This window comes from Chryseobacterium pennipullorum, from assembly GCF_003384725.1.
Taxonomy (GTDB): Bacteria; Bacteroidota; Bacteroidia; order Flavobacteriales; family Weeksellaceae; genus Chryseobacterium; species Chryseobacterium pennipullorum.
The window spans coordinates 1-115,343 of the sequence record NZ_QNVV01000014.1 but is presented as its reverse complement, the minus strand read 5'-3'; the positions used below and the strand labels follow the sequence as shown (position 1 = coordinate 115,343).

The 115,343-nt window shown below is 37.9% G+C and carries 106 protein-coding genes and 1 tRNA gene (1 of these 107 running past the window's edge); 66 read left to right on the top strand and 41 right to left on the bottom strand.

Annotation, left to right across the window (positions count from 1 at the left end):
- The 3 genes from DRF67_RS15250 to DRF67_RS15240 form a co-directional block, all read left to right on the top strand.
- Window positions 1-813, top strand: the 3' portion of a protein-coding gene (locus DRF67_RS15250; protein ID WP_115929156.1) for a hypothetical protein. It extends 201 nt beyond the left edge of the window; only the last 813 of its 1,014 coding nucleotides appear in the window; the start codon falls outside the window, past its left edge; it ends in the stop codon at window positions 811-813.
- A 176-nt stretch (window positions 814-989) separates the two neighbouring features.
- A complete protein-coding gene (locus DRF67_RS15245) occupies window positions 990-1,433 on the top strand; it encodes a hypothetical protein (protein ID WP_115929155.1) in 444 nt (147 codons plus the stop codon).
- A gap of 127 nt (window positions 1,434-1,560) precedes the next feature.
- Window positions 1,561-2,070 (top strand): ferritin, encoded by a 510-nt coding sequence (locus DRF67_RS15240; RefSeq protein ID WP_065401136.1) that lies wholly within the window; start codon window positions 1,561-1,563, stop codon window positions 2,068-2,070.
- Window positions 2,071-2,154: 84 nt separating this feature from the next.
- On the opposite strand, the gene DRF67_RS15235 is transcribed toward DRF67_RS15240, so the two are convergent.
- Window positions 2,155-5,295: a UvrD-helicase domain-containing protein gene (locus DRF67_RS15235; protein WP_115929154.1), complete on the bottom strand. Its 3,141-nt coding sequence runs from the start codon at window positions 5,293-5,295 to the stop codon at window positions 2,155-2,157.
- A 183-nt stretch (window positions 5,296-5,478) separates the two neighbouring features.
- Between DRF67_RS15235 and DRF67_RS15230 the strand changes: the two genes are divergently transcribed.
- The 3 genes from DRF67_RS15230 (at window position 5,479) to DRF67_RS15220 (ending at window position 7,852) form a co-directional block, all read left to right on the top strand.
- Window positions 5,479-6,225, top strand: a complete 747-nt coding sequence (locus DRF67_RS15230; RefSeq protein ID WP_115929153.1) for a hypothetical protein — start codon at window positions 5,479-5,481, stop codon at window positions 6,223-6,225.
- A gap of 5 nt (window positions 6,226-6,230) precedes the next feature.
- On the top strand, window positions 6,231-7,016 hold the full coding sequence (locus tag DRF67_RS15225; protein WP_228435820.1) for a carboxypeptidase-like regulatory domain-containing protein: 786 nt from the start codon (window positions 6,231-6,233) through the stop codon (window positions 7,014-7,016).
- A 101-nt stretch (window positions 7,017-7,117) separates the two neighbouring features.
- Complete coding sequence (locus DRF67_RS15220; protein WP_115929151.1) at window positions 7,118-7,852, top strand: SIMPL domain-containing protein; 735 nt, start codon at window positions 7,118-7,120, stop codon at window positions 7,850-7,852.
- Between the two features lie 62 nt (window positions 7,853-7,914).
- Here DRF67_RS15220 and DRF67_RS15215 read toward each other — a convergent pair whose 3' ends face one another.
- The 3 genes from DRF67_RS15215 to DRF67_RS15205 form a co-directional block, all read right to left on the bottom strand.
- The gene (locus tag DRF67_RS15215) at window positions 7,915-8,427 is read right to left on the bottom strand and encodes a GNAT family N-acetyltransferase (RefSeq protein WP_115929150.1); all 513 of its coding nucleotides are present in this window, start codon (window positions 8,425-8,427) and stop codon (window positions 7,915-7,917) included.
- Between the two features lie 3 nt (window positions 8,428-8,430).
- Window positions 8,431-8,652, bottom strand: a complete 222-nt coding sequence (locus DRF67_RS15210) for a PspC family transcriptional regulator (RefSeq protein ID WP_002981826.1) — start codon at window positions 8,650-8,652, stop codon at window positions 8,431-8,433.
- Window positions 8,653-8,745: 93 nt separating this feature from the next.
- Window positions 8,746-10,005: a DUF2851 family protein gene (locus DRF67_RS15205; RefSeq protein WP_115929149.1), complete on the bottom strand. Its 1,260-nt coding sequence runs from the start codon at window positions 10,003-10,005 to the stop codon at window positions 8,746-8,748.
- A 259-nt stretch (window positions 10,006-10,264) separates the two neighbouring features.
- Between DRF67_RS15205 and DRF67_RS15200 the strand changes: the two genes are divergently transcribed.
- Complete coding sequence (locus tag DRF67_RS15200) at window positions 10,265-10,945, top strand: hypothetical protein (protein WP_228435819.1); 681 nt, start codon at window positions 10,265-10,267, stop codon at window positions 10,943-10,945.
- A 58-nt stretch (window positions 10,946-11,003) separates the two neighbouring features.
- Here DRF67_RS15200 and bshA read toward each other — a convergent pair whose 3' ends face one another.
- Together bshA and DRF67_RS15190 are read right to left on the bottom strand one after the other, a co-directional pair.
- The gene (gene bshA, locus DRF67_RS15195) at window positions 11,004-12,152 is read right to left on the bottom strand and encodes an N-acetyl-alpha-D-glucosaminyl L-malate synthase BshA (protein ID WP_115929148.1); all 1,149 of its coding nucleotides are present in this window, start codon (window positions 12,150-12,152) and stop codon (window positions 11,004-11,006) included.
- Between the two features lie 25 nt (window positions 12,153-12,177).
- Window positions 12,178-13,881 (bottom strand): glycoside hydrolase family 3 protein, encoded by a 1,704-nt coding sequence (locus tag DRF67_RS15190; RefSeq protein ID WP_115929147.1) that lies wholly within the window; start codon window positions 13,879-13,881, stop codon window positions 12,178-12,180.
- A gap of 113 nt (window positions 13,882-13,994) precedes the next feature.
- Here DRF67_RS15190 and DRF67_RS15185 point away from each other — a divergent pair, with 113 nt between their 5' ends.
- On the top strand, window positions 13,995-14,537 hold the full coding sequence (locus tag DRF67_RS15185; RefSeq protein ID WP_115929146.1) for a hypothetical protein: 543 nt from the start codon (window positions 13,995-13,997) through the stop codon (window positions 14,535-14,537).
- 200 nt (window positions 14,538-14,737) lie between these two features.
- Here DRF67_RS15185 and ribA read toward each other — a convergent pair whose 3' ends face one another.
- The 8 genes from ribA to DRF67_RS15145 form a co-directional block, all read right to left on the bottom strand.
- A complete protein-coding gene (gene ribA, locus DRF67_RS15180; RefSeq protein ID WP_115929145.1) occupies window positions 14,738-15,334 on the bottom strand; it encodes a GTP cyclohydrolase II in 597 nt (198 codons plus the stop codon).
- Window positions 15,335-15,356: 22 nt separating this feature from the next.
- A complete protein-coding gene (locus tag DRF67_RS15175; protein ID WP_115929144.1) occupies window positions 15,357-15,815 on the bottom strand; it encodes a hypothetical protein in 459 nt (152 codons plus the stop codon).
- Window positions 15,812-16,426, bottom strand: coding sequence for a DUF4254 domain-containing protein (locus DRF67_RS15170; RefSeq protein ID WP_115929143.1), 615 nt, complete (start codon window positions 16,424-16,426; stop codon window positions 15,812-15,814). Before DRF67_RS15170 ends, DRF67_RS15175 begins: the two co-directional genes overlap by 4 nt.
- A gap of 18 nt (window positions 16,427-16,444) precedes the next feature.
- Window positions 16,445-16,660, bottom strand: coding sequence for a twin-arginine translocase TatA/TatE family subunit (locus DRF67_RS15165; protein WP_115929142.1), 216 nt, complete (start codon window positions 16,658-16,660; stop codon window positions 16,445-16,447).
- A 31-nt stretch (window positions 16,661-16,691) separates the two neighbouring features.
- On the bottom strand, window positions 16,692-18,254 hold the full coding sequence (locus DRF67_RS15160; RefSeq protein WP_115929141.1) for a peptidoglycan DD-metalloendopeptidase family protein: 1,563 nt from the start codon (window positions 18,252-18,254) through the stop codon (window positions 16,692-16,694).
- On the bottom strand, window positions 18,251-19,093 hold the full coding sequence (locus tag DRF67_RS15155) for a DUF4292 domain-containing protein (RefSeq protein WP_115929140.1): 843 nt from the start codon (window positions 19,091-19,093) through the stop codon (window positions 18,251-18,253). Before DRF67_RS15155 ends, DRF67_RS15160 begins: the two co-directional genes overlap by 4 nt.
- A 111-nt stretch (window positions 19,094-19,204) precedes the next feature.
- On the bottom strand, window positions 19,205-20,221 hold the full coding sequence (locus DRF67_RS15150) for a sugar phosphate nucleotidyltransferase (RefSeq protein WP_115929139.1): 1,017 nt from the start codon (window positions 20,219-20,221) through the stop codon (window positions 19,205-19,207).
- A 151-nt stretch (window positions 20,222-20,372) separates the two neighbouring features.
- Window positions 20,373-21,827: a lipopolysaccharide biosynthesis protein gene (locus DRF67_RS15145; protein WP_115929163.1), complete on the bottom strand. Its 1,455-nt coding sequence runs from the start codon at window positions 21,825-21,827 to the stop codon at window positions 20,373-20,375.
- A 199-nt stretch (window positions 21,828-22,026) separates the two neighbouring features.
- Between DRF67_RS15145 and DRF67_RS15140 the strand changes: the two genes are divergently transcribed.
- Entirely contained in the window at window positions 22,027-23,364 is a 1,338-nt protein-coding gene (locus tag DRF67_RS15140; RefSeq protein WP_115929138.1) for a dihydroorotase, read from the top strand.
- A 207-nt stretch (window positions 23,365-23,571) separates the two neighbouring features.
- Here DRF67_RS15140 and DRF67_RS15135 read toward each other — a convergent pair whose 3' ends face one another.
- Window positions 23,572-25,869 (bottom strand): GH92 family glycosyl hydrolase, encoded by a 2,298-nt coding sequence (locus DRF67_RS15135; RefSeq protein ID WP_115929137.1) that lies wholly within the window; start codon window positions 25,867-25,869, stop codon window positions 23,572-23,574.
- A 124-nt stretch (window positions 25,870-25,993) separates the two neighbouring features.
- Between DRF67_RS15135 and DRF67_RS15130 the strand changes: the two genes are divergently transcribed.
- From DRF67_RS15130 to DRF67_RS15120, 3 genes are all read left to right on the top strand, one after another.
- Complete coding sequence (locus DRF67_RS15130) at window positions 25,994-26,875, top strand: SDR family oxidoreductase (protein ID WP_115929136.1); 882 nt, start codon at window positions 25,994-25,996, stop codon at window positions 26,873-26,875.
- Window positions 26,876-26,963: 88 nt separating this feature from the next.
- The gene (locus DRF67_RS15125; RefSeq protein WP_115929135.1) at window positions 26,964-29,162 is read left to right on the top strand and encodes a M1 family metallopeptidase; all 2,199 of its coding nucleotides are present in this window, start codon (window positions 26,964-26,966) and stop codon (window positions 29,160-29,162) included.
- Between the two features lie 97 nt (window positions 29,163-29,259).
- The gene (locus DRF67_RS15120) at window positions 29,260-30,087 is read left to right on the top strand and encodes an endonuclease/exonuclease/phosphatase family protein (protein WP_165851809.1); all 828 of its coding nucleotides are present in this window, start codon (window positions 29,260-29,262) and stop codon (window positions 30,085-30,087) included.
- Window positions 30,088-30,091: 4 nt separating this feature from the next.
- Here DRF67_RS15120 and DRF67_RS15115 read toward each other — a convergent pair whose 3' ends face one another.
- Together DRF67_RS15115 and DRF67_RS15110 are read right to left on the bottom strand one after the other, a co-directional pair.
- The gene (locus DRF67_RS15115; RefSeq protein WP_115929134.1) at window positions 30,092-30,781 is read right to left on the bottom strand and encodes a response regulator transcription factor; all 690 of its coding nucleotides are present in this window, start codon (window positions 30,779-30,781) and stop codon (window positions 30,092-30,094) included.
- The gene (locus DRF67_RS15110; RefSeq protein WP_115929133.1) at window positions 30,771-32,093 is read right to left on the bottom strand and encodes a sensor histidine kinase; all 1,323 of its coding nucleotides are present in this window, start codon (window positions 32,091-32,093) and stop codon (window positions 30,771-30,773) included. Before DRF67_RS15110 ends, DRF67_RS15115 begins: the two co-directional genes overlap by 11 nt.
- A 226-nt stretch (window positions 32,094-32,319) precedes the next feature.
- Between DRF67_RS15110 and DRF67_RS15105 the strand changes: the two genes are divergently transcribed.
- Together DRF67_RS15105 and DRF67_RS15100 are read left to right on the top strand one after the other, a co-directional pair.
- A complete protein-coding gene (locus tag DRF67_RS15105) occupies window positions 32,320-34,689 on the top strand; it encodes an outer membrane beta-barrel family protein (protein ID WP_115929132.1) in 2,370 nt (789 codons plus the stop codon).
- A 106-nt stretch (window positions 34,690-34,795) separates the two neighbouring features.
- The gene (locus DRF67_RS15100) at window positions 34,796-36,661 is read left to right on the top strand and encodes a M1 family metallopeptidase (RefSeq protein ID WP_115929131.1); all 1,866 of its coding nucleotides are present in this window, start codon (window positions 34,796-34,798) and stop codon (window positions 36,659-36,661) included.
- Window positions 36,662-36,701: 40 nt separating this feature from the next.
- Here DRF67_RS15100 and DRF67_RS15095 read toward each other — a convergent pair whose 3' ends face one another.
- The 8 genes from DRF67_RS15095 to clpB form a co-directional block, all read right to left on the bottom strand.
- On the bottom strand, window positions 36,702-38,087 hold the full coding sequence (locus DRF67_RS15095; protein WP_115929130.1) for a phosphatase PAP2 family protein: 1,386 nt from the start codon (window positions 38,085-38,087) through the stop codon (window positions 36,702-36,704).
- Window positions 38,088-38,191: 104 nt separating this feature from the next.
- Window positions 38,192-39,190: a zinc metalloprotease gene (locus DRF67_RS15090; RefSeq protein ID WP_115929129.1), complete on the bottom strand. Its 999-nt coding sequence runs from the start codon at window positions 39,188-39,190 to the stop codon at window positions 38,192-38,194.
- Window positions 39,191-39,591: 401 nt separating this feature from the next.
- A complete protein-coding gene (locus DRF67_RS15085) occupies window positions 39,592-40,233 on the bottom strand; it encodes a response regulator transcription factor (RefSeq protein WP_115929128.1) in 642 nt (213 codons plus the stop codon).
- Window positions 40,230-40,886, bottom strand: coding sequence for a sensor histidine kinase (locus DRF67_RS15080; RefSeq protein WP_228435818.1), 657 nt, complete (start codon window positions 40,884-40,886; stop codon window positions 40,230-40,232). Before DRF67_RS15080 ends, DRF67_RS15085 begins: the two co-directional genes overlap by 4 nt.
- A gap of 107 nt (window positions 40,887-40,993) precedes the next feature.
- The gene (locus DRF67_RS15075; protein ID WP_115929126.1) at window positions 40,994-41,641 is read right to left on the bottom strand and encodes a hypothetical protein; all 648 of its coding nucleotides are present in this window, start codon (window positions 41,639-41,641) and stop codon (window positions 40,994-40,996) included.
- Window positions 41,642-41,667: 26 nt separating this feature from the next.
- Window positions 41,668-42,198, bottom strand: coding sequence for a hypothetical protein (locus DRF67_RS15070; RefSeq protein WP_115929125.1), 531 nt, complete (start codon window positions 42,196-42,198; stop codon window positions 41,668-41,670).
- Between the two features lie 196 nt (window positions 42,199-42,394).
- A complete protein-coding gene (locus DRF67_RS21590; RefSeq protein ID WP_165851808.1) occupies window positions 42,395-42,544 on the bottom strand; it encodes a hypothetical protein in 150 nt (49 codons plus the stop codon).
- A 316-nt stretch (window positions 42,545-42,860) separates the two neighbouring features.
- Window positions 42,861-45,455 carry an ATP-dependent chaperone ClpB gene (clpB, locus tag DRF67_RS15060; RefSeq protein WP_115929123.1) on the bottom strand — a complete coding sequence of 865 codons (2,595 nt, stop codon included), beginning with the start codon at window positions 45,453-45,455 and terminating at the stop codon, window positions 42,861-42,863.
- 357 nt (window positions 45,456-45,812) lie between these two features.
- Between clpB and DRF67_RS15055 the strand changes: the two genes are divergently transcribed.
- The 21 genes from DRF67_RS15055 to DRF67_RS14950 all read left to right on the top strand — a co-directional run bounded on the left by DRF67_RS15055 (window position 45,813) and on the right by DRF67_RS14950 (window position 66,609).
- Window positions 45,813-46,388 (top strand): TetR/AcrR family transcriptional regulator, encoded by a 576-nt coding sequence (locus tag DRF67_RS15055; protein WP_115929122.1) that lies wholly within the window; start codon window positions 45,813-45,815, stop codon window positions 46,386-46,388.
- A 311-nt stretch (window positions 46,389-46,699) separates the two neighbouring features.
- On the top strand, window positions 46,700-48,016 hold the full coding sequence (locus DRF67_RS15050) for a phenylacetate--CoA ligase family protein (protein WP_115929121.1): 1,317 nt from the start codon (window positions 46,700-46,702) through the stop codon (window positions 48,014-48,016).
- Entirely contained in the window at window positions 48,016-49,101 is a 1,086-nt protein-coding gene (locus DRF67_RS15045) for a 2Fe-2S iron-sulfur cluster-binding protein (protein WP_115929120.1), read from the top strand. The genes DRF67_RS15050 and DRF67_RS15045 overlap by 1 nt, the downstream gene beginning before the upstream one ends.
- A gap of 111 nt (window positions 49,102-49,212) precedes the next feature.
- A complete protein-coding gene (gene paaA / locus DRF67_RS15040; RefSeq protein WP_115929119.1) occupies window positions 49,213-50,151 on the top strand; it encodes a 1,2-phenylacetyl-CoA epoxidase subunit PaaA in 939 nt (312 codons plus the stop codon).
- Between the two features lie 123 nt (window positions 50,152-50,274).
- On the top strand, window positions 50,275-50,556 hold the full coding sequence (paaB, locus tag DRF67_RS15035; RefSeq protein WP_002981782.1) for a 1,2-phenylacetyl-CoA epoxidase subunit PaaB: 282 nt from the start codon (window positions 50,275-50,277) through the stop codon (window positions 50,554-50,556).
- A 98-nt stretch (window positions 50,557-50,654) separates the two neighbouring features.
- Window positions 50,655-51,404, top strand: coding sequence for a 1,2-phenylacetyl-CoA epoxidase subunit PaaC (paaC, locus tag DRF67_RS15030; protein WP_115929118.1), 750 nt, complete (start codon window positions 50,655-50,657; stop codon window positions 51,402-51,404).
- Window positions 51,405-51,657: 253 nt separating this feature from the next.
- Window positions 51,658-52,122 carry a 1,2-phenylacetyl-CoA epoxidase subunit PaaD gene (paaD, locus tag DRF67_RS15020; protein ID WP_089739640.1) on the top strand — a complete coding sequence of 155 codons (465 nt, stop codon included), beginning with the start codon at window positions 51,658-51,660 and terminating at the stop codon, window positions 52,120-52,122.
- Between the two features lie 134 nt (window positions 52,123-52,256).
- Window positions 52,257-53,057 (top strand): enoyl-CoA hydratase/isomerase family protein, encoded by an 801-nt coding sequence (locus tag DRF67_RS15015; protein WP_115929116.1) that lies wholly within the window; start codon window positions 52,257-52,259, stop codon window positions 53,055-53,057.
- A gap of 36 nt (window positions 53,058-53,093) precedes the next feature.
- A complete protein-coding gene (locus DRF67_RS15010) occupies window positions 53,094-53,447 on the top strand; it encodes a four helix bundle protein (RefSeq protein WP_115929115.1) in 354 nt (117 codons plus the stop codon).
- Between the two features lie 40 nt (window positions 53,448-53,487).
- Window positions 53,488-54,621, top strand: a complete 1,134-nt coding sequence (locus DRF67_RS15005; protein ID WP_115929114.1) for a 3-hydroxyacyl-CoA dehydrogenase NAD-binding domain-containing protein — start codon at window positions 53,488-53,490, stop codon at window positions 54,619-54,621.
- 89 nt (window positions 54,622-54,710) lie between these two features.
- Complete coding sequence (locus DRF67_RS15000; protein WP_115929113.1) at window positions 54,711-55,028, top strand: hypothetical protein; 318 nt, start codon at window positions 54,711-54,713, stop codon at window positions 55,026-55,028.
- Between the two features lie 2 nt (window positions 55,029-55,030).
- Complete coding sequence (locus tag DRF67_RS14995) at window positions 55,031-55,444, top strand: PaaI family thioesterase (protein WP_115929112.1); 414 nt, start codon at window positions 55,031-55,033, stop codon at window positions 55,442-55,444.
- Window positions 55,445-55,474: 30 nt separating this feature from the next.
- A complete protein-coding gene (locus DRF67_RS14990; RefSeq protein WP_115929111.1) occupies window positions 55,475-56,176 on the top strand; it encodes a DUF6624 domain-containing protein in 702 nt (233 codons plus the stop codon).
- A gap of 135 nt (window positions 56,177-56,311) precedes the next feature.
- Window positions 56,312-57,517 (top strand): 3-oxoadipyl-CoA thiolase, encoded by a 1,206-nt coding sequence (pcaF, locus tag DRF67_RS14985; RefSeq protein WP_115929110.1) that lies wholly within the window; start codon window positions 56,312-56,314, stop codon window positions 57,515-57,517.
- 97 nt (window positions 57,518-57,614) lie between these two features.
- Window positions 57,615-58,208, top strand: coding sequence for an acyltransferase (locus DRF67_RS14980; RefSeq protein ID WP_115929161.1), 594 nt, complete (start codon window positions 57,615-57,617; stop codon window positions 58,206-58,208).
- A gap of 72 nt (window positions 58,209-58,280) precedes the next feature.
- On the top strand, window positions 58,281-58,859 hold the full coding sequence (locus DRF67_RS14975; RefSeq protein ID WP_115929109.1) for a transposase: 579 nt from the start codon (window positions 58,281-58,283) through the stop codon (window positions 58,857-58,859).
- 37 nt (window positions 58,860-58,896) lie between these two features.
- The gene (locus DRF67_RS14970) at window positions 58,897-59,724 is read left to right on the top strand and encodes an alpha/beta hydrolase (protein ID WP_115929108.1); all 828 of its coding nucleotides are present in this window, start codon (window positions 58,897-58,899) and stop codon (window positions 59,722-59,724) included.
- A 105-nt stretch (window positions 59,725-59,829) separates the two neighbouring features.
- Window positions 59,830-62,325, top strand: a complete 2,496-nt coding sequence (gene paaZ, locus DRF67_RS14965; RefSeq protein WP_115929107.1) for a phenylacetic acid degradation bifunctional protein PaaZ — start codon at window positions 59,830-59,832, stop codon at window positions 62,323-62,325.
- Window positions 62,326-62,427: 102 nt separating this feature from the next.
- Window positions 62,428-63,054 (top strand): transposase, encoded by a 627-nt coding sequence (locus DRF67_RS14960; RefSeq protein WP_115929106.1) that lies wholly within the window; start codon window positions 62,428-62,430, stop codon window positions 63,052-63,054.
- Between the two features lie 122 nt (window positions 63,055-63,176).
- Window positions 63,177-63,872 carry an SMUG2 DNA glycosylase family protein gene (locus DRF67_RS14955; protein ID WP_115929105.1) on the top strand — a complete coding sequence of 232 codons (696 nt, stop codon included), beginning with the start codon at window positions 63,177-63,179 and terminating at the stop codon, window positions 63,870-63,872.
- Window positions 63,873-63,924: 52 nt separating this feature from the next.
- A complete protein-coding gene (locus DRF67_RS14950) occupies window positions 63,925-66,609 on the top strand; it encodes a DEAD/DEAH box helicase family protein (protein WP_115929104.1) in 2,685 nt (894 codons plus the stop codon).
- A gap of 88 nt (window positions 66,610-66,697) precedes the next feature.
- On the opposite strand, the gene DRF67_RS14945 is transcribed toward DRF67_RS14950, so the two are convergent.
- Window positions 66,698-67,519, bottom strand: coding sequence for a T9SS type A sorting domain-containing protein (locus DRF67_RS14945; RefSeq protein ID WP_115929103.1), 822 nt, complete (start codon window positions 67,517-67,519; stop codon window positions 66,698-66,700).
- A gap of 33 nt (window positions 67,520-67,552) precedes the next feature.
- Entirely contained in the window at window positions 67,553-68,104 is a 552-nt protein-coding gene (locus tag DRF67_RS14940; RefSeq protein ID WP_115929102.1) for a phage tail protein, read from the bottom strand.
- Window positions 68,105-68,353: 249 nt separating this feature from the next.
- Between DRF67_RS14940 and DRF67_RS14935 the strand changes: the two genes are divergently transcribed.
- A complete protein-coding gene (locus tag DRF67_RS14935) occupies window positions 68,354-69,118 on the top strand; it encodes an enoyl-CoA hydratase/isomerase family protein (RefSeq protein ID WP_115929101.1) in 765 nt (254 codons plus the stop codon).
- Window positions 69,119-69,183: 65 nt separating this feature from the next.
- Here DRF67_RS14935 and DRF67_RS14930 read toward each other — a convergent pair whose 3' ends face one another.
- Window positions 69,184-70,689 carry a T9SS type A sorting domain-containing protein gene (locus DRF67_RS14930; protein ID WP_115929100.1) on the bottom strand — a complete coding sequence of 502 codons (1,506 nt, stop codon included), beginning with the start codon at window positions 70,687-70,689 and terminating at the stop codon, window positions 69,184-69,186.
- Between the two features lie 179 nt (window positions 70,690-70,868).
- Between DRF67_RS14930 and DRF67_RS14925 the strand changes: the two genes are divergently transcribed.
- The 8 genes from DRF67_RS14925 (at window position 70,869) to DRF67_RS14890 (ending at window position 75,735) form a co-directional block, all read left to right on the top strand.
- On the top strand, window positions 70,869-71,486 hold the full coding sequence (locus DRF67_RS14925; RefSeq protein ID WP_115929099.1) for a hypothetical protein: 618 nt from the start codon (window positions 70,869-70,871) through the stop codon (window positions 71,484-71,486).
- A gap of 63 nt (window positions 71,487-71,549) precedes the next feature.
- Window positions 71,550-71,840 carry a winged helix-turn-helix domain-containing protein gene (locus tag DRF67_RS14920; RefSeq protein ID WP_115929098.1) on the top strand — a complete coding sequence of 97 codons (291 nt, stop codon included), beginning with the start codon at window positions 71,550-71,552 and terminating at the stop codon, window positions 71,838-71,840.
- Window positions 71,841-71,904: 64 nt separating this feature from the next.
- On the top strand, window positions 71,905-72,195 hold the full coding sequence (locus DRF67_RS14915) for a hypothetical protein (protein WP_115929160.1): 291 nt from the start codon (window positions 71,905-71,907) through the stop codon (window positions 72,193-72,195).
- Between the two features lie 53 nt (window positions 72,196-72,248).
- Window positions 72,249-72,734, top strand: a complete 486-nt coding sequence (locus DRF67_RS14910; RefSeq protein WP_115929097.1) for a Coq4 family protein — start codon at window positions 72,249-72,251, stop codon at window positions 72,732-72,734.
- 10 nt (window positions 72,735-72,744) lie between these two features.
- Window positions 72,745-73,038, top strand: a complete 294-nt coding sequence (locus DRF67_RS14905; RefSeq protein WP_165851807.1) for a hypothetical protein — start codon at window positions 72,745-72,747, stop codon at window positions 73,036-73,038.
- A gap of 37 nt (window positions 73,039-73,075) precedes the next feature.
- Entirely contained in the window at window positions 73,076-74,446 is a 1,371-nt protein-coding gene (locus DRF67_RS14900; RefSeq protein WP_115929095.1) for a DUF4153 domain-containing protein, read from the top strand.
- A 177-nt stretch (window positions 74,447-74,623) separates the two neighbouring features.
- Entirely contained in the window at window positions 74,624-75,163 is a 540-nt protein-coding gene (locus DRF67_RS14895) for a hypothetical protein (protein WP_115929094.1), read from the top strand.
- Between the two features lie 59 nt (window positions 75,164-75,222).
- On the top strand, window positions 75,223-75,735 hold the full coding sequence (locus DRF67_RS14890; protein WP_115929093.1) for a hypothetical protein: 513 nt from the start codon (window positions 75,223-75,225) through the stop codon (window positions 75,733-75,735).
- A gap of 62 nt (window positions 75,736-75,797) precedes the next feature.
- On the opposite strand, the gene DRF67_RS14885 is transcribed toward DRF67_RS14890, so the two are convergent.
- The 4 genes from DRF67_RS14885 to DRF67_RS14870 all read right to left on the bottom strand — a co-directional run bounded on the left by DRF67_RS14885 (window position 75,798) and on the right by DRF67_RS14870 (window position 79,225).
- Window positions 75,798-77,456 carry a S8/S53 family peptidase gene (locus DRF67_RS14885; RefSeq protein WP_115929092.1) on the bottom strand — a complete coding sequence of 553 codons (1,659 nt, stop codon included), beginning with the start codon at window positions 77,454-77,456 and terminating at the stop codon, window positions 75,798-75,800.
- Window positions 77,457-77,709: 253 nt separating this feature from the next.
- A complete protein-coding gene (locus DRF67_RS14880) occupies window positions 77,710-78,300 on the bottom strand; it encodes a hypothetical protein (protein ID WP_115929091.1) in 591 nt (196 codons plus the stop codon).
- A gap of 13 nt (window positions 78,301-78,313) precedes the next feature.
- Window positions 78,314-78,763: a D-aminoacyl-tRNA deacylase gene (gene dtd, locus DRF67_RS14875; RefSeq protein ID WP_115929090.1), complete on the bottom strand. Its 450-nt coding sequence runs from the start codon at window positions 78,761-78,763 to the stop codon at window positions 78,314-78,316.
- A 6-nt stretch (window positions 78,764-78,769) separates the two neighbouring features.
- Window positions 78,770-79,225, bottom strand: a complete 456-nt coding sequence (locus DRF67_RS14870; RefSeq protein ID WP_115929089.1) for a hypothetical protein — start codon at window positions 79,223-79,225, stop codon at window positions 78,770-78,772.
- 109 nt (window positions 79,226-79,334) lie between these two features.
- On the opposite strand from DRF67_RS14870, the gene greA reads away from it, so the two are divergent.
- The 7 genes from greA (at window position 79,335) to DRF67_RS14835 (ending at window position 85,266) form a co-directional block, all read left to right on the top strand.
- Complete coding sequence (gene greA, locus DRF67_RS14865) at window positions 79,335-79,805, top strand: transcription elongation factor GreA (RefSeq protein WP_115929088.1); 471 nt, start codon at window positions 79,335-79,337, stop codon at window positions 79,803-79,805.
- A gap of 50 nt (window positions 79,806-79,855) precedes the next feature.
- Window positions 79,856-80,245 carry an HIT family protein gene (locus DRF67_RS14860; protein WP_115929087.1) on the top strand — a complete coding sequence of 130 codons (390 nt, stop codon included), beginning with the start codon at window positions 79,856-79,858 and terminating at the stop codon, window positions 80,243-80,245.
- A gap of 73 nt (window positions 80,246-80,318) precedes the next feature.
- Window positions 80,319-81,506 (top strand): ATP-dependent Clp protease ATP-binding subunit ClpX, encoded by a 1,188-nt coding sequence (gene clpX, locus DRF67_RS14855; RefSeq protein ID WP_115929086.1) that lies wholly within the window; start codon window positions 80,319-80,321, stop codon window positions 81,504-81,506.
- A gap of 74 nt (window positions 81,507-81,580) precedes the next feature.
- A complete protein-coding gene (locus DRF67_RS14850) occupies window positions 81,581-83,563 on the top strand; it encodes a T9SS type A sorting domain-containing protein (RefSeq protein WP_123912760.1) in 1,983 nt (660 codons plus the stop codon).
- A gap of 6 nt (window positions 83,564-83,569) precedes the next feature.
- Window positions 83,570-83,794, top strand: a complete 225-nt coding sequence (locus tag DRF67_RS14845) for a signal peptidase (protein WP_115929084.1) — start codon at window positions 83,570-83,572, stop codon at window positions 83,792-83,794.
- 61 nt (window positions 83,795-83,855) lie between these two features.
- On the top strand, window positions 83,856-85,148 hold the full coding sequence (locus DRF67_RS14840; protein ID WP_115929083.1) for a TlpA family protein disulfide reductase: 1,293 nt from the start codon (window positions 83,856-83,858) through the stop codon (window positions 85,146-85,148).
- A 44-nt stretch (window positions 85,149-85,192) separates the two neighbouring features.
- Window positions 85,193-85,266: transfer RNA gene (locus DRF67_RS14835), tRNA-Met, on the top strand.
- 747 nt (window positions 85,267-86,013) lie between these two features.
- On the opposite strand, the gene DRF67_RS14830 is transcribed toward DRF67_RS14835, so the two are convergent.
- The 8 genes from DRF67_RS14830 to DRF67_RS14800 form a co-directional block, all read right to left on the bottom strand.
- Complete coding sequence (locus DRF67_RS14830; protein ID WP_115929082.1) at window positions 86,014-87,312, bottom strand: HlyD family secretion protein; 1,299 nt, start codon at window positions 87,310-87,312, stop codon at window positions 86,014-86,016.
- A 278-nt stretch (window positions 87,313-87,590) separates the two neighbouring features.
- Window positions 87,591-89,783, bottom strand: coding sequence for a peptidase domain-containing ABC transporter (locus DRF67_RS14825; RefSeq protein ID WP_115929081.1), 2,193 nt, complete (start codon window positions 89,781-89,783; stop codon window positions 87,591-87,593).
- A gap of 82 nt (window positions 89,784-89,865) precedes the next feature.
- Window positions 89,866-90,030 (bottom strand): bacteriocin-like protein, encoded by a 165-nt coding sequence (locus tag DRF67_RS21585; protein ID WP_165851806.1) that lies wholly within the window; start codon window positions 90,028-90,030, stop codon window positions 89,866-89,868.
- A 101-nt stretch (window positions 90,031-90,131) separates the two neighbouring features.
- A complete protein-coding gene (locus DRF67_RS14820; RefSeq protein ID WP_115929080.1) occupies window positions 90,132-91,643 on the bottom strand; it encodes a vitamin K epoxide reductase family protein in 1,512 nt (503 codons plus the stop codon).
- 749 nt (window positions 91,644-92,392) lie between these two features.
- The gene (locus DRF67_RS14815; protein WP_228435817.1) at window positions 92,393-93,385 is read right to left on the bottom strand and encodes a DUF3810 domain-containing protein; all 993 of its coding nucleotides are present in this window, start codon (window positions 93,383-93,385) and stop codon (window positions 92,393-92,395) included.
- Window positions 93,386-93,449: 64 nt separating this feature from the next.
- On the bottom strand, window positions 93,450-95,219 hold the full coding sequence (locus DRF67_RS14810; RefSeq protein ID WP_115929079.1) for an MFS transporter: 1,770 nt from the start codon (window positions 95,217-95,219) through the stop codon (window positions 93,450-93,452).
- A 40-nt stretch (window positions 95,220-95,259) separates the two neighbouring features.
- Window positions 95,260-95,988, bottom strand: coding sequence for a lysophospholipid acyltransferase family protein (locus DRF67_RS14805; RefSeq protein WP_115929078.1), 729 nt, complete (start codon window positions 95,986-95,988; stop codon window positions 95,260-95,262).
- Window positions 95,989-95,991: 3 nt separating this feature from the next.
- Window positions 95,992-96,450 carry a GtrA family protein gene (locus DRF67_RS14800; protein ID WP_115929077.1) on the bottom strand — a complete coding sequence of 153 codons (459 nt, stop codon included), beginning with the start codon at window positions 96,448-96,450 and terminating at the stop codon, window positions 95,992-95,994.
- A gap of 364 nt (window positions 96,451-96,814) precedes the next feature.
- Here DRF67_RS14800 and DRF67_RS14795 point away from each other — a divergent pair, with 364 nt between their 5' ends.
- The 3 genes from DRF67_RS14795 (at window position 96,815) to DRF67_RS14785 (ending at window position 100,316) form a co-directional block, all read left to right on the top strand.
- Complete coding sequence (locus DRF67_RS14795) at window positions 96,815-97,078, top strand: hypothetical protein (RefSeq protein WP_115929076.1); 264 nt, start codon at window positions 96,815-96,817, stop codon at window positions 97,076-97,078.
- 84 nt (window positions 97,079-97,162) lie between these two features.
- Window positions 97,163-98,014, top strand: coding sequence for a BadF/BadG/BcrA/BcrD ATPase family protein (locus tag DRF67_RS14790; protein WP_115929075.1), 852 nt, complete (start codon window positions 97,163-97,165; stop codon window positions 98,012-98,014).
- A gap of 16 nt (window positions 98,015-98,030) precedes the next feature.
- Window positions 98,031-100,316: an NADP-dependent malic enzyme gene (locus DRF67_RS14785; protein ID WP_115929074.1), complete on the top strand. Its 2,286-nt coding sequence runs from the start codon at window positions 98,031-98,033 to the stop codon at window positions 100,314-100,316.
- Window positions 100,317-100,376: 60 nt separating this feature from the next.
- Here DRF67_RS14785 and DRF67_RS14780 read toward each other — a convergent pair whose 3' ends face one another.
- The gene (locus DRF67_RS14780; protein ID WP_394337873.1) at window positions 100,377-100,676 is read right to left on the bottom strand and encodes a transcriptional regulator; all 300 of its coding nucleotides are present in this window, start codon (window positions 100,674-100,676) and stop codon (window positions 100,377-100,379) included.
- 209 nt (window positions 100,677-100,885) lie between these two features.
- On the opposite strand from DRF67_RS14780, the gene DRF67_RS14775 reads away from it, so the two are divergent.
- The 12 genes from DRF67_RS14775 (at window position 100,886) to DRF67_RS14720 (ending at window position 115,070) form a co-directional block, all read left to right on the top strand.
- Complete coding sequence (locus DRF67_RS14775; RefSeq protein WP_115929072.1) at window positions 100,886-101,074, top strand: hypothetical protein; 189 nt, start codon at window positions 100,886-100,888, stop codon at window positions 101,072-101,074.
- A gap of 76 nt (window positions 101,075-101,150) precedes the next feature.
- Entirely contained in the window at window positions 101,151-102,116 is a 966-nt protein-coding gene (gwsG, locus tag DRF67_RS14770) for a grasp-with-spasm system ATP-grasp peptide maturase (protein ID WP_115929071.1), read from the top strand.
- Window positions 102,113-102,313, top strand: coding sequence for a hypothetical protein (locus tag DRF67_RS14765; protein WP_115929070.1), 201 nt, complete (start codon window positions 102,113-102,115; stop codon window positions 102,311-102,313). The genes gwsG and DRF67_RS14765 overlap by 4 nt, the downstream gene beginning before the upstream one ends.
- On the top strand, window positions 102,288-103,286 hold the full coding sequence (locus DRF67_RS14760; protein ID WP_115929069.1) for a hypothetical protein: 999 nt from the start codon (window positions 102,288-102,290) through the stop codon (window positions 103,284-103,286). Before DRF67_RS14765 ends, DRF67_RS14760 begins: the two co-directional genes overlap by 26 nt.
- An 8-nt stretch (window positions 103,287-103,294) precedes the next feature.
- Complete coding sequence (locus DRF67_RS14755; protein ID WP_115929068.1) at window positions 103,295-103,894, top strand: hypothetical protein; 600 nt, start codon at window positions 103,295-103,297, stop codon at window positions 103,892-103,894.
- 16 nt (window positions 103,895-103,910) lie between these two features.
- Window positions 103,911-104,768: a vitamin K epoxide reductase family protein gene (locus tag DRF67_RS14750; protein WP_115929067.1), complete on the top strand. Its 858-nt coding sequence runs from the start codon at window positions 103,911-103,913 to the stop codon at window positions 104,766-104,768.
- Between the two features lie 88 nt (window positions 104,769-104,856).
- Window positions 104,857-105,432: a DsbA family protein gene (locus DRF67_RS14745; protein WP_123912759.1), complete on the top strand. Its 576-nt coding sequence runs from the start codon at window positions 104,857-104,859 to the stop codon at window positions 105,430-105,432.
- Between the two features lies 1 nt (window position 105,433).
- Window positions 105,434-106,237 (top strand): GLPGLI family protein, encoded by an 804-nt coding sequence (locus DRF67_RS14740; protein WP_123912758.1) that lies wholly within the window; start codon window positions 105,434-105,436, stop codon window positions 106,235-106,237.
- Between the two features lie 81 nt (window positions 106,238-106,318).
- A complete protein-coding gene (gene ruvA / locus DRF67_RS14735; RefSeq protein WP_115929064.1) occupies window positions 106,319-106,903 on the top strand; it encodes a Holliday junction branch migration protein RuvA in 585 nt (194 codons plus the stop codon).
- A 57-nt stretch (window positions 106,904-106,960) separates the two neighbouring features.
- Window positions 106,961-114,052: a T9SS outer membrane translocon Sov/SprA gene (gene sov, locus DRF67_RS14730; RefSeq protein ID WP_115929063.1), complete on the top strand. Its 7,092-nt coding sequence runs from the start codon at window positions 106,961-106,963 to the stop codon at window positions 114,050-114,052.
- A gap of 288 nt (window positions 114,053-114,340) precedes the next feature.
- Window positions 114,341-114,718, top strand: coding sequence for a glycine cleavage system protein GcvH (gene gcvH / locus DRF67_RS14725; RefSeq protein WP_115929062.1), 378 nt, complete (start codon window positions 114,341-114,343; stop codon window positions 114,716-114,718).
- A 55-nt stretch (window positions 114,719-114,773) separates the two neighbouring features.
- Window positions 114,774-115,070, top strand: coding sequence for a VanZ family protein (locus DRF67_RS14720; protein WP_394337872.1), 297 nt, complete (start codon window positions 114,774-114,776; stop codon window positions 115,068-115,070).
- The last annotated feature ends 273 nt before the right edge of the window (window positions 115,071-115,343 follow it).

Below are 115,343 nucleotides of genomic sequence, written 5' to 3'. Positions count from 1 at the left end.
AGCTATTACAATGACTATAGAAATAGTATTGTATCTATTGACTGGAATGGTTTTTTTGCACAAAACAGATTAAACCGCTGGCAGGTAGATCAGATTATGAGATTGAACAATCTGTATGCAGGTTTTTCAGCCTGGAATAATTTCTATCGCTACAATCCGGACCGATGGTATTATGACAGATTCTATGCTCTGGAAAGAATATTGGGACCAAGGGTGTTTGTTGTTTTTCAGAATAACTATTACAGAGGAGCTAGCCCTGTTGTGTATTTCCAGAATTACCGGAGAACACATTATGTTCCAAGATATAGGGTAATGCCAAGATACAGGAATATTAATATCAATATTTACAGAGTAGACCGGGCAAGATTCAGAAGAGCAGACAATCCTACTTTTAATATTATAAGAAGAGATAATGGATTCCGTGGTTCAGTGAGAGACGGTAACAATTCCGGAGGCTTCCGTGACAATACAGGCCGAAATGATAATTCTGGATTTAGAGGCGGTAATAATGGAGTAAGAAACAATACAGGAGGCTTTCGTGACAACTCTGATAATAACAGAGGAGGCTTTAGAAACAGTGGCGGATTTAGAGAAAACAATGAAGTGAGGAGAGAAAGACCTCAGCCAAAAGGAAACAGTGGTGGATTCAGGGGAAATAATGAAGGGAGAAGAGAAAATACTCCACCCAGAGAAAATAGTGGCGGATTCAGAGGAGACAGCAATGGCTTCCGTGAAAAATCCGAAAAAACGGCTCCAAGCCGGCAAAATCAAAACAATAGCGGCGGATTCAGAAGCAGCTTGGTAAAGAATTAATTTTCATATATTATATTTAAGTGGTGTGAAGGGCAGGTTTTTATAATCTGCTCTTTTTTTATTATTTATTAAAAATATTTTGTTAAAACTTTAACATTATTTATGAATATGTTAATTTAACTTGTGTTTTAATTAATTATCCAAAAGGTATATAACAATTAATTAAATTTAAAAACATGAAAAAATTAGTTTTAGCAATAGCATTTATCGGAATGGGAAGTTTCGCAATGGCTCAACAGACGACTCCACAGGACAAAGAAGCAAGAAGAGCGGAAATGCAGCAAAAAATGCAGCAGAGAGAGCAGGAACATTTAGCCAAGATGCAAAAGGACCTTAATCTGAACCCGTCCCAGATAGCCCAGATCAAAGCACTTCACGAAAAGAAAAAATCTGAGATGAAAGCTGAGTTTGCAAAAAATAAAGAAGCACACCAGGCAAAACTGGAAGATAGAAAGGCCAAAAGAGCTCAAATGGAAACTGATATGAAAAAGATCCTGACTCCTGAACAATATGATAAATGGCAGGCTGACAGGAAGGAAAAAATGGAAAAGAAACGCATGGCAATGAAAGATAGAAAAATGAAAAAGCCTATGAATACTGCCGCTCCGGAAGTAAAATAACAATTTGTAATTTTGATTTTTTAATGTGTAAAGGGTGGATTGATTTCCATCCTTTTTATATTAATTTTATGTAAAACTTTTGATTTCGGGCATTTATTCACTATTTTTGACTGTAAATTTAATACATATGGTTAGCGAAAAAATTGCAAAATTAATTAACGAACAAATTGCCCACGAACAATACGCCGCTCAATATTATCTTTCAATGTCTGCATGGTTTTCCGGAAAAGATCTTGATGGAATTGCCAATTACTTCAGAGTACAAAGCAAGGAAGAATTGATGCATGCTGATAAAATGTTTGATTATCTGAATGACGTAGGCGGGGAAATCATCATCGGAGAAATTGCAAAACCTCCACATGAGTTCGAGAACGCAACGGATATTTTTGAGAAAGCATTGGCACATGAGAAAATCGTAACTAAAAGTATTTTCAATATTGTGAAAAATGCGAATGAGGAAGGGGATTTTGCAACGACTTCTTTCCTGCAGTGGTTCATCAACGAACAGGTAGAAGAAGAAGCAAGCGCTTCTCAATATGTGACAAAAATCAAAATGGTGTGCGATAATCCATCTGCACTATATCTTTTTGACCAGGAATTGTCTCAAAGGGTATTTACTCCGGACGCAACTGCTTAGCATTGAAATTATTCAAATATAAACCCGTCATTCCATAGAATGACGGGTTTTGTTTTTTAGACAATATAGATAGCACCCCTGGAATTACAGATAGATAATTTGGGTTTTTAAGACCTTCCGCCCGAGGCTTTCCAGAATCCTTTTATATCCCTCTATCTGTTCTTCATCCTTACTTTTCTGCTCACCTGTTTTAAAATCAACAATAATATAGCCTGCTTCACTCTTTAAGATCCGGTCAGGTCTTGAAATGTGACTTTCTCCATTTTCAGAGATCATAATGTCTTTTTCATTGATCACTTCCCATTTTTCATCAAAGAACTCGGCATAGGTTCTAATGATTTCCTGTAATGTGATTTGAATCTCATCCTTTTCCTCCAGCGTGATCTGGCCTTCCATTGCATAACCTTCCAATACTTTGGCAATATCTTTTTCAGTATTGATCTTAGATAAAAGTTCATGAACAAAAAGCCCGATTCTCACTTTTTCGTTCCGTACCTGATAGTTTTTTGAAGGTGTTGCAATCTTTATGGAAGTATTTTTCTCATTCACATTCTTCAGATTCTGAATATTCTGGGTCTTAAAAGAAGAACTTTTTGTCTTCGAATATTTCTTCAGTGTCTCAGGGGACACTTTATAGAGATCAAACTCGTCGGCATTCTCAGAATTTTTCGTTTGAATAAATTCTAAAAGTTCAAGATTATTAGATGTTTTGTTCGCTTTCTGAAGATAAAAGAACAATTGTTCTACAGGTCTTGTCGTAGCCACATACTGCAGACACAGCCTGTCAATCTGGTTTTTATAAGAGTTTTTTTTGTTGAAGATCTGAATCTGTTCATCATAGACCTCGAGATTTTTGCTGAACTGATTGATGTTCACAGATTTGAGCACGTCACTCTCATTGGTTTCAAACCAGTTGGTAAATTCACTATCCCGGTTTTTATTGATCATTGGAATAAAAACAATAGGAAACTCCAGTCCTTTAGACTTATGGATGGTCATGATCTGGATGGCATCAATATTTTCTGAAGCCTGAATGGTATAAGAGGAGGCTTCTTCATCCCAATATTTCAAAAATTCTTTGGTGCTGGCACCGGCATTCTGGGTAAAGTTGAAAAGCATTTCAAGAAAGTTCAGTAAAAAATCTGTTTCCTTGTTTTCAACGGAAAATTCATTGATGTAATATTCGATAAAGTTATACAGATTAAACCTGGGGAAATTATCCTGCTTTAGCTGCAGTGAATATTTCTGCTGGATAAACTGAAGTATTTCTTCATGATTTTCAATATCCAGTATTTCTTTCATTTCCAAAGTGAAATCTGCCATATGAACTTTCCCAAGTGTATTCAGGTGATACATCATCATAATGAGGCAATGCTTGTTCTTAGGATTGATCTCCCAGCGTAAAAACTCAATAACAGCTTTGAGAGTGCTGGACAATTCAAGGGTAAGACCCTTATCGGAAATGGTTTTAATATTGGTTTCTTCACCACGGTACGTCACTTTCAGGTTTCCCAGTTTTTGAGAATAGCTGAAAATATCAAAATTTCCACGGCATAAGATCGTAATATCTGAAAAAGAGAATCCGTTATCCAGACACTCCTGAATATCTTTCCGCATCCTATCTGAAGTATCAGTATAGAAATCTTCATTAGTAAGATTTTCAATGAGGTTTACTTTAACACGACCCTCAAATTGTGATTTTGGACTTTGTTCAGCATCTGTTCCAAAGATATTCTTATGTTCTTCTTCAAGGTATTCGGAATGATAGCGGTACAACTCATTATTAAATTGTACAATATTGCGGGCACTTCTCCAGTTATCCTTCAAAACGAGCAGATCAGCCTCCTTGGGAGAAAATTCCTTTTTGTTGATGATATCCAGCATCAGTTTACTTTCTCCACCACGGAACCTGTATATACTTTGCTTAGGATCGCCTACAAGAGTAAATGATGTATACTCCGTTGAGACGCTGTGATCCCGCAGCGGAACAAAATTCTGCCACTGTAGCTCGGACGTATCCTGAAATTCATCAAAGAAATAGTGCTGAAACTGTGAGCCTACTTTTTCATAAATAAACGCAGAAGGCTCATCCTTTAGGTTTTCATTGATCAGAATATTAAACTTTGAAAGGAGGACCAGATCATTTTCTTCTTCAATCTTTCTAAGCTCGTCCTGGATATCTTTATTCACTTTTAGGGGCAGAAGAGCGGATAAAATCTTCTCCTTCTTCTGAGTCTCTATATACAAAAGGATAAGCCGCATTCTATTGTCAAGAAGCTGATCAAGAACTTCGAAGATTTCGGCCTCCTTATGTTTTGACTTTGAAGAAGCTCCTTTCCTGTAATTGTTGATGACAGATTCTTCCTGAGTGGTCGGAAAGGGGAAGCCCGTTCTTTTCTTCTGGTAAAAATCAATTACCTTCGTAAAGAATCCGCCGATCCCGTTTTTCCCCTGGGCAAAGTCCTCAATATCTATATTTCTGGATTTAAATAAATCGATAGACTGTGCCGCAAGCTCCGCAGATTGTTTTTTATTGAGAACAATCTCTTTCCGGAGTGTATTTTTTATATCATCATAATTTTTATCATCAAAGCTTTTATTGCTTTTCAGATGTTCGTAGTGGATATCCTTTACAAATTCTTTTGCCGAATCATAGAGGTTCTTATTGAGATTGATCCTCTCATTGTTTTCCAGACTGTAATCCACATAATCCATAAAAGAATTGGAAATTGTCTCATTCTCGCCAATCTGATCCAGCATTTTATCAACAGCCTCTATCAAGAAAGGTTCAGCTTCAATCTCAAGATTAAAATTTTTAGCCAGCCCCAATTCGTAAGAAAAACTTCTTACCAGTCTGGAATTGAAACGGTCAATCGTTCCGATATTAAGAGTAGAATAATTATGCAGGACATAGTCCAGCAGTTTTTTAGAACGGTGGTGAAGTTCGTCAATTGTAATTTTAAGACCTTGCTCTTCAAACGCCTTCTGTATATTTTTGAGGTCCGCATTCTCCGCAAAATTTGCGGCAGAGAAATCTCCCAGCCAGGACAGAATCCTTTCCTTCATCTCATTAGCCGCTTTATTGGTAAAAGTCAGTGCCAGGATATTCCTGATCGACTGCTGCTGATTAGGATAGCGGAGACAGATCATCAAAAGTCTCTGAACCAGGGCATAGGTTTTCCCGGATCCTGCAGAAGCATTGATGACTGTATAAGAATTTTGCATTGTGTAAAGGAGAATTGAGACTGCAAGTTAGGTAAAATTTCAAAGAAACTTTAACAATTCGGTCTGGCTATTTAACAGTTTCATAAGCAAAAACTAAAAAGAAATGCTAAAACGCGTTAACTGTGGTTAAACTTATGGTATACATTAAAAATAATTTTAGCTTTGCTGTATTAAAAATAGCCTGTGAAACTTAAACTATTCTTTCTTTTATCCCTCATTATCTGTATACATACCCATGCTCAAAGTTATATTTTTGGTACAATAACTGCTGAAGAAGGCCATGAAATTACTGACGTCAATGTCATCAATATCAGAACGGATGAAATGGTAGTTTCAAACAGTGATGGACATTTTATGATATCCGGACGGGTAGGGGATGAATTAAGATTTGTAAAAGCTGGTCATGAACGGCTGAACAAAAAAGTTTCTGAGATAGATATACAGTCTCCTATGGAGGTAAGCCTCGCGCGGATGACTATTCAAATTCCTGAAGTAGAAGTGAAACAGGGACTTACCGGCAACCTTAAAATAGATTCAAAGAGCTACAACAAACCTAAAAAAGTTGAAAAACTGATCGCCGATATCGACCGCTATTTAATAAAGAAAACAGATCCAAGGATATTGGCAGCAAAGCCGGGTGAGTTTGTACAGCCAAAGGGCGAGGGATTTGTTATCGGGAGCGTAAAAAATAAATGGGATGATATAGATCTGATGAACTACGTCAAAGCAAGTTTGGGAGAAAGTTATTTTACCGATCTTAAAATAGAAAAACCACAGATTGATCATTTTATCTTTTATGTTTTAGCGGGCGGCTTTGAGAGAAAAAAGATTCTTAAATACGGTTACTGCAGCGATGCTGATCTTTATAGGTTTCAACGGTTTGTACTGACGAGAATATCTTCTTACCGCGCTCCACAAACCCAAAGATAATCAACATGAATGATCTAAGGAAAATCACAGGTTTGATACTTCTTTGTATAACAGGCAGCTTGTTTTCCCAACAGACTGTGACTGGAAGAGTAACGGATGATAGTGGTGAAGAACTAGGTGGAGTTCTTATTATCAATATGTCTTCTGATAAAAAAGTATTTTCCAATTCACAGGGAGTGTTTTCTATTGATGCATTTTCCAATGACGAATTGAGATTTGTAAAGGAGGATTTTAAAAGGGCCTCCAGAAAAGTTCTTACAGACGGTATCAATTCTGAGCTGCGCATTACCCTCTTTCAGATTCCCAAAGATGTTGGTGAAGTAAAGATTGTCAAAAAACTTACGGGAGATCTGGAACAGGATTCCAGGATCGTGGCCAGGGTAGATAAAGGCGAACAGGTGAGGCAGGCTGTTGGTTTGCCACAACCCGTTGGTAAGATGAGAGAGAAACCGGCAGAGGTGAAAAGCGTACTTTTACCGATTCTTCTGGGAAATCTCAATGTTCAGGGCATGTATGATCTGATCAGTGGTAAAGCCAGAAAACAGAAAAGACAATACCGGTATGATGATCTTCAGGAGCATATTACCTGGGTAAGAAGCAGGATTCCGGATGACTATTTTATAAAAGCGGGAATTCCTGCAGACCGTATCGGAGAGTTTATAGAATTTTCCTTTTCTGCAAAACCTCAGGTGCGTACCTACGTCAGAGCCAGAAATTTATCCGGGGTCATGCTGAGAATGGAGGAAACAGTACCGCTCTTTATACAAAGACTGCGATTGAACCCGAAATAAGTTGTGGAGCTTAGCATGTACTACGTTCTGTTAAAATTTTCTTAAAATTGGAATAGAAATTGATGCGTTTGTTATTGAAATAAACCAAATTCACAAATTTTATGAATAAAAATAGTATTGCAGTTGCCATTGGTGCCTTAGGTTTTGTGATTGGCCTTGGGTTTTTAGGAAACGCGATTAAAAACAGGAATAAATCTGAAAATACCATTTCTGTAACAGGATTGGGAACAAAGCAGTTTACTTCAGATCTGATTACGTGGTCCGGAAGCTTTTCCAAAAATAACGCAGATCTGAAATCAGCCTATGATGAGCTTGCTCTGGACAGAAAAGTTATCAACGAGTATCTGCTCTCTAAGGGGATACAGCAGAAGGAAATTGTTTTTTCATCAGTGGATATTCAAAAGCAGTTCAGGAGTTATAACGATTCCAATGGAAACTACGTACAGGGTGAATTCTCCGGGTATAACCTGAGTCAAAAAGTATCTATAGAAAGTAAGGAAGTCGCCAAAATCGAAAACCTTTCCAGAAACATTACCGAAATAATCAACCGCGGAATAGAATTTACCTCTTCCTCTCCTGCTTACTTTTATACCAAACTGGCTACCGTAAAACAGGAAATGATCGCCGGTGCCACCAAAGATGCTAAGGAGCGTGCTGAAAAAATTGCAGAAAATTCCGGAAGCAGCCTTGGAAGCCTTAAGAAAGCGACCATGGGTGTTATCCAGATTACTGCACCCAATTCCAATGAAGATTACTCTTATGGAGGAACTTTTAATACTTCTTCCAAAGAAAAAGAAGCCAGTATTACTATAAAATTAGAGTATGAAGTGGATTAATCTGAAATCAGATCCATCTTTAACTAAAAAACAATGCCGGAGATTTTCCGGCATTTTATGGTTTAAGGGTATACTGTTGTACAAATTTCATGCTTAATCTCTTCTACATTTTCAGGCGAATAATTGGCCAGGAGCCACAAGTGAAGAGGCTGTTTTCCCTCACCATAACTTGGCTGTATGTGGGTGCGGTCAATTAAGCTAAAGCTGTTTCTCTGATAAAAAGAATAACGTCTTTTCGCATCTTCTCCCAGGTCTTCAGGTTCAATTTCAAGGATGACTTTCGGATAGGTAGCCAGCAAATGCCCAATGATATGTGACCCTAGTTTTTTACTTCTGAATGTTTCAAATACTTCAAAATGCTCTACAAAAACAAAAGAACTCAATTCCCATAAGATAAGATACCCAATGGTTTCTGAGTCGTGTACTGCAGACATTATCCGGACCTTCGGATTTGAAAATAAGTCTGTAAACTGTTCCTTATCGCGTTGCTCATCTACAGGAAATGTGCTGGTATATGAAGAGTAGATTTGTTCTACCCTGTGATCTTCTGACGAAGTGATCTGTAAAAATTCCATAATTTATAAGTCGAAAACGCTGGGTCTTCTGGTGATGAAAATATCTTTAATCCATAATGTAAATGCTAACCCCAAATAGATAAGAAAGAAAAATCCGGCTGTTGCAAAAGTAGAATAAATGAAGAAAACCCTCAATTTCGATACAGGAATTCCAAGTTTAGCCCCCATTCTTGTAAGGACACCAAACCACTCTCTTTCCATTTTATGACGGATATTACTCAGCATTTCAAGATTCTTTTAAAAGTTTAAATCTAATACTGCAAGGTAAGCAATTTTTTTGATAAAGCCTTTGCTGATAAGATCACAAACAGCAGGGTACTATTCCTTCAGAAGCTTAAAACCGATGCCGCAGGCGAGACAGTTTTTTGGCTCACAGGTATGGTTATAATGATAAATCAGACTCTGACTTTCCATAGCATTGATAACGGATAGTCCAAGCTTCTTCCAACTTTCGGTAATGGTATTTTTTTCAGCAGGCATATTTTTGTAGAATTCTATAATTTCATCGGCGGTTTCTTCGTGATGATACCGGTGATAGGCATATTTTAAAGGGAGAACCGTATTTAAGATAATAAGATTAATAAACTCTTTGCTTAAGGTTTTGGGCTGCATTTTTGAAATGGTCCCGAAATTAAAATGGAAATCCCAGTATCCGGAAGCTTTTACAGGCCTGAAGATATCATACAGCTCTTCAGAATTTTTTGCACCCATAATTTTAGAGAATAAATTCTGATGGATAAAATACAGATCAGCAAGCTGAGATAACCTTATAGTAGGGAAATTAGCAGGTCTGAGTCTTAAAAATTTAGGATGAAGACGCAGGGGATGAATGTCAAATTTTGCTGCTACAAATTCGAATTCTCTTTTCCATATTTCCATTTGTCCGTCGAGAGGATTCTCTAGCCAACCTGCGATTCCGAACAACAGGGCTTCCAGCTGTAAAGGGTTCAGACGGATTTTATTAATGATTGAATAATCAATGCTTTCAGCAATCTGCTTAAAAATAAGGGCATTGACTTTAAGCCCGAAAGAATACGCTAAACTCTGAAACAGAACCGCTTCAAAATTGTTCTTGCTTTGGAGGAGGCTGTGATCGAATTCCACAGACTTTTCCTCCAGTTTCTTCAGAATATTTCCCTCATGGAAGTTGATGGGAATTTTTTCTTTTGTAATCATATTTTCACAAGCAATAAACTGATCACCATTGATGAGTTTTTCATAGGTTCCAATAATATGCGCATCGATATGCTCCTTCAGCTCGAGAGTCGGGATATTCATTTTGGAAAATTCAGGGATTTCTGCATCCTGCTGATAAACCACATGAAGGATTATATTTCTGTAGTTGGGGTCTTGAGAGTGCTCATGGAAGATCCAGTCGGATGACCGCACATGCAGTTCTATATGCCCTGCCAAGATAATATTTTTGATTTTTATTTTAGCATCCAGAAAATCAGGTCCCGCATTCTTATTCCATTTACCGGAATGAATAATTTCAACAGGATTCCCTTCAAGATCCCTGAAGTCGAAATGTTTGAAAACCTTATAGTTCCAAAGGTATTGAAGTAGTTTTTCTGTCATAAGTGTTATCCTAAATATAAGGTAAATATCATACACCTGTTTGCCCCATCAGTAAATATTGACCAGGTATACTGCATATTAGTAAGGATATAGAAAAAAATGAACCCAAATAAAAACTGTACTTATTTTTATATATTTTTTCTTCATATTACTTAAAGATCATCATTACCTTTTTCAAGTAACAAATGACGATATTTATAGTGCCATGCTATTGATTATTGTATTATCTTTAATTGGTATGAATAATTTAAAATCACCTATGATGACTATAAAATTATCAATGGCCTTGTTGCTTACTGTGGCCTTTTCTCTGGGATCTAAAGCACAGAATGTGCCCTTAGGTCCTGATCAGACAGTACCTTATCAGGTAATCACGGAGAGTGCAAACTACAAAGGTAAGAAGGCTTTAGCGGTGCAGATTCCGGAATCACTCACCGTTATTAATGATAAAACGCTTGCTGTTGTAAAAAACATCAATTTTCATAATGGCATTATTGAGGCAACCATTTCGGGGCAGCCGCAGAAAACTGCGGGAGAAACGGCGCGGGGATTTGTGGGAATTGCTTTCAGGGTGGCGGATAATGACTCAAAAATGGAGGTGTTTTACCTGCGTCCTACCAACGGCAGAGCGGATGATCAGGTGCGCCGGAATCATTCTACACAATATATTTCTATACCGGGGTATCCGTGGGAAAAGCTACGGAAAGAAAATCCTGAAAAATATGAAGCGTATGCTGATATGGTACCAGCGGAATGGATCAGAGTGAAAATAGAAGTGAAAGACGATAAAGCAAAGCTGTATGTCAATGGTGCTTCACAGCCTACTTTAATTGTGAATGACCTGAAGCAGGGGAAAGATTTGCGGGGAAGCATAGGACTTTGGATCGGTCCCGGAACACTGGGGCATTTTACAGATCTTAAAATCACAAAATATGATTAAAAATAGAGGCTCAGATCAAAGAATCTGAGCCTCTATTTTTAGGGATGTCAATAGGGAACTATACCTTAGTGAGTTCCTTGTTGAAATTCTCTATCGTCGTTCTGTACATCTTTTCATAGATCGGAAGAATGTTCTGCAAATCGAATTTGATGGCTTGATCTTTTGCGTTTTGCTTCATCTGGGTTAATAGATCCTCATTGCTAAGCAATTTGATCGTATAGTTGCTCATAGCCTCCACGTTTCCGATCTCTGCCAGATATCCTGTTTCACCCTGGATGTTTACTTCAGGAATACCACCGGCATTCGAACTGATCACGGGTGTGTAGGCTGCCATAGCTTCCAAAGCTGCAAGACCAAAGCTTTCCTGTTCTGATGGAAGAAGGAAGACGTCGGATAGTTGCAGAATCTTATAAAGGTCATTAACCTTTCCTAAAAGTCTGATTTTAGAAATAAGATCCGGATTTTCTTCCAGGAACTGGTTCACTTTTTCCATGTCAGGGCCTTCCCCGATGATGATCAGTTTAGACTTTACCTTTTTCTCTACGTTTTTAAAGATCTGCAGAACTTCATCTACACGCTTTACAGGGCGGAGATTAGATACGTGAATCAGGATTTTCTCATCAGGATTGGCAAACTGTGTTCTCTGGCATTCAGAACAGTCATCAAATTCAGAATTGTCAATAAAATTGGTAATCACCTGAATTTCTTTTTTGATGTTAAAGAACTGAAGCGTATCCTTTTTCAGGCTTTCAGAAACTGAGGTGATAGCATCTGATTGGTTGATGGAAAACTCTACTGCATGTTTGTAACTGGGATGCTGCCCTACAAGGGTAATATCTGTTCCGTGAAGGGTAGTGACCAGCGGAATGTCATTATTATCCTCCTTAAGCATTTGCTTGGCCGTAAATGCGGCATAGGCATAAGGAATGGCATAATGGGCATGAAGCAGATCCAGTTTGTAAAGATTGACAACTCTGTAGATCATTGAACTTAACGCAATATCATAAGGCTGATACTGGAAGAGGGGATACGTCTGAACATTTACCCTATGAAAGAAAATATTAGGGTTGGTAATGTCTAGCCTTGCAGGGAGTGCCGAACTTATAAAATGGACTTCATATCCTTTGTTGGCAAGAGACATTCCTAATTCTGTCGCTACAATCCCGCTTCCGCCGTATGTCGGATAGCAAAGTATGCCTATTTTCATTAGATTATTGTTGTTTGATGTTGTATTATTTGTTATTCATAGCGGAAGAAGGCTCCAGATCTATACCCATTCCCGTTTTCAGCTGATCGTTAACCAGAACAGGAAGCCTTCCCCATATTTTTGTTTTTCCGTTTAAAGCATCCGCCGTCGCATTCATAGAGTCATCATTGTTTTCATAGGCAACAATAACTGTTGAAACTTTTGAGATATCAATATCTTTTAAAGCATAGGCACTCCCCAGTACAGTGAGAATGACATTTTGATTTTTTGTAAGATCTGCAAGAATTCTTTTTGATGCCGCTGATATTTTATAAGGTTTATACGCTGTGGAATTATCTTTGTGAAAGCCTGCAATCACTGTTGATCCCGCAGGAATGGTATTGATCTCGTTTGCTTTTTTGATAATGATGTTTGACCCTAAGCGGTTCGCAAAAGTTTGATAAGGACCTTCCTCTAAAGGAATATAATATACCTGTTTACCCGGCAGAGGAAGTAATTTTTTATCATCCTTTATTAAAGTCAGTGCATTGGCGTATAGATTCTGCACAAGGGTTTTATGAGAATCATTATTCAGATCAGCATTGATCTGATCAGGATTTTTGGGAGTATACTGAGTAAGTCCCAGGAAATATTTTGTCAGTAGAATCTTCTTTACGCTCTCTTCAACTCTGGATTGAGAAATTTCGCCTTTGTCTATAGACTTTTGAATCAGTTTTTTTCCTTCTGAAACGCCTTGTGAGAAAAGCATGATGTCATTTCCAGCCTTAAATGCTAACGCATCCAGCTCACCTGGTTTGTATTTATTGGCCACAGCACCCATATTTAAAGCATCGGTAATGATTAAGCCTTTGTACCCCAGCTTTTCCTTCAAGAGGCCAGTAATGATATTTTTAGATACAGAAGCAGGAATTCCTTTTCCCGATTCAAGGGTGGGTACGTACAGGTGGGCCACCATTACTCCGCCGATACCTTTATCCATTAAAGCTTTGAAAGGAGCCAGTTCCACTGTATTAAGTCTGTCTATATCATGAGAAACTACAGGAAGGTCAAGGTGAGAATCTGTGCTGGTATCACCGTGTCCCGGGAAATGTTTGATTGCTGCTAATATATTGTTGTCCTGAAGTCCGTTGGAATAGGATAATGCTGAATTAATAACGTTGCTTACCTCTGAGCCAAAACTTCTGTTCCCGATAATAGGGTTATTCGGATTGGTATTGACATCTACCACAGGAGCAAAATCCCAGTTAATTCCCATTCTGTGACAGTCTTCCGCTATTTTGGCAGACATTTGATAGATGAGATTTTTATCCTGGATCGCGCCAAGAGTCATTGCCCATGGAAATTTATGAGCCGTGGCAATTCTCTGGTACAAACCCCACTCAGCATCCATACCAATCATTAAAGGGACTTTCGATTTCTGCTGAAATTCATTAACGAGGTTAATTTCTCTTGCTGCGTCATCCTGCATTAAAATCAAACCCCCGATTTTATCATTGGTAACAATATTTCTTATCTGGCTGATATAGTCTTCTCCTTTGTTGGTGTACAGTGCTACGATGAACAGCTGGCCTAGCTTTTCGTCCTGAGAAAGGCTTTTGTATGTTTTGTCAACCCATTGCTGAGCCTTTTTAAGATCTTCTTCGGATGTGTTTTTTGGACGATACTGCGCATTGACTTTAGGACTTATCAATGCAACAATAAAGAGTGAAGTACATAATAATTTCTTCATGACTTTTTGAATAAGAACAAAAATACAATTAAAAAAATGAGGAAAACAAAGTTTTTGTAATTTTTGGTATATGATTTGAATACGCAATATAAATAATAACTAAACTTTATAAAATGAAAAAAATTCTTCCATTTATATTATTAGCTGGGGTTGGTTTTTTAACTTACAGTTGTAACGACGACGATCCAGTTATTGTACAGCAAAATGTAAACTTTCAAATGAAAGATATTACAGGAACTTTCACAGGAGCTAACAATGCAGATTTTACAATCTCACAGGGTCTGGGTTTGAAATCTACGGATGTACTTTTAGTTTATAGAAATCTTAACTCAAATGCAAGTGGATCTGCAATCTGGCAGCAAATACCAAAGACTTATTTCTTGTCCGATGGTAGAGAGTTAGATTATAACTTTATATTCAACACACAAAATGTTGATATTACGAGCAGAGCAAACTTCAATCAGAACACAATGACTCCTGCTGAAGCACAGATGTATTTGAATAATCAAACTTTCAGATTGGTTATTGTTCCGGCCAATACAACAGGTATGAGCAATAAGTCCGCAAAAGCTCCGGTTGATTACAGTGACTATAATGCTGTTGTGAGATATTATAATCTTGATGATTCTAATGTACCTTCAGTAAGAGTAAATTAAGAAATATCTTTTCAGTTTTTTATAATTAAAAAAAGCTCCGGGAGAAATTCCGGAGCTTTTGATATATTATTTCTTAATTGATTTCGGAATCAGGGATGTAACTTTGAAAGGAATTCAATAGTAATGGAAAAGGATATATAAAACTTAGCTACGATACTCACCACAAAAAAAGCTTCAGATGAATCTGAAGCTTTTATTATTTAATTATCATTGTCATCAAGGAGATGTCCAAAGAAATCTTTTTTTGTCTGTAGATAGCCCTTGCTTATTTCATTGGCAGGAATTTGCAGCGGTACCCTTGAATTGAGATGAACATTACTGTCAACCACATATTTTACCTTCTCGGGATTATTGGTTAAAAGATTAATATCTTTAACATCCAGCAGGTTCAGAATCTCAATGGCTACACCAAAGTTTCTGTCATCAGCAGGAAGACCCAGTTGAAGATTAGCCTGTACGGTATCTAATCCTTTTTCTTGTAGAGAATAAGCTTTTAGTTTATTGATAATACCGATATTCCTTCCTTCCTGCCGGAGGTAGATAATAATGCCTCCGTTTTCGTGGATATATTTCATAGCGGCATCCAACTGTTGGCCGCATTCACATTTTTTTGAATGGAAAACTTCTCCGGTGATACATTCGGAATGAAAACGCACGTTAACAGGTTTAGAGAAATCTGTATTTTCTGCGATGATGGCCATATGAGGCATCCAGTCGTTTTCATTTTCAGAGAAAGCGATCATTCGGAAAGTACCGTGTTCAGTAGGAACATTGGCTTCCGCCTGAATTTTAATCATTGATAGGATTCGATTAGTTTTTTTAACTTCCTGGTAAGGTGTCTTCAATAACAGAGATATTGGTTTTTAAACGAACCAGATATCGGTTGAGGACTTCGTTGTCATCTTTGTCAAGGTTCTGCCTTAGCTTTTGAATTTTTCTATAGGATTTTTCAAAGCTTTTAAGAGCTCTGCTTTTGCCATTGGAATTGCTGGCATCAATAGCATATAAATAATTCTGAAGACTGTATTTCAGACTGGTTACTTCATCATTTAATCCGTTGTTTTTAAACTTTGGAAATGTTGAGATAATATTTGAAATTTCAGAAGCATTTACATTTTCTTTAATATTGATGTTGAAATTCTTTTTTGATCCCCTGTCGGAATCAGAGCCTTTAGTATCACTATAAAAATTATTGGACAGCGGGGAAAGGTTAAGCTTCTCCGTTGCGCAGGAAGATGTTAATATGATTAGTACTCCAAAGAAAAATAGTCTTTTCATTTCTGTTGCCCTTTTTGATAAAGGATTGGGTTAAGACTTTCATCGTTATACATTTTCATTTGTTTGTATACTTTCATCTTAACATTACCGTTTTCAATATCAGTAAGCAACTGATCTATAGAAGTGGATAGGTCTTCCTTCTGAATAAGCAGTACGTCCAGTTTAGCCTGGCAGTTTCTTCTGTGCTCTTCAGAAGCGGATTCTCTATTGGCTTCTAACGACATATGATAAACCTTTAATGCAAGAATGGATAGTCTGTCTACTGCCCAAGCGGGAGTTTCGGTATTTATTTTTGCTTCAGGTTTAGGAGTTATATTTTCAAACTTATTAAGGAACCAGCCGTCAATATATTCTACCAGATCAGTTCTTTTCTGATTGGAGGCGTCTATTGTTCTCTTGAGTTGAAGAGCTTCAGCCGGATCAATATTTTCATCTCTAATTATATCTTCCAGATGCCATTGAACGGTATCAATCCAGTTCTTTGCATACAAAATCCGTTCCAAACTATCTTTTTCAAACGGGTTATCAATTAGAGTGTTAACGTCATCAGACACGTGATAGTCTTCAATAGATTGATTGAAGACTTTCCATGCAGTCTCGGTAAATTTCATTAATTCTAAGGAATTTAGTTACTGGGGAGAATTACTGTTGGTGTTGGTAGAAGACGATTTGTTTTCAGAACCTGGTTTATCTTCGTCTTTTACCGCATCTTTAAATTCTTTGATCCCTGAACCTACTCCTCTCATTAATTCCGGAATTTTCTTTCCTCCAAAAAGTAATACCAAAAGTATTGCTACGATCAGGATATGTTGCCAAGACAAGGCAAGTATTGTTAGTGTATTCATCTCTTAAAATTTTTACAAAGTTACACTTTTTTTAATATGAAATCCAACCTAATGGATCAACAGGTGTACTTCCGTTCCATACTTGGAAATCAAGGGTATAAGCGCCATCAAAATCCTGGGCTACTGTTCCTACCGGTGTTCCGGAAGAAACCTGCTGGCCCTTGGAAACACTTACATTTCCTAAGTTGGAATATATGGTAAAATAGCTGCCATGTTTGATGATCACTGTTTTTGTTCCGTCATTGTTAGCCAGTACTGATGATACTGATCCCGGGAAAACAGATTTTGCACGGGCTCCGGAAGGTACGGCGATTTTTATTCCGTTGTTTTCCTCAGTAATATTTTTGAAAACCGGGTGTGGCTGTCTTCCGAAACGGTGGGTGATACGGCCTGCTTTATCTAAAGGATAGCCAAGTCTTCCTCTGTTGTCTGCAAAACTATTTCCTGTGGCTGTAGAAACTCCATAGCTTGTCATGGCCTTGGACTCTGCAGCTTTTTTCTCTTCTTCTTTTCTTTTGTTAAGTGCTGCTTCTGCAGCTCTGGCGGCAGCTAGCTTATCCGCTGCTTCTCGCGCTTTTACGGCCGCTTCATCAGAGGCTTTTTTAGCCGCGACTTTTCTGGCTTCATCACGGGCATTAGATTCTGCTCTTGCTGCTTCTTCATTACGTTTTCTTTCTTCTTCAGCTCTTTTCGCTGCCAATTCAGCAGCTCTTTTGGCTTCAGCTTCGGCTAGTCTTCTTTCTCTTTCCAGAGCTTCAGCCCTTGCTTTGGCTTCAGCTTCAATTCTTGCTTTTTCCCTTTCAGCGGCAAGCTTAGCCAAACGGATCTTTTCTGCTTCCGCTTTTTTTCTTGCTTCCTCCTCTGCTTTGGCTATTCGGATTTCTTCAGCAATAATAGCTCTGATCTGTCCTTCTAAGGCCTTAGACTGGGTTTGCTTTTGCTTAAGTTCTGCAGTCAGTTTGGATTCATTCTTTTTAAATTCAGTGACCAGTTGCTCTTTCTGCGCTCTTTCAGCATTGATCGTCGCCAGGTCTTTCTGCTGATTGATCAATAGATTTTCTTTCTCCTTTACAGAGCTTTGTTTTTGTGCGATTGATTTTTTGATCTGATTCGCAGCATTGGAAATTTCAGCTGCTTTTTTATCCTGATAATCCGAATATTGCTTTAAATACTGAACACGTCGTATTGCCTCTCCCATATTTTTGGAAGATAGAATGAAGGTTACTTTATTCTGTACCCCTTTATTTTTATAGGCGTTCACCAAAACTTCAGCGTAGTTTTTCCTTAGAACAGCCAGTTCTTTATTCTGACGGTTGATCTCAAGCTGGCGCAGATAGATATCATCCTCAATAAATCTCTTTTCTTTCTGAGTATTATTGTAGACCTTTTCTCTTAAAACTAACTTTTGATTAACGCTGGTAAGATAGGCTATGGAAAGTTTAGATTCGCTCCGTGTTTTAGCTAAATCTGTATTTATTTGTGCAATTTGTTTTTTAAGGTCGGCATTCTGCTTCTGCAGCTGTTCTTTTTTCTGCTGTCCCTGGTGCAGTCCAAACATAAGAACACCTATTAAAAAGCTAAATTTTTTAATCATTTAATCTCAATTTTCTTATAACTGGATGGTACTGAATAAGCTGTTTCCATCCTCGAAAAGTCAAATTTCGTGTTTTCCAGTAAAATCTGACTAGATTTTGAGCCTTTTATAATTATTTTAACATTTTTTGGAAGCCGAATTCCATTGTATTCATTCCAGTCGCTGTAGGAAATTTCCAGCTCATCAGAAGAAAGGATATCTTTTAGATTAACGCTTAACAAATCATAGTTGGTGTCATACTGCAGAGCGATTTTGTATTCTCTGGTTTTTTCGTCAGTTTCAATTTTCTGATTGGCGTTGGAAACCATTTTATATCCCTGTGCATTTCTAGTCAAGGTGAACTGTGAATCAGTGATCTTTACAAAAGTTCTTCCCAAAAGAATTTTTTCCAGCGATTGATAATCGATAAAATTAACATTTAACAGATTATTCAGGTAGTCAAAGTCGGAATCAATGTAGGTTTTATTTATTTTGTCCTGTCCTTTTATTCCTTCCGGAGTAGCCATTCCTCTGGCCACATTCAACAATAATGCCCTGAGGTTCATCCACACTTTTTTATTGTTTTCGATGTAGATGGTGGCATCCAGAGTAGGAATGTAATTGCCTGTCTCCACCCGTACTTTACTTTCTATTTTAATTTGTTCAAATTTGGGAGGGATCAATGCATGTTCGTAGAAAGTGAGTTTGTCTCTCACCGGTTCATTTACATCTTTTGGATTTCTGTTATCTTCAGTAGTGATACTGTCCCGTGTGCTGCCATCGTTATTTTTAATGGTATTCCGGGTTTTACATGATGATAAAGCCAGAAGTAATACAAATAAGGGAATCCATTTTTTCATGTATTGATCTTTTCGATTAAAAAAATACCGTGCAATATTAACGCCAAACCACACAAAATGTTTTGTGTGGCTTGATGATATCTTGTTTAGACAGAATAATTTCTGCAGGGTTTATTTGGATAGAAAATCTAACACCGAGTAATCTCCAAGAGAAATTTCTCTGGCAACTCCAAAATATTGTGCTGAATTACCAATCATAGAGTTGGAAAGGTTTCCATGGTTGATTTTTGTGTTTTCCTGAATCAGAGAGTTCTCGATATTGGAATTCACGACTGTTGTATTATTTCCCAGAGAAACACCAGGTCCCACTTTAGAATTGGAGATTTTTACATTTTCACCAATAAAACATGGCTGAATAATCAATGAATTTTCAATCACCGCAGAGGCAGGATACTGTGCCATTTCCTCTTTTTCATAATCAAGTATTTTGCTGTTGGTTTCCACAGTAGCATTTTTGTTACCGCAATCCATCCAGTCATTTACTTTCCCTAAAGTGAATTTCGCTCCCTTTGCTCTGAGGTTTTCCAGTGCAGTGGTCAATTGATACTCACCCCCATTTTTAATGTCGTTGTCCATGATGTAGTTGATCTCATCCATCAGTTTTTCTGCACTGTTGAAATAATAGATACCAATGATGGCAAGATCTGAAACAAACGTCTGTGGTTTTTCTACAAAATCTGTGATGAAGCCGTAATTATCTAATTTTACGACCCCGAAAGCAGATGGATCTTCTACACTTTTCACCCAGATAACACCATCCGAGTTTTTGTCCAATTGGAAGTCTGCACGGAAAAGAGTATCTGCAAAAGCAATAACAACATCTCCCTGCATAGATTGTTCAGCACATTTGATGGCATGAGCAGTCCCAAGAGGATCATTCTGATAATAGATGCTTCCTTTTGCTCCCAATTTTTCAGCAATGTGAATAAGTGATTTTTCTATCTCAGGACCAAAATCTCCGATGATAAAAGCTACCTCTTCAATATTTTCTCCTGCAACTTTAGCAATATCTTCCACCAACCTCTGTACAATAGGTTTTCCTGCAATAGGAATAAGAGGTTTTGGAACGGTCAGTGTGTGTGGACGTAATCTGGAACCACGTCCAGCCATCGGAACAATTATTTTCATAAATGATATAAAGATGTTTTTGTTTAAATGTAATTTATTTGTTTGCTAAATATAATAATTAAAATCCCTTTCAGATACAATAATTATGATGTTTAGTGACTTAATTTGTAATTTTTAAAGCTTTATCATTATCAAAAAAGAGACCAAATGCCTATTGCTTTTTTATAATTCTTAATACTATTGCTTTTTCTTTAAAAGCTACGAGGCAAAGAAACAGGAATAGAAAGATATTTCCAACAAAATAGTTCGTTCTGAATTCATAAAACGAAACCAATGAACATCCGATAGTAAAGATCAGATACATTAAAATCTTTCCTGTATTATAATGAATAGGATATTGGCGCTGTCCCCAGATATAGGAAATAATCATCATTGACATGAATGTAATGAGCGCTGCCATGGCACTGGCCCAGTATCCATATTGGGGAATAAACAGAAAGTTGATAAGAATGGTAATGCATGCTCCCATGACCGAAATATACAGCCCAACCCTTGTCTGGTCCGATAATTTATACCAGATGGAAAGATTAAGGTATATTCCCAGAAATAATGCACCCAGCATCACAAAAGGAATGATCTCAATGCCTTCATAATAAAGAGGGTTGCTTAAATATTTTTCTGATATCCACTGCAGATTCACCATTAAAGCCATATAAATGATACAGCTGCAGATGACAAAAACGTCCATCAATACGGCATAGGTCTTATGGGAATCTTTATTTTTGAAACTTGAAAAGAAGTAGGGTTCAATACCCAGTTGGTAAGCCTGCCTGAACACGGTAATAAATGTTGCGATCTTATAAACGGCACCATACACCCCGATTTGGTGGCGGGCTTCCTCTTCAGGAAGTAAATATTTTAAGAACTGTCTGTCCAGGGTCTGATTGACAATACCGGCAAGCCCTGCAATCATTACCGGCCACGAATAGCTCATGATCCTTTTCCATAAACCAAAGTCAAACTTTGAAATACTGAAACTGAAAAATTCTTTTCCTACAATGAGAAGGGTAATAATGCTCTGTATAAGATTAGCGATAAAAACATAGCCCACTCCAAAGTCCGGGTTGTATTTGAGTCCCAATAAACCCTCCGGATGATTGGGCAGCCATCTTATAAAGAATATAACCAGTAAGAAATACACTACGGAACCGGCTACTTTAGAAAACATATATTTAAAGGCTTTGCCCTGAAGTCTCAATATCGCTGACGGGATTGTAGAAAAAGCATCCAGTGAAAGAATAAATAAAAAGATCACCAGGTAATTGACCTGATCTGGTGTTTCAAAGGCCTGGGCCAGCTGAAAACGGAACACATATCCTAAGATGAGGTAGATAAGTCCCATGCTGATAATACTCACCGAACACGTAGAAATTAAAGTCTTTTTATCAATATTCTCTTCCTGTGCAAACCGGAAGAAGGAAGTCTCCATACCGTGGGTAAGCAATACGGTAATAACTCCTGCAATGGAATACCAATCTACAAATGGAGATGAAGCCGAAGGTCCGAAAGCTTTGGTTACAATAGGAGCAATAATGAACGGGAAAATACGGACCAATACAGAACTCAGTCCATATACCGCTGTTTGCCCAAATAATTTCTTATACAATTCGAAAAATTTTATGCAAATGTAAATATTTAGAAATTGATTTTTAACAGGGATATTAAAATTCATCCATAAACCTTAATTTTGCTTTTTATAGAAGTCCGGCAACTGGAGTTTGAGATTGGTAAATGACTTTTTACCTATAATAGACTGCTCACGTTACTCTGACTGTACATCTCTAATATCTAATTCTAAGTTAAAAATGAAAACCCTTATCAAGAACGTAAAAATCGTCAACGAAGGAAAAGTCTTTGAAAGCGATATCTTAATAGAAAATGATTTAATTTCTAAAATTGCCACCGGTATTTCTGAAGAGGCAGATCAGATCATTGACGGCTCCGGGAAGTATCTTCTTCCGGGTGTTATAGACGATCAGGTACATTTCCGTGAGCCGGGTCTTACTCATAAAGGTGATATTGAAACTGAGTCAAGATCAGCTATCGCAGGTGGAATAACAAGTTTTATCGATCAGCCAAATACAGTTCCGAATGCTGTTACACAGGAATTGTTAGCAGATAAATATGAAATCGGAGCTCAGAAAGCCTACGCCAACTATGGTTTTATGATGGGTGGAACCAATGATAATCTTGAGGAGGTTTTAAAAACAAATCCAAGGAATGTACCGGGAATAAAATTGTTTCTAGGTTCGTCTACAGGAAACATGCTGGTAGATAATCCTGAAACGCTGGAAAATATTTTCAGCAATACCAAAATGCTGATTGCCGTTCACTGTGAGGATGAAGCTACCATCAGAGCGAATACCCAAAAGTATATGGATGAATATGGGGAAGATATTCCCGTAAAGTTTCATCACCTGATCAGAAGTGAGGAAGCCTGTTATACATCTTCATCGAAAGCGATTGAGCTTGCGCAGAAAACAGGAGCCAGACTTCATGTTTTCCATCTTTCCACAGCCAAGGAAACTTCACTTTTCCGAAACGATATTCCGTTACAAGATAAAAAAATAACAGCAGAAGTATGTGTTCACCATCTGACCTTTACCAATGAGGATTATGAAACAAAAGGAGGCTTGATCAAATGGAATCCGGCGGTAAAAACCCAGCAAGACAAAGATGGGCTGTGGGAAGCATTATTGGATGACAGAATTGATGTGATTGCTACAGATCACGCCCCGCACACTGCTGAAGAAAAACAGAATGTATATACAAAATGCCCTTCAGGGGCTCCTCTGGTTCAGCATTCGTTGGTAGTCATGCTGGAAAACTACAGAAACGGTAAAATTTCATTGGAGAAAATTGTTCAAAAGATGTGTCATAATCCGGCGATTCTATTCAGAGTGGAGAAAAGAGGATTTGTGAAAGAAGGCTATAAAGCCGATCTTGTTTTGGTGGACCTTAATGAAGACTGGACAGTATCCAAAGATAATTTACTGTACAAGTGTGGGTGGAGCCCGCTGGAAGGAATGAACTTCCATTCTAAAGTTACCCATACCTTTGTAAATGGTCATCTGGTATATGATAACGGAAAAATAGCAGAAGAGAAATTCGGGGAACGTTTGCTTTTTGAAGCAAGAGATTAATAGTATATAATCGAAGAATAGAGTCTCAGCTTAGTCTGAGATTGTCACGATAATTCAAAAGAGCGGGCTGTAGCCCGCTTTCTTATTTTTATCATGGATCATAGGCTTTGGCCGAAACTTATTCTAGCGCTCGCAGATCTGGGAGATTACGCAGATTTTTAAACCCAGTCATCTGCTCAATTCACAAAATCGGCGAGAATATATTCTTTACTTTTTCGCCTTATTTCCCATGTAAAATATCAGCTTCCCACCATTCATAATCTCAGAATGCTTCAGCGTAAAGTTTTTAATCTCTTTTCCATTCAAAAGAACCTTTTGAACATATACATTTTTCGGACTCTGATTGATTGCTTCAATTTCAAATGTTTTTCCGTTTTCGAGATTCAAAATGGCGTGGTCAATAGCTGGGCTTCCGATTGAATAATCTTCAGAACCTGGAGCTACAGGATAAAAACCTAACGAACTCAGAAGGTACCATGCACTCATCTGCCCCGCATCATCATTTCCTCCCAGTCCATCGGGAGTTGCTTTGTACTGCATTTCCAGGATACGGCGGATCTGTGCCTGTGTTTTCCAGGGTTGTCCGGCCCAGTTGTAAAGATAGGCCACGTGGTGCGCAGGCTCATTGCCATGAACATATCCACCAATGATTCCTTCCCGGGTAATATCTTCGGTATCTGCGAAAAACTCATCAGGAAGGTGCATGGTAAATAACTCGTCCAGTTTCGAGGCAAACTTTTTCTTACCACCCATCATTTTTATCAGTTCATCCGGGTTTTGTGGTACAAAGAAACTGTAGTTCCAGGAATTCCCTTCAATAAAACCCTGCCCATGTGTGCTCAGTACATCAAACTCTTTTTTAAAACTTCCGTCGGCTAAACGTGGACGCATAAATCCGATGGTCTTGTCAAAATTGTTTTTCCAGTTTTCAGAACGTTTAATAAACTGATTGTAGATTTCTGTTTCTCCAAGGTGTTTTGCCAACTGTGCAATCGCCCAGTCGTCGTACGCATACTCCAATGTATTGGACACTGAGGTCCCAATTCTTTCAGCAGCAATATAGCCTGAATCTATGTATTGCCCGATTCCTTCATAATTCTTTTTATTGGCAGTTTCTATGCAGGCCTTCAGGGCTTCTTTAGGGTCTCCTGTGTAATTTCCTTTGATAATGGCGTCTGCTACTACACTTACGCTGTGGTAGCCACTCATACACCAGTTATCATTGGCATAATGAGACCATACCGGCAGCATTTTCATAGAAAACTGATCATAATGAGCCATCATTGATTTTACCATATCATTGTTCCGTGCAGGCTGAATGATGTTGAAGAACGGATGGAGTGCCCTGTAGGTATCCCAGAGAGAAAAAGTAGTATAGTTGGTAAAACCTTCTGCTTTATGGACGTTCTGGTCCAGTCCTTTATACTCTCCGTTGACATCTGTGTATGTAGTGGGATTGATAAAGGTATGATACATGGCTGTATAAAAATTGGTCTTTTCGGTATCGGAACCTTTGATAACAATTTTGTTTAATTCTTTATTCCAGTTTTCCTGTGCCTTGCTTTTCACCTGGTCAAAAGAAAGATTTCCCGTCTCTTTTTCAAGATTTTCCAATGCATTGGCCTGGCTTACCGGGGAAATAGCGAGTCTGATTTCAATGGCCTCATTTTCTTGGGTATCAAAATCAAAATGCATTTTCAGATTTTTTCCTGCGATTTCAGGAAAGTTTTCGTTCTGATCAAACTTTCTCCAAAAGCCTTTGTAAACCTGGTTTTTATCATAATTTTTCTGTCCGTATGATCTAAAGGGTTTTGAAAATTTCATTGCAAAATAAACAGTTCTGGTTCTTGCCCAGCCATTGGTCTGCCGGTAACCGGTAACGGTATTTCCATTTTCGACACGAACGTAGGTCCATACGTTCTTTCCGTCATAGTTATAAATGCCGGCCATAAGATCCAGAATAATATGTGATTGATCAGACTTCGGGAAAGTATACCGGTGAACACCTACTCTTGTGGTAGCTGTTAATTCTGCCATAATCTGATGGTCATCCAGTTTTACTTTGTAATATCCGGCCTCTGCTTTTTCATTCTGGTGGGAAAAGCGGCTTCTGTAGCCATTTTCAGGATGGGATGCCGTTCCCGGGTTCATCTGAAGCTTTCCGACTGTAGGCATAATCAGAAAATCTCCCAGATCAGAATGTCCTGTTCCGCTGAAGTGTGTTGAACTGAAGCCGGTAATGCTTTTATCTTCGTAACGGTATCCTGCGCAGTATTTGTAGACCTCCCCATTGTACTTTCCATTCAGTTCATAGGAGATGGTGTCTGTTTCAGGGCTTAGCTGGATGGCTCCGAAGGGAACCGTTGCACCCGGATAGGTGTGCCCCATTTTTTCAGTTCCGATCAAAGGGTTCACATACTGGTATAGTTTTTCGAATTTCTGAGCATTAAAATGTACACTGCAGAACAGCAGCAACAGAACAACAGGAGTTCCCGGATTTTTCATAAAGCGTAAATTATCAAATGATAAAATTAGTTAAAAATCAACGAATATTATTTATGGCATTATTTATAAATTTAAATTAGGGGCAATCCGTTCAATATTTATTATTTTTAAGAAAAAATATTTTATGAGTCTATATACACAACCGATGCTGCGCGAAGGAGCACTAAAAGATAAAGTGGCCATTGTAACTGGTGGCGGAAGCGGCCTTGGAAAAGCCATGACAAAATACTTTCTCGAGTTGGGAGCCCGGGTAGTGATCACTTCCAGAAACCTGGAAAAACTGCAGGCTACAGCAAAGGAACTGGAGGAAGAAACCGGAGGTAAAGTTCTTTGTGTATCCTGTGATGTGAGAAACTGGGATGAGGTGGAAGCTATGAAGGAGGCGACTTTGAAAGAATTTGGTAAAATCGATATTCTCTTAAACAATGCAGCTGGAAATTTCATTTCTCCGACAGAAAAACTTACCCATTCTGCTTTTGATTCTATTTTGGATATTGTTTTGAAAGGAACCAAAAATTGCACGCTCTCGGTAGGTAAACATTGGATAGACTCTAAAACGCCGGGAACCGTTTTGAATATTGTAACCACCTATGCCTGGACAGGATCTGCTTTTGTAGTGCCATCTGCCTGTGCTAAGGCAGGTGTTTTGGCAATGACCCGCTCACTGGCAGTAGAATGGGCAAAGTATGGCATACGTTTCAACGCTATTGCGCCGGGGCCTTTCCCTACTAAAGGAGCGTGGGACAGGCTTCTTCCGGGAGATCTTCAGGAGAAATTTGATATGAAGAAAAAAGTTCCCTTGAGAAGAGTAGGTGAGCATCAGGAGCTGGCTAATCTTGCCGCATATTTGGTTTCCGACTATTCTGCCTATATGAATGGTGAAGTAGTAACCATTGATGGTGGAGAATGGCTTCAGGGTGCGGGAGAGTTTAATATGCTCGAGGCTATTCCCAAAGAAATGTGGGATGCTTTGGAGGCAATGATCAAGGCTAAAAAATCAAATTAATAAAAAAATATATATAAAATGTTCCCGGATTTGTAACAATTCCGGGTTTTTTTTTTACCTATACAGAACATAATAATAATTTTTTCTAATGAATTTTAAACTTCCAACCCTTGTTTCGGCGATGGCAGTCTTACTGTTTTCAGATCCTGTCTATGCCCAGGAAAGCCCGAAATATGATTATATCGAAGCGTTTAAACCGTTTTTCTATCCTCAGACGGGTACTGAAACCAGATCTGCAAGCGGGCAGCCGGGACACGCGTATTGGCAGAATTCTGCAGATTACCATTTGAAGGTCAGCCTGAATGAAACTAAGAAAGAAGTTACAGGTACGGCAGAGATTGTCTATACCAATAACAGCCCGGATAAAATGAATTTTCTCTGGCTGCAGCTTGACCAAAATTTATTCGCAAAAGAGTCCCGTGGGAACGCAGTAGTTCCTATTTCCGGAAGCAGAAATGGTGCACACGGGGAAGAACTTGAAGGCGGATACGCTATTAAATCGGTGAAGCTTGACGGTAGGGACGTACCATATACTATTACCGATACAAGAATGCAGATCGATCTTCCAAAGGAACTGAAGGCCAGAGGAGGCGTTGCTAAGATTACCATCGACTATTCTTTTGTTTCCCCGGAGTATGGCTCAGACAGAATGGGGGTGCAGGATACAAAGAATGGTAAAATTTTTACGATGGCACAATGGTATCCGAGAATGTGTGTATACGATGATGTGCTGGGATGGAACACCCTGCCTTATCTCGGAGCTTCGGAATTTTATCTGGAGTATGGAAATATAACTGCTGATATTACCGTACCGGCAAATCATTATGTGGTGGCCTCCGGAGAGCTCCTGAATGAGAAGGAGGTTTACAGTAAAGAAGAAATTAACCGATGGAATCAGGCAAGAAACAGTGATAAAACAGTAATGATCCGTTCCGAATCTGAAATAGGTACCCATAAAGCTTCCGGAACAAAAACATGGAAGTTTAAAATCACGCAGGCAAGAGACTTCGCATGGGCTTCATCAGCCGGATTTATTCTGGATGCTGCTAAAATCAACTTACCCAGCGGGAAAAAATCTCTTGCCGTTTCAGCGTACCCAGCCGAAAGCGCCGGGGAAAGTGCCTGGGGCAGATCTACAGAATATACCAAAGCTGCGATAGAACATTATTCAAAAAAATGGTATGAGTATACTTATCCTGTAGCAACCAATGTGGCAGGAAACGAGGGAGGAATGGAATATCCGGGAATTGTTTTTTGTCACATGACCTCTAAAGGAGAAGATCTGTGGGGAGTGACCGATCACGAATTCGGACACAATTGGTTTCCAATGATAGTAGGGTCTAATGAAAGACTGTTTGCATGGATGGATGAGGGGTTCAATACCTTTATCAACGGACTTTCAACAGAAGCTTTTAATAAAGGCGAATACTACAGAAAAGATAAAATGGCTGAGGTAGGAGGTTTTCTTATGGGAGATCAGCTGGAACCTGTAATGGTAGGTCCGGATAATATGAAAGAAAGAAATATCGGGGCTTTGGCATATTATAAACCTGGAGCAGGACTGTCTGTTTTAAGAGAATCGGTTCTGGGCCCTGAAAAATTCGATAAGGCATTCAGAACTTATATCGATCGCTGGGCATTTAAGCATCCTACTCCGTGGGACTTCTTCCATACCATGGAGAATGTTTCGGGTGAAGAACTGAACTGGTTTTGGAGAGGTTGGTTTTTCAATCGATGGAAAATAGATCAGGCGATTAAAAATGTACGGTACTTCAGTGGGGATTACAAACAAGGAGCACAGATTACGATCGAAAATATTGGCCAGATGCCAATGCCTACAATAGTCCAGATCAAATTTAAAGATGGTACTTCAAAAATGGTGAAAATACCGGTGGAAGTGTGGAAAAGGAATACAGAATGGACATTTAAAGTAAATTCTGATAAAGAAATTGATGAAGTAAAACTGGATCCTGAAGCGATGATTCCGGACAGTGATCTGAAAAACAACACCTGGAAAGCCTCGGAAGCAAAACCTGAAGATAAAATTAAAGCAAAGGATTTTGAAGGCACTTATGGAAGCAAAGAAATTAAATTAAAAATTACTTTTTCTGAAAAAAACGGACAGCTGTACGGAATGATTTTCGGACAGCCCGGGTTTCCACTCCAATACATTGGAGATCACAAATTTACCTATGAGCAGATGGATATGACCATTGTTTTCAGTAAAGACAAAAAGACGATGATACTTACTGAGGGGGGGCGTGATTTAAAATTCAGTAAAGAATAATCTTCAGAATAAAAATAATTTAACAATATTATGATATAGATAAGACTTTTCTGTGGTGGAGAAGTCTTATTTTTGTCTCTGATTGATAAAATAGATTATGAATTACAGATTTTCAATGGTATTCCTGATGCTTTTTGCTTGGGGATTTTCACAGGACCTTACCGTAATGAGTTTCAATATCAGGCTTAATGTTGATTCTGATAAAGAAAATGCCTGGCCTCAGAGGAAACAGGATGTTACCGATTTGCTCACCTATTATCATCCGGATTATTTCGGAGTACAGGAAGCTCTTCCGGAACAGATGAAAGATATCAAAAACGGATTGAAAGAGTATAATTATGTGGGAGTAGGAAGAGATGATGGTAAAGATAAAGGTGAATATTCGGCAATTTTTTATGATGTAAACAGGCTGGAAGTGATCAGGTCGGGGACATTCTGGCTATCCGAGACTCCTGAAAAGCCTTCTAAAGGCTGGGATGCTGCATTGAACAGGATCTGTACCTATGCTTTATTTAAAGATAAAAAAACGAAAAAAGAATTTATGGCTATGAATCTTCACTTCGATCATATAGGCAATGTAGCAAGAGTAAAATCATCTGAGCTGATTCTTAAAAAGATCAAAGAACTTAATCCCGGAAATCTGCCGGTAACATTGAGCGGCGATTTTAACCTGACAGACGATACAGAACCTGTTAAAATTCTTTCGCAGCATTTGAAAGATACTTTTTATCATTCCGGAACAAAACATTATGGTCCGATAGGAACCTTTACAGCCTTTAATGTCAATGAAGTCCCTAAAGAACGGATTGATTATATTTTCACCAAAGGCTTTAAGATAAATTCTCACAGGCATATCAACGACAGAAGAGAAAATCTGCTGTATCCATCAGACCACTTCCCGGTTTTGGTATCCCTTTCCTTGTAAACAATTAACTTCCCGGAAAATCAACTTCAAATCCAATTCCTCTAAGGGATTGGATTTTGATTTCAGGATCATGAGCGAAATACTTTCTGAGTCTGCTGATAAATACATCAAGGCTTCGTCCGGTAAAGTAATCGTTAGTCTCCCAGATGGTATTAAGGATGTCATCTCTTGTAATCATTGAATGATTGTGTTTCAGAAGATACAATAAAAGTTCCTGCTCCCGGACGGTCAGCCGAATATCTCCGTCAGGATGGGAGAGTAGAAGCTTTGTGGAGTCCAGCATGTATTGGCCGATGTTTGCGAGCGATTCCGGGGTATTGGGTGCTGTTCTTTTCAGGATATTTTTAATTCTTAAAACGAGCTCTTCAGGATCGCACGGTTTCGCAATATAATCATCAGCTCCTATTTTCAATCCGGTTACACGGTCTATCTTCTGATTCTTTGCTGTTAAAAAAAGCAGGGGGAAACTGTTGTTTTCTTTAATGATCATCCGGGCAAGAGAGAAGCCATCAATATTGGGCATCATCACATCCAGGATTCCCAGATCAAAAGGGAAATCAGAAGAAGAAATCATTGGCTCAATATCCTGAGGATTCTGATACCAGCTGACGTCAAAATTTTCAAGTTCCAGATATTGTTTCAGGATCATTCCGAAATCCGGATCGTCTTCTGCCAGAAGGATTTTAGTTTTCATAAGGAATTGATATTTTAAAAGTACTTCCCACACCTGGTTGGCTGGAAACCTCTATTTTACCGTGATAAGCTGTGATTATTTTTTTTACAAAATAGAGTCCCAGTCCCAGCCCTTTGCTGTTGTGAATATTATTGGCCTGTATTCGATAGAATTTTTCAAATATATTATTTAATTCTTTACCTTCCATGCCTTTACCATTGTCCGAAACTTCAATCTCCAGGTTTTGCAGAGAATGGCTTACTTTCGTACTAACAGCAGAAGCCCCATATTTGACACTGTTTTCACAAAGGTTTTTAATGACGGTCTCCATAAGGTTTCTATCGACAGGCAGTTTGCGGGCCAGGTGGCTTTCAAAGATAAAATCGACATCAGGGTAAGTCGCTGCCAGATCCTGGATGAAAAAATTCCAGTCGCGGGGTTCAATTTCAGTAGCCTCTTCCGGCAGTTCATCCTTGTGAAGCTGGGACATCAGGCTTTCAAGCCGTGAAATCTGTCTGTCAATAAGGGGAAGCGTTTCCGGATTCCAGTCTTTTTTTAAGGTTTTGGAAGCAATTTTTAATGTAGCAATAGGTGTTTTAAACTCATGTGAAATGTTATCCACAATACTGTGGAGAACTTCCACCTGTTTTTGCTGTCTGACCAGATTTTGAATGGTGAAAATATAGAGAAGAAGTACTCCGGAAAGCAGCGCAATACAACAAATAATCAACAAGGTAAGCTCTTTGAAAACAAGACTTTTGATATTTCTTACCTCGTAATCTGTCTGGCTTTTGATCAGAAAAGTATCCCGCCTTTCAACCTGTGCATTATTCGAATCATTTTTTTTGGTGGTGGACGTTTCCCAACTTCCGTTGCTTGCAATTTTTGGATTTTTAACCTTTTCTTTGGTTTCAAAAATAACGATCGGTTGATCAATGATCTTAGCACTGTCCGGAAGATGTATAATGGAGATATATTGAATTCGTGCCGATATTTTATAGCCGTCTTTATGGAGACGCATGGCGAGGTAACGGTTAAGTTTTGCCCTGGCGGCTTGTCTGTTGTTGATAAACTCATTCAAAAACTCTTTTCTGCCTATTTTCCTGTCATAGTACCGGATGATGATTTTCTGGAGAGAGTCATCCTTCGTTTCTTTCGTTTCATGAAGGTCTTCAAGATCATCGATGTAGCTGATAAGCCCGTCATTAACGGATCTGTAGATATCCCTTTCTTTTACCTGATAGGTTTTGTACATAAAATATACCTGAATTCCCAGCAGAAGCAGGAATAAAGCTGCAAAAACAGAAAGAAGGTATTTACTCTTGGTTATCATCAAATACAAAGATAAAAATTAAGTCATTCACCATCCTGCCCTATAGGGCTATTAACCTTTTGTTAACCTGTAGCTGTAAAGTTTGTATGGTAAGGATAAAACAGATCGGTAATAAAAACAGCATTAACTCATCATTAACCTAGTGTTAACCGAGTTTCTCCAGGCTAAAACAGAATTTTGTACGGTAAAAACAGGAGTATAATTTACTTTATAAATAATTCTGAACATGTATAAAATAATTCTTTTTCTATGCTTTCCACTATTGATGTTTGCGCAGAAACAAAAGATCGAAGGTATGGTTTTTAACACCGAAAATGAAAAACTCCCAGCGGCAAGTGTGGAACTTTTTGATTCCCGCGGCAACTTAGTTAAAATCATTAAAACAGACGATCATGGAGTTTTCACACTGGAAGGAATCACAGAGCAGGAGATCAAAATGGTGATCAGGAGTAAAGGGTATCTGATATATGAACAGAAACTGAATCTGGAAAAGCCGGGTTCTCTGAATATTGTTCTTAAAAAACAAACCCTGGAAATAGAGGAGGTAGTGATGACCCGGCGTAAGCCAGTGGTAAAAAGAAAGATTGACCGTCTGGAATTCAATGTGGAAAACAGCAATATCTCATCCCTCAATGCATGGGAAATTTTGAAAAATACGCCCAGTGTAACGGTAAACAATAATGTACTCAGCGTAAAGGGAAGCACTGGAATTCTGGTGACGATTAACGATAAAAAGACAATGCTGACGGGTGATGAACTTAGAAACCTTCTCGAAAATACACAAGGTGATGAGGTGAAATCAGTAGAAGTAATTACCAATCCGCCTGCCAAATATGAAGCTTCCGGAAGTGCAGTACTGAATATCGTCCTGAATAAAAATACCATTGAGGGGTACCGTGGCATTCTGTCATCCAAATATGTGCAGACACAGTATGCAAAAGGGGTCTTTGGGACCTCTCAGTATTACAAAAAAGATAAGCTGTCTCTTATGGCGGGTTACTATAAAGGGCTAGGGACCTACTACCGGGAAGGGACGGACCATGTCAATTATCAGGAAAGCGGAACCCGCTGGGTGAGCACAATGAACAGAAAAGATAAAAACATGAGCCAGAATACTTTGAATTTTAATGCAGAATATGCGTTGGACAGCCTGACTGGTATAAGTCTCAATTATTCGGGATTTTTTTCTCCGGAATCCTCCGGAACGTACAATGTACCGACTTTAATTTACAACACTCAAAATGTAGTAGAATCAAACTATACCACGATCAACGATCACCGCACCCGAACCATTAATAATTCTGTGAGCTTGCAGGTAGACAGGAAGCTGAATAAAAAGAGCAGCCTTTCATGGATCAGTTATTTCACTGGAAATAATGCAGATAAATATCAAAATGTGATCACCTATCTTAATTTTGCAGATCAACTTCCAAAGGAAGAAAATTTTCTGACTCAAAATAAAGCAGATGTCCAGTTATATTCCACTCAGGTTGATTATCAGTGGAAGAATGATAAACTGGAACTGGAATCCGGAGCTAAGTACAGCTTTGTAAAAACCAACAGCAGGCTCGATTTTTCTGATAACGAAAATGAAGAGCTGCAATACAGACCTGATAAAAGCAGTGTTTTTGACTATAAGGAACAAAATGCAGCCCTGTATTCTTCTTTGGCCTACAACATCGGGAAGTGGAATTTTAAGGCAGGGTTGCGCGCAGAAATGACCGACCTGGAAGGGATTGTCTCAGAACCTTATGACTATAATAAGAATAACTACTGGAGTTTCTTTCCAACTTTTTATGCACAGTATACCACAGAGAATAAACAGGAATTTGGGTTTTCCTATGGAAAGAGAATAAGCAGACCATCCTATGCCTGGCTGAATCCTGCAAAATCGTATTATAACCTCTTTTCGTATTACCAGGGAGATCCCAAATTAAAGGCAACCATCACTCATAATCTTAATCTTACCTACTCCTGGAAAGACTGGAATATGGATCTGTATTACCGGAAAGAGATGAATCCGTCTATGGAAATCTCATTTCAGGAACCCACTACCAATAGCCTTATTTATTACTTTACCAATATTGAAAAAGGAGAAGCTTTCGGACTCAGTATGTATAAAAATTTTCAGATTAAACCTTGGTGGAATGTTATTCTGTCAGAAAATATTGAACACAATGAAAATTATTTCAAAGGAATTGACGGACTGCTCTATAAAAATAAGGTATGGAACTGGGTTTCCAATATCTCCACAAGCATTACTCTTAATAAAAATGCAGATTGGAAAATGGAAATGGGACACCGATATTACTCACCGGGGATACAGGGGACTTTTAGAATTTCAGGCTCCTGGTCTGCCTACTTTGTGATGAATCGTAAATTCTTTTCCAAAAAACTCGAAGCAAGCCTTGTTGTAAATGATATCTTCCGGACAACAGGACAAAAGGTAAGCACAAAATACGCCAATCAGGATAATTACTTTCTCGATTACAACGATACACAGGGATTTACGCTTTCCCTGAAGTTTAATTTTGGAAATCAGGCGGTAAAGAATGCAAAAACCATTAAAAAGACCGAAGAAGAGAATAGACTGTAGAAATTTCAATAAAAAACCAATTACCATAATACATTATTATAGAAGAAATGATCGATCTGTGTTACATTTTCGCTATTTTTGATACTTATCGTTAAAAAAGATCATTATGAAGAAAATTTTTTCCGGAATGCTGGTGGTGATTTCTTTACTGCAGTTGTCTGCCCAGGAATTGTACATGCCTAGAAATATCAAAAAAGCCTATGAAAAAGGGACCCGTGATGTTTCAGGAGCTCCGGGTAAAAACTATTGGCAGAACAAGGGAGTTTACAATGTGCAAGTGAAAGTGGATGCCGTTACAAAGGTGGTTTCCGGAAAAGAGACGATTATGTACACCAACAGTAGCCCGGATCAACTCAATGAGCTGGCTATACGGTTTGTCAATAATCTTCACAAACCGCAATCGCCAAGATCCGGATCGGTTTCCAAAGATTTTCTATCTTCAGGCCTTAAGATCAAATCTTTCATTGTCAACGGTGAAAAGTATGAGGTCGACAGCGATGCCTGGGGTACGGTTGAAAAAGTAAAATTGAAATCCGCCCTCCCGTCAAAAGCCAAAGCTGAGGTTAAAATCGAGTGGGAGTATCCGCTTTCAGTACAGAGCGGGAGAGAAGGGCAGATCGATCCGGAAACATTTTATGTGGCGTACTCCTTCCCGAGAATTTCTGTGTATGATGATTATAATGGCTGGGATATGCTGCCGCATTCGGACAGGCAGGAGTTTTATAATGATTTCAACGACTACAGTTTTGCCATCACGGCACCTAAGAACTACGTTGTTTGGGCCACAGGTGATTTCCTGAATCCCGACGCTGTTCTTCAGCCGGAATATTTAAAGCGATATAAAGCTTCTCTGAAAAGTGATAAGCTGATGCATATTGCTACGGAAGAAGAAATGAAGGCCGGAAAGGTAACGCGCCAAAATAAGTGGAACGTATGGAAATTTAAAGCCAGCCATATTACAGATTTCTGTTTTGCATTGAGCAATCATTATGTATGGGATGCTGCCAGCGTACAGCTGAAAACCAAACGGGCCAGTGTACAAGCCGGATACAAGGCAGGAGCAAAAGATTTTGAGCATTATGTAGACTGGATGCGCTATAATATAGATTGGTTTTCTAAAAAATGGCCCGGTGTGGAATACCCTTATAATGTAATGACAGCAATCCAGGGCTATGCAGATATGGAATATCCAATGATGATTAATGATACCAGTATTCCTGATGACCTTAAGGATGCAAGGCTGACAGCAGATCATGAGATTGCCCATACCTATTTCCCTTTTTATATGGGGATCAATGAAACAAGATATGCTTTCATGGATGAAGGCTGGGCTACAACACTGGAATATCTTATCGGAATAGATGAAAACGGAGAAGAAGCCGCCAAGGAATTTTATAAAAATTTCCGTGTTAAAAGATGGATCAATGATCCTTCTGCAGAACAGGACCAGCCGGTGATTACGATGAGTACTCAGGTAAGTGGTGCAGGATATGGAAATAATTCCTATGTGAAATCATCCCTTTCCTATCTGGCCTTAAAAGATTATTTGGGAGATGAGGTGTTCAAAAAAGCCTTACATCATTATATGAATAATTGGAACGGTAAACATCCTGTCCCATGGGATTATTTCAATTCTATGAATACCGGTTCGGGAAAAAATCTAAATTGGTTTTTCTACAACTGGTTCTATACCAATAATTATATTGACTTAAAAGTAAGTGGAGCGTCACAGATGAATGATCTGCTTACCGTAAATGTTCTCAATGTTGGAGGATTTGCAATTCCGTTTGATGCTGTTCTGGCCTATGAGGATGGAACAACCGAAAGACTGCATTTTTCACCTTCAGTTTGGGAAAAGGATCAGAAAATGACCGATCTTGTCATCCCGATTAAGAAAAAAGTGAAATCTGTACAGCTGGACGGAGATCTCTTCATGGATTATACTCCGGAAGATAATACCAAAAACTTATAGAAAAGTGTAAGCCTTCAGATCATTCTGAAGGCTTTTTAATTTAAAAATAGGCGGTAAGTCTTAAACCCAATGTAAAATAATTGATTTTTTCCTTAGCAATAACGAAATTAAATTCATTATTCAGTTCCTCACTTTCTTCCAAAGCATCACTGAAGTAATAGCGGATCGAAGATTTTATTTCGTTATAATCAGCATAAAGGGTAATACCCAGCCCGGGATTGAATTTATAGGTCAGAGCGGTTCCTGTATTCCAACGGAAGGCCGGCTTTGGTTTGTAGTGAGCGATAGGAAGTTCATGGGTAGGTGTATCTATGCTGTTGCTCTTGATAAATACTTTACCTCCTGCTGTGGCAGAATATCCTGCAGTTGCTTTCACGGTAAGCTGCCACCTGTCTGAAAATTCATGGGAGAAATACGGTCCCGCACCTGCCCCAAGAAACCCCAAAGACTGTGTTACGATCTCGTAATCGCCAAATTCTTCATCATCTTCCAGAGAAGCCTTCAGAGGTTTGATGGGAAAGCTGCTGAAACTTATATCTCCACCAACTCCCCATTTTTTTGAAAAGAAATACGCACCTTCAAGACCTCCTTCAAATCCGACTTGTTTTTTGTCGTCCAGATCAGATTCTTTTAGGAAATTCGTTGTCCCGAGGGCAGTTCCCATTTTTAAAGCCAGGAAAGAGGGGTAGTCGTTCCCCTGCACTCTGGATAAAAGGCTCAGATTGTCACCTTTGTTTTTATAGATCTTATCGATAAAGAAATATCCTAATTCCGTAGAGATGATCCCGATTCCTGCTCCAGCCAGTACATCGGGAAGCCAATGCCTGTTGTTCAGATTACGTCCGAGACCCGTAAGAGCAGCTGTGCCATATCCGGCAATGCTGTATCCAGGGTTTACCATGCCGTACTCTTTATGTAGAAAGCTGGCATTGGTAAAAGCCATAGCAGTATGACCCGATGGGAATGAGTTGTTTTTAGAGCCATCCGGACGTTCTACTTTCGCCGTATATTTTATAGAATTCACCAAAATTCCCATGATTGCCAAGCTGGTAGCGTATGAAAGCGTAGTTCTCCCAAGGTTATTGCGCCCTTTTACCCCTGCCAGTTTTAGCCCATATACTGTTGCTGCAGGAGCATACTGGAGATAATCGTCGTATTTTGCCTTAAAAGTGGGAAGATAACGGTTGCGCACTTCACGGATGTTTTCTTTTTCGCCCCATGTAGCTGCCGCCGCCGTAAAAAGAAGAGCAGGAGCTACAGATTTTTTTACCCAGTCTTTCTGGAAAAGCGGTGTTTTCGGTTGAATGGTACTGTCAACACGTATAAGGCTAAGGTCTTTCTGGAGATTTCTGGATTGTAGGGTATCTTGTGCCTGATAGCAACATAGGTTGAATAACATACCGGTTGCTATTACTATTTTTTTCATCGTTGATGTTTCTGATTTAAAACGGCGTAAAATTATAAAAAAATCTATCCCAGCAATTGAGATAGATTTCTTTTAAATGAAATAAGTGATATTTTAATGAAAATTTAATAAAGTCTTAGGCCTGATCTTGGACCCGAAGCAGAAACTACCGCCTGCATTCTTGTTTTTTGGTTAGCAGTAAACATATGCATTACCTTATCATCCACATAATCCATGTAATTCATGAAGATTTGTGAACGGCTTACTCCACCACATACTCTGTTAAGAGGGTAAGAAGGAACACCATAATTGGGACCAGGGGAAACAGGGGTGTCATTTGAGTAATCTGTTTGGCAGCCTGTATTACTAGATCCCCAAAGGTGTGGAAGATTTAAATAATGTCCCACTTCATGTGTTGTTGTTCTTCCTAAATTGAAAGGAGCTGCGGTACCGGAACCTGTACCCATGTAGGGCGCTGCAATAACAACTCCGTCCAGCGAAGCGCTGATTGTTCCCGGATAATAAGCGTACCCAAGAGTGCCTCCACTCATTTTATTAACCACCCAGATGTTCAGATAATTGTCAGGTGAAGTGGCTGCGATTCCTGTACTTGCTGATTTCATTTTATTCTCATTAGGATTCCAGCTGGTCGTGCTGCTTTGTTTTCTGACAGTTTTTGCCAGTCTGAATCTGATTTTAGTATCTCCTGCTTTTACAGGAACGAACTCAGCAGGGGTGTTGTTTATATCCGAATTGGTAGCTCCGAAATCTTTGTTTAAAACATCAATTTGTGTTTGTAACCGGGCATCAGATACGTTTTCACTGCTTGTATTGTATACCACATTGAATACAACTGGGATCTCTACAGTGCCATCGGCTAGAACTTTACCTACTTTGATGTCGTTAAGACGTTTTTCCGTAAGCTGTTCAATAGCTTCTACTCTGGCTCTTGCGGCAGGATCTTTTTGTAGAATTTCTTCCCTCATTGCATCCGAAGGGCAAATTCTTTTTCCTGCTGCTTGGGTGGTGGGTGTTTCTGCTGTTGCCTGCTCATTCACAGAATTCATGTCGTTGTTACAGGAGCTTAGGAAAATAATTCCTGCTCCCAACAGTAGTCTTTTCATATAATGTTATTTTTGGTTGGGAGTGTGAAATTAATTCAAATTAATGTGATGTGCAAATAATTTTATATTTTATTTAATTATTAATATTATTTAAAGCATAAAATTGCTATTATGTTAAGCTTTGCTTGTTTTGATTGATTTTTAATTAATATTCTTATTTTAATTTTATTTGTTTTTATTTCGTCAATTTTTAATGTAAAAAATTATACTATATCAATTATTTAATTAAATTTTTAAATTAAATTTAATATTGTGGTTGTCTGTTGTAACTAGTAGCTGATTTATAGTGAAAGGCTAGTATTTGCAAAGATGACACGAGGTTGTCATTGTTAAACTGTTCTCAACAAAAATCCTTCCCGAAATAGGAGAAGGATTTATCTTTATAGTACGAATTTATTCTGTTAGCCTGCAAAACCATTTTTAATGGCGAAAACTGCTAATCCCACGCGGGTTTTAAGATCAAGTTTTTCGCACAACTGATCACGATAGCTTTCTACGGTTCTCGGACTGCAGCACATCCTGTCTGCAATTTCTTTATAGCTCAGCTCCGTTACCGTATATTTCAGAAATTCTCTTTCCCTTTCTGATATCTTTACCGAAATTTCAGTTTCCTGAGCTTTATTAAGGTTGGTGAAAATAATTTTTGATGCCCACTCAGGATAAAAGAAACCGTCAGAGATCAATCTGCTTAAGGCGGTCTCCAAATCTTTGGGATGGGTGTTTTTGAGGAGATAGCCTTTGGCTCCGTTTTTTATCATTTTAATCACACTGTTGTCATCACCCTGCATACTAAGTGCCATGATCCTGATATCCGGATGGTTTTTCGTAAGCCATGCAGCGGTTTCAAAACCATTCATAATTGGCATGCTGATATCCAGAAGAACGATATCAGGAGCTGTATTCCCCTCTTCAAGCTTTTGAATCAGGTCTTTGCCGTTTTCACAAACATAGATGACCTCAAATTCACTAAAGTTACCAATAATTCCCTCGAGAGCTTTGGCAATAAGGATGTGGTCGTCAACAATTACAATTGTTTTTTTCATGGCTGTTTTTTTAAAATAATATGGAGTTGGGTTCCTGCATTTTTCCTGCTTTCAAGATGAAAATCTGCGCCGATGATTTCAGCTCTGTTTTTCATGTTCGTAAGGCCGATACCGTTGGATTCGATCTGTGAAGAATCGAAGCCTACACCGTCGTCATGGATCTTCAGTTCCCAGAGAATATCTTCAGAAGTATTCAAAACAATAAAAATATTTTTACATTCGGAATGCTTTATACTATTCTGAATAAATTCCTGAGTGATCCTGAGCAGTACATTCTTATGGACAAAACCTAAATCCAGTTGATTAAAATTATGTTCAAAAGAGACCCTACATTTTTTAAAAGAATTGGTATTGTCTACTTCTTCCTGAATCAAAGTTACAATTTCCTTCTGATTGATGTTGTCATCTGTGAGTGTTTTTGATAAGCTTCGAAGATCCTGCAGGGACTGATTGATGATCTGAGAAACCTGATCAATTCTTTCACTGGCTTCGGAGACCTTATTCTCGTAGAGCATCTGCTGTACATAAAGACTTACAAGAGTTAGTTTCTGACCGATATTATCGTGGAGCTCCCTTCCGATCTGCTGCATCGTAGCTTGCTGGATTTCCAGCTGGGTAGACAAAAGTTCTCTCTGATGAAGTTCATTCTTCATCTCAATTTCATTTAAATATTCTTTTTTTCGTTGTCTGTAATTCCGGATATAAATAAATATGGCCACTACAAACATCAAAAAAAAGATGTTGAATGAAATAATGGTTATTAAGAGTTCTGTTTTCCCCATATGAATGAACTTGCAAATAAAATATACATTACTGCTCCTGAAACCTGGAAATATATAAAATAAATGTCCCAGATTTCAATATATTTCCACAAAAGAGAGTTAAATGTCATAAATGGCTGGTTGGCGATGTAAAAAAGTGTTACTCCTAGATTAATATAAAACATCTTGTTTTTACTGAAATTGAGAATTTCAGATGAATTTACCTGCTTATAATATTCCATAATGACAAGAGCCATTAAAAGGAGGCATCCAATATTGTAATTGAAAGAGAAGATGACTTTCTTTTCCGGAAAAAAAAGTGTCCTGAGAATATACGATAAAAGATATACTCCCGTCATAATATAGAACAACTTTACTTTTTTTAGAGATTCTTTTGCATACAGCCAATAGAAAAATATAAACTGTAAAGGAATCACAAAGTAATTGTAAAAATTTATTCTGTCTATTTTAAGTGGTTTTTCTCCCCATTTTACAGCTGATTCGGACAGAAAAATAACAACCAGGTAAATGGCCAGATATTTCCAATGCTGCTTTTTTACACGATTATAATAAATCAGGGAGACTAAGGCGGCAATCGCTTCTCCCCAATACATGAATGACGAAAAAATTTTTTGGATCTCAGTCATATTGTGTTTAAGAATATGAATGATAATTAATAAGATTCACCCGTTGGGGGCGCAGGCGGAATAAGTGTTCCACTATTTTCTCCAATAGTAATATCAGTGAGTTCAGTCATTTTCCCACGTGCATTCAATGCTAAAGCGATCGAATCATCATCTTTATTCATAACGTTAAAATCGTAGTGAAGTTTTTCTCCTGTTTCATTTTCTTTTTTTAAGGTAGGAACCAAAACCAACGTATGTTTACCTGCATATTCGACTGGGACCGGATGAGAATCCATTATACTCCAGTTTTCAGCATGTGGATAAGCCGCATAATAGAATCTTATTCCAAGATCTTCCTCTGTGCAGTCAGGATTTTGCTTTAGTGTTTCTTCTTCGATCGTGGCAATAAAGCGTTTTAACTTGGGTAAATCAAACCAGATGGAGTGAGCATCTTTTATTTCTAAGGTATTGTTAATCGCACTTAAATGATTTTGACGATAATTGTCAATCAGTGTTTTAATCAGTGTATTAGACATATTGCCTGGTTGTAACGGCTCTTTGTTAGATTCATTTTTCATAGCTTAATAATTTTATAGGGGAAATATTTCTTCAATATGCAAATTTCGCAAAAAATATATAAGTAAATGAATTAATAAATAGGGAATTATACGATTAATTTTACCGTGTTTTTACGGATTGCGAAGGAATGAAATTAGGCAAGCTAAGATTGTTAAAAATGGAAAAACGGAGATGAAGTCTCCGTTTTTATTTCTTTTAAATACAAGGGTATCTCCTGGGATCCCTGCAGATGTATCCGGTGGAGCAGCAGAGCCCACTTGGGCAAGACATATCCATGTCACAGATGATAATCTCAGCAATTCCACCCTCAATTTTCTTTAGATCGTTTCTTTTTAGTTTTTTCATAATGATTTTGTTATTAGTTAATAATTTGATTTTCAGTATAAATATAATCATATTTCACCTTATCTAGAAAAAAATAATACAAAATCATCTAATTGACCCTAATTAGATGATTTGAACATTTAATAGCAAAAACTATGTTAAGCGTGACAGAAAATAGTACTGAGCTTCCTTTCAGGCGTTAATAAAATTAGAAATAAAAGAAGGGTGATCGCTCATGTTCGGTCTATTGATGGTTTGGACATAAAAAAATAAGTGCTGTGGATTTCTCTACAGCACTTACTTACAAAATTAATGTATATGAAAAAAAACTATTTATTTATTGTTCAGCAGGTCTGAAAACAAGACCGGTTTCTACAAAGTAATCCAAAGTGATTCGATCACCGTCATTGACCGTACCGGCAAGGATTTCCCTTGATAATTTATTCAGTACATCCTGCTGGATCACTCTTTTTAAAGGTCTGGCTCCAAAGGCAGGATCATATCCTTTATCCATCAGATAATCCACCGCATCCTGAGTGAAGGTCATAATGATATTACGTTTTGCCAGCATTTCATTAAATCCTCTCAACTGAAACTGAACGATTTTTCCGATTTCCTTTTTTGTTAAAGGCTGGAACAGTACGATCTCATCAATTCTGTTCAGGAATTCAGGACGTAAGGTCTGTTTCAGCAGGTCAAAGACTTCTTCTTTGGTTTTTTCAACAATCTCATTCTGGTTTTGTTCTGTAATATTTTCAAAATTCTCCTGGATCAGGTGTGAACCCAAATTGGAGGTCATAATGATGATCGAGTTTTTGAAATTAACCACACGTCCTTTGTTATCGGTAAGACGTCCATCATCCAAAACCTGTAACAAGGTGTTGAAAACATCTGGGTGAGCTTTTTCGATCTCGTCCAAAAGCACTACAGAATAAGGTCGTCTTCTCACTGCTTCAGTTAATTGTCCACCTTCATCATATCCTACATATCCCGGAGGAGCTCCCACCAATCTTGAAACACTGTGGCGTTCCTGATATTCACTCATATCAATCCGGGTCATGTTATTCTCATCATCAAACAGGAATTCTGCTAATGCTTTTGCCAGCTCAGTCTTACCAACTCCCGTTGTACCAAGGAACAGGAATGATCCGATCGGCTTTTTGTCATCACTCAATCCTGCTCTGTTTCTTCTGATAGCATCAGCAACTGCCTGGATGGCCTCATCTTGTCCTACCACTCTGTGGTGAAGTTCAGATTCGAGGTTTAGTAATTTTTCTCTTTCCGATTGTAGTAATTTGGTAACAGGAATACCTGTCCATTTAGCAATAACTTCAGAAATATTTTCAGAAGTCACCTCCTCTTTGATAAGCTCATTCTGGTGATTCTGCATTTCCAGTTCCACCTTGGCAAGTTCATCTTCTTTTTCACGGAGTTTTCCATACTGTATCTCCGCTACCTTGGCGTAGTCTCCAGCACGCGAAGCTCGTTCTGCTTCAAGTTTCAGAGCTTCAATATCTTTTTTGATCTGCGTTAGATCTTCACTTTTCTGTTTCTCTTTCAGCCATTTCGCATTGATCTCATTTCTTTGTTCAGAAATCCTGGCAATATCTTCCTTCAGGTGATCCACTTTAGTCTGGTTTCCTTCTCTTGAAATAGCTGCCAACTCAATTTCCATCTGCATCAGTTTTCTGTCTAAAACATCTAGTTCTTCAGGTTTTGAGTTGATCTCCATTCTCAGTTTGGCCGAAGCTTCATCAATGAGGTCAATGGCTTTATCAGGTAAAAATCGGTCCGAAATATATCGTTGGGACATTTCTACCGCAGCAATGATCGCTTCATCCTTTATTCTTACCTTATGGTGGGCTTCATATTTATCCTTAATACCCCTTAGAATAGAAATTGCGGATTCGGTATCCGGTTCCTCTACCATTACTTTCTGGAAGCGTCTTTCCAGCGCTTTATCTTTTTCAAAGTACTTTTGGTACTCGTTCAAAGTTGTTGCCCCGATGGCTCTCAGTTCTCCTCTTGCCAAGGCTGGCTTCAGAATGTTGGCAGCGTCCATTGCACCTTCACCACCTCCTGCGCCTACGAGGGTATGAATCTCATCGATGAAAAGAATAATCTGGCCATCCGATTTGATGACTTCATTCACCACGGATTTCAGACGCTCTTCAAATTCACCTTTATATTTGGCACCGGCGATCAGTGCTCCCATATCCAGAGAATATAATGTCTTATCTACCAGGTTTTCGGGAACGTCGCCACTGATGATCCGGTGGGCAATTCCTTCTGCAATTGCTGTTTTACCCACACCAGGTTCTCCGATAAGGATAGGGTTGTTCTTTGTTCTCCTGGAAAGAATCTGTAAAACTCTTCTGATCTCTTCATCACGCCCGATTACCGGGTCCAGTTTCCCTTCGGCAGCCAGTTCATTAAAATTCTTGGCGTATTTATTTAAGGACTGATAAGTTTCTTCTGAACTGGCAGAAGTCGCCTTGCTTCCTTTTCTTAGTTCTTTAATTGCTCCTTCCAGCAGACTTTTGGTAACCCCCATGTCCTTCAGCATTTTTGAAACTTCAGAACCTGTTTCCAGAAGTGACAGCCATAAATGCTCAATAGTGACATACTCGTCACCCATTTTTTTAGCAATATTGGGAGCGTCCAGCAGTACTTTATTGGCGGATTGTGAAAGGTAGATGTTGCCTCCCTGTACTTTAGGAAGTTTTTCTAAATTTTCACGGTTGCGCTCTCTTACCAGATGAGCATCTGCTTCTGACTTTTTCAATAAGAAAGGCGATATATTTTCGTCTACCTGAAAAATTCCTTCAAGTAGGTGTTGAGGTTCTATGCTTTGATTGCCGAGTTCCATAGCAACCTGTTGTGCCGCCTGGATGGCTTCCTGTGATTTTACAGTGTATTGGTTTAAATTCATATTTATGTATTTTTAATTATGTGTTTGTCTGTTCTTTTTAAAAAACATCAAGAAACTAAATTTTCAGGCTTAGTTTCTTAATGCCATCAATTATTTAATCATTTATTCGAAGACTGTATCGCAAAAAGTGTTCAATTATTAAATTTACAAAAAATATGGACAAAATTTCCGGATTTACTATTTTTAACGGTAATTTAACTTGACAAAATTTCCGATTCTTAATTTTTTGAGATAAAATCCATGAACAATTCGTCACAGCTGAGCGTTCGAAGTTTGAAAGTCAGGCGACAAGGTCATGAATTTATATGCGTGTGATGCCAGTTTTATTTTAGATTAATTACTTTTGCATTTTACCAGATGGAACTTAAAGAAAAACAGAAAAAGATATTAGACGTCGCTGTAGAGCTTTTCAAGGAGAAGGGCTATATGGGAAGCTCAGTAAGAGACCTGGCTACAAAACTCAATATTAAGGCTGCTTCGCTGTATGCACATATCCGATCAAAGGAAGAAATTCTGGAGTGGGTTTGTTTTGGTATTGCACAGGAGTTTTTCGATAAGCTTCAGGAGGTAAAGAATACTGAAGTTGCTCCTAAAGATAAGCTGAATTTATTCCTGGATAGGCATTTATCGGTTGTACTTAAAAACCGTGATGTAACCCATATCTATTCTAACGAATGGAAGCATCTTGAAGAAAGGCTGCCTGAGTTTGTAGAATTAAGGAAAAATTATCAGCAGGAAGTTGAAGAGCTGATTTCTGAAATTTATAAGGCTGAAAACTGGGAACTTAAATCACCTTCATTTACAACGAGGTTTATTCTTCATACCCTAAACAATTCCTATTTCTGGTTCAAAAGAAGCAGTGATTCAACGGATGAGATTACGGAAGAGATCAGAGATAAAATCCTCTTTGGGCTTTTGGGAAATGTTAATTAATCTAGTTTTTCATCCATTATATAACTGCCCGTTTCTATAATATATTATTGTAAATATCAACGGAGCGATCGGACTTTAGGTAACGATAACCTCACTTCCTCAGCATTTCCAAAGTACGGACTGACAAAACATAAAAATCAATTTGACCTTAAGTCTTAGATTATTGGAATGTTAGCGCTGTAGATGGGTGGGGAGCAGTTTGTTCTTCTTTTCTTATTTAGAATCATTCAAAATATGATAAAAATCATAAAAACATTGTCAAGCTTCCAAAATCTTTTTAAATTTACACCTAACAAATGTTAGTTAGTTTTATGGATTTTTCAGTTGAATATCTGGAGCTGGGTCAGTTGAGACAGCTTCAATCCGACCGGTTGATCAGTTTGATCGATTATTTGGGGGAGAAGTCGGAGTTTTATAGAAAGAAATTTGATGAATTGCAAATCTCTCCACAGGAAATAAGGTCGATTGAGGATATCACGAAACTTCCGATTACCTATAAACAGGATTTAAGAAATAGCTATCCGTTTGGATTGTTTACCGTTCCTAAAAACGAATTGCAGAGGATTCACTGCTCGAGTGGAACCACAGGGAAACCTACTGTGGTGGGATATACCAAAGAAGATGTGGATCTTTTCAGTGAAGTGGTTGCAAGATCCCTATATGCAGCTGGAGCGCGGCCGGGAATGCAGCTCCATAATGCTTATGGTTATGGAATATTTACGGGCGGATTGGGTTTGCATTACGGAGCGGAGAAGCTGGGGATGAGCGTTCTTCCGATATCAGGAGGAATGACTGCGAGACAGGTGGATCTGATCATAGATTTTAAGCCTGAAGTAATCTGCTGTTCGCCCTCTTATGCTTTAACAATTGCTGATGAGTTTGCCAACAGGGGAATCTCCGCAGGTGAAATCAGTCTTCAGTATGCAGTATTGGGTTCAGAACCATGGACGGAAATTATCCGTGGACATATCGAAGAAAGGTTGGGGGTTCATGCTACCAATATTTACGGGTTGAGCGAAATTATCGGACCCGGGGTTTCCATGGAGGACGTTGAAGAAAAAGGAGGTTCTTATATCTGGGAAGATCATTTTTATCCCGAAATTTTAGATCCGGTGACTCAACAGCCGGTTCCATTCGGAGAAGAAGGAGTGTTGGTGATTACCACTTTAACGAAGAAAGCAATGCCCCTTCTGCGTTATTGGACCAATGATATTACAAGTCTCTATTATGACGAAAATGCCAAAAGAACAATGGTGAAAATGAAACCTATTGTAGGTAGGGCAGATGACATGCTGATTGTAAGAGGAGTGAATGTTTATCCAAGCCAAATTGAAGATGCATTTTCCTATGTAAAAGGAGTGGTTCCCAACTATTACCTTACCCCGATTGAAAAGGAACATATGTGTGTGGCGCTGGATATTGATGTTGAAATTGATGACGACCTTGTAAATGCTCAAAAAATTGAAGCCAATACCGATGATTATTTTAATTTTGTCGGGAACTTCGGAAAAAATATAGAAAACGAAATAAAGAAAAGAGTGGGAATCAGTACAAAAGTAAAAGTACATGCCCAGGACAGTCTGCCAAAGTGCGAAGGTGGAAAAATTAATAGAATACTAAAAAAATAATGAATTCATTTTATAAACTTAAAACGGTTAGGGTTCAGAAAGATACTCCGGATGCAGTCAATGTAGCCGTGGAGATCCCTGAAGAACTGAAAGATAAGTTCAGGTTTAAACAGGGGCAGTATCTGAATTTCCGGATGATGATCAACGGAAATGAAGAAAGACGTTCTTACTCTATTTGTAATGCTCCAAGCGAAAGAAGCAATACTTTGGAGGTATTGGTGAAACTTCTGGAAGGTGGAAAAGTATCAGGGTATTTCAATGAGCATCTGCATATGGATGAGATGCTGGAAGTAATGCCTCCGATGGGTGGTTTTAATACTTCTTATCACCCTACCAACGTGAAAACGTATGTAGGTTTGGCTGCAGGTAGTGGAATTACTCCGGTTTTATCCAATCTTAAAGAAAGTCTTTATCAGGAACCTAACAGTAATGCTTATCTGTTCTACAGCAACAGAAGCATGAACCATGTTTTAAGAAAAGCTGAAATCGATAAGCTGGTAGAGCAGTTCAATGGCAGATTGAAAGTTGTTTACCTGGTGAGCCGTGAGAAACATGAAGATCCGGTTTTTGAAGGAAGAATTTCAGCTGAAAAGCTGGATCAGTTGTTTGAAAGATATACAGATATTGATGTAAGAGAAGCTACTTATTTCATTTGTGGACCTTCAGAAATGATCAAAGGGATTGCAGATTATCTGAAAAAAGATAAAAAAGTACCTGCGATCCAAGTGTTATTTGAATATTTCACCGCTCCGGATGAGGAAAATACGGAAGAAATGAGTGATGAATTCAAAGCAATTGCCAATATCGAAAGTATGGTAACGGTTATCATCGACGATGATGAGTATTCGTTTCACCTTAATTCCAAAAAAGAGAGTATCTTAGATAAAGCATTGAAAGACAATCTTCCGGTGCCTTTTGCCTGCAAAGGAGGAGTTTGTTGTACGTGTAAAGCGGAAGTTTTGGAAGGAGAAGTTTTCATGGAGAAAAACTACGCACTTACCGAAGAAGAAGTAGCCAGAGGCTTCGTTCTTACCTGTCAATGTCACCCGACAACGAATGTGGTGATGCTTAATTATGACGTTTAATTCAATTTGAAAATGTACTAATTTGGAAATTTGAAAATGGGTAATCTTTTATTCTCAGTTTCTAAACAATTTTCAAATTAACTAATTCTCAAATTCTCAAATTAAAAGATTATGGATTTAGAAAAATTTGTTCAATACGTTCACGACGAAAATAAAGTAGAGCCAAAAGATGTAATGCCCGATGATTACAGAAAATTATTGGTTCGTCAGATTTCACAGCATGCGCATTCTGAAATTGTAGGAATGCTGCCAGAAGCTAACTGGATTTCCAGAGCTCCTTCATTGAGAAGAAAAATGGCTCTTTTGGCTAAAGTTCAGGATGAAGCAGGCCACGGGTTATACCTGTATTCTGCAACAGAAACTTTAGGAGATGGAAGCATCAGGGCAGACAGAGATGCTACGTACGATGATATGCTGGAAGGAAAAGCAAAATACTCAAGCATCTTCAATTATCCAACACTAAGCTGGGCTGATATCGGTGCTATCGGTTGGTTGGTAGATGGTGCAGCCATTATGAACCAGGTAATGCTGATGGGGAATTCTTATGGTCCTTACTCAAGAGCAATGGTAAAGATCTGTAAAGAAGAATCTTTCCACCAAAGACAGGGATATGAGATCCTGATGGCACTTTGCAGGGGTACGAAACAACAGAAAGAGATGGCTCAGGCTTCGTTAGACCGTTTCTGGTGGCCAGCTTTAATGATGTTTGGTCCAAATGATGACAGCTCACCAAACTCTAAAATCTCTATGAATTACAGAGTAAAAAGAGAAAGTAATGATAGTCTTCGTCAGAGATTTATCGATGTTACCGTTTCTCAGGCTGAATTCTTAGGATTGACTGTTCCGGATAAAGACCTTAAATGGAATGGGGAAAGACAGCATTATGATTTCGGAGAACTTCCTTGGGATGAATTCATGGAAATCTTAAAAGGAAACGGACCCTGCAATAAAAAGCGTATCGAAACCAAGAGAAAAGCGCAGAGAGAAAATTCGTGGGTGAAAGAAGCAGCAATTGCTTTTGCAGAAAAACAACAAAAAGAAGTAATATAATTTGAAAATGTGCTAATTTGAAAATTTGAAAATGACTTTAACCACGTTATTTATGCTCAAATTTTCAATGAACACGATTCATCAATTTTCAAATTAACCAATTTTCAAATTTTCAAATTAATTATGGCAAATTTAGATATGTGGGAAGTGTTTATTCAGACTAAACCGGGATTATCTCACAAACACGTTGGAATTGTACAGGCGCCAACAGCAGAAATGGCTTTACAGAACGCAAGAGACGTGTATACAAGAAGAAAAGAAGGAACCTCTGTTTGGGTTGTTCCAAGTAAATATATTGTGACTTCAGAAGGGGTGGATAAAGAAGCTTTCTTTGATCCTGCTGATGACAAACTATACCGTCACCCAACTTTCTACGAGATTCCAAACGACGTAAAAAATATGTAGATTAATTCAATTTGAAAATGTGGTAATTTGGAAGTACTGTTAAACAGTTTTTAAAATTTTCAAATTAACTCATTCTCAAATTTTCAAATTAAAAAATAATGAACCCATTATATAATTATTTATTAAAACTAGCAGATGACAGTTTCATTATGGGACAGCGTTTGTCTGCATGGTGCGGTGAAGGTCCTTATTTAGAGGAAGATATTGCATTAACGAATATCGCTTTGGATGAACTTGGCCAGGCTAATAACTTTTATGTGTATGCTTCAAGAGTTATTGATAATGGTAAAAGCGAAGATGATATCGCCTTCTTAAGATACGAACACGAATATCTAAACGCACACTGGACAGAGCTTCCCAATGAAGATTATGCACACACAATTCTAAAAGTGTATGTTTTAGCTGTGTATCAGAAACTGATGTATGAGGCGTTATCAAACTCTGCCGATGAAGAACTTTCGGCTATTGCTCAAAAGTCTTTAAAAGAAGTAAGGTATCACTATACCCACGCTGCATCGTGGATGAAAATCTTTGCTCAGGGAACCGAAGAAAGTCATGAGCGCCTGGTAAAAGCCATTGAAAATATCTGGGAATATACAAAGGGACTGTTTGCTAAAACCGAAGGTGAAGATGATCTTGTTGCCTTAAATATTGCGCCTAATGCCGATGAGCTCTACAACGAATTTGTGGCTATTACAGAAAAGGATTTTCAGGATTTCGGATTAGAGTATCCAGCCAATTCGTTTATGCAGCCGAAATCAAGAACAGGATATCATACGGAATACTTTGGATTTATCCTTTGTGAGCTTCAGTATATGCAGAGAGCGTATCCTGGGTGTACTTGGTAAGAAATTGCAGGTTGAAGAAGAGATATTTTCAAATACTGATGATTGTATTGATTGTTTTAATTCCAATATTTTACTTTGGAATAATTAATACACAAGTTAGTTTAAAATATGAAACCAGTAATCCTGGAGATTGTATTTCGAATATCACCAACAGAAATTTATGTCAGGATATAAAACAAAATAAAATATTGATTGTTACAGATCTTGTTTTAGTTACTGTTTTATTAATGTTTAGAAGCAAAATAATAAGAGATTGAAAAATCCTTTAGAAATATTAGAATTAGTTCCCGATCCGGAAATTCCGGTGATAAACATTGTGGAGTTGGGTATTGTAAGAGGAGCACAAATCACAGGTGATAATTCTTGTGAAGTGACAATTACTCCTACGTATTCTGCTTGTCCGGCAATGTTTACCATCGAAGAAGATATCATGAAGATCATGAAAGAAAACGGATGGGAAGCTAAAGTAGTTACCAAAATGTTTCCAATATGGACAACAGATTGGCTGACAGATGAAGCGAGAGAAAAACTTCGTGCTTTCGGAATTACACCGCCTGAAAAAGGAGCAGATGAACATCATATTGGGAAGCCGAAGAAATGTCCACGCTGTGGTTCTGAACACACCAAACAGATCAGCAGATTCGGGTCTACCTTGTGTAAGGCCTCTTATCAGTGCTTAGACTGTCTGGAACCTTTTGATTATTTTAAATGCCACTAATGATTAGGGTAACACCATGACAATGTATCAGTTTACCAATTTGTTTGGCACTGCATTATAATTGTTACAATGTTAGACCGTAGATTGTTGCATTATAACTAAATTAGGGGAATAAAATCATAAAAATCAAAACTATGTATACACAACTGGATATTGAATCACATTTCGACGGGAAGCTTAAAATCGCCTACCTAAATCAGCCTGAAACAATGAACGCTCTTACAAAGCCATCTTTAGGAGACCTGAAAGATTTCATTAAAGAATGCAGTGAGGATGAAAATGTAAGATGTGTTGCTATTTCCGGAAGAGGCAGAGCTTTTTGTTCAGGCCAAAACCTTGAAGAAGCTTTTGCGGTAGGTAAAGATCACCATGATCAGGATATTATAAGAAAAATTGTGGTAGACTACTACAATCCATTGGTAATGGAAGTTACCCGTTGCAAAAAACCGGTAATTGCATTGGTCAACGGTCCTGCAGTAGGTGCCGGGGCGATGCTTGCGCTGATCTGTGACTTTGTTCTGGCTCATGAAAAAGCTTATTTTGCTCAGGCTTTTTCAAATATTGGTTTGATTCCTGATACGGGAGGAACTTATTTCTTACCGAAGCTTTTAGGTAGACAGTTAGCGAATTATCTTGCGTTCACCGGTAAAAAATTATCTGCTGAAGAATCCAAATCTTATGGTCTCGTTGCAGAAGTATTCAATGATGCAGACTTTGCTCCAAAATCAATGGAAATTCTTGAGAGAATGGCCAATATGCCAACAGCAGCTCTTAAGCTGACTAAAAAAGCTTTTGCCCAATCGTATACCAATACATTAAAAGAACAGCTGGAACTGGAAGGAGATCTTCAACAGGAAGCTGCAGAAACAGAAGACTTCATAGAAGGCGTAAATGCCTTTTTACAAAAAAGAAAACCTGATTATAAAGGAAAATAAATCAATTTGAAAATGGGTTAATTTGAGAATTTGAAAATGAGAGACGATAGAGAAAATATTATTGTAAAGAAAACCTTTGTATTTGCATTAGATATTATTGAATTTTCTGAGCTCCTGTATAAAGCAAACAGATTTCCGCTTGCTAATCAAATTTTTAAATCCGGAACTTCAATTGGTGCCAACGTAAGAGAGGCTCAAAATGCTGAGAGTAAGGCTGATTTTATTCATAAAATAAAAATTGCGGCTAAAGAAGCAGATGAAACTGAGTACTGGCTTTTATTGTGTTTACAATCACCATTCCTGAGTTCTCCGAATGAGAATTTATGTAAAAACTTAAAAGAAATTATATTAATTCTCTCTAAAATTATTTCAACATCAAAAATTAAATAATTTTCAAATTAACTCATTCTCAAATTTTCAAATTAAAACTATGAATATTGGAATTATTGGTGCAGGGACCATGGGCGTTGGAATTGCTCAGGTGGCTGCAACCGCAGGATGCAAAGTCGTTTTATTCGATGCTAATGCTCCACAAATAGATAAAGCGCTTTCGGGCTTAGAAAAAACGCTTCAGAAATTATCGGAAAAAGGTAAGATTTCTCATGAAAAAGCCATTGAAATCAGAAATAATATTTCTAAAGGAGAAGTCTTGCAGGACTTAAGAGATTCTGATTTGGTTATCGAAGCGATCATTGAAAACAAAGATATTAAAACCAAGGTTTTTACAGAACTCGAAACCTATGTTTCAGAAAACTGTATCATCGGTACCAATACATCATCCATTTCTATCACCTCTCTGGGTGCAGAATTAAAGAAACCGGAGCGTTTCATCGGAATACACTTTTTCAATCCGGCTCCGTTGATGCCTTTAGTGGAAGTAATTCCCTCTTTATTAACAGAAAAAACGTTAGCAGAAAAAATATACAACCTCATGAAAGATTGGGGTAAAACGCCTGTTATCGCTAAAGATATTCCTGGGTTTATTGTCAACAGAATTGCCCGTCCATACTATGGTGAAGCATTAAGAATTGTTGAAGAAAATATTGCAACACCGGCACAGGTGGATGACGCAATGAAAACCTTAGGAAATTTCAAAATGGGACCTTTTGAATTAATGGATCTTATTGGAGTAGATGTGAACTTTGCAGTGACAACAACCGTTTACAAAGATTATTTCTACGATCCGAAATATAAGCCTTCTTTACTTCAACAGAGAATGTCCGAAGCTAAACTTCATGGCAGAAAAACAGGAAAAGGCTTTTATGACTATAGTGAAGGTGCTGTAAAACCGGAAGCAAAGAAAGATGATGCTCTTTATCAGCAGATCTTTTTAAGAATCATTTCCATGCTGATCAACGAGGCGGTTGAAGCCAAAAGATTAGGTGTTGCTAATGATGAAGACATTGAACTAGCTATGCAGAAAGGAGTAAATTATCCAAAGGGATTATTAGGTTGGGGACAGGAAATCGGGTATTCAAAAATTTCCGAAACCCTGCAGAATCTTTACAGCGAATATCAGGAGGAAAGGTACCGACAAAGTCCTTTGCTTCGTAAAATTGATTAGATAATTTGTAAATGTACCAATTTGAAAATTGATTATAAGAGATTTTCATTTTCAAATTCTCAAATTTATTTAATTTTCAAATTAATAGTATGATTATAGAAGAATTCAGAGCAGAACTGGAAACAAGGCTTTTAATTGAGAAAGAGTATCTGACTCAGGAGGCCTCCTCTGTCAATGGTGAGCAAAGGCTCGAGCTGTTAGGAAAGTTTAATGAAAAATATAAAGAGCTGATCAAAAGACTAGCCAATGAAAGTGGAATTGATTTAACCGCAATGTATGAAGCAGAAGACAGCTCTGACAATTCCGATATCCACCTTTCATACGAGCAGGTGATTTTAGGTAAAACGATGAGTATTTATGATAGGTTATCAGATGAATTGTATGAAGAAATAACAAAAGAAGAGTAGAAATGAATCCAAGACAAGTTGCAGATTATATGTTCAATCAGGATTATTTTTCCCAATGGATGAATATCAAAATGATTGAAGTGAAAGAAAATTACTGTTTAATAGAAATGCCCATCAAGAAAGATATGATTAATGGGCTTAGAACGGTGCATGGTGGAGTTACTTTTGCCTTTGCAGATTCAGCACTGGCTTTTTCTTCCAACAATACAGGAGATGCTGCCGTAGCTTTAAACTGTATCATTAATTTTACGAAAGCAGGAAAAGAAGGGGATGTTTTCAGAGCAGAAAGCATCTTGGTGAACGATACCAGAAAGACAGCTGTTTATGACATTAAGATTACTAATCAAGATCAGGAGCTGATCGCGAAATTTGTAGGAACAGTCTACAAAATAGGAAAAAAAGTAACCGACTTATAAAAAACGAATACCAGAACCAGATTAAACAAAATGAGAAAAATAATTGCCTTGCTTTTGGCGATTTCAACTTTCCTGATGAATGCACAACAGAAAGTAAATGAGACTTTGAAAAAAGAACTTGATGAAGTCATGAAGATGGATCAGGGATACAGAATGCTTTTTGATGGGATAACTCCAGAGAAAAAAGAGCAGCTGTTGAAAGATTTGAATATTGATAAAGAAGAATTCAAAAAGAAAAGCTGGCAGTTGGTCGTGGAGCGAGATAGCCTGAATATGATGAAAGTTGAAAAGATTATTTCTCAATATGGCTATCCGGGAAAAACACTTGTGGGAGAGCCTACAAATAAAGCAGCATGGTATGTTATTCAGCATTCCGCTAAAATTGGAAAATATCTGCCACTGATTAAAGATGCCGGAAAAAAGAAGGAAATTCCATTTACCTGGGTGGCGATGATGGAGGATCGATATCTTATGCAGACTGGTCTGGAGCAGATCTACGGAACACAGGGAAGTGGAAAGTTCTGGGAAGAAAACGGAAAAGCATATGAAACACAATATATCTGGCCAATAAAAGATCCGGTAAATGTAAATAAGAGAAGAAAAGAAGCCGGTTTTCCCAATACGATGGAAGAATATGCTAAAAGCCTTTATGGAGAAGCCTTTATTTATAGAATATATACACTAGATGATGTCAAAAAAGAGAGGATAGAAGCGAAAGAAATCCAACACTGAAGTAATATCAGAAACAAAATTAAAAATTACAAAGCAATAAAGTTAATATACCTAAATGAAATGTACAGGTTATCAACAAAATAGAAAAATTCATTCTTATGTTGCTAAACTGACACATGGTTAAATTATAAAATAATGAATAACGTATACATCATAGACTATGTCCGAACTCCCATTTCAAAACTACAGGGAGGTTTATCAGAAGTAAGAGCAGATGATTTGGCAGCTATTGTTATCAAAGAGGTAGTAGCAAGAAACCCACAGGTTCCTGTGGAGGAAATTGAAGATGTGATCTTCGGATGTGCGAATCAGGCTGGGGAAGATAACAGAAACGTGGCCAGAATGGGACTTTTGTTGGCTGGGCTTCCATATAAAATTGGAGGTGAGACGGTAAATAGACTGTGCGCTTCAGGAATGTCTGCAGTAGCCAATGCTTTCCGTTCTATTGCAGCTGGTGAAGGCGAAATTTATATTGCGGGTGGAGTGGAGCATATGACGCGCTCTCCTTATGTATTGTCCAAACCAAGTGCTGCTTATGGAAGAGACAGTCAGATGTATGATACCACTTTCGGATGGAGATTTATCAATCCCAAAATGAAAGAAATGTATGGCGTTGATGGTATGGGTGAAACTGCAGAAAATCTTGCAGACATGCACCAGATCAACAGAGAAGATCAGGACAAATTTGCCCTGTGGTCTCAGCAAAAAGCTACCAAAGCACAGGAAAGCGGAAGATTGGCTGAAGAAATTGTAAAAGTTGAAATTCCACAGAGAAAAGGAGATCCAATTATTTTTGAAAAAGACGAGTTTATTAAACCAACTTCTTCCATGGAAGGATTAGGAAAACTTCGCCCAGCTTTCAGAAAAGAAGGAACAGTAACTGCCGGAAATGCTTCAGGTATGAATGATGGTGCCGCAGCTTTGATCTTAGCCAGCGAAGAAGCTGTAAAAAAATACGGATTAAAACCAAAAGCTAAAATTTTAGGATCTTCTGTAGCAGGAGTCGAGCCTAGAATTATGGGAATCGGACCTGTAGAAGCTACTCAGAAGTTATTAAAAAGATTAGATCTATCTCTTGAGGATATGGATATCATTGAGCTAAATGAAGCTTTTGCTGCACAGGCTTTAGCCGTAACAAGAAGCTTAGGTCTACAGGATGATGATGCAAGAATAAATCCAAATGGTGGAGCTATCGCCATTGGTCACCCACTGGGAGTTTCAGGAGCAAGAATTATTGGTTCTGCAGCCATGGAACTTCAGAAGCAGGATAAAAAATATGCATTATGTACCCTTTGTATTGGTGTTGGACAAGGTTATGCAATGATCATTGAAAAAGTATAAATCAATTTGAAAATGTAATAATTTGAGAAGTTGAACATGTTTGGCGACATTATTAATTTTCAAATTAACTCATTCTCAAATTCTCAAATTAAAAAATATGAACATCTACTCATATCACGGAATCCGTCCCATTATAAAGCCTTCTGCCTATATTCATCCACAGGCTGTAATTATTGGTAATGTGGAAATTGGTGAAGAAGTCTATATAGGTCCTAACGCGGTTGTCCGTGGCGACTGGGGAAAAATTATTATCAAAGACGGAGCCAATGTACAGGAGAACTGTACGCTTCATGTTTTCCCGAATATAGAAACCATTTTGGAAGAATCTGCCCATATCGGGCATGGAGCAATTATTCACTCAGGGCATATCGGAAAAAACTGTTTGATCGGAATGAATTCTGTGGTGATGGACAAAGCTTATATCGGTGACGAAAGTATTGTCGGTGCTTTAGCTTTTGTTCCTGCCAACTTCAGATGTGAACCCAGAAAACTGATTGTAGGAAGCCCTGCAAAAGTTATTCGTGATGTTTCTGATGAAATGATTCATTGGAAAACAGAAGGAACAAAACTGTATCAGGAACTGGCTAGAGAAGGTAAAGAAGCCATTCTGCCTTGTGAGCCATTTACAGAGTATGTTCAGCAAACTCCAACAAAAATTGTAGATTACAGTATCTGGGATGATGTGAAATAAATATATTGTGATCTAAACCTAACAGGTTTTAGAAACCTGTTAGGTTTAACAGAGTAGATATCAAATTAAAAAATGGTTAATACAGAAAGCTTTGAATTCGAAGGAATCTATCACATCTTTTCTCATGTAAATGGGGAAGAAATTATTTTTCGTGAGGCTTCAAATTATCATTTTTTTATGGAAAAGATTGATAAATACATTATTCCAATAGCAGATATATATGCTTATTGCCTATTACCAAATCACTTTCACATATTATTGAGGTTTAAAAATTTTGATGGTGTTGATAATGAAAGGGAACATTCATTTCTAATGAAGCCCTTCAGTGATTTATTGAATGCTTACGCTAAAGCTTATAACAAAAAATACAATAGGAAAGGTGCTCTTTTTCTTAATACAATAAAGAGGAAAAAGGTTCAGGATGAAAAATATTTATTAAAGGTATTACATTATATTCACAACAATCCCGTAAATCATGGTTTTGTAAATGATATTAACCAATGGAAATATACATCATATAGCGCTTATGTCAATTTAACTAAACCCAGTAAGGTAGAGAGAATGCATTTGATGGAATATTTCGATACAGTAGAAGATTTTATCAAATATCATGTTTCTAATGTAGAATATGATTTTATGGATTTAGAATAAAAATTTTTAAAACTAAACTTGAAGATAAAAATTAAATATGATTAAGAAAATTGCTCTTGTATGGAGCATAATGTTTGCGGTTAATTATATGGTTTCAGCACAGACTGTTACTACAAAACCACTTACGATAGGAGAAGTGAGGACTATTAGGTCTAAAACATTGAATGAAGAAAGAACATTAAACATCTATCTTCCTCAAAATTTTGATAAATCAAAAGCGTACCCAATCATCTATCTTTTAGATGGAAGCATAAATGAAGATTTTATTCATGTTTCGGGATTGGTGCAGTTTTTTAATCAGATGTATTCCATGCCGGAAACCATTGTGGTTGGAATAGCGAATATAGATAGAAAGAGAGATTTTACCTTTCATACAGACTTGAAGGATTTACAGAAAGATTATCCTACAACAGGACATTCTGATAAGTTTATCACTTTTTTTGAAAAAGAATTGAAGCCTTATGTGGAAAGTCAGTTTAAAACAACAGAGAAATATCTGTTCGGTCAATCTTTAGGAGGGCTTTTGGCAACAGAAATTCTTTTGAAAAAACCGGAAATGTTTAACAATTATTTCATCATCAGCCCGAGTTTATGGTGGGATGATGAAAGTCTCTTAAAGCAGGCCCCTGAATTACTTTCTAAATCTGCAGATAATAAAAAATTTGTTTATGTTTCCGTAGGAAAAGGAGAACATCCTGTAATGATAAAAGATGCTGAAGCTTTCTATGATGCTTTAAACAAAGCAGGAAAGAAAAACTGGACATTAGAATATAAAATGATGGAAACAGACAATCACGCAACGATTCTTCACAGGAGTCTGTACGAAGGCTTGGTGAAATTGTTCCCATATCAGGAGCCCAAGTAATTTTTATCTGAAAAACTGATTACAGGTTCAAACCTTATAGGTTTTTAAGACCTATAAGGTTTAGGTAAGTTTATTAAAATAATTTAAGTAAAAAGTAAAAACTATATGGAAAAGTTAAAAAACTATATCTACGGAGAATGGGTAGAAGGTACCGGAAGCGGAGTTCCTTTATACAATGCCGTTACCGGTGAACAGGTGGCTGTTTCTGATACGGAAGGGCTTAATTTTGAGCAGGCCCTGGAGTATGGAAGAACAGTAGGCTATAAAAACCTTTCTTCCATGACGTTCTATGACCGTGGGGAAATGTTGAAAAAAGTAGCACTTTATCTGCTGGAAAGAAAGAAAAAATATTACGACTTATCATATAAAACAGGAGCTACCCATGTGGATTCATGGGTGGATATTGAAGGAGGCTTTGGAACTTTCTTTACCTATTCCGGATTGGCAAAAAGAATGCTTCCCAATACTTCGTTCTGGGTAGATGGGGATACTCAGAAAATTTCAGCTAACGGAACTTTCCTGGGAACTCATATTCTAACGCCTAGTGAAGGTGTTTCTGTACAGATCAATGCCTATAACTTTCCGGTGTGGGGAATGTTGGAAAAGCTTTCTACTTCCTTATTGGCAGGTGTTCCTTCTATTGTGAAGCCATCTCCTTTCGGATCTTATCTTACCAACGCAGTATTTCAGGATATGATTGAAAGTGGAGTATTACCTGAAGGAGCAGTTCAGTTAGTTTGCGGAGAGCCAGGAAATATTTTGGATTATGTACAGGATGGAGATTCTGTATTGTTTACAGGTTCTGCCCATACAGGTAGAAAATTAAAATCTCTTCCTTCTATTGCAGGAAATGCCGTTCGTTTCAATATGGAAGCAGATTCCCTGAACTGTTCTATCCTTGGACTGGAAGCAAAACCGGGAACTCCAGAATTTGACTTATTCATCAAAGAAGTTCGTAACGAAATGACTACAAAAGCAGGACAGAAATGTACCGCGATCAGAAGAATTATCGTTCCGGAACATTTAATCGGTGACGTTCAGAATGCTTTATCTAAAGCTTTGGATCAGACTAAAATCGGAAACCCATTAAGCAGAGAAACCAAAATGGGGTCTTTGGTGGGAAGGCAGCAATATGAAGAAGTTCTGAAAAAAGTAGACCTGTTAAAAGCAGAAACAGAGCTTATATATGACGGGAAACACGAACTTGTAGATGCAGACTATGAAAACGGAGCATTTATGAGCCCGAAATTATTCCTTAATGACAGTCCTTTCGAGAAAAATATCTCTCACGATGTAGAAGCTTTCGGACCGGTATCTACATTAATGCCGTATAAAGATGCTGAAGAAGCCGCTGCCCTGGCAAAAAGAGGAAAAGGAAGTTTAGTAGGATCTATTGTTTCTCACGATGAAAACTTCATTGCAGAAACCTCCTGGAAAATGGCTTCTCAACATGGAAGAATCTTTGTGCTCAACAGAGACAATGCTAAAGAAAGTACAGGACACGGTTCGCCACTTCCAACATTGATGCATGGAGGGCCTGGTAGAGCAGGAGGTGGAGAAGAAATGGGAGGCTTGAGCGGACTTCATTTTTTCTTACAAAAAACAGCTATTCAGGGATCTCCTGATGTATTGAAAGCTATTACTAAAATTTATCAGCAAGGGGCGGAGAAGAAATTCTCAGATAAGCATCCTTTCCAGAAATATTTTGAGGAAGTTGAGGTTGGAGATTCTTTAGAAACAGCAGGTAGAACGGTTACCGATGCAGATATTGTAAACTTCTCCAATGTATCTTGGGATCATTTCTATGCTCACACTGATGCAACAAGTTTATCTGGAACGATCTTCGATAAAACAGTTGCTCACGGATATTTTATCCTTTCAGCCGCAGCAGGACTATTCGTTTCTGGTAAAAAAGGACCGGTTATTGCCAATTATGGGCTGGAAGAATGCAGTTTCTTCAAACCTGTGTACGCCGGTGATACCATCACAGTGTACTTAACTGCAAAAGAAAAGATCAACAGAGGCGTAAAGGGAAGAAACATTCCTTCCGGTGTTGTGAAATGGCTGGTTGAAGTAATTAATCAAAGAGATGAGGTCGTTTGCGTTGCTACGATTTTAACATTGGTGGCAAAACAATCTCCTTTCATTGATCTGAATGTGAAAAATGTTCAGAAAATGTTAAATGGATTAACGGAAAGTACTCCTGCGCTTTGGGGGAAAATGTCTCCACAGCAAATGATTGAGCATCTTGAGCAAGCTTTACTGGTAAGTTTGGGCGAGCCTGAGGCAGAAAAATGCTTCACTCCGGATGAACATCTTGAAAAATGGCAGGATTCATTATATAACCATAGAGCAATGCCAAAAGAATTTACGGCTCCGTTTTTACCACAGGATGGTTCACTTCCGGAACTGACCCACAAGAATCTGGAAGCTGCCAAACAGTCATTCATTGAGAACCTGAAGCGCTTTGCAATCTATTACAAAGAAAATCCACAGGCAGAACATATGAACTTTGTATTTGGAAAACTCAACAAGGAGATGTGGGAATTGATGCACAAAAAACATTTTACCCATCACTTTGAACAGTTTGGACTGATCTGATGCAAAACCAAAACCGAAACCGTGTCAAGGTTTTAAACCTTGACACGGTTTTCACGGTTTTCCGGTTTTTTTTATCTTTAAAGATAACTTAAAAACACAAAGATGTCGGATATCAGAACTACTTCAATTGAAGCGGATCGTTTTTATCATATTTACAATCGTGGTATTAACGGAGAAAATATTTTTAGATCAGACCGTAATTATTATTTCTTTCTCAATAAAGTGTCTGAATTTCTTATTCCTGTCTGTGATGTATATGCATATTGCCTGATGTCCAATCACTTTCATCTTTTAGTAAAAATAAAATCTGATTTGGAATTGGATAGCCTTGCTAAGGTTCAGTATCTTGATAAACCTGACAAAGCCGTAGCAGGTCTTCATTCTCCACAAAAAATTTTCTCAAAACAATTTGCCCGAATTTTCAATTCTTATTCCCAAGCTTTTAATAAAGAATATAAAAGACATGGCGCGCTTATTGAATCTCCCTTTAAGAGAAAATTAATTACCTCGGATACATATTTAACTAATGTGATCGTGTACATTCACCAAAACCCACTGCACCATTCCATCATGCGTGAATTTTCGAAATATAATTATTCGTCTTATCAATCCATTTTAGGTAATTCAAAAACTTTATTGAAAAGAGATGAGGTTATTAAATTATTTGATACCCGAGAAAATTTTATACGGTCGCATCAGAAGGCGGTTGATTTTGGTGAAGTGTTTTAACTCACTTTGGTCACCTTGACAAGGTTCTAAACCTTGTCAAGGTGACCAAAGTGAGCAAGAAGAAATTAATTACCTTTACCTCTAATTTGAACTTTTTATTTAAGATAAAGAATTAAAGAAAAATGAATAAAACTTTTGCTGATAAAGTGATCGAGTTCAATAAAAACCTGAGCTACCCAGGCAATCTGCCTGATGGCTTTCTGGTTCTTAACCCTTATATGGATAACCCGGAAACCATGGTGGTGATGCAGAAGTTTTATCACAAATACTATGATGATTCATCTCAGAGAAAATTCATGATAGGGATCAATCCAAGCCGTCATGGAGCAGGGGTAACAGGAGTTCCGTTTACTGATACCAAAAGACTGGAAAGCATTTGTGGAATAAAAATGGAGTCTGCCCGTACCCATGAAGTTTCTTCCGTTTTCATGTATGATATGATTGAAGAGTATGGAGGAGCAGAACTATTTTATAAGGATATTTATATCAATTCTCCATTTCCACTGGCCATTGTAAGACGAACAAAGAACGGTTGGCTCAATGCCAATTATTATGATGATAAAGAAGTTTTTGAGGCTGTGAAAGGCTTTATGATTGAATCTTTAAAAAAACATATCAGTCTTAATCTGGATACCTCAGAGGTATTTATCCTGGGAAAAAAGAATGCTGACTTTATTACAAAGCTGAACAAGGAAGTCAAAATGTTTGATACTATGACCGTCCTGGAGCATCCGAGGTATATTCAGCAATACAAATCGAAGGAAAAACAGCTTTATATAGACAAATATATTTTAGCATTGAAAAATAAGACTGTTTAATACCATAGGCTTGCATAGCTTTGGTCATCTTGTTTTTTATTAAATTAGGCTTATGAATGTTTTTCCTGAAAACGCAATCTTCAAATACAACTGGCGAACATACCAAAAAAAATTTCTGGATAATCTGGATGAGTATCTAACGAATAATCATCTGCACGTTTCGGCGCCGCCTGGATCGGGAAAAACGGTACTTGGGCTCGAAGTGATGCTTAGATTAGGTAAACCCGCACTGATTGTCACCCCAACACTTGCTATTAAAAACCAATGGATACAACGGTTTTGTGAGCTTTTCCTAGATACGAATACCGTTCCCGAATGGATTTCGTCGGATATTAAAAACCCTGGGATAATAACCGTGACGACTTATCAGGGGATTCATGCTGCGGCCGGTACAGATGACGAAGAAGAGGAAACAACAAAGAAATCATCAAAAATTACAATCTCAGAGATTATAAAGAAACTAGAGAAGAAAAATGTAGGAACCCTGATCCTTGATGAGGCTCATCACTTAAAAAATGCGTGGTGGCGAAGTTTAATAGATTTGAAGGACAGAATTGGGCCTACCGTTGTATCCCTTACCGCAACACCACCTTTTGACGTTTCGGGATATGAGTGGCAGAAATATATCCAATTGAATGGACCTATCGATGCGGAAATCTCTGTACCAGAACTGATGATAGAAGGTGACCTTTGTCCCCATCAGGATCTGGTTTATTTTAGTCTGCCATCACAGGAAGAACAGAAAGAAATTGAATACTATTACGCGCAGGCCGCCGGTTTCTTTGAAGAACTCAAAAACGATCCTATTATTCAGCTTGCGATCCTAGGGCATCCGGTTTATCAAAAGCCAATGCAGCATCTGGATTGGATCTACGAAAACATATCCTCCTATACTTCAGGTTTGGTATACCTCAATTTCAGAGGACACGAGATCCCGGATGTTCATTTTGAAATCATTGGTGACCAGCAAAGGTATATACCTGAATTTGACTATTTCTGGATGGAAGAGCTTCTTGATTTTTATCTTCTCATAGATGATATTAATTTTAAAGAATATGAAGAGCACCGAACAGGTCTGCGCAACAGGCTCAAAAGAAATGGGTTTATCGAAAAAAAAACTTTAAGTTTTTTTCATAGTAAAAATTTAAATCAGATCCTGAATTCCAGTATTGGAAAGCTTCAGGGAATACAGGAAATTGCAGATTTTGAATTTTCTGTTCTTAAGGAAAGCCTCAGAATGGTCATTCTTACCGATTATATCAAGAAAGAATATCTGAGTAATGGAACTGAGAATTATTTACATCTTGATAAAATAGGAGCTGTCCCCATATTTGAAAAATTGAGAAGAGATAATTCTCAACATAAAAAAATAGCAGTTCTTACAGGCAGTCTTGTTATTATCCCTGTCAGTGCGAAAGATAGCTTTGATGAATGCTGTGCGGGAAAAAGCCTATATGGGATCTCGATGGCTCCGCTCCCGTATGATGAAAAATATTTGCTCATCAACCTTACCGATCAGATCAGACAAGCTATTGTAGAGATCATGACAACAGTTTTTCAGAACGGGGAAATTCACATTATGATTGGTACAAAGTCTCTGTTGGGAGAAGGCTGGGATGCCCCAAAGATGAACGCCTTAATTTTGGCAAGCTTTGTAAGTTCTTTTGTCCTTTCTAACCAGATCAGAGGAAGGGTGATAAGAACAGATAAAGACCATGCCGGTAAAACGGGAAATATATGGCATCTGGTGTGCTTCAACTCCCAGGATGCAGATGGAGGACATGATTTGAACATCATGAAAAGAAGATTCAAAACATTTGTGGGCATTTCAAATAATGATGTTCCTTCCATTGAGAATAATTTTGAAAGGCTCCATTCAGGAATCATAGAAAATATAGATGAGGTATCAGCTGTAAACAAGTCATTCTTTGAGCTGGCAAAAAATAGGGACAAACTAGCCCAAAGATGGAAAACTGCTTTGGATCAGGGGAATATTCTGGTGGAAGAAATTGAAATTCCCCAGAATAATATGACTGCCATGAGAGAAATGAAAATGGACTATCTAAGCAGAATGACAGCAGATACCACCAAAGTTATCATATCTTCTGTATTATTATTTGGGCAGGATCTTTTGTGGGGAGTATTGAGGAATATAAGGTCTATCAATTCTGTAAAAACATTATCGGTATTCCTATCGCTTTTCGGAATTGCAGGTGTTATACTATATGGTGGGAAACTGTACCGATCCGTAAAACTTTATGTCAGGTGCAAAGATATGGCCAGGCAGGTTCACTCACTTGCCAAGGTTGTTCTGCACGGTCTTGTACATGAAAAAGTAATCCGGACCTCTTTTGAAAAACTCAGCATAGTAAGCTCTTCAGATAAAGATCAACATGCATTTTGCTATCTGAAAGGTGGAAGCCGGTATGAAAATGCTCAATTTATACAAACCCTACAGGAACTCGTTTCTCAGATTGATAACCCCAGATATTTACTGAAGCATAAAAGAAGTTTTTTCTTCCTTAAAAAAGATCTTTATTACCCTGTTCCTGAAATTTTTGCGAAAAATAAAAAAAATGCAGAATTTTTTAAGAAAAGCTGGGATCAAATGCTTGGAAGATCAGAACTGGTTTTTACCAGAACCATTGAAGGCCGCAACATTTTGCTGAAGCTGAGATTTCAGTCTTTATTGAAGAGAAACGGACGAATAGAACATCTGCATAAATGGACCAGATAAAAAAGATCCCTTGATTGTAAAACCAAGGGATGGATCATTTATGAATTAGAATCTTTGTGGGAATAAGTATTGAGGGGATACTTCTGACTTAATTTTTAATAATCTTTGTGGATTCTGAAGGCGTTTTAATATAATACATACCTTTTGGAAATTCTGAAATATTTACTTCGTTGATTCCTTTTTGGGTTTGAATACTCTTCAGGAGTTTACCTTCCTGGCTGTAAATATGTACCTCCACAGCTTTCCCTGTTTTAATAGAAAGGGGACCATGGGTCGGATTGGGATAAATACCCATTTCTTTTGAGGCGGTTGCAGTTTCAGCGGTGCCCAGAACAATATTACTGTCTTTTACCCATGTGAATGCATCAAACCCCATATATCTGAATCCTCCGTTTGCGGTGATTTGCAGCTCATCAATAACAATGTTTGAGTAATTCTGGCCATTGAGATTCGTCAGATCGATCAGTGTATATCCGTTAGTGGGAGTGATGGACGTTACAAATCCAGTCATTTTTGTTTGGGTAAATTTAGTGACACCGTTCAATTTACCGGTAATTGTAAGAGTTCCAGTTACGTTCAGGTCAAGATTAAGGGCCGAAAGGTAGACCCAGAACCGGTTTACTTTAAACAAATTGGAAGTGGTTCTGATACTGAATGAAGGAGGGAACGACTGGTCGTTTGAATTATCAATATACCTGTTGTCTGTAGTCATTCCATTCCAGCCTGTCGCTGGATAATTCGCCTGGATATCAAACGTTCCCACATGGGAAATAATATTAAAGATCACGCCGTTGTCAGTGAAACTAGCGCTTCCGTGTGATTCTGTTTCAAATTGCTCTGTACTCGTCTGCCCGAATGAAAAAATTGAAATGAGCAGACTACAGATGGTAAAAAAAGTAGTGCTTTTCATGATTTTTATTTTAAATAGTGGTTATGGTATGAATTAGCTTCGCGGAGGATAGATCCCCTCTACACAGATGATGTAATTTAATCCCAGGTAAGGAGGCATATTGTTCACCGGCAAATTTTGTCCGGTAAAAGAAATACTCTGTCCGTTAATCATGGTGTCAGGATTGGCGTTGTTCACAAAACTTGGAACAGCAGTAAAGTCCCTTCCGATCTGGTTTCCCGAAATAGCAATAGATGAAGCTGCTGTAGGAGTGGATGTATTGGCATTTTTGTTCGCGACTTTCAGTTGAAAACCACCTGCGATGCTAGGAAGGTTTGATGAGAGAAGTGTGTTTTGAGTAGTTCCCGAAACTATTCCCAAAGGATAATACTCATTGGCATTTACATTTCCAGCTCCCAAAGCCATACGTCCTTTCAGATTAGGCAAGGCAAAAGTGGTGATGCCGTCTCCGCCATAGGTGGTTCCTAGAATAGAAAATAAAGCGCTGTTTTGCGAGATTCTCAATAAACTTCCGTCACAGAACATCCAGCCTTTCGGTGCAAAATTCCCGGCAAATAACTTGACAATTCCAATATATTCTTCCATAGTATTAATTTTTTAGTTAGTTTTTTTGTTTTTACAGGTTTTTCGGAGATTGCCTGTAGTCGTTGATTGTTGAGGTCAAAGGAACGATTAATAAAAGCCGGGTACTAGAGTAGAAAATACCAAATTGAATACTCCGTATTTCTACGGACTATGAGTTTCAAAAAGCTGAAAGAGATAGAAATTATCACCTTTATTATTCTCTGAAAGCGCTGTATTTCGTATTTTTGTAAGAATCCAATAAAAATAAAAATGAACGAATTTGTAGCATCAGAAATTAAAAATAATATTGCCGAAATTACATTCGGAACTCCTAAAAGTAATTCTCTTCCCGGAGCGATACTGGAAAAACTGGCTCAAACTATTTTGGAAGAAGGAGCCAAGAATGAGGTAAAAGCCATTTTAGTGAAAAGTGAAGGTGAAAAAGCATTTTGTGCAGGGGCAAGCTTTGATGAACTTTTGGCTATTGAAGAATTAGACGCTTCAACTAAGTTCTTTGGTGGTTTTGCTAAGGTTTTAAATGCCATGAGAAACTGCGGAAAGATTGTTGTGGTAAGAGTTCAGGGAAAAACAACTGGCGGGGGAGTAGGTATTGCATGCGGTGCTGATTACTGCTTTGCTACAAAAGATTCCGCGTTAGCGCTTACGGAAATTAACTTAGGAATCGGACCTTTTGTAATCGGACCTTATGTAGAAAGAAAGATTGGAAAATCTCAGTTTTCCGCGATGGCTATCGATGCAGATTTCAGATCGGCAGATTGGGCAGAGCAGCACAATATTTATCATTCCGTATCAGACAATATTCAGGAAATGGATCAGAAACTAGAAAAGTTTATGCAGACATTGGCCTCCAGAAGCAGTGAAGCTTTAGCATTGATTAAAAAAGTTTCATGGGAAGGAACAGATCACTTCAGTGAACTGATGCCTGCAAGAATCCATATGAGTGCCAGTCTTATTCTGGAAGACTCTGCAAAGAAGAATATCGGAGCAATCAAAGAAAGGTTGAGAGCAAAATAAAGCTTATTTGTTTTAATACTAAAGCCGCTGAAATGTTCAGCGGCTTTAGTATTTCACACGGTATTTTATTTTTTGATCACCTTAAATGTTTTTTCTTCTTTGGCGGTTTTCACTTTCAGGAAATAATTTCCTGCCGGAATACTATAGACCTCTAATTTCGTTGTTTTTTCACTTTTGAAAATATTCTGGCCTAAATTGTTCGTTAATTCTAATGTCAGAACATCATCTTTTGATTTCACCAGGAAATAGTCCTGTGTAGGATTGGGGTACACTGATATATTTTCCACATCCGCAGATACATCTGAAACTGATAAGTTGACCTGTGAAATTCCCAAACGAAGAGCAAACATGGTGAAATTAGGTAGATTAGCATGACCCGCTACAACCATCTTTCCGTCAGGCGCAAAGCTCATCGTATTCAGCGATTTATACTCCGAAGGATATACTCTTGACGTGGTGTCATATCTGCCATTTGTTCCAAAGGTCGTATCAAACGATCCGTCCTCATTTAAACGCATAATTCTTTTAAAATGATAATAATTGTTGTATGTGAAGTTGGACCCGCTAACGTAAATCTTGTTTTGTGAATCTATTTTAATAGAGGAGTAATAATTATATCCAAAAGGTACCGAGCCTGTGTTGTTAAACATCGTGTCCAATGTTCCGTCAATATTGAACTGGAGAAGATAAAACATTGAGGTAGGACCAATACTTGTGGTGGATGCATAAGGTTTCTCACCAAGGACCAAAATTTTTCCGGAAGCGGTAAAAGCAATGTCACGGACTTCTCTTGCATCTTGACTGTACAGAAGAAGTCCGTTATTTCCAAAGCTGGTATCTTTTGTTCCATTTGAATGATAGCGTGCTAAAAAAAGCTGGTTGGTTTCCGGATAGCTTGAATTTGAAACCGCTGCTCCACCAACGATGATCTTTCCGTCCGGTTGTCTCGTCATCGCATTACCAATGATCTTGGTAAACCCAATATTGATAGCTGATTCCCCTGCTACCCCGAATGTAGTGTCAATTTGACCATCGGAATTCATCTTGATGAGTTTTGCACTCCAGTCACTAATGGCGAATCCAACAATACTCCCGTCCTGTAATATTTCTATCTTTCTGACGGTTATACTACTGACATTTGTTTTACCCTGGGTACCGAAACTATTATCGAAAGTTCCATCCGGAAGTAATCTGCCAATAAATGCTGAATAGCCCCAGGCTCCTGCGATGATCATTTTTCCGTCAGATAGTATCTTTATATCAGAAATACTTCCTCCCGGACCATTCACATCATAGAGTAAGCCGTTGATCCCAAAGGTAGGATCTGGAGTGCCGTTTTCATTATACCGGGCAATTAAGGGCGAAGACTTTGTAATAGGATCATTCATATGCGTAGATCCTCCTATCAATACCTTTTTGTCTGGTTGAACAGCCGTACATCCAATGTAGTTATTATTCCAGATACTAAGATTTACCCGACCATAACCATTAAAGGAGGTATCCATATAAGGAAGGGTTTGCGCCGTAAAACCTAACGGCAGCAGAAGCAAAAGAGATATTATTTTTCTCATAGTTTTAGTTTTCGGTTATTGTTTTTTACGGTCAGCACTTGACCCTGATGAATGCGAATTAATGATTTTTACGGGTATAAAACAAGAATTTTAGCCTTATTAACCTTTCATTGATTTTTTGACAAAAAAAGTTTTGCAGATTAAAAATTAATTTTAACTTTGTATTTCAAAGTTCTTTTATGGATACAAAAAATTATCACGAAGATTTATCCCATATCCGTTCCATGATGGAGCGGTCTTCCAGATTCATTTCTTTGAGTGGACTTTCCGGGGTTGTCGCCGGTCTTGCAGCACTTATAGGAGCCACATATGTCTATTTTGTACTAAAAAGAGAAGGAATAGATTATTTTGAAGGTGGACGGAATTTCTTTGCTCCGGCCTTGGTATGGGAACTGGTCCTGACAGGAGTAGTTATTCTTGTTGTTGCTGTCCTTAGCGGATATATTTTTACTGCCCATAAAAGCAGAAAGAAAGGACTTAAAATATGGGATGCCACCACAAAACGTCTGTTAGCCACTTTTATGATTCCTTTGATAACCGGCGGAGTCTTTTGTTTAGCCTTACTTTTCCACCACCTATTTGTATGGATTGCCCCTACAACCCTTATTTTTTATGGCCTGGCACTCGTGAATGCTGAAAAATATACTTTGACGGATGTCAAATATCTAGGATACTGCCAGATTGTATTAGGATTGTTTTCCCTGTTTTTCCTGGGGTGGGGACTGGTCTTCTGGGCCATAGGATTTGGGGTCCTGCATATTGTTTATGGACTCATTATGCACCGGAAATATAAATAAAAAACTAACTTTGCAGTTCTTTAAGGTACTATTTTCCTGAGATCTGCTGCCTATTATCCTATTATGATCAAAATCAGCCAACTTAATAAAGAATTCGAAAGCCGTGTAAGACTGGGCATTATGTCCGTTCTTATGGTCAACGACTGGGTTGATTTTTCTGAAATGAAAGCTTTACTTGAAATCACAGACGGCAATCTGTCCAGTCACAGCAATGCGTTGGAAAAGGCAGGATACATAGAGGTGAAGAAAGAGTTTGTGGGAAAGAAACCTAAAACCTCTTATCGTGTAACACAGAACGGGAGAAAGGCATTTACCGAACATTTGGATGCTCTTGAAAAATTATTGGGACGATAGTTCTATATTTTTTTAAAAATAAACTTTGAATTACAAAGTGCTTTATATAGTAAAAATTAAAAAAATGATGACACACAAACAAAAAACGCTCACCATCTATGCCCTTCCATTGGTTGCATTGTGTATCCCGTTGATGGGGAATCTATTGTCCAAGGAAGTAAACTGGTCAGCTTCAGATTTTCTGATTGCAGGAATCTTACTGTTTACAACAGCTTTTCTCATCAACCTGGTCAGAAATACAATTAGAAAACAGAGACAGAAAGTTATGATCTGCATTTTCATTGTGCTGGCTCTCGCATTGATCTGGATCGAACTGGCAGTAGGAATTTTTGGAAGCCCATGGGCAGGTAATTAAATGAGACATTCAAAAATAGTAATTCTAAACAAGGTCATATAAATTAATATAGTATGAAAAAAATACGCGTTCAGTTTCTGCTTTTTGTATACGATAAAACTCAAAAACTATATAGAAAATATTTTAAAAAGAAAAAGAGACAATGGCAGTTCAATGAAAAACAGCTGCTGGAGTTTCAGGAAGATTCTTTAGGAAGAAAGCTTGGAGAGTTTTACAGAAAACACGGGTTTTCAATGATTCCCAAAATGGAAAACCATGATGTACATCATCTGATTACAGGCTGCGGAACCAATTTCGAAGATGAGATTGCCATGCAGTATCTTTTACTGGGAAATGGGAAACTCAATGCTCATCTCCTTGCAGCAATCCTTCTGGGAACAATCATTCTTCCTGAGTATGGGAAAATTTATATCAAAGCCTATCGAAAAGGACAAAGAATGAAAGCTTTCCATCACTGGGACTTTGAGGAATTGCTTTGGCAGAACTTTGAACATTTGAAAGAATTTATTCAGCAAAAAGATATCGTCGTACTTCACTAAAATCAAAATGATGAGAACAATACAATTCAGTCCGTTAGGGAGAAGAACATTTCTTACTTCTTTTCTGTTGGGAACGTTTTTGCTGATTACATTTTGGATGACCAAAGAAGATTGGCTTTTAATTTCTGGATTTTACTATGTTATGATCACAGCCGTAGTTAATATGCTGATTCTTCTGTACGAGCTTATTGAGTACCTGAATGATGTCTCCGGGAAAAAACAGTCGGGAAACTCTGTACTCCTGCTTCTTGTAAATATTCCGGTGAGTATAGGGTATTTCTATATATTCATGAATATAGTGTAACGCGTATTAACCGTTTAACCACTTAATTTTTAATGCTATGAAAACACATCAATATATATTTCTTACAGCCTCTTTATTTGTCATTTTATTTTATGATCAGGAAATGGGGCTGAACCTTGGTATCCTGGGAATTGTTTATGCAGTATTAACCTTATTCAAAACATCTACAAAAAACAGAACGAAAGCCTTGTATATTTTGACAGGAACAAGTATTCTTTCCAGTATAGCGTTTGCATATTATGGGGATTTTTCTTCTTTTCTTGCTGTTGTAAGCTCGCTCCTTTTGCTGGCTTTTAAATCTAAAAACAGAAGAATGAAGATTCTTTTTCTGATCCCTGTTTTTATAGTGAACAGTTGTACCTCATTCTGCCGTTTTTTTAATCTTGATGAATGGCTTCCAAAAAGGAATATCCCCGGATTATGGCAGAAAACATTCGCGTTCGTTGTCATACCACTGGTTCTGGTATCTGTGTTCTTTGGGATTTACTCAGTAGGAAGTGACCATTTTGCAGCTCTCTTTACAGATTATGAGCTGGATATTAATCTTTGGCAAATCTTCTGTCTTTCCGTTTTAGGTTTTTTTATTGCTTTCAATTATTGGAACTATGCCGTGGAAAAGCTCATTTACAAGGCCAATCATGTGCTGGATAATGAATTTCGCAAAGATTCCCGGGTACCCAAGGCTACCTATTCTTTCCTGGATCTGGAGATAGAAAGAATGAGTGGTGTTATATCTTTCATTTCGCTGAATATCCTGCTTGTCTTTTTTATCATTACATACAATTATGAGCAGTTCTATGAAGTTTCGAAGACCCCTGGACAGCTGTCTGCGGAAACCCATGAAAGAGTAAATGCTGTCATCATATCAATTATAATGGCAATCCTTGTGATTATGTTTTACTTTAAAGCCGGTTTTAATTTTGACTCCAAAGCGGGGCTAATGAAAACTTTAGCTGTGATCTGGATTTTTCTCAATGCTGTCCTTGTCCTTTCGGCAGCCGTGAAAAACTACGAGTACATTATAAACTACGGATTTACTTACAAAAGACTGGGGGTAATGGCATTTCTGATTCTATCATTAACAGGCCTGATACTCACTTTTATAAAAATCCGTAAGAAAAAAAGAAATGCATTCCTACTCAATACCATGGCCTGGTATGTCTATGGGACGATTCTGGTTTGCAGCTATGTGAACTGGGGTGGTTTTATTACTTCCCAAAATATGAACCGAAAGGATTTTGTTGTCAATTATCACTTAACTTCTATCAGTTTCAATGAAAAAGTGCTGCTGAAATATGCAGATGAAAAAAATGACAGGAAACTTGAAAAGACTATACGGAACAAAGTGAGAAGCGAAACTTCCAAAACATTCCTTTCAAAGATTATCTATTATCACACCATACAATAAAACATCATGAAAGGATTGATTGAATCTCCAAGATTTAAAATTCATATATTGTAAATGGACCGGAATCAATGAAGAAAAAGAATACCATGAAAATCAATCAGCATAAAGAATGGAACAATTTTAGCATTTAAATGAGCTCGACATAATAAATGTTGATCACTCTTAAATTTAAATGTTATGAAAAAAAGCCTGTTGTTAATTCCACTGATTATCATTTCATGTAAAAAAGATCCTGCTGTACCAGAGGTATCAGGCAAGGATTCAGCAATGGTGTCTGAAATGCCTGATTCTGCTGCTAAAGCTGATTCATTAGCATTGAGAAAAAAAGATTCTATTATTAACAATGCTCCTGCCACCAAAGAAGTTTTGCGTAAAGGCGTGATGAGAAGTGAAAAAGAAGGACAGATTGTAAGAACGGCAGATGCATCGCAGCTTCCGTTTACATTGGGCGAAGAGTTTACCAAAGATGGACAGGAATTGGTTCTGAAGCTGACGAATTATGAACAACCGACCATCAAGGCTAAGATATCAACAAAAGATAAGGATTTTAATATCCGCTTCAATCAGATAAAGCTGCCTAATGGGGATTATGATGGCCCTTTCAGTAGAGAAATTACTTATCAGATCCCTGAAAAAGGAGAAGTTTGGCTTATTATCGGAAAAAGCAATATGGCTTCTGGAAATACCAAAGGTAACTTTACCGTAAGTGTGGAGTAGAAGCAATCAATTTGGTACAATTTCTGCAAACTATATTCTGAAGTTTAAAATTTAAAAATATGAAAAATATAGTTCTAACAGCAATGGCCGCTTCAGCTGTACTTGTAAGTTGCGGAACCGTACAGTCGCTGGTTCAGAATAGCTTTCCATACACAACGAATGTATTAGTGTCTACGGGAGTACCTGCAGATAAAGAAGTTTCTTCTACCGCGACAGCGACGAACGTGCAGACATGGTTTGGAGGTAATAATAATGCAAAGATTAAAGATGTGAGGATTTCTGATGCGAAAGTTTCTGTAGCTTCACCATCAGGTGGCAATCTTAGCGCCTTTAAATCCGTAAAAATATATGTTTCATCAAATGGAACAAGGGAAAGACTGGTTGCATCACGTTCCAATATAACTACCAATTCTTCCAGCCTGAATCTGGATCTTAATGATACAGGATTTCTTGACGAAATTGTAAAAAGCTCAGGCCTTACCGTGAGAACGGTTTATGAACTGAAAAATCAGACAACATCTGATATGAACATTAAGGTAGCCCTAAATTTCAACAGTGTTCCTGCCAAATAATTTTTATAAAGTTTATTATTAAAAAACTCCTTTCAGATTGCTGAAAGGAGTTTTTGCTGATCTTATAATTTTGTGAATTTCTCAACCACTCTTCTTGCTCCCTCGTTGATATTAATAATATACTGACCTGCTGGGAGATCAGAAATATTAATCTTTTCATCCGGTAAAACCGAAGTTTTGATTACAGATCTTCCCTGCATATTGACCACTTCTATATCCAGTTTTTTATTTCCTTTATCATTGCTCTGTATTGCGATAGAGCTGTTGGAAGGATTCGGATAAATCTTCGCTTCCAGAGGAAGTTGTGCCTTCACAGGAGGAGCAAAACTGTTTTCCAGTTGTAAGATTGCATTCTTTACATTCGGCAGTGGGCCGATTTTTTTATTTGTATCTGTACCGCCCTGGGGGATTCCTGTAGAAACCAGCAGGTTTTTCATTGCGGCAGGACTTAGATACTGCCCCGTAGTCTGACGGTAAAACGACTGGAGTAAAACGGCAGCAGACGCTACTACAGGGGTAGCAGAACTGGTTCCGCTGAAATAATTGTAAGTTCTGTTGTTGTCGTTATCATACTTCTGATAAGAACCATATCCTGCAGCCAGCACACTGCTTCCCCAACCCTGTACATCCACTCTGTTTCCATATGTACTGAAGCTAAGTTTTGAATGGGTGGTATTGGGAGATCCGGCTCCTACAATGATTGCTCCGCTGTTTCCTCTCGCTCTGTAAGCGGCATAGAAAGGATCGTCCAGATCCTGATTCCCATTACCGGCTGCTGCGATGATGATAATTCCGGAATCAGTGGCTGCTTTTGTCAGGTCCCAGATCACACTGTCATATTCAGCAGGACAGTATTGGCCGTCTTTTCCTCCTGTCTGCATTTCGTATAATATAATATCTCCAGCCTGAGATGCATTGATGGATCTGCTTACTGCTGCAGCTCTATTGTAGCCCACGGTAGTCCATTCCATATATCCTTTTATATCAGATGCGTTGTAAACTGCACCTGTAAGACCGATATTATCTTTTACAGACCCCAGGATACTCACCACAGCAGTACCGTGATCCCGGTAGTTATTATTTGATAAGCCTGCATTGGGAGTGTACCCTGGCTCCAGCTGTATAGAATTTTGATTGGCCAGCATTTCATGGGTTTTGTAAAATCCGTATTCTACATCACGGATACGGATATTCTGTCCGGTGTAGCCTCTCGACCAAGCGTACTTTGCATTGATTCCCGGATTATCATTCAAATAGGTCTGTAGGCTTTCGAGATTCGGAGTAGTCACAAACCTATTCACCAACGGAGGCTCTATAGGTGTACTGCTGATGACAGACACATATTCTATTTCAGGAAATTTTTCAAGGCTCTGAACAGTTCTCTTTACCACATTTTCACTCTGTAGAGGCAGATGGGCTCTGTAAATACGTTTCAGCTTTTCTACGGAATCGCTGCTATGCCCGTTTTCTTTACTGCTTTGAGCCATTTCTTCGAGCTTTTTGTCAGTAAAGCCCAGGTCATTGGCAAATGAAATTCCATTTTCACGGACGAATTTCTCCAGATTAGGGTTTTTAGCGAATGCCGCTTTTTCAGAATTAATGCCTTTCGAAAAGCATACGTAGATCAGTGCTTTTTCATGGTCCTGTTCCGACCTGTTTTGTCCGAAGTAAAGACTGAAAAAGAACATAAAAAGTGCAAAAAAATTAAATTTTGTTTTCATGATATTTTTGTTAAATGGTTGTGGATCAGATTTGATTTACATCAAAAATAATAATAAAATGAAAACAAATCACAAATTTGTGAATTTATTTTAAATATTTTCTTAAAATCCTTTCTGTAGAACTATGTGCCAGTAAACTAATAACTTAAACTGAGGAGTGTTCTTTGTGATGGGTTAAGTCTGTCGCAACTGTAGGGCGTAAAAAATACCATACGAAAATCGAATGGTATTTGTAAAAATAAGGTTGGTGTTCTTAGTCGAACCTGCTTTCTTTGACTTTGTGGTAAAAAATATTCTTTTTATTCATGATCTGATATTCGATGCCAATGCTGTCTTTGGTTACCTTTATCAGTTTTGCCTGCTGGATCGGTTGTTTGGATTCATCTATAGGAAGTTCCACATTGCTTCGCAAGACATGGTCTGTGATATCAGAATAAGGGACTCTGCTGATCTGCTTCTCAAGAATACCTTCCTTTCTGTACACCGTGATCTGAGGATTGTACAAAACATTGGGTCGGCCTCTTTCAATTCTGTAGATTTTATCAAGACCAATTCGTTGATGACAGCCTATAGTGGAAAAATAATGGACAATTCCAAACAAGGGGATCATCATAGGCAAAATACTCAGTATGAGTCCCGACACCAAAAGCCAGAAATATACCTTAATCATTTTTTTTCTCCAAAACCAGATGATGATAAAGAAGGTCATCGCGAGCCAGATCCAATTGATAATCTTATCCGTATAATATCCGGAATAACTGTATTTTTCTAAACTTAAAATACCAACGGTGATGAAAATGAATGATACAATCAGGTAAGCAATAATTATATTTTTATTTCTCATCTGTTTTCCCGAATTAGCTTTTTGTAATAGAATCCATCACGATGGTGACAGGCCCGTCATTGATGAGGGAAACCTTCATGTCGGCTCCAAAAATTCCACTCTGGGTATTTAATCCTGATTTTGCGATTTCATCCTTGAAATAATCGAAGAGGGGAACAGCCTTATCGGGTTTTGCAGCCTTAATGAAAGACGGACGGTTTCCTTTTTTATAATCGGCGATCAGGGTAAACTGGCTGATGCAAAGAATCTCGCCAGAAACATCTTTTACCGAAAGATTAAGTTTGTCGTCTTCATCTCCAAAGATTCTAAGATTCAAAATCTTTTGTACCAGCCAGTCTGCATCTGCTTTTTCATCGTTTTCATCAATGCCTACCAGCAGCATGAGTCCTTTTCCTATTTCACCTGCGGTTTTTCCATCTACTTTTACACTCGCTTCAGAAACTCTTTGTATAACAATCTTCATAGGATTCTAGAAGTAAATATTTAAAATTTTAGTATTCTCATTATAGCTGTAAAGATATGTTTTTGGGGGCAGGGAAGTTTTAGCTCCGGCTTCCGGCTGTCCGGTGCTTAAGATCCACTTTGTGTTATCTTTCGGGCACAGGATTGCAATATTATCTTTTACCTCAAGGGTGGTATTACTGTCAGGGCAGATATGGGGAGCGTTGCGGTCATAGGCCTTGAATCCGCTGGCGGTCCTTACAACAATCAATCCTCTTGTTCCCGACTGTTGTTCATTGACGTAAATCCAGCCGTTCACATTGTTCAATGCATAGTAAGCAGGCAGGTTCAAGTTGAGGGTCACATTGATCGGGTTCGTGGGAAAACAGCTCACGGTATCTTCCCTGCTTCCACATGAGTTTACGATTAAATTACTGAAAATCAATAAAATAAAAATAGATAGGATTGAAAAAGTTTTTTTCATTTCAATTTAAATTTTTATATATTTGTAAAAATTAAACGATTACAACAAGAAAACATTGTCCGGCAAATGTCGGATTATTTTTTTATACTAAAACTAAATTTTGAAAATTATGGCAAGCTATGTTACAAAGGAGGGCCTGGAGAAAATGAAAGCTGAGCTGGAACAGTTGGAAACTGTAGAGAGACCAAAAATTACCCAGCAGATCGCAGAAGCAAGAGACAAAGGTGATTTGTCTGAAAATGCAGAATATGATGCAGCTAAAGAGGCTCAGGGAATGCTTGAAATGAGAATTTCCAAGCTGAAAGATGTTATTTCTACCTCTAAAATTATAGACGAAAGCCAATTAGATACTTCAAAGGTTTCTATCCTGACAACGGTGAAACTTAAAAATAATGCAACTAAGCAAGAGCAGGTATTTACATTGGTACCGGATAACGAAAGTGATCTTAAAACTGGAAAAATTTCAGTCAATACACCGATTGCTAAAGGACTGCTGGGAAAAGCTGTGGGTGAGACTGCAGAAATTACTTTGCCCAACGGGAATAAGCTTTCTTTCGAAGTATTAGATATTTCTTTATAGTCTGATATCCGCATTTTATTTCTAACTTCTAATCTCTAATTTTTTATACAATGAGCACAATATTCACAAAAATCATCAATGGTGAAATTCCCTCATATGTTATTGCGGAAGATGAAAATTTTATAGCATTTCTAGACGCAATGCCTTTGGTAAAGGGACATACTCTGGTGGTTCCGAAGAAAGAAGTAGATCTGATTTTTGATCTTGAAAGTGAAGAATACAAAAACCTATGGGGATTTGCCCAGCAGGTAGCCAAGAAGATCAAAACTGCAGTTCCATGTATAAGAGTGGGGGTGGCAGTGGTAGGACTCGAAGTTCCTCACGCCCATATCCATCTGATTCCTTTAAACAAGATGGAAGATATGAACTTCAGAAATGAAAGATTAAAATTAACGAACGAAGAATATACTGAGATTCAAAACTCAATTATTAATTCTTAAAATAAACAGAAAATCGTAAAAAAGAAATTTTTTACGATTTTCTTTAACATATACATATATATATTATACTCATATGAATTCAAACCAATGTTCTTTCTGCGGCAGAAAAAGAAATGAAGTACAGATGCTGATCTCCGGGCAGAATGGTTTTATTTGTGAAAATTGTATAGAGCAGGCACATGCTATCGTAAAAGATACTGCCTCCAAAACAGAATACGCTCCTGCGGATAGTATGGAAGAGCTTAAAAAACCAAAAGAGATCAAAGAATTTCTTGATCAGTATGTGATTGGGCAGGATCAGGCTAAAAAACAATTGTCGATTGCCGTATACAATCATTATAAAAGATTGCTGCACGCTCAGGATGAAAACCGTGAGGTAGAGCTTGAAAAGTCAAACATCATTATGATTGGAGAGACCGGAACCGGTAAAACTCTATTGGCGAAAACGATTGCCAGAGAACTTAATGTGCCGTTCTGTATTGTGGATGCCACAATCCTGACAGAAGCAGGATATGTAGGGGAAGACGTAGAAAGTATTCTTTCGAGGCTGCTGATGGTGGCAGATTATGATGTGGAGAAAGCTGAAAAAGGAATTGTCTTTATAGACGAGATTGATAAGATCGCCAGAAAATCAGATAATCCCAGTATTACAAGAGACGTTTCAGGTGAAGGAGTACAGCAGGGATTACTTAAGCTTTTGGAAGGAAGTATCGTAAACGTTCCGCCACAGGGAGGAAGAAAGCACCCTGACCAGAAATATATTCAGGTAAATACCCAAAATATTTTATTTATAGCCGGAGGAGCTTTTGACGGAATCAAGGAGATTATTGAACGCAGAATGAATAAACAGGCCATCGGGTTCAGTTCTGAGAAAATCAATAAGACGGATGAAGATGAATATGTATTAACAAATATTAATGCAATTGACCTTCGTTCTTTCGGATTAATTCCGGAACTTTTAGGAAGATTTCCGATCATTACTTATCTCGATAAGCTGACGAAAGAAACACTGGTAAGAATTATGAAAGAACCTAAAAATTCAATCGTTAACCAGTTTGTAGAACTTTTCAAAATGGATGGCACGAATTTGGTTATTACAGACGGGGCCATAGAAAAAATTGTAGAAGAGACCATTGAAAAAGGTTTAGGAGCAAGAGGGCTCAGAGGGACCACAGAAAAAGTTTTAGAGGACTACATGTTTTCAATCGGAGAGGAGCACGAGATCACATTATCAGAAGATAATATTTTGATTAATAGATAATTTATTTTTTTTTTTTGGAAAAAAATAATACCTTTGCGGGTGAAGATTGTATTAACACACAAATTATTTATACAATGAGAAAAAGTTTATTTGCTATAGGTCTTTTAGCAATCAGTTATTCTGTTCAGGCGCAGATATTATGTCATGTTGACACTGGTGCTAATATGTATGTGAGCGAAGGCACCCTTGTTTATAGTGGTGGCGGTGTACAGACAAGAGGTAATGGCCTTTTGGATGTACGTGGCAATGTGATGGTCGTAGGATCTGGTACAGATGCTTTTAGAACAATTGATGCCGGCGGTGGTAATAAGACCGATGGTGGAAATATTGTTTTAAGGCTAAATACGCCGGGTTCATATGCGACGTCTACATATGGCCAATTATATATTGATGGATTATCCCAATCCAACATTACCGGTATTGTAAGTAAAGAATACCTTACAAACAATCACGGTACGGGTAACTACTTCCAGCAGATTGCCCTTCCTTTCTTCGGTAAAGCGTTTAGCAGCCTGTCTACAGAGCTTGCTAAAACATTCGGTACCGTAAGAAATATCCAGAATCCAGGTTATGTGAACAATGATTTGATCTTAAAATGGAATAATACCCAGGCTAAATCTGATCATGTTACCAATTTAACAACAACAACTACTGACGGTTCAGGGTATTATATGCTAGGTTCAAGGAATAACAACCTGAACTTAAACGTACCACATGCCGGAGCTGTAAGTGTTCTAAACGGAAGACCATATGCTCCGTTTACTGCTCCTGTAAACCTTGTTAATGGCGGAAATGTATATTTCGGCCCAAATGGTAACGGAGGAAACAGTTATGGTGAGGCTTACAACTCTTACCTTCAGGATCAGTTTGATCTTCCAAACGGAGAGTGGACAGCTACCTATGGTAAGAATATTTACCAGTTCGGAAACCCATTCTTTACCAACCTGGATCTTTCCAAGATCGGGTATGTAGAAGGAGGAACAGTTACCGATGGTAATAATGTAGCCAACATTATGGGTATTGAATACACAGCAGGTTCTGTTGTTACTCAAGCTAATGGATACACATATACTACAGGTGCCCAGATCCAGACATTTAATGCTAATGGTACTCCGGTAGGAGATATTGGATTGATCATCAAGCCAATGCAGCCATTCATTATGAAGTTGAGAAACAATACACCTCAGACTTTGAACTTCAATACACTAAGAAGGTTTAAAGATGTGGTTAGAGCCAACGGTACATCTTACGATGTAAATGCTGCAAGAATGGCAAGCAATAGAGATAATAACGGAACTGTTAAACAGTTGGGAGTTATTGGTCTTGATGCTCAGGGTAATGAAATAGGAAGAGCTTACTATGTAGTTTCTCCTACGGCAACTACAGGGCACCAGGTTTCTATTGCGACAACCGTACAGGCTGCTGCAAGTCCTGGTAACCCGATCGGTACATTTGAAGAAGCTCTAGCAGGAGGGTATGATCCTAATTATAATGCAAAATACTGGCTGTATATCAATGAAGCTAATGAAGGAAACTTCTTAGGTAAAGATGTATTGTTGTGGAATTTTGATTATAGCAAACCAAACAAGAAGATTGTTTCTTATAAATTCGAAATCAGAGAAAATGCTGAAATGATTCCTACAGGAACACATCAGTTATCTACCGGAATCGGATTCTTTTATAAAGCATCTAACGGAACGGTACAGGAAGCAAAACAAGGAGATGTTATTTCTGTAAGTTCAAAATCATATAATCTATACTATGGTACTCCTGGCAGTGGTACATTGGCTAACAGAGAAACTGTAGCTAACAATATGTCAAGAACAACAGTTGTATATAATCCTGCGATTAGCAACTACATCGTTAGATTTGATCCGGATTGGAAAAAAGCAGATATTGAGGTTTATGATATGAGTGGTAAACTTGTTATCTCTAAGAAAGCAGTTGATGCATCAAGGGATTTTGTAATTGAACTGGATGGTTCAGTGAAGAGTTCTTATGTTGTAAAAGTTGTTTCTGATAAGGGAGTAATTGTTAACACCAAAATATTAAAATAAGACAGTATGAAAACTTTAAATAAACTCGTATTTGTATTTTTTCTTTTTGCCACATTATTGGCAAAGGCGGATATAGATGATATGCCTGTTCCGGGAGGTGGTGGTACCGGAGGACACGGAACCGGAGGTTCACCTTCTTCACCAATAGATATGTATGTATATTTACTTTCTGTTGTAGCGGTGGCATTCATCATATTCTACACAAAAAAGTATAAAAAAATAAAAGCATAAAATTTTATTAAAATAATAACAAACTCTCTGATAAATCGGAGAGTTTTTTTATTTTTACTCAATGAAAAAGATTTATACACTATCTGCAGTTTTGGCTGCAGTTGTTTTGCAGGCTCAGTTTACAGTTGCTATTCAAGCCCCTGCAGATTTTAAAGATCAGGATGCTATTCTCTATACATTAAGCGGTTCAAAAGATATTGTTGTTACTAAAGAGCAGAGTAAGAATAATACATGGACTTTTAAATATCCGAAAGCTTATATGGGAATGATGAAAGTGTATTTTCCAAGTTCAAACAATACAGTGAGCTTTATTTCTGAGAACAAAAATGTAAGTATAAAGCTGGATGTTCAGAATAATAAAGTAAAGGATGTTGCCTATCTGGATGAAGCCAATGAACTGATGAGCAAACAACAGGAGGGATCACAGAAAAAAGAGCTTATTCTTCCTGCGTTGAGCCAGATAAAAGAGTATTATAAAGACAATACAGATTTCGGACAAGCGCTTAAGACAGAAATTGCCAGACTGTCCGGAACGTCCACATCAATGGATGCTGCTAAACACCCGTTTATTTCTTTTTACAATACCAATTACAGCAAATTCTTATCTAATACATCCGATGCAACCAAAAAAGTGAATCAGGACGAAATTATCGACTTTCTGGACAAATCTAACGATCTGCTTGAAAGCTCATCCCTGCTAAGGCCTGTGTTGGTTGCTTACCTGAACTCCGGAGGTAATACCAATGTTGCGGGATCAGTAGATAAGATTCTGGACCGTTTAAAGGTTGAAACCCCAAGAGGGCAGACGGTGTTATCAGAACTGATTGATATTTTTGATGTCTATCAGATGGATGAGCTTAAGAATAAATATCTGACGCTTGCTAAAAATCTTAAATGTACGATCAATGACAGATTAGCCTCTACATTGAAATCCAATGCCAATGTTGAAATGGGGGCTACGTTCCCAAATACTAAATTTCAGTCTGCAACCAACACCACTGTAAAGTCACTTCACGATGTAAAAGCTGATAAAAAGGTGGTTGTATTCTGGTCTTCCACCTGCTCACATTGCGAGAGCGAACTGCCAAAGCTTTTAGAAAAGTACAACGATTTAAAAGCAAAGAATATTCAGATCGTCGGACTTTCTTTAGATGTTGACAAAGCGTCTTATACAAGCAGAATTGCTGCATTTCCATGGATCAATGATTCAGAATTGAGAGGATGGAACAGCAGCTATGTAGATGCCTACAATGTTCATGCAACTCCTACGTATTTTATTTTAGATGCTAACAATAAGATTATCAGTAAACCAGAGCATGTTGGCGATGTTTTGGAATATTTTAAAGCAAAATAATTTTGGTGGTAATAAAATATTTTCTATATTTGCACCACCGAAAAGGCGAGGTAGCTCAGTCGGTTAGAGCGCAGGATTCATAACCCTGAGGTCACGGGTTCAATTCCCGTCTTCGCTACAAAAAGCCGCAATCATTCATTGTAATGATTGCGGCTTTTAATTTGAATATACTTTGTTTCAATTCTTAGAAAAGCGGAGCCAAAGACAAAAGTTGGGAGATAAAAAAGGATCAGGCTCAAAGTTGGGAGAAGCCAAAAATAAATCTCCAAAACTGTTGTATCTCATCCAATAATAGCTGAAGTATAAAATTTAAATTCTCTTCAACATTTGTCACTGGTCCTAAAAATATTCATTCTCTTGAGTATCCAAGAAAATTCATAAAAAAACCGTTTTCACAATACATGAAAACGGCTGAGTTAGTTTTATTGATAAGAGGCTTTCAACCCACTAAGAACTATGAAAAATAGTTGTAAGTTTTCTTTACTCGACCTAGGAATCAGGAGCGTTAATAAACCTTTTAAGGTTCGCCGATTCAAATAAAAATAAAAAAACCGGAGGCAAAATTGATCTTGAATCCGTTAAAAAATTTCCACTGTCTGAGCATGGCCACCCTATTGAGTTGAAAACCAATGTAGAATCCATGCGAGTTTGGAAATTTTAGGAGGCAAGGTCAATTTTTAGCGGATGATTCCAGTCTTGAATTTTTGTATACTTTTGCTTCAAGGCAAAAGTATAAATAAAAAAATACTTAGTTTCTCCCCAAAACTTTTGTACTTGATCCTTGAGTATCCAGGAAAATTCATAAAAAAACCGTTTTCACAATACATGAAAACGGTTGAGTTAGTTTTATTGATAAGCGGCTTTATCAAGCCTGATATCCTAGTAGTTTTCTGATCTGATAGAAGAACCTTTCAATAAGTCTGAGATCCTGAGTTACAATTTCGGCATTACCCCTGAGTTCTTTATCAAATATAAGCGTTTGGTTATAGCTTGTTCTTAATCCGTTAGGCAGGATCACGTCTACATAATAGTTTCCTTTATCGTCCGGAATCAGCGATATATTCTGTACTTTTCCTTCAATGATCCCATATTCCTGGAATCGGTAGTTATCCAATTTGATCAATACCTTTTCTCCCGGGATGATTTTTCCGGAGTTCGTAGTAGGAACCGACATCCTTCCTACCAGTTTTTCTTTATTTTTTGGAAGAATAGATAAGATGGGGTCTCCAAGTTTTACAAACTGATTTTCGCCAAAAAACTGCTGAAAGCTGGCAACGCCGTCAGTGGATGATATCACCAGATAATTCTGTTCCCAGAGCTTAAGAGATTTACGCAGCTGCTCAAAAAGCTGTAATGTCTGTGAAGAATAGGTGATTTTATCTTTTTCTGTATTGATGGCAGTACCGCTTTTAGTCTTGTTTAGGTTAGAAATACCCTCTTCCATCTGTGACATGGAGATATTGATGTTTTCAAGGTTTTGCTGGGCCTGAAGGTATTTGATTTTTTCATTTTCAAGTTCCATTGCAGAAATAACTCCCTGGTTGAAAAGCTCCTGAGATCTTTGGAAGTTTTTCTTTGTGAGATCATATTTTACAGATTCCAAACTTTTTTGCTGCTTTAAAGTGGCAATTCTAACCCGGTATTCAGAGATACTTTGATTAGCCGCAAGATTTTCAGGGGCATAAGGCTGCAGCCTGGTGAAAAGCTCTTCATCCTGGAAAGCTTTTGCGAAATTATTATAATCTCCCTGTAATTCTCCAAGTTTAAATCTTGAGGTTTGAGAAATAGGAAAAGCATACAGCTGATTGGGAGCTATAGAGTCTACGAGCTTTTTCAGCTCAAGAACATCCTTGTAGTTGGCTGCGGATTGCATGACCATTAATACATCGTTTTTCTTTACTTCCTGATGGTCTTTGATGAATATCTTCTCAATCTTGGTATTGGCTCTTGCTTCCAGTTTTTCCGGTGGATTCTGCGAGGTCACAATAATGGGAGCCGGCACGAATTCCGGATATTTTACAATATAACTCATGACCAGGATAAGCAGGAGAATAATAAAAATAATGGTATTTCCCCAACGTATCATCCAGTGGGGCGGCTGGGTAAGAATATCCTGTACACTTTCTGAGCGGAGCTCAATATTATCTAAAATGTCTTCTTTCATAACTTAAATTCGAAAATTTTTCCTGTAAGAGGGGAATTGTTTTTACATTTGGTTTTTATTGTTCCAAGCTAAATAGGAGGTTCGGATCACCTTCTGCATGCAGGGTTTCATCTGATAGAATAACAATATAACCTTGCACCGGCATTTCACAGCATTTTTTATTTCTTCGTTTCATGGACGACAATTCCTTTCTTGTAATTTTGTCCAGGTTTTTCATGAACAGATTGGCTTTCTCTTACGCTGTAAGCTTTGCAGATTTTGCTGTTCTGGTGATTGCATTAGTTTCCTAATTCAAGTTGATTTCTTACCAGTCTGTAATATTCTCCCCTTAAATCTACCAGCTCTGCATGGCTGCCCTCTTCCACAACTTTTCCCTGGTCCAGTACAATGATTTTGTCGGCATGCTTCACCGTGGACAGTCTGTGGGCAATGACAATTGCTGTTTTACCTTTGAAGAACTGTTCAAGATTCTCCATAATCACCTTTTCATTATTGGCATCCAAAGCTGATGTTGCTTCATCAAACAAAATATATTCAGGAGATTTGTAGACCGCTCTGGCAATAAAAAGTCTTTGTTTCTGCCCTCCACTGACGCCAACGCCCTCGTTTCCTATCTTTGTATTATAGCTTAGTGGAAGACCTTCGATAAAATCTTTGATATTCGCGATCTCTACCGCTCTTCTCAGCTTCTGTTTATCTATATGATCTTCACCCACCGCAATATTATTGGCAATGGTATCATTAAAGACATATCCTTCCTGCATTACCACTCCACAGTGATCTCTCCAGAACCTTGGAGAAATATTTTTCAGACTGGTATTTCCCACTCTGATATCTCCTTTGTCAGGATCATAAAATTTCATCAACAGCTTTAGCAGAGTGGTTTTACCGCTTCCACTTGCTCCTACAATAGCAGTAGTTTGCTGGTAAGGGATGGTAAGGCTTAAGTTTTCAAAAACAGGAACATCAGACCCGATGTACCGGAATGACATATCGGTAATCTCAATGTCTTTTTTGGGAATATCGGTTGCATATTGCTCATTCTTATCTTCCTCATCTTCTTTATCATGAATTTCACCGAGCCTTTCCAGCGATATTTTGGCATCCTGGCTTTGCTTGATAAAATCAATAAGCTGCAAAAGTGGACTGTTGAGCTGGCCAATGATGTATTGTACCGAAAGCATCATCCCCAGTGTCAGATTTCCGCTTAATACCAGCTTTGCAGAAAGGAAACTTACCAGGATATCTTTTATCTGGTTGATGAAATTTCCACCCACAGACTGCCATTGTTCCAGGGAAAGTGATTTTATTCTGATCTTAAAAAGTTTAACCTGAAGAAACTCCCAGTCCCAGCGTTTCTGTTTTTCAGCATTGTGCATTTTAATTTCCTGCATCCCATTGATAAGCTCGATTACTTTACTCTGTTCCTGGGATACCTGCGAAAAACGTTTATAATCAAGTTCTTTTCTCTTTTTGAGGAAGAAGCTGATCCAGCCGATATACAATACCGCACCCACAAGATATACAATGAAGAGTCTGTAATCATAAAACAGTAAGACAATACTGAAGATGATCAGGTTGACCAATGAAAACAGCGTATTCAGGGAAGAGCTTGTAAGAAGCTGTTCAATCCTGTGATGATCATTAATCCTCTGCATGATATCTCCCGTCATTCTGGTATCGAAAAAGCTGATGGGAAGCCTCATCAGTTTGATAAAGAAATCGGATATGATGGAGATGTTGATTCGTGCCGAAAGGTGGAGGAGGATCCAGCTTCTGATGGTTTCAATTCCCATTCTACCCAGGAAGAGCATGATCTGGGCGAGTAAAACCAGGTAGATAAAATTAATATCCTGGTTCTGTATCCCTACGTCTACAATACTTTGGGTAAGAAACGGAAAAATAAGGGATAGTAAACTTCCTGCCAGAAGTCCTACAGCAAGCTGTATGACAAGCGATTTATACTTAAGGAGGTATTTGGACAGGAATGAAAAGCTGGCTTTACTTTCTTCGGAATCAAATTCTGTCTGAAAAAAGGAAGGGGTGGTTTCCAGGATAAGGGCGATCCCTTCTTCCGTATTTTCATTCGCATTTTCTCCGATCCAGAATTTGATGAATTCTTCTCTATTATACGTAATTAATCCGTAGCTGGGATCTGAAATATATACTTTGTTATTTTTATCAATTTTATAAACAACAACAAAATGATTTTTGTTCCAATGCACGATACATGGAAGTGGAACCTCTTCTACGAGAGTATTAAAGTCTATCTGAACTCCCAATGAACGGTAGCCCAGGTTTTCAGCAGCATCACTCAGCCCTAAAAGGCTGCTTCCTTCACGGGTGGTCTCAGAAAGAGCCCGGATTTGTTGTAAGGATATGTTTTTACCGTAATATTTACTTACAATCCTGAGGCAGGTAGGGCCACAGTCTTTAGTGTCTGGTTGCTTATAAAAAGGAAATTTTTTCAAAACTAATGCTCATTATAAAATGTCGTCATATTCTGACGACATTTTTACTTTATTCAATATTATAATTCTAATGAATGGATGGCTAGAAATAGCACCATTTGTTACATGCGTCTACAGCACCTTCCTGAGGTGGAGTTGTCTTCGGGTGACAATAACTTGCCGATGCCTGCGTCTGGGCACATTCCCATGTAATTCCCCCTTTAAGGCTGCTCAAGTTTTCTCTTGACAGTTTTTTTAGATTTTTCATAATAGATAGTTTTTGTTTTTTCCTACTCTTTTACAGCTTTTCGGACATCGCTTTTGTTTTTCCTAAGATAGTGAAAATTTCGGATTAATGACATTTATTTACTAAATCTCGTCATCCTCTATCAATTCGTCAACAAAGAACAAAATATCTTCACGGTCATACTTATCCGGGAACTGATATCCGTTGATAATAAGAATAGGGGTGAAATTCAGTCCCGCATTGCTGTTTTCTTTTGACATTTCTACCAGCGGAATCAGGTTTTCTGAAGTGGCAGTACCTCCCGATAGGGTATTGATTTTGCTTTCATCCCTGGTTTCGAACCATTCTTCTACTGCATGCAGGAATTCTTTTTCCGGTTTATTATAATAGATATGGGTAAGATCAGAGATCAGCTGATCGTACTTTTCATTGGATCTTTCTGGGCTGTAATTGAATCTCATTTGTACGGAAATGTCATTCGGATATTTTTCTAACAGACTTTCAGCCAATTTGTGGGCATCTTTACAGAAACCGCAATAGGGATTGGAAACAATGGAAAGACGGATCTTGGCCTCTTTATTTCCCACAGAAAATGTTTGGGTATCGTGAAATTCTATCTTTTCATTTTCCTGAAGCTGACTTTTGAAGAGTTCATAGTTTCTTTTAAATCTAAGATTTTTGGCATTGGATTTTTGAAGAGCCTCTTTTTGCTCCAGCAGGCTGTTGAAGTAGATCACTGCAGAAAAAATAAGAACCCATAAAATGACTGCCAGTAAAAAGATTCCGATTCCAAAAGATATGTTCAGAAAAAATAGACTGCTGATCAGCACCTGAGCCACAAGGATTGAAATAATTAAAAGACACACCCTACAAAATGTTTTTTCTACAAAAGCCTGGATGTAAAGAGAATATCCGATAGCGAGCACTGAAACAAGAGTAAAGCCTTTCACGAGATATGCTGTGGCAGGTAAAAATAATCCCAATACGGTAAGTCCTGTAAAATAAATCAGAGAGAAATCTGAGAATTTTAACCCCAGGATACTGGTTTTATCCTGTTTGATAATTTTATCACAAGAATTGGTGTTCTGACTGGCTGTGGCACCCCCACCACAAATACTTCCGATTACTGTAGAGGTATTTCCGAATTTTTGGTTAAAAATTTCCAGGGAAATATAAACTCCTGCCAGTGAAAGCACATTAAAAATTGCCTCAAAAATGGTTTGGCTGACAAAGGAATAAATAACAACAATTGCAAAAATCGCGTAAAGAATTGGTTTGAAATTAAAAGCCATTTTACTTTCTGCTTTTTCTGTCTTCTCAAACAGAAGTACAAAGTCAGTAGACTTTTTATATAGCTCTTCTTTATCTAATGTCTTAGCTTTTTCCGAGTAAACTGCATAACTGTTTCCTGATTTTTTTACCAACGAAAAAGAATTTTCAACGATTGCAATAAATTCTTCCGGAAGCTCATCCCAATATTCCTTATCCAGTTCATAAGCATCGTTTTTTATCCCCATAAAGTTTAGAGTATCACTGAAAGCCAGTGCAGAAGGGTAATTGGGATGAGAATTGAACTGGAAAATGAATTCCTGTTTATCAAGTTTTAAGTAGTTAATTAGTTTGTCGAAAATCATGTTAATATTTTTATCTAAAATACACAGATGTTTTAAATAAACAAAAATTTTTTTCTTTTATTGGTGAGATATAAACGGCTGTTGGTAGATTTGATTTGAATGTCAATATTTTATTTTTTCCAGAATGAATGTTTGTACATAATAACCTATTCTTATTTACTTATGGCTGTCCTGATAAGATGTGCTTTTATTGAGGTTAAAATGTCATGTTTATTGTCTGGTCAAATTGTTATTATTTTTAATCTGAAACACTGTATTTATAAATTAATATACATTTTATTTTTCAACAACTCCACTGTAAGGGGACCATGTGAAATCTGGAGGTCTGAAAATCAAAATTTTTCTGTCTGAATAGGGTCTATAAATGAACTGCTATAGTAGAATTATTTCAGTGGGTATTGATAATAACTCCACTATTTCAATCTTTTGAAAAGCGGTATAACTCGAATATTTTATTTTCACCCAAACCTTTGATTTTATGGGGTTTTCTTTGATTAAGTACAATTTACTTGGGATGAGATTGTTGATTCAAAGAATTGATTACTATTCATATTAGGGCGGGTCGAACTCAAAAAAACTTAAAAAATCATAAAGTTTTCATAAAGTTTCAAAAAAGAAAGGAAATGTTTTTGTATTTATAAAATATGTCGTACTTTTACATCGCCTTGAATGAGGGAACAAGTCAAGGTAATAAATTTTTTTTCATCATTTGTGTTTTTAGAATCGTATCGCCTGATACGATTCTTTTTTTATATCTGTTTTTCGTAGTTTAAGAGGAGATCAATGAAGTAGGAATAAGTGACCGAACCTTCCTGTTGATTGCTCTTTAGAAACAGATTATTGGTGAATCCAAAGAAGTCATCCAGCCACCCCTGGTGAATGTAGATGAAGTTTTTTTCATAAGCACGGTCTCTTTTCATCGCCGGAGAATAACCGTTAATGATGAATTTTACAAATTCCGGGTCTTCTTCAACAATAAAGCGTAAAAGGCTTTTTAACGTAAAATATTCAGTACTGTACTTCAGATCCAGGTTTCCGGAATGAATACCCGTTAAATACCCCACAAAATTGGCTTCCTGCTCTCTTGCAAATCCGAGCTGGTGAGAACTTTCGTGCGCCATGGTGAATGGGATGAACGTAGAAGGTAGTTCTTCATTATATTGTGCTTCAGCAGTAAACGGATTATAGTATCCTAAAATTCCTGTGAAACTCATTACGCTTTTGAACAGGCTAGGCTTGAGGGTAGAGACCTTTGTCACTTTTTTATCTGAAATAGATGCCGGGAGCCTGGTTTGCTGATCCAGGATTTCCTGTTGTACGGATTTAAGATCAGTGATGACAAATATACCGTTGCTGTTTTCACGCACGGAACCCCGTGTTATTTTACATTTTTCAAGGTAGATGAGAGCAAGCTTCCTGGCCTTTTCGATCTCCGGTTTCTCTTGGCTTGAAAGCTTTTTAATAATCGGCATCTGGAAATACATCATTCCCCAAAAGACCTGATAGGTAAAATAGAAAAGATTGATGACGATTAATATTTTTAGAACAGACCGGTTTCTCATCTTTTTCTTGAACAAAGTGATGAAAAAGTATAGGAGAAGAACTCCTAATATCATATACATAAGATCTCCCACAGAAAAAGAGATCCAACTGAACAACTTTTGATGAACGCTTTTTTGAAGTTCAAAGAATTTTTCAAAACATGAAACTACAAATGGAGATTTCGAAAAACAGTAAAACAAAAGAAATTGGGCAAGTAATACACCTGCCCAAAACCTCTTTTTCTTATATATATGTATTTTGTTTTTAATGAGCACCTTCGGATTCTAATACGTCAACATTAATTCCTTGTCTAAATAAAGATTTTTTAGCCAGATAAGCAAATAAAGTAATATATACAAAACACAGTACAGGAATAACATATGAACTGTGAATTCCGATAATATCAGACAGTTTACCTTGAAGTGGAGGGATGATCCCGCCTCCCAAAATCATCATAACTAGGAATGCAGAACCCTGCGCGGTATATTTTCCTAAGCCTGTAATTGCGAGCGTAAAGATGGAAGGCCACATGATACTGCACGCGAGTCCGCCTGAAAGAAATGCATAGATGGCAATATTCCCAGTTGTCAATAAACCTGTGATCATAGCAGCTGTTCCGAATAATCCAAAAATAATAAGAGTAACGGCAGGCTTGTTTTTACTGATCAGGAATAAGATCACCTGAATCACTACACACACAGCATAAAAATAAAGGTGTGACATATCCTTCTGAGCAATTGTGTTGATTCCGATAATCACAAAGAATGCGATAAAAGGAACAATAATGGTAGCGATGGTCTGCTGTTGTTTATTAAGGTTGAAAACTGCAATAGCACCCGTCCATCGTCCGATCATTAAACTTCCCCAATACATAGAAATATAAGGAGCCAGATCGGAAGACTGATGACCGCCAAACTCAGGCAAACTTAAAAGTTCCCCAAGATTACTTCCGATGGCAACTTCCACGCCGACATACGCAAGAATGGCAATCATCCCCAATACGAGCTGTGGATATTTCATAGCGCCCCAGCCTTCAGAATTTTTCTGTGCACTGGTATTGGCAAACACCAGACAGATGATCACAGCAAGCAAGGCTCCACCCAGATAGATCATTCTCTTTTTTTCAAGTGGATGTTTTACAGTATCAAGTTCTGTCTTTTTGTTTTCGATCTGTGTCTGGATCGTTGTGATTTTTGCGGCATCTGTTTCTTTTTCAATACTTTGATCCAATATCGTTATCTCGTTGCCAAGTGTTTCGATGGTTTTGGCTTCTTCAGAATTATAGCTGCTGAATACCGGGATAAAGAAAAGAATAACAAGTGCGGTCATGGCAATCAGCGTTTTTCTTGCTTTTCCAGCCTTTTCCATGGGTTCTGTAGAGATCCCGTCAGGAAGTTTTTTAGAAAAATGAAAGATTCCCGCAGCAATTAAGAATAATGCTCCTACTGCAGTGTACAACAGGATTACCTTATCGAGAGCTAGGTGTTTGATTTGATCGTCATCTACGGTAGCCGTCGTTCCGAATAAAGCCAGGCCTACAATAATAGGGCCTATAGAAGTTCCGAAAGAGTTGATCCCCCCGGCGAGGTTCTGTCTGCTGGCCCCGGTTTTTGGATCTCCTAAGAGAACAGCAAAGGGATTGGCCGCAGTCTGCTGAATCGAAAAGCCTAATGCTACTACAAAAAGTCCTATGAGCATTCCATAATATACATTGCTTTTTACGGCAACAATCATAATGGCTGCACCAATGGCAGAGAGGAGGAGTCCATAAACAATACTTTTCTTATATCCCCATTTGCCAATAATGTCAAATCCTTTTATAGTACTGAATATAAAGAGCAGTAAGGCGCCCAGAAAATAAGCAGTATAAAAAGCAAAATCTATTAACTGGGACTGAAACTGGTCTAGAGAAAAATAGTTTTTACAGAATGGGATGAAAATACTATTGCCGGCAGCAATAAACCCCCAGAAAAAAAATACAAGTACAAGTGTGTACAATGCCGGGTAATTAGTCGGCTGGTTGGTTTTTGACATATTTTATTGAAAATTTCGCAAACAAATATAGCTAATTCTTTTAAATAGAATGCTCTATAAGCGTTTTTTTAATAACATGGTAAGCTTCTGTTTTTAAGTCTTTTGGGGAATCTGTAGGTTCAATAACTCCATTAAAATAGACTTTTACCCTTCCAGGATGCCCTTTTGAATTTTCGAAAGGGAACATTTCCTTGAGTCCGATGAAGGTATAAACAGCAATAGGAGAATGGTGTTTTGAAGATAACATAAACGCTCCGTCCTTGAATTCGTCCAGGATAATAGAAGTATCATCGGGGACACCGCCTTCAGGAAAGATAGCGATGCTGTTGCCTTCTTCCATTTTTTCAGCACATCTCCGGTACACATCGGCACGGCTTCTGGCACTGGCACGGTCTACCATCACACAGATTCTTTTATAAATGGTCCCGAAAATAGGAATCTTCACAAGTTCTTTCTTGCCTACAAAACAGATGGGATGGTGAGGAAGTAGGATACAAGTAAGCATTATATCCATAATGGAAGTATGGTTCGATATAAAAACATAAGGCTTGCTTCTGTCCATCTTTTGATCCGAAAGCCGGATCAGGTCATACCTGAAGCCCATACCGTAAAACATTCCGAAACACCAGAGACGAATGAATGTATAGGCGTATTTATAATGCTTTTTGCTAAAAGATAAGATGTAAACAGGGATCCCAAAGATAATTGTTAAAACAAATGCTAACAACAAAAGCCAGAATCTCCAGAGATAATTTAAGATTTTTACCACAGTTTAACCGTTAAAAATTACTTTCTTTTTTACTGAATAATTAAGAATGGAAACCAAAAGAATCGCCGCAATTTTGCTGATCATTTCCGGACTCAAGGTATAAAAAAATAAATTGATATTATCTTTGAAGATAAAACTGTAAAACACCTGGAAGAAACCTAGGCTTAATAAGGTTGAGAAAAAGGATACAGCCATAAAATAGGCAAACTCTTTTTTCTTGGAATGTTTTCCCCGCTCAAAAACAAACCAGATGCTCAGAAAATAATTGGTAATGATTCCGCAGCTGGTGGAAAAGATATTGCTTAAAGGATAATGGACACCATAAAAATTGGTCTCCCGGGCATAGAAATGGGGAAGGTAGGTGCTGAACAGCTTAAAGCTTCCAATTTCCACAATAGCGCTCAATCCCCCTGCTATAATAAAGAACAGGACCTGTTTCTGGCGTATGAGTATTTCTTTCATTTAATAATTATAAAACCTGAAATATATTCGCATATTGTAACGGGTGTTAGAAATATCTGATGAGTAAAATAACATCTCACTGATCATTTTGTGATTATTAATAGCGCTTACCGCTTATTATGAATCCGGGCACTTTACAATATGAATATGCAAATTTATAACTATATGTTAAACACTGAAAAAAGTTGTTAAAATATTTTTTTAAATAAAAATTATTTCTAATTTTAATCAACAGAATGATGTAACAGTGACCTGATAATAAATTCATTTTCAACTCCTTGTGTTGATGGTTTTTCTATCTTGTAATGCCCGCTTAAAGGCAAGGACTTCCAATACTTTATGACCAATTGTTAATAATATTTGTATGAAACGTCAAAACAAATACAGAAAATTCCAGCTTCAACAAAAAAATATTGAGGCTCTTGAGAAAGAAAATTCCCGCTTCAAACGAGTGTATTCTGAATATGAAAATATGTCTAATGAATTATGGAATCTGGAAAATTCCAACGATGAACCTGTTCCTGATGATTTTATCAATGCTATGGTTCTCCAGGCGTCTTATCTTGAAGATGAAATTGAAGACTGGCTCCTGCAGTTCAACGAAAAAAAAACGGACATCCGGCATTAATGATTTTAGACAGCTTCCGGGTTGTTTTAAACGCTAATTAAAGATAAATTCATAATTTAGCATCCTTAAATTAAAATCTAAAATATGGTTGCTATTGTAGATAGTGGTTCTACTAAATCGGATTGGGTAATATTGGATGACTTCAAGAAAGTTTTTCTGAAAACAGAAACCATCGGTTTCAATCCGAACTTCATCAATAAAGAACTTATCGCTCCTGAAATACAGAAGAATAGCAATCTTATGCTGGTTAAAAATTCAATCACTAAAGTCTTCTTTTATGGTTCAGGATGCGGAGTGAAAAAAAACTGCGAAATCATAGAAGATGAATTGAAGAAAATATTCGGGAAAGCAGAAATTACGGTAAAAGAAGATCTGATGGCTGCAGCCTATGCAGCGTATAGCGGAAAACCTGCGATCGTGTGCATTTTAGGGACAGGGTCAAACTCATGTTTTTTTGATGGTGAAAACCTGAAGATAGAATTGCCTTCGCTTGGTTTCCTGATTGGAGATGAGGGAAGCGGCAGTGCTATTGGAAAACAGCTGGTACGCAGGTATTTCATGAAAAAACTTCCTTCAGACCTTCATACAGAATTTGAATCGGCTTATCAGCTTACTATAGAAGATGCATTGAAAAATATGTATCATTCGCCAAGGCCTAATGCTTATCTGGCAAACTTTACCAAATTTGTGATCGAAAGAAAAGATCACCCTTATCTGAGAGATATGGTTTTTGAAGAAATGAAAAGTTTCTTTGAATATCAGGTTCTCCCTTATCACGAAGCAAAAGAAGCTGAGATTAATTTCATTGGCTCTATTGCTTATTATTATGAAAATATACTACGTTCTGTTGCTGCAGAATTTAATTTAAATGTGGGACATGTTGTTCAGAAACCAATTGAAAGCTTAGTAGATTACCACATTCATTACATACTTTAACAAAAAACAAAATTTTATGTCAAGTAACAACAATCGCGACGGAAAGAGTTTTAACCAGGCCGCGTTAGATTATCATAAAGCAGAACCCAAAGGAAAAATAGAAGTTATTCCATCCAAGCCACACTCTTCACAGAGAGACCTTTCGCTGGCTTATTCACCAGGAGTTGCGGTTCCTTGTATGGAAATCCATGATAAACCGGAAACGGTGTATGATTATACAGGAAAAGGAAATCTTGTCGCTGTAATTTCTAACGGTACTGCCGTGCTTGGTCTTGGAGATATAGGAGCAGAAGCTTCGAAACCTGTGATGGAAGGAAAAGGACTTCTTTTCAAAATCTTTGCCGATATCAATGTTTTTGATATTGAGATCGATGAGAAAGATCCTGATAAATTTATTGAAATCGTAAAAGGAATTGCTCCTACTTTCGGAGGAATCAACCTGGAAGATATTAAAGCTCCTGAAGCTTTTTATATAGAACAAAAATTGAAAGAGGAATTGAATATTCCTTTGATGCATGATGACCAGCATGGAACTGCTATTATTTCAGCTGCCGCATTAATTAACTCTCTGCAGATCGCCAATAAAAATATTGACGAAGTGAAGATGGTTGTGAACGGAGCAGGTGCTGCTGCCATTGCATGTACAAAGCTTTACATTTCACTGGGACTGAAAAAGGAAAATGTCCTGATGTGTGACAGTAAAGGAGTGATCAATCATAAAAGAGAAAACCTTACCCCTGAAAAATTAGACTTTATTGCACAGACGGATATCGAAACATTAGAAGATGCCGTAAAAGGTTCTGATGTGTTTGTTGGATTATCAAAAGGAAATGTTATGACTCCGGAAATGCTGTTAAGCATGAATGAGAATCCTATTGTCTTTGCATTGGCGAATCCTGATCCGGAAATTGCTTATGACCTGGCACTTGACACCCGTAAAGATGTGATCATGGCCACAGGGAGAAGTGACTATCCTAACCAGGTAAACAACGTATTGGGCTTCCCATATATATTCCGTGGTGCATTGGATGTACAGGCTACAGGAATCAACGAAGAAATGAAACTGGCAGCCGTGCACGCAATTGCTGATCTGGCAAAAGAACCTGTTCCTGAAGCGGTAATTCTGGCTTATAACGTTCAGAACCTACAGTTTGGAAGAGAATATTTCATTCCAAAACCATTTGACAACAGGCTGATTACAAAAGTGTCAAGTGCCGTAGCAAAAGCAGCTATTGAAAGTGGGGTAGCCCGAAAAACAATTGCTGACTTTGACGAATATGAGCACCAGCTTTTAGACAGAATGGGCAGAGACGAGAGATTGGTAAGAATGATGCAAAGCCGTGCGAAGTCTAATCCGAAAAGAATCACTCTTGGAAATGCTGAAGAATACAATGTATTGAAAGCAGCACAGATTCTTTTTGAAGAAGGAATTGCTTACCCAAGTCTTCTGGGAGATAAAAAATACATCAAGGAGCAAATGGAGCGTTTCGGGATCAGCCTGGATATTCCGATCATTGATCCAAGTGATGACGACCAGAAAGAAAACAGAAAAAAATACAGAGAAACACTTTGGAAACTTCGCCAGAGAAAAGGCATGAACGAATATAAGGCTAAAAGATACGTTCGCCAGAGAGACTATTTCGGACCTTTGATGCTTAGACATGGGGATACGGATGGGCTTATTGTAGGTTTCTCCAAAAACTATACATCCGTATTGCGTCCTGTATTGGAAGTTATTGAGAAAGACAAGGGAGTTGATAAAATAGCTGCCATGATGATGATCTTGTCTGAAAAGAAACCTATTTTCTTCGCAGATACTTCTATCAATCAGAATCCTACGGCAGAAGATCTGGTCAATATTGCGAAGATGGCAGAAATTACGGTGAAATCTTTTGCCATTGAGCCGAGAATCGCTATGCTTGGATTCGAAAACTTTGCTGCCATTTCCGATACTTCTAAAAAAGTTGCGAAAGCAGTAAGTATTCTTCATGAGAAATATCCTAAAATGATTGTTGATGGGGAGATCCAGCCTGATTTCGCTATGAATGCAGATCACCTGAGTGATTATCCTTTCTCAAAGCTGGGGACTACTCCTGCCAATACATTCATTTTCCCGAACCTGGAAAGTGCGAATTTATCATACAAAATTCTGAGAGGAATGAAGGTGGCTCAGGTTATCGGCCCGATCTTAATGGGATTAAAGCAGCCGGTACATGTATTACAGATGCGTTCCAGCGTAGATGAGATTGTAAATCTTGCTACTATTGCAGTGCTTGATGCGCAGAGAAGAGACAAAAAATAAAAAGTCCTGATATACTTAAAAAGCATCTTAGAAATAAGATGCTTTTTTTATGGGGTGCCGTCAGTTTGTTTCTGAATTTTTTAATTTGTTATTCTCTTCCAAAAGTTCCTTGTTTTCTTTTTCCAGTTTCTCAATGTATTTTTTCTGAGTTTCCAGAATAAAGTTCGGAATATGAGAATAAGTGATGCTGTTCCCTGATGAGTGTTCCTGATAAGAAGATTTTGTCTTGGTATTCTTAATACTTTCCAGGGATACTTCCAGCGCTTTGGCTAGTTTCTCCCACTCATCATCGTAGATTTTGACTTCCCCACGTTCTTTTCGGGAATAGTTTGATGCATCTGTACCCAAAATCTTTCCCATTTGCACTTGTGATAAACCCCTTTGCCTTCTAAGGGTTTTTAATTTTTCATGAGCCTTCATTCTTAATGTTTTATACAAAAGTGCAGATTTTATGAATTATTTGCAAGGGATTTACAAGAAAAATGCATATTATTTCTATATCGCGTGATATTTTTGTCTGTATATTAGACTTGTCAATAGTGACAGAAATTAAACTAAAAATTTAACCCATGAAAAAATTGGAAAACCTTAAGGGGAAGAAATTAGGTAACATGAAAAATGTTATGGCAGGAAAATTAGCAATCGATAACTCTCTGGCTGGTCCATGTGGTGGAACAGGAACTGCAAGTGATCCGCATGTATTGGAAACACTTACCATTATCAAAGGTGGTGGTGGTTCTAACGACGGATGTGATTAGTCAACTGCTTAACAGAAAAAAAATCAAGACTCTTTATATTATAAAGAGTCTTCCTTTATCTATTAATTCATGAAATATGATTCTAATATTATCAACGCCAAATGATGATGATACAAATCTTGTGATGGAACATTTGGCTATTTTGGGTGAAAAGTGCATAAGAATAAATGATCTTGACCTCTTTAACGGAAATACAAAGATGCATTATGAGTTGTCACCGGAGCCTACCCTTATCGTGGAGAATAGTTTTTTTGGAAAAATAGACCTTGCGGATGTTAATTGTGTATGGTACAGGAAATTCGGTTTCTTTGATAAGTTCAAAAAAAACTTCAGGGGAGAAACCAATGTAGAGATGCTGGAATATTTAAAATTGGAATATACCACGACTTTAGATCTCTTTTTTGATTTCCTGAAAAATAAAAAATGGCTGAATAACCAGCTGAACATTAAAAAGCTCAATAAAATAAGTACTCTTATTGCTTCGCAACAGGTTGGACTTACAATTCCAAAAACCAATATAACCAATACCGCTGATTCATTGAACCGCAATGAGTCATATATTACCAAATCAATAAAAGATGGCTCAGTCATTGATGTCGGAGAAAATACATACTTCTTTTTGACAAAGGAGGTAAACCCGAAGACCATGGCTCAGTACAGCCATTTTTTTCCTAGCTTATTCCAGGAGAAAGTGGACAAAGAGTACGAACTCAGGATATTTCATCTGAATGGTAAAAATTATCCTATGGCCATTTTCTCCCAAAGAGATACCCAGACGGGAGTAGATTACCGTCATTACAATTACAGTAAGCCTAACAGAATGATTCCTTATACTTTACCTGAAGAGGTAGACCGGAAAATAAGTCTTCTCATGAAAAATATCGGATTGGATACCGGTTCGTTGGATATCATAAAAGGAAAGGACGGAGAATATTATTTTCTGGAAGTAAATCCATCCGGACAGTTCCGGATGACGGCACTGCCCTGTAATTACAATCTTCATCATGAGGTAGCACACTGTTTACAAAAAATGAATACATGAAAAAGACATTACTAAAAGACCTGGGTTATGAGAAAAAAAAGGGATTGCTTCCTGTGATTTTCTCCCATACCGTAGCGATGGATGTTACAAAAATAAAAAGAGAGCGCCCCTTCAGAATCGTGGATACGTCTATTCACCAGTCAGAAATTTATTGTTTAAGAATATATAAGGATGGAATTAACATATCTACAGAATAACAAGGATAAATATATTCATGTATTTTCATGCTGCATCCCTGTTAAAGGCCATGAAAGAGGTGCAATATATGATCTTCAAAGAGAAGAAATTGAATTGGTTCCCAATACGATGATTGATTTTTTGGATTATATCAAAAGCAAAAAGGTAGGCGCTGTTTTGGATGAGTTCAATTCTGATCCCGTTGCAAAACAATACCTCGGTTTTCTTGAAAAGAATGAATTTGTGTTTTATTCCAATACCGCCTTTTTTCCGGAACTTTCAGAGAAAAGTATCAATGAAGACACTTCAGTGATACAGTTTATGACCGTGATGTTGTCTGAGTACCTTTATGGAAATTTAGATCATATTATTAAAAATATCTCCGGTCTTGGGGTAAAAAGACTGCATTTTCACATGACCGATACGAACTGTATGGGAAAAATACATGATATTCTCAACCGATTGCAGCATTCCCGAGTGACTAATATTTCATTCTCTGTTCCTTACCAGAAAATTGATAAAAAGCTTTACAACAATAACAGATTAAAGACTATTTATTTTTTTAATTCTCCGAAAGCAAAAGTTGAAACCCATAATGAGGTCAATAGTATTTTTATAAAAGGGGGTGATGATAAGATGTTTTTGCCTACATTTAATATCAATACTGTGGACATTAACACTACAGCCTACAATATTGCAAAAAATTATAACCTGGCCATTTACAAGACCGTATTTGTAGATGAGAATGGAGAGATCCGGTTCAATATGTCCGAACAGGGAAGGTATGGTAATATTTCTGATTCTTTAGAGGAAATAAAAGAAGGAGCCGTGAAAAAGCTGGCCGTACTTTGGAGTATAAAAAGAGACGATATTGCTCCCTGCAATATTTGTGAATTCAAATTATGCTGTACGGTAACCCATGTACCATTCAAAACAGATAATGGGTATGCGGTAAATTGTAATTATAATCCTTATACAGCAGAACTAAATTAAAAAAAGATATGAGTAAGAAACTGATAACGGTATGGATCTTAATGTGTGCGGGCCTGATGCTTCAGAGCTGTAAAAATTACTATTATTTTAAACATACCCCTGCTGTGAATAACGAAGAAGGAAATAAGATTCATCAGTTAAAGTTTTCCAACGAAAATATGGAGTTTGTTACTTTCTCAGACTATCAGTTTAACTCAATAAACCAAAAGTACGTTTTCTTTACAACCAAGGATGTCAGCCGTATTCTTAAGACTCACATGAAGAAGCCTGTTACAGAGCAGTTTCTTTTTATGTATACCAATATGAGTATCTACAATAATCTTTTAGGCTTTTCTTACGAAGGCACCTCGTTGGAAGATGTAGAAAAAGAGTATGGCAGAACACCAGATGTTGATTTGGGAAACGGCATTTTATATACCTATGATTCCGGTACATTCAATGTTGTGGATATTTATAAAAAATACAATGGTGGCGTGGTCAGATTTATCAATCTGAACAGTCCAAATGAAAAAGATCCGGAAAACAAAAAGTTTCACCTGGAGGTCAAAAATCTTTTCTTTGGTCTCAACGGAGGTTTATGGGATAAAAATGCAGCCGACTTTCAATAATCAGTAAGCAAAGTATATGGTTGAAAGTATCTCCAATATTCTGAAGTACCTGAATAAAAAAAACATTTACCCGGACGCAAAGGAATTTTCATTCCAGGTCAATTCCCATCCTGCTTTTCCCAGTCTTCTTTCAATAGTGAGCACACTGAATATCCATCATATCAGAAACTACGCAGTGGAGATAGATAATTCAGAGATCGATGAACTTCCTGATGATTTTATGGCTTTTATAACCCTTTCAGATGGTGGGCAGGAGCTTGCAGTTGTTGAAAAAAAAGAGGGATATTATCTGGTCAATGGTAGAGATAAGATGAATGAAGGAGACTTTCTAACAAAATGGAATAATATTGCCGTTCTTATCGATGAGTCTGACTCTTTGATAACAAAGAAAGGGTACGGTCTATATAAGGCCGCTTTTACCGTAATTGCTGCGGTTATTTTGTTAGCATATCTTTATTATACAGTACCTATAAGTTCATTTACGTACTTCATGCTATCGTTGTGTGGGCTGTTCCTTTCTGTTCTTTCGCTTAAAAAAATATTTGGAATCGAAAATACAGTGGTGACCAAAGTATGTTCAGGAGCTTATACAGACTGCTCGTTTTCCGGGGAGGGAAAAAACAAAAATTTTATTTCAAATTTTGGAGATTACAGTCTTGCTTATTTTTTGACCAATGTCATAACCCTTTTATTTTTGGTGAATGAACAGCAGGATAATGTGTTTGCCATGATACAAAAAGCTTTGCTCGTTATTATATTTCCTGTGATAGGATATTCTCTTTTTTATCAGGTGTTCCGGATCAGGAAAATTTGTCCTCTATGTATTGGGATCATCATTGTTCTGCTTTTACAAACCTATAGTATACTAAAATGATATGAATGTGGAATCCTTGGCCTCTTTTCTGATATATGGTGTTTTGTACCTGCTTATTCTTATTCTGTGGATGCAGATTAGGAAGTATATGGAACAAAATAGAACATTGAGAAGCGAGATCATCAGCAAAAACAGAACGGTAAGGAGCTATGAGGTATTTATGAATACCCTGGAGAAGCAGAAAAACCAAGAGCTTCCAGAGCCTATTCTTGTTTTGGGCAATACAAACAGCGGGATCGAGCTGACGGTATTGACAAGCCTGTACTGCGGCATGTGCAAGGAACTGACTGATATTATTGGTCATATTCTCTTTGCCTACGAAGATGAGGTAAAGATCAATATTTTGTTTAAAACCCAGCCTGTAGAGGAAAGAAATCAGTATTTGTATATACTCCACAGTGTATTTTTAACTCATGGATCTCAGGAGTTTATGAAGGCAATGTATTTCTGGTTTAAGCATAAAAATCTGGCGCCATGGTTCATAGATACTGGATACAATATAGAAGAAACTAAAACAGCTCTTCATCAATCCAATCAATGGTTTGCTCAGCAAGGAATTATATCCACCCCTTCAATTTTTATCAATGGTTATGAATTTCCTGTAGAATATGATAAAGAAGATTTGTATTATTACATAGAAGGAATTATTGAAAATAATAAATAAGATGCGAAATAGAATATTGATATTAAGTCTTCTTTTCTTTGTCACTCAAATCCTCTATTCTCAGGATATGAAGATCACTTATGATATGAAATACAAAGAAGACTCTCTCTCTAAAGAAACCACTACCAGAAAAATGCTGCTTCTGATTCATGAAGGGCAATCAAAATTTTATACGGAAAAGCAATATGAGGTAGACTCATTGCGGGCAACCGGATTTAAAGGGTTCGCAGTAGGAGACAGTGATTTCTATGTCATCAGAAATAAAAAAGATATTACTTCAAAATATTATTTCAAGCTCAGAGACGTTTATAAAGTAACAGTATCACAAGCTTTGAACTGGAGAATTGAAAACCAGGTGGAGAAGAAATTCGGTTTTGCTTGTCAGAAAGCTACTTTGTATCACAAAGGCAGACATTGGGAAGCTTGGTTCACTCAGGAAATTCCACTTCTGGAGGGCCCCTACATCTTTAAAGGATTGCCCGGATTGATCGTCTATATGAAAGATTCCACAGGTTCCTATGAGTTTTCCTTTGCGGGACTTAAAAAAAACTTCTATCCTATGGATTTTGAGAATATCAGCCCACAGCCCCTTGAAGTTTCTGAGGATAACCTGAAGAAGATCTCTTTAGACTATTATAATGACCCGTTCAGAGAAATGAAATCCGGAAATGTAAAGGCAAAAGTAAGAGATCAGAAGGGAAATGAAATAGAACCTGATTTTAGAGAAATGACAAAAAATGTGCAGTCTTACCTCAAAAAAAACAACAATCCGATCGAATTGTCAGATGCAATTAAATATCCTTAGCCATTAAAAACAATTTATTTTAACCTTCAATGCTGATTTTGAAGGTTAAATTTTTATATTTGGGAGTTTCAAAAATTAATAATGATATTTTCTTTACAAGGTAATGTTCAAGAACTTACGCCTACCTATGCCGTAATCAACGTACAAGGCGTTGGTTACTATGTGGGGATCAGCCTGATGACCTCACAGACTCTGGTTGTAAACCAGCAAACCATTCTATTTATCCAACAGATTATCCGTGAAGATGCCCATCTTCTGTTCGGTTTTAACACTCGTTCAGAAAAAGAAATGTTCAATCTGTTAATAAGCGTTAATGGAGTGGGTGCCGTTTCTGCGCTTATCCTCCTGTCTACACTAAGCCTCGATGAGATCGCTTCTGCAATACTTTCCCGCAACAGTGCTTTGATCCAAAAGGCTAAAGGAATAGGTGCCAAAACCGCTGAAAGAATTATAGTGGATCTTAAAGATAAAGTCCAGAAATTCACTGGAACAGAAGAGAATATTTCTGTGCTGGTAGATAATAAAATCAAGGAAGAAGCGTTATCTGCATTAGAAGTTTTAGGCATTCCTAAACGGATGAGTGAGAAGATGGCAGATCGAATTATCAAACAAAATCCAAGCATCTCAGTTGAAGAACTGGTTAAACAAATTTTAAAAAACATTTAACATTTGGTGGCAAATATTAAGCATCTTAACATATTTTTGTTCCTGTCGTTCCTGTGTATGTCTGTCAGTGCTTTTGCACAGCAGGTAAGAAAAGACACGGCGATCATAAGAAAAGAATATGAAGTGGCTGATCCTACAAGGTATGAAGCTTACTACGATATAAAAACGGGGATGTACTATGTGTATCCCAAAATTGGAAATACCATCACAGGACCTCCTACAGCAATGTCTCCTGAGGAGTATAAAGAATACATGCTCGCCAATCAGACAAAAGCGTACTACAAGGAGAAATCAGACAAATACAATCTTCTTTTTAGAAAAGACAAATCTGATGCCAGAAAAAAAGGACTTATTCCTTCCCTCTTAATCAACAACAAGCTGTTTGAAACCGTATTCGGGGGTAATAAAATTGAAATCATACCATCAGGATATGCATCCATAGACTTTGCCGGCCTTTATCAGAAAATAGATAACCCTATGATTCTGCCACAAAACAGGACCAGCTTTACCTTTGATATTGATCAGAGAATTCAGCTGGGGCTATTGGGAAAAGTGGGAGAGAATCTTCAGCTTAAAGCCAATTATGATACCCAGAGCGGATTTGCTTTTGAAAACAGGATGAATCTCGTATGGCAGTCGAAAGGAAGCTGGAAAGATCTCCAGAGCAAAGGCCTTGGGAATGTAGATAAGCCTACTGAAGGAGGAGAAGATAAAATCATCAAAAGAGTTGAGTTTGGTAATGTCAACATGCCGCTCTCAACAAGCTTGATTCGGGGTTCACAATCATTGTTTGGGGTAAAAACAGAATTTCAGCTGGGAAAAACTTTTGGAACTGTTGTTCTATCTCAACAACAGGGTGAAGCCCGGAATATTGTCGTACAGGGAGGTGGTGTAATGAATAATTTTAAAGTCAATGCCATTGATTATGAAGATAATCAGCACTACTTTTTAGGGCATTATTTCCTGAACAAGTACGACGAATCCTTGCTTAATTATCCACAGATCAATTCCAGGATCAACATCACCAGACTCGAAGTATGGGTACTGGACCAGGGGAACAGCAATCTTGCCTATCAGAAAAGTATTATCGGGATCAGGGACCTGGGAGATGGAGGTGCTACCAATCCTACTGCACTACCGGATAATACGGTTAACGGATTATATGATCAGATATCTTCTGCAGCAGGAACCAGAGAAGCGGGAAAAAATTATGTTGAGTTATTTCAGGGAAAAACGTTTACGGGATCTACAGAACCATATGACAATGGTGAACATTACATCTATAATACAAAGGCCAGAAGACTGAATTCCAATGAATATGTTTTTCAGCCACAGCTGGGATATGTTTCCTTAAATCAAAAGCTTAATGATAACCAGCTTCTAGCGGTTTCTTACTCATACACCGTTAACGGAAGCAATAAAGTATATAAAGTAGGAGAATTCTCCGAAGAAAGCCCTGTGTTGGTGACAAAAGTATTACGGGTAAATAACAGAGTCAATACACAGTCTCCGATGTGGGATCTGATGATGAAAAACATCTATTCTCTGGATGCAGGTCAGGTGGCACAGGATGGCTTCATTTTGAATCTCTACTATAGAGATCAGAAAACCGGAGGTAAGGTAAATTACCTTCCGGATACGCCTGTCAAAGATCTCAACTTATTGAAATTAATGAACTGGGATCGCCTCAACATGAACGGGGATATCCAGAATAATAAGGATGGATCGAAAGGGGATGGTATTTTTGACTTCGTCAACGGAGTGACCATAAGACCTGAAACAGGAAGGGTGATCTTTACTAAAGTACAGCCTTTTGGTGATTATATGCAGAGTTTGGTGGGGAACGATCCCAAATATGTTCTCCATGACCTCTACGATAAGCAAAAACTACCTCAATCTCCTTTACCGCAATGGTATACCATAGAAGGACGTTATAAGGGTACCCAGGGGCAGGGGATTTCCTTAGGGGCTGTAAACGTTCCGCAGGGATCTGTTAAGGTAGCGGCTAACGGAGTACAGCTTACCGAAGGAGTAGATTATACCGTAGACTATATGCTTGGAACCGTGACCATCATCAATGAAAATGTGAAACAATCCGGACAAGCCATCAATATCTCATTAGAAAACCAGCTGACATTCAATACCCAGAGAAAAAGATTCCTCGGGTTGAATTTGGAAAGAAGGTTTAATGAAAACTTTATCTTAGGAGGAACAGTTGTCAATTATTCAGAATCTCCACTTACCCAAAAAGTAAACTTTGGACAGGAAGCCGTGAATAATACCATGGCAGGAGTCAATTTGATGTACAACAATCAGGTTCCTTTCCTGACAAGACTTACGGATAAAATTCCACTGGTGAAGACCGAGGCGCCCTCTAACTTAAACTTTAAGATGGAAGCAGCTTACCTCCTTCCGGGATTAAATAATGCGACAAACAACCAGTCTTATATTGACGATTTTGAGCAAACTACGTCGAAGATTTCGTTGAAAGAACCTGCAGCATGGAGCTTAGCTTCGAGACCTGAAAAAAATTCATTACCGCCGTTTAACGGGCTACCTCCAAACGATGACCTCACAAGTGGATACGGACGGGGATTGCTGAGCTGGTATAACATTGATCCCAGATTCTGGGGAGTAGGAGGGAAAGCTCCCGGAGGAATTACCCCGCAGTCTGTTTCCAACCATGCTTCAAGAAGGGTACAGCTTTCCGAGATTTATAATAACAGGGATTTTGTAGCAGGTGAACAAACCTATACCAATACCTTTGATATCTCTTATTTCCCGCAGGAAAAAGGTCCTTATAACGTAAATCCGGGAGCGGAAGTTGCACAAAACAGATGGGCCGGTATTATGAGACCTATCAGTGTACCAAACTTTATAAGCTCAAACATCGAGTATGTTGAATTCTGGATGATGGATCCCTATGCTGACGGTAATACACTGGGAACCAATGCAAGGTTATTATTACATTTAGGAAACGTTTCCGAAGATATCCTGAAAGATGGGAAAATGCAATATGAAAATGGACTTCCGGCTGGTGGAGTTCAGTCTTCCACAACCAATTCAAACTGGGGTGTCCAGCCGAAGCAGCCTCCTATTCTTTATGCATTCTCTACAGAAGGAGAAGCCAGAAAAGAACAGGATTTGGGATATGATGGGTTAAGTTCAGATCAGGAATCCATGAGATTCGGAAATACATTTGTCAATCCGGTGACCAATATCGTAGACCCTGCAGTAGATGACTTTGTGTTCTACCTGTCTGATAAATTTACAGGAAGCCAGGCCGCTTCATTGGTGCAGCGCTACAAATACTTCAGAAATCCGGAAGGAAACTCAGAAGCCAACTCTTTAAATGTAGCTTCTCAAACTCCGGATGCAGAAGATATCAACAGAGATTATAATCTTGACCAGACGGAGAACTATAACGAATATGTCATCAAGCTTGATCAGGCAAGTCTTTCGTTAACAGCAGGTAATAATATCGTGGATGTTAAAACCGTAAAGGCGACGTTTCAGAACGGTCAGTCCTCAGATGTTAAGTGGTATTTATTCAGAATTCCTGTTTCCCAATATGCTAAGGATGGTGCCGAAGGAGCAAGAAATTCGTCTGTTCTTAACAATGTAAGATTTGCGAGATTAATGATGACGGGATTTGAACAGACTTCAACGATAAGGTTCGGTACTCTGGATCTTGTACGATCTGATTGGAGGAAATATCCAAATAATCTTGCCATGTATGTAGGTACAGGTACAAATCCGGGAGTTGACCCAGCCACTGATGAAGGAAGTACAGAAGTCAATACCAGTGACCTGGAAGTAGGAAGTGTAAATATTGAAGAAAATGCATTCAACCAACCACCATATGTATTGCCTCCGGGAATTGACAGACAGGTATTAAGCGGCAATGCCGGAGCCCAGAGACAGAATGAAGCTTCCTTGTATATGAAGGCTAACAAACTTTCAAATGGCCAATCCAGAGGGGTATTCAAAAATACAACATTGGATATGAGAAGATACAAGAAGCTTAAGCTTTTCGTTCATGCTCATGATCCAATAAACAGAACTTTTGGATTAGACAGAAAAACCAAATTCTTCATCCGTTTCGGAACCGATGCAACAGATAATTATTATGAATATGAAGCATCTTTGAATTTGACACCTACAACAGCAACAGCACCAATGGACATCTGGCCAATGGAAAATGAAGTAGATCTTGATATTCAGAACTTTGTTGATGCCAAAATCAGAAGAGATAAAAATAATCCTGACCAAATTATACAAAGAGTACTTGATAAAGAGTTTGGAGGTGGAGAATATGAAAAAAGAATCTATATTAAAGGGCGTCCAAGTTTAGGAAACATCACAAACATCATGATTGGTGTGAGAAATGGAATAGAAAGGGGAGGTGTCCCAACTGATATTGATAGGATTCTTTGGGTCAACGAAATTCGTCTTTCGGAAATTGAAAATGATGGCGGTTATGCAGGGAATGCAAGCTTGAATTTTAACCTGGGGGATTTTGCTACCGTAAATACCAGTGCTTCCTATACATCAGTGGGCTTCGGAAACATCGATTCTAAACCTGCAGAAAGAAATCAGTCTTCACAGTCTGCTTTCAGTATTAATACAGCAATCAATGTGGATAAATTCCTTCCGGAAAAAACAGGATTAAAAATTCCTTTGAACTACTCATACTCTCAAACGATTGAAGATCCGAAGTATAATCCTTTGGATACCGATGTAGAGTTTAGCAAAGCCCCTAATAAGGACCAGCTGAAAAAGGTGGCAAGAACATATACCCAGCAAAGAAGCATCGGGGTAGTCAATATGCGTAAGGAGAGAATGAATCAGAATAAAAAACCTAAGTTTTATGATATAGAAAATGTATCAGTAACGGCGGTATATAATGATGATTATTTCAGGGATATCTATACAAAGAGAAATTACAGACAGTACCTCAGAGGATATATCGATTACAACTATACCTTTAAGCCATGGGTGCTGAAGCCGTTCAATAAAATGATCAGTGATACGGCAAAATCAACAAAATACTTGAGATGGGTGAAAGAATTCAATTTTAATCCTATCCCTACAAGATTATCATTCAGAACTGAGATCGACAGAAATTACAACGAGCTTGAGTTCAGAAATGTGGAAGCTATTTTAAGTGGAAATGGCGCTTCAGATTTTGATGCCATCAGAAACAGAAACTTCTATTTCGGCTGGCAGTACGGATTAGGATTCAACTTTACCAAATCCTTAAAACTGGAAATCAATTCAGCAACCCGAACCCTTAATGATAACGTGGATGCGAATATTATGGACAGCAAGTCAATTTTCGGAAACGTATTCAGAGCCGGACGACCGGTATTGTATAACCATAGAGTACAGCTGAATTATAAACTGCCGTTTCAGTATCTTCCTTACCTGGATTTTATTGATGCTGAGGTGGGGTACGGATTTACCTATAACTGGAATGCACGAAGTACTGCCTTATATGGTCAGGTAAACCCCGAAACCAATAGAGTGGAAAGCTTAGGTTCTATAGGGCAGAATACCAATGTTGTCCAGGCTACAGCAAGTGCTGATATTCCAAAATTCTTTGGTCAGTTCAATTACTTTAAAAATATCAATACCAAGCTGCAGAAAAGAAAACAGGAGATGGATTCTTTGAATAATGTGTATACTAAAGCATGGGAAAAAAACAGGTACCGATACAAAAAATATAAATTTAAAAATAAACTTACCGTTCTGCAAAGTGCAGCATTCCTGCTGACTTCTTTCAAGCAGTTGAATGTGAGCTATACTGAAAATAACGGTACCGTGCTTCCAGGAATACTGTCAGCTCCCAACTGGTATGGTTACGGACAGACATTGGGAGGTCCTACATTAGGATTCTTACTGGGATCGCAGGCTGATATCAGAAGGACGGTAATGGAAAACGGCTGGGTAAGTAATTCTGATTATATGACGGACCCTTATGTAAGAATGTCAACAAAAGAGTTGCGTGCAGAATTGCAAATGGTTCCGATAAATGACTTCAGAATAGACTTTAATGTCCTGCACAATTACAATAGCAATTTTTCACATTCAGGATTTAATTATATGAATGGAGGAGTTGCAGATCCTGATTTTACTTTTGCTACTGATATGGTTACCTATTCCAATTCTGCAGTGCTGCTAAGTACATCATTTAAAAATGGTGAGGCCGTTTACCAGGCTATCAGGGAAAATGCAAGAGCACTTTCTCAGCAGTTAGGTGGACCTAATGCTGAATTGGATAATGATGGATTTGCCAAGCATTATAGTATAGCCAATGCTTATGTATTAATTCCTGCATTCAGAGCTGCTCTTGAAGGAAAATCCATTACACCGATGGGGAATCCTAAAAAAGCAGGAATGCCATTGCCAAACTGGAGAATTACCTATTCGGGATTAAAGAACATTCCGATCATTAGCGGCCAGTTTACGAAATTTGACATTTTACATGGATATACAGCAACCTATACGGCAACAGGAATCCAAAGCAATATAGACTATCATGGAAACCCTGGAGGATTTTATCAGACGGTGGATGATGCCGGTAATGTGGTGAAGAATGACGGAGATAAAATTAATCCTTATACTTTTGCCCAGGTGGGGTATGTAGAATCTTTCTCACCACTTATCGGAGTTGATGTTACCATGAGAAACAATATGCAGTTCGGATTGCAGTATAACAGAACAAGAATGATGGTCATGGGACTTATTAACCATACCCTTACCGAAGATGCCAATTCGGAATATGTGGTGAGGCTTGGATACATTGTTCGAAACTTCAGACTTGGAACAGCCAACATAAGAGGAAGAGGAACAAGAGGAAAAGGAAGCGATCTTAATATCAGAGGAGATATTTCGTTGAGAGACAGTAAAACCTCTATTATGAATATCCTGCTGGATGACGCTCAGGTTACAGGAGGACAAAGACTGATGAATATCAAACTTTCTGCAGACTATAACGTTTCCGAAAATCTTAACCTTAGAGTATTCTACGAACAGATGACCTCTAAATATAAGATATCAACGGCATTCCCATTGTCTACGATCAGAGCAGGTATCTCTGCAACGTTTACATTTGGAGACTCCGGTGGCGGTGGCGGCGGATTCTAAGAATAAAATACTGTTTTTTTAAACAATTAATTAATCCCTTTCTATTATAGGAAGGGATTTTCATGTTAAATTATTTACATAATACCATGGATGTCATTAAGTAAATTAACTAAGGCTGAAAGCAGTCCGAAGAAATAGAAACTTTAAAAAAAGCAAATAAAAAATAGGATGACATCTTTGTTTCTGCAATGATTTTTTTATTTTCAATCAAAATTTAATGAAGATGCCTATTAAGGCTTTGAACCTTTTATAATTTTGAATACATTTGTACAAAATAAAAATTAAAAAATGAACACACCATCAGAATTAAAGTACACTAAAGATCACGAGTGGATCAAGATTGAAGGTAATGTAGCTACAATCGGTATTACAGACTTTGCTCAGGGAGAGCTTGGGGATATCGTATATGTAGATGTAGATACTGTAGATGATGACCTTAATGGGGGAGACGTTTTCGGAAGTGTAGAAGCAGTAAAAACTGTTTCAGATTTATTCTTACCTATTGCAGGGAAGGTTATTGAATTTAATTCAGAACTGGAAGACCAGCCTGAACTGTTGAATACAGATCCTTATGGAAACGGATGGATTATCAAATTAGAAATTGCTGATGGAGCAGATCATGCTGAATTGCTTTCTGCAGAAGACTACCAGGCTATCATTGGATAATATTTCAAAAATATTTAGTAAGATACTGCCCATTTATTGGGCATTTCTTACTTATATGCTTCTCAGACCCGGAGAAGAAAATCATGAATATTGGTTCATGTTCAATGGTATTGATAAGGTATTGCATTTGAGCATCTTTGCTGCTTTAGGTTTTGCTTTTATTGCCACATTTCCCAGATTGAAATTCTCATATTTTTTTCAGATCATTCTTATCTATGCTTTCCTTACCGAAATCCTACAGGAAGAGATGGGATTAGGAAGATCGATGGAAACCCTGGATATTGTCGCAGATATTATGGGTTGTCTTATGGGATACTATGTCTATAAACTACTTGTCAAGCGTTTCTTCTGATAGGTTTTAAAAGGTATAGAGTTCTTCCTACACAATGCGGTATCACTAACTGCAGTTCTCAAACATTAAAACATCTTTCTGTAAAATTTGTACTCACGTGAGTTAGCCGATTTAAAGTCATAAGGAACTTTCGAATCCTAATCAATCATTCACCAACTCTCCAAGACAAGCTCACTCCAATCCTCGACTATATTCAGGAGCTAGATCCTGCTATCCACTCATACTCCTCGCGCCAACTCCCTCCAGTGCTTAATCCTTCACTTCTCCGATCCA

What these genes read in the sequence shown, in the direction of transcription:
- DRF67_RS15110 (WP_115929133.1), bottom strand. Translation starts at nt 32,093, where the DNA reads ATGATAACCAAGAGTAAATACCTTCTTTCTGTTTTTGCAGCTTTATTC.
- paaA (WP_115929119.1), top strand. Translation starts at nt 49,213, where the DNA reads ATGGATTTAGAAAAATTTGTTCAATACGTTCACGACGAAAATAAAGTA.
- DRF67_RS14860 (WP_115929087.1), top strand. Translation starts at nt 79,856, where the DNA reads ATGAGCACAATATTCACAAAAATCATCAATGGTGAAATTCCCTCATAT.
- DRF67_RS15235 (WP_115929154.1), bottom strand. Translation starts at nt 5,295, where the DNA reads ATGCAAAATTCTTATACAGTCATCAATGCTTCTGCAGGATCCGGGAAA.
- DRF67_RS15185 (WP_115929146.1), top strand. Translation starts at nt 13,995, where the DNA reads ATGAAAAAAATTCTTCCATTTATATTATTAGCTGGGGTTGGTTTTTTA.
- DRF67_RS14915 (WP_115929160.1), top strand. Translation starts at nt 71,905, where the DNA reads ATGATGACACACAAACAAAAAACGCTCACCATCTATGCCCTTCCATTG.
- DRF67_RS14745 (WP_123912759.1), top strand. Translation starts at nt 104,857, where the DNA reads ATGGAACAAAATAGAACATTGAGAAGCGAGATCATCAGCAAAAACAGA.
- DRF67_RS15075 (WP_115929126.1), bottom strand. Translation starts at nt 41,641, where the DNA reads ATGACTGAGATCCAAAAAATTTTTTCGTCATTCATGTATTGGGGAGAA.
- paaZ (WP_115929107.1), top strand. Translation starts at nt 59,830, where the DNA reads ATGGAAAAGTTAAAAAACTATATCTACGGAGAATGGGTAGAAGGTACC.
- DRF67_RS14760 (WP_115929069.1), top strand. Translation starts at nt 102,288, where the DNA reads ATGGAATTAACATATCTACAGAATAACAAGGATAAATATATTCATGTA.
- DRF67_RS21585 (WP_165851806.1), bottom strand. Translation starts at nt 90,030, where the DNA reads ATGAAAAATCTAAAAAAACTGTCAAGAGAAAACTTGAGCAGCCTTAAA.
- DRF67_RS15115 (WP_115929134.1), bottom strand. Translation starts at nt 30,781, where the DNA reads ATGAAAACTAAAATCCTTCTGGCAGAAGACGATCCGGATTTCGGAATG.
- DRF67_RS15220 (WP_115929151.1), top strand. Translation starts at nt 7,118, where the DNA reads ATGAATAAAAATAGTATTGCAGTTGCCATTGGTGCCTTAGGTTTTGTG.
- DRF67_RS14800 (WP_115929077.1), bottom strand. Translation starts at nt 96,450, where the DNA reads ATGAAAGAAATACTCATACGCCAGAAACAGGTCCTGTTCTTTATTATA.
- clpX (WP_115929086.1), top strand. Translation starts at nt 80,319, where the DNA reads ATGAATTCAAACCAATGTTCTTTCTGCGGCAGAAAAAGAAATGAAGTA.
- DRF67_RS14885 (WP_115929092.1), bottom strand. Translation starts at nt 77,456, where the DNA reads ATGAAAACAAAATTTAATTTTTTTGCACTTTTTATGTTCTTTTTCAGT.
- DRF67_RS14930 (WP_115929100.1), bottom strand. Translation starts at nt 70,689, where the DNA reads ATGAGAAAAATAATATCTCTTTTGCTTCTGCTGCCGTTAGGTTTTACG.
- DRF67_RS14970 (WP_115929108.1), top strand. Translation starts at nt 58,897, where the DNA reads ATGATTAAGAAAATTGCTCTTGTATGGAGCATAATGTTTGCGGTTAAT.
- DRF67_RS14790 (WP_115929075.1), top strand. Translation starts at nt 97,163, where the DNA reads ATGGTTGCTATTGTAGATAGTGGTTCTACTAAATCGGATTGGGTAATA.
- DRF67_RS15055 (WP_115929122.1), top strand. Translation starts at nt 45,813, where the DNA reads ATGGAACTTAAAGAAAAACAGAAAAAGATATTAGACGTCGCTGTAGAG.
- DRF67_RS15210 (WP_002981826.1), bottom strand. Translation starts at nt 8,652, where the DNA reads ATGCTGAGTAATATCCGTCATAAAATGGAAAGAGAGTGGTTTGGTGTC.
- DRF67_RS15085 (WP_115929128.1), bottom strand. Translation starts at nt 40,233, where the DNA reads ATGAAAAAAACAATTGTAATTGTTGACGACCACATCCTTATTGCCAAA.
- DRF67_RS14955 (WP_115929105.1), top strand. Translation starts at nt 63,177, where the DNA reads ATGAATAAAACTTTTGCTGATAAAGTGATCGAGTTCAATAAAAACCTG.
- DRF67_RS14720 (WP_394337872.1), top strand. Translation starts at nt 114,774, where the DNA reads ATGCTTCTCAGACCCGGAGAAGAAAATCATGAATATTGGTTCATGTTC.
- DRF67_RS14750 (WP_115929067.1), top strand. Translation starts at nt 103,911, where the DNA reads ATGGTTGAAAGTATCTCCAATATTCTGAAGTACCTGAATAAAAAAAAC.
- DRF67_RS14795 (WP_115929076.1), top strand. Translation starts at nt 96,815, where the DNA reads ATGAAACGTCAAAACAAATACAGAAAATTCCAGCTTCAACAAAAAAAT.
- DRF67_RS14900 (WP_115929095.1), top strand. Translation starts at nt 73,076, where the DNA reads ATGAAAACACATCAATATATATTTCTTACAGCCTCTTTATTTGTCATT.
- DRF67_RS15045 (WP_115929120.1), top strand. Translation starts at nt 48,016, where the DNA reads ATGAATTCATTTTATAAACTTAAAACGGTTAGGGTTCAGAAAGATACT.
- DRF67_RS14840 (WP_115929083.1), top strand. Translation starts at nt 83,856, where the DNA reads ATGAAAAAGATTTATACACTATCTGCAGTTTTGGCTGCAGTTGTTTTG.
- DRF67_RS14945 (WP_115929103.1), bottom strand. Translation starts at nt 67,519, where the DNA reads ATGAAAAGCACTACTTTTTTTACCATCTGTAGTCTGCTCATTTCAATT.
- greA (WP_115929088.1), top strand. Translation starts at nt 79,335, where the DNA reads ATGGCAAGCTATGTTACAAAGGAGGGCCTGGAGAAAATGAAAGCTGAG.
- DRF67_RS14780 (WP_394337873.1), bottom strand. Translation starts at nt 100,676, where the DNA reads ATGGGAAAGATTTTGGGTACAGATGCATCAAACTATTCCCGAAAAGAA.
- DRF67_RS14810 (WP_115929079.1), bottom strand. Translation starts at nt 95,219, where the DNA reads ATGTCAAAAACCAACCAGCCGACTAATTACCCGGCATTGTACACACTT.
- DRF67_RS15170 (WP_115929143.1), bottom strand. Translation starts at nt 16,426, where the DNA reads ATGAAATTTACCGAGACTGCATGGAAAGTCTTCAATCAATCTATTGAA.
- ruvA (WP_115929064.1), top strand. Translation starts at nt 106,319, where the DNA reads ATGATATTTTCTTTACAAGGTAATGTTCAAGAACTTACGCCTACCTAT.
- DRF67_RS21590 (WP_165851808.1), bottom strand. Translation starts at nt 42,544, where the DNA reads ATGAAAAAACTAAAAAGAAACGATCTAAAGAAAATTGAGGGTGGAATT.
- DRF67_RS14830 (WP_115929082.1), bottom strand. Translation starts at nt 87,312, where the DNA reads ATGAAAGAAGACATTTTAGATAATATTGAGCTCCGCTCAGAAAGTGTA.
- dtd (WP_115929090.1), bottom strand. Translation starts at nt 78,763, where the DNA reads ATGAAGATTGTTATACAAAGAGTTTCTGAAGCGAGTGTAAAAGTAGAT.
- DRF67_RS15100 (WP_115929131.1), top strand. Translation starts at nt 34,796, where the DNA reads ATGAAGAAAATTTTTTCCGGAATGCTGGTGGTGATTTCTTTACTGCAG.
- DRF67_RS14995 (WP_115929112.1), top strand. Translation starts at nt 55,031, where the DNA reads ATGAATCCAAGACAAGTTGCAGATTATATGTTCAATCAGGATTATTTT.
- DRF67_RS14880 (WP_115929091.1), bottom strand. Translation starts at nt 78,300, where the DNA reads ATGAGAAATAAAAATATAATTATTGCTTACCTGATTGTATCATTCATT.
- clpB (WP_115929123.1), bottom strand. Translation starts at nt 45,455, where the DNA reads ATGAATTTAAACCAATACACTGTAAAATCACAGGAAGCCATCCAGGCG.
- DRF67_RS15125 (WP_115929135.1), top strand. Translation starts at nt 26,964, where the DNA reads ATGAATTTTAAACTTCCAACCCTTGTTTCGGCGATGGCAGTCTTACTG.
- DRF67_RS14935 (WP_115929101.1), top strand. Translation starts at nt 68,354, where the DNA reads ATGAACGAATTTGTAGCATCAGAAATTAAAAATAATATTGCCGAAATT.
- DRF67_RS15070 (WP_115929125.1), bottom strand. Translation starts at nt 42,198, where the DNA reads ATGAAAAATGAATCTAACAAAGAGCCGTTACAACCAGGCAATATGTCT.
- DRF67_RS15105 (WP_115929132.1), top strand. Translation starts at nt 32,320, where the DNA reads ATGTATAAAATAATTCTTTTTCTATGCTTTCCACTATTGATGTTTGCG.
- DRF67_RS15050 (WP_115929121.1), top strand. Translation starts at nt 46,700, where the DNA reads ATGGATTTTTCAGTTGAATATCTGGAGCTGGGTCAGTTGAGACAGCTT.
- DRF67_RS14950 (WP_115929104.1), top strand. Translation starts at nt 63,925, where the DNA reads ATGAATGTTTTTCCTGAAAACGCAATCTTCAAATACAACTGGCGAACA.
- gcvH (WP_115929062.1), top strand. Translation starts at nt 114,341, where the DNA reads ATGAACACACCATCAGAATTAAAGTACACTAAAGATCACGAGTGGATC.
- DRF67_RS15160 (WP_115929141.1), bottom strand. Translation starts at nt 18,254, where the DNA reads ATGATTAAAAAATTTAGCTTTTTAATAGGTGTTCTTATGTTTGGACTG.
- DRF67_RS14755 (WP_115929068.1), top strand. Translation starts at nt 103,295, where the DNA reads ATGAGTAAGAAACTGATAACGGTATGGATCTTAATGTGTGCGGGCCTG.
- DRF67_RS14990 (WP_115929111.1), top strand. Translation starts at nt 55,475, where the DNA reads ATGAGAAAAATAATTGCCTTGCTTTTGGCGATTTCAACTTTCCTGATG.
- DRF67_RS15190 (WP_115929147.1), bottom strand. Translation starts at nt 13,881, where the DNA reads ATGAAGAAATTATTATGTACTTCACTCTTTATTGTTGCATTGATAAGT.
- DRF67_RS14775 (WP_115929072.1), top strand. Translation starts at nt 100,886, where the DNA reads ATGAAAAAATTGGAAAACCTTAAGGGGAAGAAATTAGGTAACATGAAA.
- DRF67_RS15215 (WP_115929150.1), bottom strand. Translation starts at nt 8,427, where the DNA reads ATGGAATTTTTACAGATCACTTCGTCAGAAGATCACAGGGTAGAACAA.
- DRF67_RS15135 (WP_115929137.1), bottom strand. Translation starts at nt 25,869, where the DNA reads ATGAAAAATCCGGGAACTCCTGTTGTTCTGTTGCTGCTGTTCTGCAGT.
- pcaF (WP_115929110.1), top strand. Translation starts at nt 56,312, where the DNA reads ATGAATAACGTATACATCATAGACTATGTCCGAACTCCCATTTCAAAA.
- DRF67_RS14925 (WP_115929099.1), top strand. Translation starts at nt 70,869, where the DNA reads ATGGATACAAAAAATTATCACGAAGATTTATCCCATATCCGTTCCATG.
- DRF67_RS14870 (WP_115929089.1), bottom strand. Translation starts at nt 79,225, where the DNA reads ATGAAAAAAACTTTTTCAATCCTATCTATTTTTATTTTATTGATTTTC.
- DRF67_RS15015 (WP_115929116.1), top strand. Translation starts at nt 52,257, where the DNA reads ATGTATACACAACTGGATATTGAATCACATTTCGACGGGAAGCTTAAA.
- paaB (WP_002981782.1), top strand. Translation starts at nt 50,275, where the DNA reads ATGGCAAATTTAGATATGTGGGAAGTGTTTATTCAGACTAAACCGGGA.
- paaC (WP_115929118.1), top strand. Translation starts at nt 50,655, where the DNA reads ATGAACCCATTATATAATTATTTATTAAAACTAGCAGATGACAGTTTC.
- DRF67_RS15225 (WP_228435820.1), top strand. Translation starts at nt 6,231, where the DNA reads ATGAATGATCTAAGGAAAATCACAGGTTTGATACTTCTTTGTATAACA.
- DRF67_RS15245 (WP_115929155.1), top strand. Translation starts at nt 990, where the DNA reads ATGAAAAAATTAGTTTTAGCAATAGCATTTATCGGAATGGGAAGTTTC.
- DRF67_RS14910 (WP_115929097.1), top strand. Translation starts at nt 72,249, where the DNA reads ATGAAAAAAATACGCGTTCAGTTTCTGCTTTTTGTATACGATAAAACT.
- DRF67_RS14960 (WP_115929106.1), top strand. Translation starts at nt 62,428, where the DNA reads ATGTCGGATATCAGAACTACTTCAATTGAAGCGGATCGTTTTTATCAT.
- bshA (WP_115929148.1), bottom strand. Translation starts at nt 12,152, where the DNA reads ATGAAAATAGGCATACTTTGCTATCCGACATACGGCGGAAGCGGGATT.
- DRF67_RS15240 (WP_065401136.1), top strand. Translation starts at nt 1,561, where the DNA reads ATGGTTAGCGAAAAAATTGCAAAATTAATTAACGAACAAATTGCCCAC.
- DRF67_RS15120 (WP_165851809.1), top strand. Translation starts at nt 29,260, where the DNA reads ATGAATTACAGATTTTCAATGGTATTCCTGATGCTTTTTGCTTGGGGA.
- DRF67_RS15130 (WP_115929136.1), top strand. Translation starts at nt 25,994, where the DNA reads ATGAGTCTATATACACAACCGATGCTGCGCGAAGGAGCACTAAAAGAT.
- DRF67_RS14765 (WP_115929070.1), top strand. Translation starts at nt 102,113, where the DNA reads ATGAAAAAGACATTACTAAAAGACCTGGGTTATGAGAAAAAAAAGGGA.
- DRF67_RS14920 (WP_115929098.1), top strand. Translation starts at nt 71,550, where the DNA reads ATGATCAAAATCAGCCAACTTAATAAAGAATTCGAAAGCCGTGTAAGA.
- DRF67_RS15150 (WP_115929139.1), bottom strand. Translation starts at nt 20,221, where the DNA reads ATGAAAATAATTGTTCCGATGGCTGGACGTGGTTCCAGATTACGTCCA.
- DRF67_RS14740 (WP_123912758.1), top strand. Translation starts at nt 105,434, where the DNA reads ATGCGAAATAGAATATTGATATTAAGTCTTCTTTTCTTTGTCACTCAA.
- sov (WP_115929063.1), top strand. Translation starts at nt 106,961, where the DNA reads ATGTCTGTCAGTGCTTTTGCACAGCAGGTAAGAAAAGACACGGCGATC.
- DRF67_RS15005 (WP_115929114.1), top strand. Translation starts at nt 53,488, where the DNA reads ATGAATATTGGAATTATTGGTGCAGGGACCATGGGCGTTGGAATTGCT.
- DRF67_RS14905 (WP_165851807.1), top strand. Translation starts at nt 72,745, where the DNA reads ATGAGAACAATACAATTCAGTCCGTTAGGGAGAAGAACATTTCTTACT.
- ribA (WP_115929145.1), bottom strand. Translation starts at nt 15,334, where the DNA reads ATGATTAAAATTCAGGCGGAAGCCAATGTTCCTACTGAACACGGTACT.
- DRF67_RS15155 (WP_115929140.1), bottom strand. Translation starts at nt 19,093, where the DNA reads ATGAAAAAATGGATTCCCTTATTTGTATTACTTCTGGCTTTATCATCA.
- DRF67_RS15140 (WP_115929138.1), top strand. Translation starts at nt 22,027, where the DNA reads ATGAAAACCCTTATCAAGAACGTAAAAATCGTCAACGAAGGAAAAGTC.
- DRF67_RS14785 (WP_115929074.1), top strand. Translation starts at nt 98,031, where the DNA reads ATGTCAAGTAACAACAATCGCGACGGAAAGAGTTTTAACCAGGCCGCG.
- DRF67_RS15205 (WP_115929149.1), bottom strand. Translation starts at nt 10,005, where the DNA reads ATGACAGAAAAACTACTTCAATACCTTTGGAACTATAAGGTTTTCAAA.
- DRF67_RS14980 (WP_115929161.1), top strand. Translation starts at nt 57,615, where the DNA reads ATGAACATCTACTCATATCACGGAATCCGTCCCATTATAAAGCCTTCT.
- gwsG (WP_115929071.1), top strand. Translation starts at nt 101,151, where the DNA reads ATGATTCTAATATTATCAACGCCAAATGATGATGATACAAATCTTGTG.
- DRF67_RS15175 (WP_115929144.1), bottom strand. Translation starts at nt 15,815, where the DNA reads ATGAAAAGACTATTTTTCTTTGGAGTACTAATCATATTAACATCTTCC.
- DRF67_RS14895 (WP_115929094.1), top strand. Translation starts at nt 74,624, where the DNA reads ATGAAAAAAAGCCTGTTGTTAATTCCACTGATTATCATTTCATGTAAA.
- DRF67_RS14890 (WP_115929093.1), top strand. Translation starts at nt 75,223, where the DNA reads ATGAAAAATATAGTTCTAACAGCAATGGCCGCTTCAGCTGTACTTGTA.
- DRF67_RS15200 (WP_228435819.1), top strand. Translation starts at nt 10,265, where the DNA reads ATGATGACTATAAAATTATCAATGGCCTTGTTGCTTACTGTGGCCTTT.
- DRF67_RS14820 (WP_115929080.1), bottom strand. Translation starts at nt 91,643, where the DNA reads ATGATTTTCGACAAACTAATTAACTACTTAAAACTTGATAAACAGGAA.
- DRF67_RS15080 (WP_228435818.1), bottom strand. Translation starts at nt 40,886, where the DNA reads ATGAAGAATGAACTTCATCAGAGAGAACTTTTGTCTACCCAGCTGGAA.
- DRF67_RS15010 (WP_115929115.1), top strand. Translation starts at nt 53,094, where the DNA reads ATGAGAGACGATAGAGAAAATATTATTGTAAAGAAAACCTTTGTATTT.
- DRF67_RS15095 (WP_115929130.1), bottom strand. Translation starts at nt 38,087, where the DNA reads ATGAAAAAAATAGTAATAGCAACCGGTATGTTATTCAACCTATGTTGC.
- DRF67_RS15165 (WP_115929142.1), bottom strand. Translation starts at nt 16,660, where the DNA reads ATGAATACACTAACAATACTTGCCTTGTCTTGGCAACATATCCTGATC.
- DRF67_RS15000 (WP_115929113.1), top strand. Translation starts at nt 54,711, where the DNA reads ATGATTATAGAAGAATTCAGAGCAGAACTGGAAACAAGGCTTTTAATT.
- DRF67_RS14940 (WP_115929102.1), bottom strand. Translation starts at nt 68,104, where the DNA reads ATGGAAGAATATATTGGAATTGTCAAGTTATTTGCCGGGAATTTTGCA.
- DRF67_RS14975 (WP_115929109.1), top strand. Translation starts at nt 58,281, where the DNA reads ATGGTTAATACAGAAAGCTTTGAATTCGAAGGAATCTATCACATCTTT.
- DRF67_RS14850 (WP_123912760.1), top strand. Translation starts at nt 81,581, where the DNA reads ATGAGAAAAAGTTTATTTGCTATAGGTCTTTTAGCAATCAGTTATTCT.
- DRF67_RS15090 (WP_115929129.1), bottom strand. Translation starts at nt 39,190, where the DNA reads ATGAAAAGACTACTGTTGGGAGCAGGAATTATTTTCCTAAGCTCCTGT.
- DRF67_RS14845 (WP_115929084.1), top strand. Translation starts at nt 83,570, where the DNA reads ATGAAAACTTTAAATAAACTCGTATTTGTATTTTTTCTTTTTGCCACA.